The 113,045-nt window shown below is 59.1% G+C and carries 110 protein-coding genes, 3 tRNA genes, 3 pseudogenes and 1 riboswitch (1 of these 117 running past the window's edge); of the genes and pseudogenes, 69 read left to right on the top strand and 47 right to left on the bottom strand.

Going from position 1 to position 113,045, the window contains the following annotated elements:
- From LLY24_RS09630 to LLY24_RS09600, 7 genes are all read left to right on the top strand, one after another.
- On the top strand, window positions 1-452 hold the end of the coding sequence (locus LLY24_RS09630) for a sodium/glutamate symporter (RefSeq protein WP_259036081.1). Its footprint begins 952 nt before the window's first position; the window shows 452 of its 1,404 coding nt (coding positions 953-1,404); the start codon falls outside the window, past its left edge; it ends in the stop codon at window positions 450-452.
- Window positions 449-2,077, top strand: a complete 1,629-nt coding sequence (locus tag LLY24_RS09625; RefSeq protein ID WP_259036080.1) for an amidohydrolase — start codon at window positions 449-451, stop codon at window positions 2,075-2,077. Before LLY24_RS09630 ends, LLY24_RS09625 begins: the two co-directional genes overlap by 4 nt.
- 10 nt (window positions 2,078-2,087) lie before the next feature.
- On the top strand, window positions 2,088-3,014 hold the full coding sequence (locus LLY24_RS09620) for a CobW family GTP-binding protein (protein ID WP_259036079.1): 927 nt from the start codon (window positions 2,088-2,090) through the stop codon (window positions 3,012-3,014).
- A 123-nt stretch (window positions 3,015-3,137) separates the two neighbouring features.
- Window positions 3,138-3,647, top strand: coding sequence for a porin family protein (locus LLY24_RS09615; protein ID WP_259036078.1), 510 nt, complete (start codon window positions 3,138-3,140; stop codon window positions 3,645-3,647).
- 233 nt (window positions 3,648-3,880) lie between these two features.
- Entirely contained in the window at window positions 3,881-4,942 is a 1,062-nt protein-coding gene (locus LLY24_RS09610; protein ID WP_259036077.1) for an HlyD family secretion protein, read from the top strand.
- Window positions 4,932-5,963, top strand: coding sequence for a DUF2955 domain-containing protein (locus tag LLY24_RS09605; protein ID WP_259036076.1), 1,032 nt, complete (start codon window positions 4,932-4,934; stop codon window positions 5,961-5,963). The genes LLY24_RS09610 and LLY24_RS09605 overlap by 11 nt, the downstream gene beginning before the upstream one ends.
- A 179-nt stretch (window positions 5,964-6,142) precedes the next feature.
- On the top strand, window positions 6,143-6,322 hold the full coding sequence (locus tag LLY24_RS09600; protein WP_259036075.1) for a CsbD family protein: 180 nt from the start codon (window positions 6,143-6,145) through the stop codon (window positions 6,320-6,322).
- 121 nt (window positions 6,323-6,443) lie between these two features.
- On the opposite strand, the gene LLY24_RS09595 is transcribed toward LLY24_RS09600, so the two are convergent.
- The 3 genes from LLY24_RS09595 to tenA all read right to left on the bottom strand — a co-directional run bounded on the left by LLY24_RS09595 (window position 6,444) and on the right by tenA (window position 10,888).
- A complete protein-coding gene (locus tag LLY24_RS09595; RefSeq protein WP_259036074.1) occupies window positions 6,444-8,156 on the bottom strand; it encodes a hypothetical protein in 1,713 nt (570 codons plus the stop codon).
- A gap of 157 nt (window positions 8,157-8,313) precedes the next feature.
- Window positions 8,314-10,188, bottom strand: a complete 1,875-nt coding sequence (gene thiC, locus LLY24_RS09590) for a phosphomethylpyrimidine synthase ThiC (RefSeq protein WP_259036073.1) — start codon at window positions 10,186-10,188, stop codon at window positions 8,314-8,316.
- A gap of 31 nt (window positions 10,189-10,219) precedes the next feature.
- Window positions 10,220-10,888 carry a thiaminase II gene (tenA, locus tag LLY24_RS09585; protein ID WP_259036072.1) on the bottom strand — a complete coding sequence of 223 codons (669 nt, stop codon included), beginning with the start codon at window positions 10,886-10,888 and terminating at the stop codon, window positions 10,220-10,222.
- Window positions 10,889-10,965: 77 nt separating this feature from the next.
- Window positions 10,966-11,121, bottom strand: a riboswitch (TPP riboswitch).
- A gap of 151 nt (window positions 11,122-11,272) precedes the next feature.
- On the opposite strand from tenA, the gene LLY24_RS09580 reads away from it, so the two are divergent.
- Complete coding sequence (locus LLY24_RS09580) at window positions 11,273-11,875, top strand: class I SAM-dependent methyltransferase (RefSeq protein ID WP_259036071.1); 603 nt, start codon at window positions 11,273-11,275, stop codon at window positions 11,873-11,875.
- Here the strand turns inward: LLY24_RS09580 and LLY24_RS18325 are convergent.
- Entirely contained in the window at window positions 11,872-12,039 is a 168-nt protein-coding gene (locus tag LLY24_RS18325; RefSeq protein ID WP_345799651.1) for a phage integrase N-terminal SAM-like domain-containing protein, read from the bottom strand. The two genes, LLY24_RS09580 and LLY24_RS18325, sit on opposite strands and share 4 nt — an antisense overlap.
- A 238-nt stretch (window positions 12,040-12,277) precedes the next feature.
- On the opposite strand from LLY24_RS18325, the gene LLY24_RS09575 reads away from it, so the two are divergent.
- Complete coding sequence (locus tag LLY24_RS09575) at window positions 12,278-12,934, top strand: hypothetical protein (protein WP_259036070.1); 657 nt, start codon at window positions 12,278-12,280, stop codon at window positions 12,932-12,934.
- Between the two features lie 81 nt (window positions 12,935-13,015).
- A complete protein-coding gene (locus tag LLY24_RS09570; protein ID WP_259036069.1) occupies window positions 13,016-13,513 on the top strand; it encodes a hypothetical protein in 498 nt (165 codons plus the stop codon).
- A 62-nt stretch (window positions 13,514-13,575) separates the two neighbouring features.
- Here LLY24_RS09570 and LLY24_RS09565 read toward each other — a convergent pair whose 3' ends face one another.
- The 4 genes from LLY24_RS09565 to LLY24_RS09550 form a co-directional block, all read right to left on the bottom strand.
- On the bottom strand, window positions 13,576-13,893 hold the full coding sequence (locus LLY24_RS09565) for a CcdB family protein (protein ID WP_259036068.1): 318 nt from the start codon (window positions 13,891-13,893) through the stop codon (window positions 13,576-13,578).
- Window positions 13,893-14,141, bottom strand: coding sequence for a type II toxin-antitoxin system CcdA family antitoxin (locus LLY24_RS09560; RefSeq protein WP_259036067.1), 249 nt, complete (start codon window positions 14,139-14,141; stop codon window positions 13,893-13,895). Before LLY24_RS09560 ends, LLY24_RS09565 begins: the two co-directional genes overlap by 1 nt.
- Before the next feature lie 821 nt (window positions 14,142-14,962).
- Entirely contained in the window at window positions 14,963-15,727 is a 765-nt protein-coding gene (locus LLY24_RS09555) for an alpha/beta fold hydrolase (RefSeq protein WP_259036066.1), read from the bottom strand.
- A 180-nt stretch (window positions 15,728-15,907) separates the two neighbouring features.
- Window positions 15,908-16,651 (bottom strand): SDR family NAD(P)-dependent oxidoreductase, encoded by a 744-nt coding sequence (locus LLY24_RS09550; RefSeq protein ID WP_259036065.1) that lies wholly within the window; start codon window positions 16,649-16,651, stop codon window positions 15,908-15,910.
- An 87-nt stretch (window positions 16,652-16,738) separates the two neighbouring features.
- On the opposite strand from LLY24_RS09550, the gene LLY24_RS09545 reads away from it, so the two are divergent.
- The gene (locus tag LLY24_RS09545; protein WP_259036064.1) at window positions 16,739-17,296 is read left to right on the top strand and encodes a TetR/AcrR family transcriptional regulator; all 558 of its coding nucleotides are present in this window, start codon (window positions 16,739-16,741) and stop codon (window positions 17,294-17,296) included.
- Here the strand turns inward: LLY24_RS09545 and LLY24_RS09540 are convergent.
- A pseudogene (locus LLY24_RS09540) lies at window positions 17,297-17,401 on the bottom strand (IS5/IS1182 family transposase); the annotation flags it as partial. It lies immediately after the preceding gene.
- Window positions 17,402-18,083: 682 nt separating this feature from the next.
- Here LLY24_RS09540 and LLY24_RS09535 point away from each other — a divergent pair.
- The 3 genes from LLY24_RS09535 (at window position 18,084) to LLY24_RS09525 (ending at window position 20,549) form a co-directional block, all read left to right on the top strand.
- The gene (locus LLY24_RS09535) at window positions 18,084-19,181 is read left to right on the top strand and encodes a DUF4241 domain-containing protein (RefSeq protein WP_259036063.1); all 1,098 of its coding nucleotides are present in this window, start codon (window positions 18,084-18,086) and stop codon (window positions 19,179-19,181) included.
- 90 nt (window positions 19,182-19,271) lie between these two features.
- Window positions 19,272-19,820: a hypothetical protein gene (locus tag LLY24_RS09530; RefSeq protein ID WP_259036062.1), complete on the top strand. Its 549-nt coding sequence runs from the start codon at window positions 19,272-19,274 to the stop codon at window positions 19,818-19,820.
- Window positions 19,821-19,895: 75 nt separating this feature from the next.
- Window positions 19,896-20,549: a DUF2268 domain-containing protein gene (locus tag LLY24_RS09525; RefSeq protein ID WP_259036061.1), complete on the top strand. Its 654-nt coding sequence runs from the start codon at window positions 19,896-19,898 to the stop codon at window positions 20,547-20,549.
- Between the two features lie 71 nt (window positions 20,550-20,620).
- Here the strand turns inward: LLY24_RS09525 and dld are convergent, their stop codons facing one another.
- On the bottom strand, window positions 20,621-22,294 hold the full coding sequence (dld, locus tag LLY24_RS09520) for a D-lactate dehydrogenase (RefSeq protein ID WP_259036060.1): 1,674 nt from the start codon (window positions 22,292-22,294) through the stop codon (window positions 20,621-20,623).
- A 158-nt stretch (window positions 22,295-22,452) separates the two neighbouring features.
- Between dld and LLY24_RS09515 the strand changes: the two genes are divergently transcribed.
- Window positions 22,453-23,034, top strand: coding sequence for a hypothetical protein (locus LLY24_RS09515; protein WP_259036059.1), 582 nt, complete (start codon window positions 22,453-22,455; stop codon window positions 23,032-23,034).
- A gap of 45 nt (window positions 23,035-23,079) precedes the next feature.
- Here LLY24_RS09515 and LLY24_RS09510 read toward each other — a convergent pair whose 3' ends face one another.
- From LLY24_RS09510 to LLY24_RS09500, 3 genes are all read right to left on the bottom strand, one after another.
- Window positions 23,080-23,352, bottom strand: coding sequence for a Txe/YoeB family addiction module toxin (locus tag LLY24_RS09510; protein ID WP_259036058.1), 273 nt, complete (start codon window positions 23,350-23,352; stop codon window positions 23,080-23,082).
- Complete coding sequence (locus LLY24_RS09505; protein WP_259036057.1) at window positions 23,333-23,605, bottom strand: type II toxin-antitoxin system Phd/YefM family antitoxin; 273 nt, start codon at window positions 23,603-23,605, stop codon at window positions 23,333-23,335. The genes LLY24_RS09510 and LLY24_RS09505 overlap by 20 nt, the downstream gene beginning before the upstream one ends.
- A 68-nt stretch (window positions 23,606-23,673) precedes the next feature.
- Window positions 23,674-24,162, bottom strand: a complete 489-nt coding sequence (locus LLY24_RS09500; protein WP_259036056.1) for a TspO/MBR family protein — start codon at window positions 24,160-24,162, stop codon at window positions 23,674-23,676.
- A 144-nt stretch (window positions 24,163-24,306) separates the two neighbouring features.
- Between LLY24_RS09500 and LLY24_RS09495 the strand changes: the two genes are divergently transcribed.
- Window positions 24,307-25,371, top strand: a complete 1,065-nt coding sequence (locus tag LLY24_RS09495; RefSeq protein ID WP_259036055.1) for an alpha/beta fold hydrolase — start codon at window positions 24,307-24,309, stop codon at window positions 25,369-25,371.
- Between the two features lie 79 nt (window positions 25,372-25,450).
- Here the strand turns inward: LLY24_RS09495 and LLY24_RS09490 are convergent, their stop codons facing one another.
- On the bottom strand, window positions 25,451-27,265 hold the full coding sequence (locus LLY24_RS09490; protein WP_259036054.1) for a DUF4153 domain-containing protein: 1,815 nt from the start codon (window positions 27,263-27,265) through the stop codon (window positions 25,451-25,453).
- 31 nt (window positions 27,266-27,296) lie between these two features.
- Window positions 27,297-28,028 (bottom strand): CDP-alcohol phosphatidyltransferase family protein, encoded by a 732-nt coding sequence (locus LLY24_RS09485; protein WP_259036053.1) that lies wholly within the window; start codon window positions 28,026-28,028, stop codon window positions 27,297-27,299.
- Between the two features lie 286 nt (window positions 28,029-28,314).
- On the opposite strand from LLY24_RS09485, the gene LLY24_RS09480 reads away from it, so the two are divergent.
- From LLY24_RS09480 to LLY24_RS09465, 4 genes and pseudogenes are all read left to right on the top strand, one after another.
- Window positions 28,315-29,337: a zinc-dependent alcohol dehydrogenase gene (locus LLY24_RS09480; RefSeq protein WP_259036052.1), complete on the top strand. Its 1,023-nt coding sequence runs from the start codon at window positions 28,315-28,317 to the stop codon at window positions 29,335-29,337.
- A gap of 102 nt (window positions 29,338-29,439) precedes the next feature.
- Window positions 29,440-29,838, top strand: coding sequence for a 6-pyruvoyl trahydropterin synthase family protein (locus tag LLY24_RS09475; RefSeq protein ID WP_259036051.1), 399 nt, complete (start codon window positions 29,440-29,442; stop codon window positions 29,836-29,838).
- Window positions 29,835-31,838 carry a glycosyltransferase gene (locus LLY24_RS09470; protein ID WP_259036050.1) on the top strand — a complete coding sequence of 668 codons (2,004 nt, stop codon included), beginning with the start codon at window positions 29,835-29,837 and terminating at the stop codon, window positions 31,836-31,838. Before LLY24_RS09475 ends, LLY24_RS09470 begins: the two co-directional genes overlap by 4 nt.
- Window positions 31,838-32,731 (top strand): annotated as a pseudogene (locus LLY24_RS09465) (lysylphosphatidylglycerol synthase transmembrane domain-containing protein); the annotation flags it as partial. The gene LLY24_RS09470 and the pseudogene LLY24_RS09465, both read left to right, overlap by 1 nt.
- Before the next feature lie 60 nt (window positions 32,732-32,791).
- Here the strand turns inward: LLY24_RS09465 and LLY24_RS09460 are convergent.
- Window positions 32,792-33,634, bottom strand: coding sequence for a RibD family protein (locus LLY24_RS09460; RefSeq protein ID WP_259036361.1), 843 nt, complete (start codon window positions 33,632-33,634; stop codon window positions 32,792-32,794).
- A gap of 97 nt (window positions 33,635-33,731) precedes the next feature.
- Between LLY24_RS09460 and ribA the strand changes: the two genes are divergently transcribed.
- A complete protein-coding gene (gene ribA / locus LLY24_RS09455; RefSeq protein WP_259036049.1) occupies window positions 33,732-34,826 on the top strand; it encodes a GTP cyclohydrolase II RibA in 1,095 nt (364 codons plus the stop codon).
- 151 nt (window positions 34,827-34,977) lie between these two features.
- Here the strand turns inward: ribA and LLY24_RS09450 are convergent, their stop codons facing one another.
- The gene (locus LLY24_RS09450; RefSeq protein ID WP_259036048.1) at window positions 34,978-35,247 is read right to left on the bottom strand and encodes a helix-turn-helix domain-containing protein; all 270 of its coding nucleotides are present in this window, start codon (window positions 35,245-35,247) and stop codon (window positions 34,978-34,980) included.
- Window positions 35,248-35,535: 288 nt separating this feature from the next.
- On the opposite strand from LLY24_RS09450, the gene purE reads away from it, so the two are divergent.
- Together purE and LLY24_RS09440 are read left to right on the top strand one after the other, a co-directional pair.
- A complete protein-coding gene (gene purE, locus LLY24_RS09445) occupies window positions 35,536-36,057 on the top strand; it encodes a 5-(carboxyamino)imidazole ribonucleotide mutase (RefSeq protein WP_259036047.1) in 522 nt (173 codons plus the stop codon).
- An 11-nt stretch (window positions 36,058-36,068) separates the two neighbouring features.
- Entirely contained in the window at window positions 36,069-37,184 is a 1,116-nt protein-coding gene (locus tag LLY24_RS09440) for a 5-(carboxyamino)imidazole ribonucleotide synthase (protein WP_259036046.1), read from the top strand.
- Between the two features lie 60 nt (window positions 37,185-37,244).
- On the opposite strand, the gene LLY24_RS09435 is transcribed toward LLY24_RS09440, so the two are convergent.
- The 5 genes and pseudogenes from LLY24_RS09435 to LLY24_RS09425 form a co-directional block, all read right to left on the bottom strand.
- On the bottom strand, window positions 37,245-37,508 hold the full coding sequence (locus tag LLY24_RS09435; RefSeq protein ID WP_259036045.1) for a hypothetical protein: 264 nt from the start codon (window positions 37,506-37,508) through the stop codon (window positions 37,245-37,247).
- A 348-nt stretch (window positions 37,509-37,856) separates the two neighbouring features.
- Complete coding sequence (locus tag LLY24_RS09430; protein WP_259036044.1) at window positions 37,857-38,969, bottom strand: aminotransferase-like domain-containing protein; 1,113 nt, start codon at window positions 38,967-38,969, stop codon at window positions 37,857-37,859.
- Between the two features lie 24 nt (window positions 38,970-38,993).
- Window positions 38,994-39,185: pseudogene (locus LLY24_RS18390) on the bottom strand (GntR family transcriptional regulator); the annotation flags it as partial.
- A 40-nt stretch (window positions 39,186-39,225) separates the two neighbouring features.
- Window positions 39,226-39,354 (bottom strand): hypothetical protein, encoded by a 129-nt coding sequence (locus tag LLY24_RS18385; RefSeq protein WP_427854558.1) that lies wholly within the window; start codon window positions 39,352-39,354, stop codon window positions 39,226-39,228.
- Window positions 39,355-39,571: 217 nt separating this feature from the next.
- Complete coding sequence (locus tag LLY24_RS09425) at window positions 39,572-39,751, bottom strand: hypothetical protein (RefSeq protein WP_259036043.1); 180 nt, start codon at window positions 39,749-39,751, stop codon at window positions 39,572-39,574.
- Window positions 39,752-40,232: 481 nt separating this feature from the next.
- On the opposite strand from LLY24_RS09425, the gene LLY24_RS09420 reads away from it, so the two are divergent.
- A complete protein-coding gene (locus tag LLY24_RS09420; protein ID WP_259036042.1) occupies window positions 40,233-41,408 on the top strand; it encodes an MFS transporter in 1,176 nt (391 codons plus the stop codon).
- Between the two features lie 27 nt (window positions 41,409-41,435).
- Here the strand turns inward: LLY24_RS09420 and LLY24_RS09415 are convergent, their stop codons facing one another.
- The 7 genes from LLY24_RS09415 to LLY24_RS09385 form a co-directional block, all read right to left on the bottom strand.
- Window positions 41,436-42,230, bottom strand: coding sequence for a TraX family protein (locus LLY24_RS09415; protein WP_259036041.1), 795 nt, complete (start codon window positions 42,228-42,230; stop codon window positions 41,436-41,438).
- A gap of 241 nt (window positions 42,231-42,471) precedes the next feature.
- A complete protein-coding gene (locus LLY24_RS09410) occupies window positions 42,472-43,239 on the bottom strand; it encodes a transporter substrate-binding domain-containing protein (protein WP_259036040.1) in 768 nt (255 codons plus the stop codon).
- 126 nt (window positions 43,240-43,365) lie between these two features.
- Complete coding sequence (locus tag LLY24_RS09405) at window positions 43,366-44,097, bottom strand: ABC transporter permease (protein WP_259036039.1); 732 nt, start codon at window positions 44,095-44,097, stop codon at window positions 43,366-43,368.
- 3 nt (window positions 44,098-44,100) lie between these two features.
- Complete coding sequence (locus tag LLY24_RS09400) at window positions 44,101-44,799, bottom strand: ABC transporter permease (protein WP_259036038.1); 699 nt, start codon at window positions 44,797-44,799, stop codon at window positions 44,101-44,103.
- Between the two features lie 14 nt (window positions 44,800-44,813).
- Window positions 44,814-45,584, bottom strand: a complete 771-nt coding sequence (locus LLY24_RS09395; RefSeq protein ID WP_259036037.1) for an ABC transporter ATP-binding protein — start codon at window positions 45,582-45,584, stop codon at window positions 44,814-44,816.
- A 140-nt stretch (window positions 45,585-45,724) separates the two neighbouring features.
- Window positions 45,725-46,705 (bottom strand): succinylglutamate desuccinylase, encoded by a 981-nt coding sequence (locus LLY24_RS09390; protein ID WP_259036036.1) that lies wholly within the window; start codon window positions 46,703-46,705, stop codon window positions 45,725-45,727.
- 183 nt (window positions 46,706-46,888) lie between these two features.
- Entirely contained in the window at window positions 46,889-47,332 is a 444-nt protein-coding gene (locus LLY24_RS09385; RefSeq protein ID WP_259036035.1) for a hemerythrin domain-containing protein, read from the bottom strand.
- A gap of 224 nt (window positions 47,333-47,556) precedes the next feature.
- On the opposite strand from LLY24_RS09385, the gene wrbA reads away from it, so the two are divergent.
- Complete coding sequence (gene wrbA, locus LLY24_RS09380; protein WP_259036034.1) at window positions 47,557-48,156, top strand: NAD(P)H:quinone oxidoreductase; 600 nt, start codon at window positions 47,557-47,559, stop codon at window positions 48,154-48,156.
- 96 nt (window positions 48,157-48,252) lie between these two features.
- Here wrbA and LLY24_RS09375 read toward each other — a convergent pair whose 3' ends face one another.
- Window positions 48,253-49,329 carry a tartrate dehydrogenase gene (locus LLY24_RS09375; RefSeq protein WP_259036033.1) on the bottom strand — a complete coding sequence of 359 codons (1,077 nt, stop codon included), beginning with the start codon at window positions 49,327-49,329 and terminating at the stop codon, window positions 48,253-48,255.
- Between the two features lie 129 nt (window positions 49,330-49,458).
- Between LLY24_RS09375 and LLY24_RS09370 the strand changes: the two genes are divergently transcribed.
- The gene (locus tag LLY24_RS09370; RefSeq protein WP_259036032.1) at window positions 49,459-50,370 is read left to right on the top strand and encodes a LysR family transcriptional regulator; all 912 of its coding nucleotides are present in this window, start codon (window positions 49,459-49,461) and stop codon (window positions 50,368-50,370) included.
- A 165-nt stretch (window positions 50,371-50,535) separates the two neighbouring features.
- Here LLY24_RS09370 and LLY24_RS09365 read toward each other — a convergent pair whose 3' ends face one another.
- Window positions 50,536-51,321, bottom strand: a complete 786-nt coding sequence (locus LLY24_RS09365) for a M90 family metallopeptidase (RefSeq protein WP_259036031.1) — start codon at window positions 51,319-51,321, stop codon at window positions 50,536-50,538.
- A 193-nt stretch (window positions 51,322-51,514) separates the two neighbouring features.
- Between LLY24_RS09365 and LLY24_RS09360 the strand changes: the two genes are divergently transcribed.
- Window positions 51,515-52,969, top strand: coding sequence for an alanine/glycine:cation symporter family protein (locus tag LLY24_RS09360; protein WP_259036030.1), 1,455 nt, complete (start codon window positions 51,515-51,517; stop codon window positions 52,967-52,969).
- Window positions 52,970-53,063: 94 nt separating this feature from the next.
- On the opposite strand, the gene LLY24_RS09355 is transcribed toward LLY24_RS09360, so the two are convergent.
- Window positions 53,064-53,843: an acetoin reductase gene (locus LLY24_RS09355; RefSeq protein ID WP_259036029.1), complete on the bottom strand. Its 780-nt coding sequence runs from the start codon at window positions 53,841-53,843 to the stop codon at window positions 53,064-53,066.
- A 213-nt stretch (window positions 53,844-54,056) separates the two neighbouring features.
- On the opposite strand from LLY24_RS09355, the gene LLY24_RS09350 reads away from it, so the two are divergent.
- Complete coding sequence (locus tag LLY24_RS09350) at window positions 54,057-54,353, top strand: MGMT family protein (protein WP_259036028.1); 297 nt, start codon at window positions 54,057-54,059, stop codon at window positions 54,351-54,353.
- Between the two features lie 122 nt (window positions 54,354-54,475).
- Here the strand turns inward: LLY24_RS09350 and LLY24_RS09345 are convergent, their stop codons facing one another.
- A complete protein-coding gene (locus LLY24_RS09345) occupies window positions 54,476-56,044 on the bottom strand; it encodes a bifunctional GNAT family N-acetyltransferase/carbon-nitrogen hydrolase family protein (protein ID WP_259036027.1) in 1,569 nt (522 codons plus the stop codon).
- 100 nt (window positions 56,045-56,144) lie between these two features.
- Window positions 56,145-57,062: a DMT family transporter gene (locus LLY24_RS09340; protein WP_259036026.1), complete on the bottom strand. Its 918-nt coding sequence runs from the start codon at window positions 57,060-57,062 to the stop codon at window positions 56,145-56,147.
- Between the two features lie 224 nt (window positions 57,063-57,286).
- On the opposite strand from LLY24_RS09340, the gene LLY24_RS09335 reads away from it, so the two are divergent.
- Both LLY24_RS09335 and LLY24_RS09330 read left to right on the top strand, forming a co-directional pair.
- A complete protein-coding gene (locus tag LLY24_RS09335; RefSeq protein WP_259036025.1) occupies window positions 57,287-59,308 on the top strand; it encodes an NADPH-dependent 2,4-dienoyl-CoA reductase in 2,022 nt (673 codons plus the stop codon).
- A 154-nt stretch (window positions 59,309-59,462) separates the two neighbouring features.
- Window positions 59,463-60,512 (top strand): threonine aldolase family protein, encoded by a 1,050-nt coding sequence (locus tag LLY24_RS09330; RefSeq protein WP_259036024.1) that lies wholly within the window; start codon window positions 59,463-59,465, stop codon window positions 60,510-60,512.
- 104 nt (window positions 60,513-60,616) lie between these two features.
- Here LLY24_RS09330 and LLY24_RS09325 read toward each other — a convergent pair whose 3' ends face one another.
- The gene (locus LLY24_RS09325; RefSeq protein ID WP_259036023.1) at window positions 60,617-61,141 is read right to left on the bottom strand and encodes an invasion associated locus B family protein; all 525 of its coding nucleotides are present in this window, start codon (window positions 61,139-61,141) and stop codon (window positions 60,617-60,619) included.
- Between the two features lie 264 nt (window positions 61,142-61,405).
- Here LLY24_RS09325 and LLY24_RS09320 point away from each other — a divergent pair, with 264 nt between their 5' ends.
- From LLY24_RS09320 to LLY24_RS09310, 3 genes are all read left to right on the top strand, one after another.
- Entirely contained in the window at window positions 61,406-63,328 is a 1,923-nt protein-coding gene (locus tag LLY24_RS09320; protein ID WP_259036022.1) for a PrkA family serine protein kinase, read from the top strand.
- 108 nt (window positions 63,329-63,436) lie between these two features.
- Window positions 63,437-64,726 carry a YeaH/YhbH family protein gene (locus tag LLY24_RS09315; protein WP_259036021.1) on the top strand — a complete coding sequence of 430 codons (1,290 nt, stop codon included), beginning with the start codon at window positions 63,437-63,439 and terminating at the stop codon, window positions 64,724-64,726.
- A gap of 18 nt (window positions 64,727-64,744) precedes the next feature.
- On the top strand, window positions 64,745-66,316 hold the full coding sequence (locus LLY24_RS09310; RefSeq protein WP_259036020.1) for a SpoVR family protein: 1,572 nt from the start codon (window positions 64,745-64,747) through the stop codon (window positions 66,314-66,316).
- Between the two features lie 16 nt (window positions 66,317-66,332).
- On the opposite strand, the gene LLY24_RS09305 is transcribed toward LLY24_RS09310, so the two are convergent.
- Entirely contained in the window at window positions 66,333-66,647 is a 315-nt protein-coding gene (locus tag LLY24_RS09305; protein WP_259036019.1) for a high-potential iron-sulfur protein, read from the bottom strand.
- A gap of 240 nt (window positions 66,648-66,887) precedes the next feature.
- On the opposite strand from LLY24_RS09305, the gene LLY24_RS09300 reads away from it, so the two are divergent.
- Together LLY24_RS09300 and LLY24_RS09295 are read left to right on the top strand one after the other, a co-directional pair.
- Window positions 66,888-67,169 (top strand): Lrp/AsnC family transcriptional regulator, encoded by a 282-nt coding sequence (locus LLY24_RS09300; protein WP_259036018.1) that lies wholly within the window; start codon window positions 66,888-66,890, stop codon window positions 67,167-67,169.
- A gap of 86 nt (window positions 67,170-67,255) precedes the next feature.
- Window positions 67,256-68,119 carry a DNA/RNA non-specific endonuclease gene (locus LLY24_RS09295; RefSeq protein ID WP_259036017.1) on the top strand — a complete coding sequence of 288 codons (864 nt, stop codon included), beginning with the start codon at window positions 67,256-67,258 and terminating at the stop codon, window positions 68,117-68,119.
- 21 nt (window positions 68,120-68,140) lie between these two features.
- On the opposite strand, the gene LLY24_RS09290 is transcribed toward LLY24_RS09295, so the two are convergent.
- From LLY24_RS09290 to LLY24_RS09265, 6 genes are all read right to left on the bottom strand, one after another.
- Window positions 68,141-69,121 carry a LysR substrate-binding domain-containing protein gene (locus tag LLY24_RS09290; RefSeq protein ID WP_259036016.1) on the bottom strand — a complete coding sequence of 327 codons (981 nt, stop codon included), beginning with the start codon at window positions 69,119-69,121 and terminating at the stop codon, window positions 68,141-68,143.
- A 1-nt stretch (window position 69,122) separates the two neighbouring features.
- Window positions 69,123-71,153: a CocE/NonD family hydrolase gene (locus tag LLY24_RS09285; RefSeq protein WP_259036015.1), complete on the bottom strand. Its 2,031-nt coding sequence runs from the start codon at window positions 71,151-71,153 to the stop codon at window positions 69,123-69,125.
- Window positions 71,150-72,724: a BCCT family transporter gene (locus LLY24_RS09280; protein WP_259036014.1), complete on the bottom strand. Its 1,575-nt coding sequence runs from the start codon at window positions 72,722-72,724 to the stop codon at window positions 71,150-71,152. The genes LLY24_RS09285 and LLY24_RS09280 overlap by 4 nt, the downstream gene beginning before the upstream one ends.
- Before the next feature lie 433 nt (window positions 72,725-73,157).
- Window positions 73,158-73,244, bottom strand: a tRNA-Leu gene (locus tag LLY24_RS09275).
- Window positions 73,245-73,291: 47 nt separating this feature from the next.
- Window positions 73,292-73,378: transfer RNA gene (locus LLY24_RS09270), tRNA-Leu, on the bottom strand.
- A 63-nt stretch (window positions 73,379-73,441) separates the two neighbouring features.
- A tRNA-Leu gene (locus LLY24_RS09265) sits at window positions 73,442-73,528 on the bottom strand.
- Between the two features lie 246 nt (window positions 73,529-73,774).
- Here LLY24_RS09265 and rnr point away from each other — a divergent pair.
- From rnr to rloA3, 20 genes are all read left to right on the top strand, one after another.
- A complete protein-coding gene (rnr, locus tag LLY24_RS09260; RefSeq protein WP_259036013.1) occupies window positions 73,775-76,198 on the top strand; it encodes a ribonuclease R in 2,424 nt (807 codons plus the stop codon).
- Between the two features lie 2 nt (window positions 76,199-76,200).
- Window positions 76,201-76,989 (top strand): 23S rRNA (guanosine(2251)-2'-O)-methyltransferase RlmB, encoded by a 789-nt coding sequence (rlmB, locus tag LLY24_RS09255; RefSeq protein ID WP_259036012.1) that lies wholly within the window; start codon window positions 76,201-76,203, stop codon window positions 76,987-76,989.
- A 196-nt stretch (window positions 76,990-77,185) separates the two neighbouring features.
- The gene (gene rpsF / locus LLY24_RS09250; protein ID WP_259036011.1) at window positions 77,186-77,560 is read left to right on the top strand and encodes a 30S ribosomal protein S6; all 375 of its coding nucleotides are present in this window, start codon (window positions 77,186-77,188) and stop codon (window positions 77,558-77,560) included.
- Window positions 77,561-77,592: 32 nt separating this feature from the next.
- Complete coding sequence (gene rpsR, locus LLY24_RS09245; RefSeq protein ID WP_023004506.1) at window positions 77,593-77,820, top strand: 30S ribosomal protein S18; 228 nt, start codon at window positions 77,593-77,595, stop codon at window positions 77,818-77,820.
- 12 nt (window positions 77,821-77,832) lie between these two features.
- Window positions 77,833-78,681, top strand: a complete 849-nt coding sequence (locus LLY24_RS09240) for a YybS family protein (RefSeq protein ID WP_259036010.1) — start codon at window positions 77,833-77,835, stop codon at window positions 78,679-78,681.
- Between the two features lie 15 nt (window positions 78,682-78,696).
- On the top strand, window positions 78,697-79,143 hold the full coding sequence (gene rplI / locus LLY24_RS09235; RefSeq protein WP_259036009.1) for a 50S ribosomal protein L9: 447 nt from the start codon (window positions 78,697-78,699) through the stop codon (window positions 79,141-79,143).
- Between the two features lie 203 nt (window positions 79,144-79,346).
- Entirely contained in the window at window positions 79,347-80,744 is a 1,398-nt protein-coding gene (dnaB, locus tag LLY24_RS09230) for a replicative DNA helicase (protein ID WP_259036008.1), read from the top strand.
- A gap of 88 nt (window positions 80,745-80,832) precedes the next feature.
- Window positions 80,833-81,126, top strand: coding sequence for a hypothetical protein (locus LLY24_RS09225; RefSeq protein WP_259036007.1), 294 nt, complete (start codon window positions 80,833-80,835; stop codon window positions 81,124-81,126).
- A 150-nt stretch (window positions 81,127-81,276) separates the two neighbouring features.
- Window positions 81,277-81,579 (top strand): DUF6482 family protein, encoded by a 303-nt coding sequence (locus LLY24_RS09220; protein ID WP_259036006.1) that lies wholly within the window; start codon window positions 81,277-81,279, stop codon window positions 81,577-81,579.
- Between the two features lie 441 nt (window positions 81,580-82,020).
- On the top strand, window positions 82,021-83,118 hold the full coding sequence (gene hemH / locus LLY24_RS09215; protein ID WP_259036005.1) for a ferrochelatase: 1,098 nt from the start codon (window positions 82,021-82,023) through the stop codon (window positions 83,116-83,118).
- A gap of 160 nt (window positions 83,119-83,278) precedes the next feature.
- Window positions 83,279-85,681, top strand: a complete 2,403-nt coding sequence (locus LLY24_RS09210; RefSeq protein ID WP_259036004.1) for a putative monovalent cation/H+ antiporter subunit A — start codon at window positions 83,279-83,281, stop codon at window positions 85,679-85,681.
- Window positions 85,674-86,105, top strand: coding sequence for a Na+/H+ antiporter subunit B (locus tag LLY24_RS09205; protein ID WP_259036003.1), 432 nt, complete (start codon window positions 85,674-85,676; stop codon window positions 86,103-86,105). The genes LLY24_RS09210 and LLY24_RS09205 overlap by 8 nt, the downstream gene beginning before the upstream one ends.
- A gap of 45 nt (window positions 86,106-86,150) precedes the next feature.
- A complete protein-coding gene (locus LLY24_RS09200; protein ID WP_259036002.1) occupies window positions 86,151-86,498 on the top strand; it encodes a Na+/H+ antiporter subunit C in 348 nt (115 codons plus the stop codon).
- Complete coding sequence (locus LLY24_RS09195) at window positions 86,495-88,072, top strand: Na+/H+ antiporter subunit D (RefSeq protein WP_259036001.1); 1,578 nt, start codon at window positions 86,495-86,497, stop codon at window positions 88,070-88,072. The genes LLY24_RS09200 and LLY24_RS09195 overlap by 4 nt, the downstream gene beginning before the upstream one ends.
- Window positions 88,069-88,542, top strand: a complete 474-nt coding sequence (locus LLY24_RS09190; protein ID WP_259036000.1) for a Na+/H+ antiporter subunit E — start codon at window positions 88,069-88,071, stop codon at window positions 88,540-88,542. Before LLY24_RS09195 ends, LLY24_RS09190 begins: the two co-directional genes overlap by 4 nt.
- On the top strand, window positions 88,542-88,811 hold the full coding sequence (locus LLY24_RS09185; protein WP_259035999.1) for an MrpF/PhaF family protein: 270 nt from the start codon (window positions 88,542-88,544) through the stop codon (window positions 88,809-88,811). The genes LLY24_RS09190 and LLY24_RS09185 overlap by 1 nt, the downstream gene beginning before the upstream one ends.
- Window positions 88,804-89,208, top strand: a complete 405-nt coding sequence (gene mnhG, locus LLY24_RS09180) for a monovalent cation/H(+) antiporter subunit G (protein ID WP_259035998.1) — start codon at window positions 88,804-88,806, stop codon at window positions 89,206-89,208. Before LLY24_RS09185 ends, mnhG begins: the two co-directional genes overlap by 8 nt.
- Window positions 89,209-89,439: 231 nt before the next feature.
- Entirely contained in the window at window positions 89,440-90,879 is a 1,440-nt protein-coding gene (locus LLY24_RS09175; protein ID WP_259035997.1) for a DASH family cryptochrome, read from the top strand.
- A 93-nt stretch (window positions 90,880-90,972) separates the two neighbouring features.
- Window positions 90,973-92,262, top strand: coding sequence for a lytic murein transglycosylase (locus LLY24_RS09170; protein WP_259035996.1), 1,290 nt, complete (start codon window positions 90,973-90,975; stop codon window positions 92,260-92,262).
- Between the two features lie 254 nt (window positions 92,263-92,516).
- Window positions 92,517-93,098 (top strand): retropepsin-like aspartic peptidase RloA3, encoded by a 582-nt coding sequence (gene rloA3 / locus LLY24_RS09165; RefSeq protein ID WP_259035995.1) that lies wholly within the window; start codon window positions 92,517-92,519, stop codon window positions 93,096-93,098.
- Between the two features lie 19 nt (window positions 93,099-93,117).
- On the opposite strand, the gene LLY24_RS09160 is transcribed toward rloA3, so the two are convergent.
- The gene (locus LLY24_RS09160) at window positions 93,118-93,831 is read right to left on the bottom strand and encodes a 16S rRNA (uracil(1498)-N(3))-methyltransferase (RefSeq protein ID WP_259035994.1); all 714 of its coding nucleotides are present in this window, start codon (window positions 93,829-93,831) and stop codon (window positions 93,118-93,120) included.
- Between the two features lie 163 nt (window positions 93,832-93,994).
- Here LLY24_RS09160 and phaR point away from each other — a divergent pair, with 163 nt between their 5' ends.
- The 7 genes from phaR (at window position 93,995) to LLY24_RS09125 (ending at window position 98,507) form a co-directional block, all read left to right on the top strand.
- A complete protein-coding gene (gene phaR, locus LLY24_RS09155; RefSeq protein ID WP_259035993.1) occupies window positions 93,995-94,462 on the top strand; it encodes a polyhydroxyalkanoate synthesis repressor PhaR in 468 nt (155 codons plus the stop codon).
- 56 nt (window positions 94,463-94,518) lie between these two features.
- Window positions 94,519-95,814 (top strand): phosphoribosylamine--glycine ligase, encoded by a 1,296-nt coding sequence (gene purD / locus LLY24_RS09150; RefSeq protein ID WP_259035992.1) that lies wholly within the window; start codon window positions 94,519-94,521, stop codon window positions 95,812-95,814.
- 40 nt (window positions 95,815-95,854) lie between these two features.
- Window positions 95,855-96,295, top strand: a complete 441-nt coding sequence (locus LLY24_RS09145) for an acyl-CoA thioesterase (RefSeq protein WP_259035991.1) — start codon at window positions 95,855-95,857, stop codon at window positions 96,293-96,295.
- Window positions 96,295-97,167: a phosphoribulokinase gene (locus LLY24_RS09140; protein ID WP_259035990.1), complete on the top strand. Its 873-nt coding sequence runs from the start codon at window positions 96,295-96,297 to the stop codon at window positions 97,165-97,167. Before LLY24_RS09145 ends, LLY24_RS09140 begins: the two co-directional genes overlap by 1 nt.
- A 45-nt stretch (window positions 97,168-97,212) precedes the next feature.
- Window positions 97,213-97,554: a histidine triad nucleotide-binding protein gene (locus LLY24_RS09135; protein WP_259035989.1), complete on the top strand. Its 342-nt coding sequence runs from the start codon at window positions 97,213-97,215 to the stop codon at window positions 97,552-97,554.
- 30 nt (window positions 97,555-97,584) lie between these two features.
- Window positions 97,585-98,220 (top strand): 3-demethoxyubiquinol 3-hydroxylase, encoded by a 636-nt coding sequence (locus LLY24_RS09130; protein ID WP_259035988.1) that lies wholly within the window; start codon window positions 97,585-97,587, stop codon window positions 98,218-98,220.
- A gap of 128 nt (window positions 98,221-98,348) precedes the next feature.
- Window positions 98,349-98,507 (top strand): DUF1328 domain-containing protein, encoded by a 159-nt coding sequence (locus LLY24_RS09125; protein ID WP_259035987.1) that lies wholly within the window; start codon window positions 98,349-98,351, stop codon window positions 98,505-98,507.
- Between the two features lie 93 nt (window positions 98,508-98,600).
- Here LLY24_RS09125 and ettA read toward each other — a convergent pair whose 3' ends face one another.
- From ettA to LLY24_RS09105, 4 genes are all read right to left on the bottom strand, one after another.
- Window positions 98,601-100,262, bottom strand: coding sequence for an energy-dependent translational throttle protein EttA (ettA, locus tag LLY24_RS09120; RefSeq protein WP_259035986.1), 1,662 nt, complete (start codon window positions 100,260-100,262; stop codon window positions 98,601-98,603).
- A gap of 217 nt (window positions 100,263-100,479) precedes the next feature.
- Window positions 100,480-100,692, bottom strand: coding sequence for a PA3496 family putative envelope integrity protein (locus tag LLY24_RS09115; protein WP_259035985.1), 213 nt, complete (start codon window positions 100,690-100,692; stop codon window positions 100,480-100,482).
- A gap of 160 nt (window positions 100,693-100,852) precedes the next feature.
- On the bottom strand, window positions 100,853-101,290 hold the full coding sequence (locus tag LLY24_RS09110) for a PAS domain-containing protein (RefSeq protein WP_259035984.1): 438 nt from the start codon (window positions 101,288-101,290) through the stop codon (window positions 100,853-100,855).
- A 183-nt stretch (window positions 101,291-101,473) separates the two neighbouring features.
- Entirely contained in the window at window positions 101,474-102,787 is a 1,314-nt protein-coding gene (locus tag LLY24_RS09105; protein WP_259035983.1) for an MFS transporter, read from the bottom strand.
- Window positions 102,788-102,946: 159 nt separating this feature from the next.
- On the opposite strand from LLY24_RS09105, the gene LLY24_RS09100 reads away from it, so the two are divergent.
- From LLY24_RS09100 to LLY24_RS09070, 7 genes are all read left to right on the top strand, one after another.
- Window positions 102,947-103,216 (top strand): Rdx family protein, encoded by a 270-nt coding sequence (locus tag LLY24_RS09100; RefSeq protein ID WP_259035982.1) that lies wholly within the window; start codon window positions 102,947-102,949, stop codon window positions 103,214-103,216.
- The gene (locus LLY24_RS09095) at window positions 103,213-104,085 is read left to right on the top strand and encodes a DMT family transporter (protein WP_259035981.1); all 873 of its coding nucleotides are present in this window, start codon (window positions 103,213-103,215) and stop codon (window positions 104,083-104,085) included. The genes LLY24_RS09100 and LLY24_RS09095 overlap by 4 nt, the downstream gene beginning before the upstream one ends.
- Before the next feature lie 280 nt (window positions 104,086-104,365).
- The gene (locus LLY24_RS09090) at window positions 104,366-105,850 is read left to right on the top strand and encodes a TolC family outer membrane protein (protein ID WP_259035980.1); all 1,485 of its coding nucleotides are present in this window, start codon (window positions 104,366-104,368) and stop codon (window positions 105,848-105,850) included.
- A gap of 71 nt (window positions 105,851-105,921) precedes the next feature.
- Window positions 105,922-108,093, top strand: coding sequence for a type I secretion system permease/ATPase (locus tag LLY24_RS09085; RefSeq protein ID WP_259035979.1), 2,172 nt, complete (start codon window positions 105,922-105,924; stop codon window positions 108,091-108,093).
- Entirely contained in the window at window positions 108,093-109,520 is a 1,428-nt protein-coding gene (locus tag LLY24_RS09080; RefSeq protein WP_259035978.1) for an HlyD family type I secretion periplasmic adaptor subunit, read from the top strand. The genes LLY24_RS09085 and LLY24_RS09080 overlap by 1 nt, the downstream gene beginning before the upstream one ends.
- The gene (locus LLY24_RS09075) at window positions 109,521-110,132 is read left to right on the top strand and encodes a helix-turn-helix transcriptional regulator (protein WP_259035977.1); all 612 of its coding nucleotides are present in this window, start codon (window positions 109,521-109,523) and stop codon (window positions 110,130-110,132) included.
- Window positions 110,133-110,335: 203 nt separating this feature from the next.
- Window positions 110,336-113,045: retention module-containing protein (locus LLY24_RS09070; protein ID WP_259035976.1), on the top strand; the 2,710-nt coding region annotated here is incomplete at its 3' end.

The following is a 113,045-nucleotide window of genomic DNA, read 5'->3' as shown; positions in this document are numbered from 1 at the left end:
TCGCCACACTGATGAGCATCCAGATCTCCGTCCTGGCCTCCCTGCTGGTACCGATCGCGATCGTGACTGTGGTCATCACCTTGGTGACGTTCCTCGGCGCCATGGCGATCGGTCGGCTCAGCGGGCGACTCGGCCCCGAGCGTGCAGTCACCGCCTTCGGCTGCTGCTGCGGCTCCACCGGCACCGGCCTTCTGCTACTGCGCATGCTGGACGCGGATTTCAGTACTTCGGTCCCCAAGGAACTGGCGTTTTTCAATATCGCGATCATCGTTGTCAACATTCCGACGCTGTTCTTCATCGCGCCAATCGCGCCGACCCTGAGCACCTGGCAGTACCTGGCTATTTTCGGCGGCTACTTCATGCTGATGCTGGTCTGCGTACCGCTGCTAATGAAGTGGCAGCGTAGCCGGGGCGTCTCGAATGCCTCTCTGCAGGAGGCGAATCCGTCATGAGCCACTGCATCTATGCCGCTCGTCGCATTCTGACGATGAACCCGTCCCAGCCGGAGGCGACCCACGTCGCCGTCCGCGATGGCAAGATCCTTGGGGTCGGCTCGCTGGAAACACTAGCCGATCTGGGCGATTACGAGCTCGACGAACGCTTCGCCGACAAAGTTATTCTGCCCGGTTTCGTCGAGGGCCATAGTCATGCGCTGGAGGGCGTGCTCTGGGAGTACGCCTACGCAGGCTACTTCCCGCGCACCGACCCCACTGGCGAGACCTGGCCGGGCCTGACCGATATCGATGCACTGCAGCGCCACCTAGCCGCCCAGACCGTATCTCTGCCCGCAGGCGAGCCATTGATCGCGTGGGGCTTCGATCCGATCTATTTCCCGATCCGTCGTCTGACTCGTGATGAGCTCGATGGCGTCGATCGCGAGCGGCCGATCGTGGTGCTCCATGCCAATCTGCACATGATGACCGTCAACAGCGCCATGCTGGCGCGCGCCGACCTCGAGACTCAAGCGGATATCGAAGGCGTGATGACCTTCGAGGACGGTCGGCCCAACGGCGAGCTGCGCGAAATGGCGGCGATGTTCGCGATCTTCGATACCCTCGGCATCGATCTCTTCGACCGCGGTAGCGAATCTGCCACGCTAGAGCGCTACGCGCGTATTGCCCAGCGTCACGGTGTCACCACGCTGACCGATCTTTACAATCCGCTGAGCGACGCAGGCGTCGCCAGCATGCGCGACACCTGCAACCGTGACGATGTCCCGATGCGCCTCGTTCCGGCCATGAGTGCGCTCACCTACACCCCCGAAGAGGGCATCGAGCGGGTGCTTGATGCCGCCGGTCAGGCCAGCGACAAGCTGCACTTCGGACTGGTCAAGCTAATGACCGATGGCTCGATTCAGGGTTATACCGCGCGGCTCAACTGGCCTGGCTACCATGACGGTGCCCCCAACGGCATGTGGAACGCCGAGCCGGAACGGCTGACCGAGATCGTGCAGCGTTATCACCAGGCCGGCCTGCAGCTGCATATCCACACTAACGGCGACGAAGCGGTCGATCTGATGCTCGATGCCATCGAGTCGGCGCTGGAACTGTGGCCACGGCCGGATCATCGCCATACGCTGCAACACTGCCAGATCATCAATCAGGCACAGATGAAGCGCGCCGCACGCCTGGGTGTTTGTCTCAACATGTTCGCCAACCACATCTACTACTGGGGCGACATCCACCGTCAGCGCACGCTCGGCTACGAGCGTAGCCAGCGTCTTGAGCCGCTGGCCTCGGCGGATCGTCTCGGCATACCCATCGCCGCCCACTGCGATGCCCCGGTCACACCGCTGGCACCCCTGTTCACGGCTTGGTGTGCCGTAGCTAGACGTACCGCCAGCGGTGAGGTCCTCGGCCCGATGGAGTCACTTAGCGTCGAGCGCGCACTAAAACTGATCACGCTGGATGCTGCTTACACCCTGAGGCTAGATGGCCACCTTGGCAGCCTGGAGGTGGGCAAGTTCGCCGATATGGCCATCCTCGACGAGGACCCCCGCGAGGTGGCAGTGGATCAGTTGCCCAAGATCGGCGTCGCCGCGACGATGGTTGGCGGGCGCCTCTTCGCCAATGACTAAGGAGTCATCCATGGCCAAGACGATCGCCGTCACTCTGATCGCAGGCTATCTCGGCGTCGGCAAGACCACCTGGCTCAACGCGCATCTGCGCAACGGTGTCGCATCGGGAACGCTGGTGCTGGTCAACGACTTCGGCGCCATCAACGTCGATGCCGAGCTGATCGACTATCAGGGCGATCGTCTGCTCAAGTTGAGCAGCGGCTGTTTGTGCTGCTCGCTCAGTGACGAGCTGGGCACACAGCTGTCACGTATTGCCCGCTGGTCCGAGCCGCCGACCCAAGTGCTGATTGAGACCAGCGGGGTGGCCAGGCCGACACGCATTGCCGATCTGATTCGGGTCGCCCGGCAGTATCATCTCACGCGCATCGTCACCCTGATCGACCTGGCCTCGCTAGCAACACGCCTCGCCGATCGCCGTGTCGGCGACTTGATCGTGGAGCAGATTGCCGCCGCCAGCGAGCTCTCCTGCAACCGGGGTGACACTCTCGACCACTCGGTGCAGCAGCAATTGCAAGAACGCCTTGCCGCCCTCAACCCCGGCGCCAGCCGTTCCTGGGAGACGTCTTCCGGCGGCGAGCGCGAGCTAGGCTCCGTCCTCGAAGACCTCCATGCCTCGAGGCCCCGCCCTCGTTTTCGGTCAGTTTATCGGCCGGCCGGCCCCGATCCGGCATGGAAGCGCTTCGCTATCACCCTGTCCGCCACGCTCAAACGCCAGGAACTCGAGGCGCTACTGACCGCCCATGCGGATGGTATTGCCCGCGCCAAGGGCTTTCTGCAGGCAGACGGCCGCCACTACGTCTTCCAGTGGAGCGGTGACAAGGCCTACTGGACCCCGAGCTCCCCGCGTCCGGGCAACGGTCAATTGGTTGGCATCGGCTTCGACGGTGTCACCTTCGAGGCACTAGTCGCGGCGCTAGAGGCGCTTTCAACACGCTGACGACTTTCTCGCCGAGCTGAGTTGAGTAGGCCGTTTGGTGGCGGCGTATTTGCATTTTTCTCGCCGCTGAACCACACTGCAGGAGCGTAAGGAAACACTGTTTTTTAACTGAGGTTTCGCATCATGAAAAAGACACTGCTCTCCGTGACTACTCTATGCGCACTGGTCGGTGCCGGTGCGTTCGCCACTACCGCTCAGGCTCAGCAGTCCTTTGGTTATCCGCAGGGCTACGTGGGCGGTGATGCCATGTTCTGGAACCTGGATCCCGATAACGGCTCTTCGCGCGATGACGTGGGTCTGCGCCTACGCGGCGGTGCCCAGTTCAACGACTACTTCGCCCTGGAAGGCCACGTAGGCACCGGCGGCTCTGATGGCGGTGCTGAGCTCGACTATCTGGTCGGCGCCTACGCCAAGGGTATCGCGCCCATCACGCCAGACTTTCGCGTCTATGGCCTCGTTGGTATGACCGAAGTGGATTTCGACATCGACCGCGAAAGCGGCTTCTCCTACGGCGCCGGGGCCGAGGTAGACGTCGCCGATAATCTCGCCATCGGCGCTGATTACATGCGCTACCTGGATAAGTCGGCCTACGATTTCGACGCCGCCAGCGTAGGCCTGCGCTATCGGTTCTAATCCTGCCACGCGCATCGCTGCGTAGTGCTAAGTCGACCATCGCCCCTGCTGCCTTAGGCGCAGGGGCGTTTTATTGCTCGCTATTTTTTAGCTCACGAATTCGTACTTACGATTCGTGCTTATGATCATTTGTTAGCTTGCTAATAATGTGCTAGATTAGACGTTCGTCGCAGCTTGCGGTGCGCCTTTGGCGTGCCGTCCGACACGTTTTTTTGGTTCTCGAGTGAATCCGTATGTCCCCTGATCAACAATTCGCCCGCTGGGTGAAGGTGGCGTTGGCTGCCTTTGTGGTGTTATTCGCCTACTTCATCCTGGCCGACAGCTTCATGCCGCTGACGCCGGAGGCGCGCGTGCTGCGCCCGGTGGTGAGCATTGCGCCTGAGCTGAGCGCGCCGGTCGAGCGCGTGCAGATCCACGAGCAGCAGCGCGTCTCTAAAGGTGACGTACTCTTCTCGCTGGATGCCGAGCCTTTTGAGATTGCCGTCGAAGAGGCGAACTTGATGCTCGAGCAGGCGCGCCAGGAGAACGCGCAGCTAGAGGCGAACCTGGCCGCCGCGCAGGCGGATTTGAGCTCGGCCCAGGCGCTGGTTCAAGAAAAACGCAGCGAACGCCAGCGCGGCGAGACGCTGGTTGCGCGCCAAAGCCTGTCGCGTCAGAACTACGAAAGTCTGGTGGCTGCCGCCCAAACTGCCGAGGCCGACGTTCGCGCTGCCGAAGCGGCAATTACCAGCCTCGAAGTGCAGCTGGGCGAGGAGGGCGATGCCAACCTGCGCTTGCGTCAGGCGCGTAACCAGCTGGCGCGGGCGCGTCTTGATCTGGAGCATACCGAAGTGCGCGCACAGCAGGCAGGCACCGTAACCAACCTGCAACTCCAAGCCGGTAGCTACGTGCAGGCGGGGCAGCCGGTCATCGCCATGGTCAGTGATACCCTCGATATCGTGGCGGATTTTCGCGAGAAGAGCGTGCGCCACCTACACCTAGGCGACCCCGCCGAGGTGATTTTCGATAGCCTTCCGGGGCAGATTTTCCCCGCGCATGTCACCAACATCGAAGCGGGGGTGCTTCAGGGCCAGCAGGCGGCCAACGGCCAGCTAACCGATATTCCCACCACCAACCGCTGGGTGCGCGATGCGCAGCGCTTGCGCGTGCATATTCTGCTCGATGAGCCTCTGGCCGTTCCCATGGCGACTGGCGCGCGGGCCTCGGTGCAGTTGGTGCCGGGTGATGCGGCGCTGGCCAAACCCTTTGCCTGGCTGCAGGCGCATCTCGTAAGTTGGTTGCATTTTGTCTACTAGCGCCGTGCCTGGGCTTACCGACAACGGCCTACGCCAGTGCCTGCGCATTGCGGGCGGCGGCGGTTTGGGCTTTTTCGTCAGCCAGCTCATGGGGTGGAACTACGGGGTCTTCTACACCGTGTTCCCCATGTTCCTGCTCGGGATGGTGCCCTTCATCAATGCGCACGTGGTGCGTCAGTTCGTCAGCACCATCGTGGTCAACTCCATCGAGGTGACGCTGATCGTCGGCTTTTTAATGCACATGCCGGTGATCATGACGCTGGTGGTGTTGGCCCTGTTTACCGCGCGCTTCTACCTCATGGCGAAGGGGCCTTTCTTTCTCTTCGGCGCCAACGGAGTGCTGACGCTAAGCGTACTGCTACACTTTGCCAGCTACCCGCAGCTGGATCTGGGCGACTTGATTGGCAATAACTTCCGCGCCAGCGTTTTAGCGGTGCTGCTCGCTTTCTTGATGCACTGGCTATTTCCCGATGTAGCGCCCCGCCAGATGCCGCCGCGTAGCGAAAAAAGCGCCTCACAGGTACGCCACGAGGCGCTGATGGGGGGAATGACCGCTACGCTCTCCTTCATCGTGTTTCAGGTGCTGGATCTGCAGGGCTCGCTTTCGGCGCAAATGGCCACGATTCTGATCCTGTTCGCGCTAGGCTATCCCGGCGCGCGGGCATCGGCAGGTAAGCGCGCCGTGGGCACGCTCTTGGGCTGTAACCTGGCGCTTGTCATGCAGCTACTGCTTTATACCCACGCCTACCATTTTTCGTTGATCATGCTGCTCTATTGGGTGGGGCTGATGTTCTTCGCGCGCGCGCATATTCTCGAAGGCGGCGGCTCGGGGATTGGCTTCGGCGGGCTCACCACGCTTGGCATTCTGTTTGGCCAGTCGCTCGGGCCGCAGCAGGATTTGGTCTACAGCGCGCTCTATCGCTTCTCCTCGATGGCGGTCGCGATGACGCTGACCATCTTGGTGATGGCCACGCTGCACTATCTGCTTAACCTCACCACTTGGGCGCGCAGCAGTGCATAAGTACCAATGACGCACCAGCGTGACGCACTGAGACGAATTTTTACTGCAAATTTACACCTTAACCGAGCGATGTTGGTAAGTCTGTACTATGCTCTTAATACGCTGGTTAGCGCGCTTAGAGGCCGCAACCGCGTATCGTCTGACTAGACTGTCTATCTCACGGATTAGAGGTGTTCGACATGACTAACGGCAAAACTGATCAAGCGAAAGGTACTGCGAACAAGGCGGCGGGTAAAGTGAAGGAAGCCGCTGGTAAAGCAACCGGCAGCACCAAAACCGAAGCCAAAGGCAAGGCGCAGCAGGCCAAGGGCGAATTGCAAAAAGGCAAGGGCGAAGCCAAGGAAGCGCTCAAGAAGTAACGTTTTTAGTTTTAAAACACGTTTTAAAACACATAACAGCGGGGAGCCATTTGGCTCCCCGCTGTCGTTTGCCTCTTATCTATCCGGTCGTGCTACCTAGTCGTTTGGTTATCTGCGACTTTTACTCGTTTTCGAGCTCCATCGACAGACCCATTTCGACCCCGGCGTCATCGACCCGCACCCAGTACTCCATCAGCCGATAGACATCGCCGTATTGGCGCAGCATCTCGATATCGGAGGCGGTCATCTCTTCGTTCGGCGTTTGATCCAGAACATCGGCAAGTGCCGTGTAGAGTTCACCCGTGAAGTGACTGTAGAAGAGCAGGTCGCGATCAGACGTTTCCGCATCGAGGGCGGCTTGCGGCGCCTTGGTATCCTCACCCGAGCTGAGCGCCAGGGCGGAATCCGACATGGCGGCGTAGAGCGGCGGCACCTCGGGCGGCAGCATCATGCTCTCCACGCGCTTGGTTTCGCCACCTGGCTCCAAGCCGAGCATGCCGAGCTCGGGCAAAAAGGCGCTGGCGGTAGAGATCAAGCCCATGGGGTTTTGCGAGGCAAGCGTGAGCACGCCCGTTAGCGTTGGTGCGCCTGCTTTCATGTAGAGGCTGTCGATACGCGCGTTGAGCCCTGAAAGCGACGACCCCAGCATCAAGGTAATGGGGTTGTTGAGCGCCATGTTGAGCTCGTCCCAGGTGCCGTTGAGATCCCGTAGCTCTTCGCAGGTGAAGGGGTTCTCGCGCACCGCTTGGCCATAACGCTGCACCGTTTGCAGCAGCATGGGTAAATCCAGCCCAAGCCCGACGCTGGCGATGCCATTGGTCGCGCCCATGCCCGGCACCGGCGCAATCATGTCGCGTAGATCACCCACGATCTCTTCGTCGGTCTGGAGGATGAGGTTGAGCTCCATACGCTCCAGGCTGTACTCACGCATGCCCATGACGAGGCCCGGGAAGCGGCCCGTCAGACGATCGATATCGCCCTGGCAGGAGGAGAGATCCAGCGGCTGCGTGTCGGTGGCATCGAGAAGTGCCGTGGTGCCCGCGTGCTGGGGATCGCTCAACTCGGCGAACAGACGGGCGGTATCGACGCGCCCGGCGCCCCCAGGGGTAAAGGCATGACGCTCTTCGAGAGCTTCGAGCGCGCCGCTGTCATCGATGTTCTCATCGGGCAGCGTCTTGCCCATCACCTCGGCCAGCAGCGCATCGCTTGCGTCACTCGGTACAACGGACAGAAGCGCCTGACCATCGATGATGGTCATGATCGCCTGTAGCGGGCCCTCGCCCGAGCTTAGAATCCAGTACTCGGTGCCGTCGGTGGTGGCAGTACGCGGCTGGATCTCGGCGCGCTCCAGCACGCGTTCGAATGTCGTGCGGAAGCTAGCTTCGTCTTCGAGCTCGAAGCGTAGCACCGGCAGAATGCCCAGGCCGTAAAGGGCCGAGTGTGGGCTCATCTTGAGACCTAGCGCGTGAACGTCGTCGAGCGTTTCGACGCCCATCAGCTCCTCACCAACGGCGAGCAGCACCTGCACGATGGCGCGCAGGCCTGGATCATCGATCTCGGGCAGCGATTGGCGCAGCTCATCCAGATCCGATTCCATGCTATCCATGGGCATGCGCTGGTAGAGGGTAAAGACATCCTCTTCCGGCAGCGCCTCGCGGGTGGCCACGTAGTAGGGCGAATCGGCGGGAATATAGCGCAGTAGGTGCTCAGCGGGGTTCTGCGGCGCTTCTTCTTGGGCGGTGGCGGCGGGAGCTTCGTCATCGTTACCGCAGCCCGTCAGCAGGCCAGTGCTAAGCAGTGCCAGTGACGCCGCCAAATAAAAGGTTGGTTTCATTGGGAATCCATTCTATGAAAGTGGCGCAAGCCGTTTTGGTGAAGCCCTAGAATACATAACTTGTGATAACGATTCTATTCTCTTTAATGAACGCAGAGTGCGCTTTCAGCGTATAAAGAGCGGCGTTTAATAGTGATGAAAGCGCGGATGATTTTTTTTAAAGCGTTCTCTCTTGGCGGTACTTTTCTGCTTGAGCTTCCATTCCTTTCATGACCGTTTCGGCGTCGCCCTCTAGTCCATGTTCGGCGGCGTAGTCGCGTACTTCCTGCGTGATCTTCATCGAGCAGAACTTCGGCCCGCACATGGAGCAAAAGTGCGCCACCTTGGCGGAATCTTTCGGCAGGGTTTCATCGTGAAAGCTGCGCGCGGTGTCCGGGTCTAGCCCCAGGTTGAACTGATCCTCCCAGCGGAACTCGAAGCGCGCTTTCGAAAGGGCGTTGTCGCGGCGCTGCGCTGCCGGGTGGCCTTTGGCCAAATCCGCTGCGTGAGCGGCGATCTTGTAGGTGATGATGCCGGTTTTCACGTCCTCCTTATTGGGAAGCCCAAGGTGCTCTTTAGGCGTCACGTAGCAGAGCATCGCGCAGCCGAACCAGCCAATCATGGCCGCCCCAATGCCGGAGGTGATGTGGTCGTAGCCTGGGGCAATGTCGGTGACTAGTGGGCCAAGCGTATAAAAGGGCGCTTCATCGCAGTATTCGAGCTGTTTGTCCATGTTCTCTTTGACGAGGTGCATGGGCACGTGACCGGGGCCTTCGATCATCACCTGCACGTCGTGCTTCCAGGCAATGTGGGTCAACTCGCCCAGGGTTTTTAGCTCTGCCATCTGGGCTTCGTCGTTGGCATCATGAATCGAGCCGGGGCGCAGGCCGTCGCCGAGAGAGAACGCCACGTCGTACTGCTTGCAGATCTCGCAGATCTCCTCGAAGTGGGTGTACAGAAAACTCTCCTGATGATGGTACAGGCACCACTTCGCCATGATGGAGCCACCGCGAGAGACGATGCCGGTGGCCCGTTTGGCCGTCAGCGGCACGTAGCGCAGCAGCACGCCCGCATGAATGGTGAAGTAGTCCACGCCCTGTTCTGCCTGCTCGATCAAGGTGTCGCGAAACACCTCCCAGGTGAGCTTTTCCGCCACGCCACCCACCTTCTCCAGCGCCTGGTAGATCGGCACCGTGCCAATAGGCACCGGCGAGTTACGCAGGATCCACTCGCGGGTTTCGTGAATGTTCTGCCCGGTGGAGAGATCCATGATGGTATCCGCGCCCCAGCGGATGCCCCAGGTCATCTTGTCGACCTCCTCCTCGATGGACGACGTGACCGCCGAGTTGCCCAGGTTTCCGTTGATCTTCACCAGGAAGTTACGCCCGATGATCATCGGCTCGCTTTCCGGATGGTTGATGTTGCAGGGAATGATCGCCCGGCCACGGGCTACCTCGTCGCGCACGAATTCCGGGGTGATCTCGTCAGGAATGCTGGCGCCAAAGCTCTGGCCGCGATGCTGGTGGCCCAGAATCCGCTCCACTTCAGCGTCACCCAACGCCTGGCGGCGCTGGTTTTCACGGATGGCGATGAACTCCATCTCCGGCGTGACGATACCCAAGCGGGCGTAGTGCAGCTGGGTCACGTTCTTACCGGCTTTCGCCCTGCGCGGCGTGCGCTTCAAATCGAAACGCAGCTGGGCAAGGGTGGGGTCGTTGGCGCGGCGCTTGCCGTACTCCGAGGTCAGGCCATCTAAAAACTCGGTATCCCCGCGCTCCTCGATCCACGCTTGGCGCAGCGTTGCAAGGCCCCGACGTAGGTCGATCTGCACGGCGGGGTCGGTGTAGGGGCCGGAGGTGTCGTAGACTAGAAGCGGCGGGTTGGCTTCAGCTTCGCCGCTCGTTTGGGTGGGCGAAAGTGTAATCTCGCGAAAGGGCACACGGATATCCGGGCGCGAGCCTTCGATATAGCGCTTGGCAGAACCCGAAAGCGGGGCTATGGCGGCGGCGTCGACCTTGGCGGTTTCGGCCAGAAAGTGCTGGGTGCGGCTCATGATGAGGTTCTCTCGTTGTGGTTATTGTGGGTCAATCGGCCAGATCCAGGCCCATCTGCCAGAAATCGATTTCCAACCGCGTGGCGTCGCGAAATATCCGGGTCAGTTCGGCAAAGCGGGCGGGGCTGGCATCGGCCAGGCGCGCATCGAGCCAATCGATCTCTGCGCGCATCGCAGCCTGGAACGCCTCGCCTTCGTACATGGCAATCCAGGCGTCGAAGGGGTTATCGCCGCCGCGCCGGGTGGCCGGGTGGGCGTTCAACCAGTTGGCGATCTCGCCATAGCCGACCATGCACGGGGCCAGCGCTACATGAAGATCCAATAGATCACCCCGATTGCCGGTATCCAGCACGTAGCGGGTGTAGGCCAGCGTGGCCTTCGCTTCGGGAAGCTGGGCCAGCTCCTCTTCTGAAATACCCCACTGGCGGCAAAAGCCCACGTGCAGGTCGAGCTCCACATCGACGATGGCTCTCATGCCCTCGAAGGCGTGGCGTAAATCGGAAAGGGAGGGGCTCTTGTAGGCGGCCAGTGCGTAGGCGCGCGCGAAGTGGATGAGAAACAGGTAATCCTGCTTCAGGTAGTGGCGAAAGGCGTCCTCGGAAAGCGTGGCACTGCCCAACTGGCGAACGAAATCGTGCTCGATATAGGCGCGCCAGTCGTCGTGGCAGGCAGCGGTCAGGTCGTCGAAACGGTAGCTCATGCATCCTCCGGTAGTGGTGATCCGAAGGGCAGGCGAGAGAAGATCGAGAGAAGGGCACGGCGAAAGGGCACACAGGCGGCCGCGCCTCGCTTGATCCCTACGCCGGTACCCGCGCTGCGTTCAAGGCAGCACATTAGCCGGATCAGGTTCAGCGGGACCAGCACTCGGCGCTCTCAAAAGAGCACGCCCTGCGCCATCTCAGCCGGATATCACCGGCACCCCGTCAAGCAGTCAACGAGGCGAGTCTAGGCGGCGATGGGGGGAGATGCAAGGGGGGTTAGGTGATCATCGCAGCGGCAGTATTTATCCGTACTTACGGAGTAAATATCGGGTAGGGTAAGAAAACCTTACCATTGCATGAGTCGTAACAGGGAAGCATTGACGTTGAAAACAAACACCGATACGGGCTGGGAAGCGTTCTATCAGGCCAACCAAACACGTACCGCCTCACCGTTACTGCGCCGTGCTCTAGGGGCAGAGTGTTTACCGATGGGGAATAGATGCGCCATTGATCTTGGATGTGGCGGCGGCATCGAAACGGCAATGCTGTTACACGCTGGCTGGCGCGTAGTCGCCATCGATAAAGAGCTGGATGCCATTAAGCGCGTTAACATGCTAAAAGCGAGCCTGCCGCATACAGCGCTAACGATCATAATGTCGCGTTTCGAAACGCTAGATAGCCTACCCACATCGGCACTTATACACGCCGGTTTGAGTTTGCCCTTCTGCGAATCCAATCACTTTTCAACGCTATGGACGCTGATTCAGTCAGCACTCGAACCCGGCGGCCTCTTCGTCGGCCACCTATTCGGCACTCGACACGACTGGGCTGGTAACCAAGCAATGACGTTTCACACCAAAGAAGAGGTAGAGGCGCTTTGCGATGGAGTAGAGATTGAGCTCTTCCGCGACAGCGAAGGAGATGGCGGGCTGGTACCGCACCACTGGCATCGATTTGATCTTATTTTAAGGAAGCCAATGGTTTAAACGAGGTGAATGTTTGCGTGTAGCGGGTTACTATCCGAATTTGTCATCAAGGCTGGTTGCCGTACTTCATAAAAGTGAAAGGAAAAGCGAATCCAATAGCAGTACGTCTTTTCAGTACGAAGGCTATAACGTTTTACCAGCAAGGTAGCCCGGACCCTTTCCATTAGCTTCATGGGGTATCCTTTTGTATTAATTAATAGTGTCTTTACATACAGTATTATTGAGAATGGCAAATCGTGCCAACACGCGAATTTTGGATAGGTAGCCAAAATTTGCTTTGCTAGCAATAGAATCAATGAGATAGATTTGATCAAGGCAGCTGCATAACCTCAATGAACGCACCAGCACGTTCATTGAGGTTATGCAGACGGGTATATAGTCACTGTTAGCGGGCAGGGGTATATGGATTTCGACTGGGGAACATTTTTAACAGCACACGCCAGCGCAATCTTCGCGCTCACCGGCGCACTAGGCGGCGGAGTCCTGTCGTTCATCGGTGCTCTACTACTAAAGAAGCGAGAGTTCCATCTCTCAGTATCCGGCAAACTTTTGGATCGCCGCATCGCTGCGCATGAGAGAGTCATCGCTCTCGCGACGGAGATGCGCGTAATGGTAGCGCTAGGTGGATTTTCGTCGTCAGGAGAGGTCCGACGTGCCCCCCAGGTAATGATTTCCCGAGACACCTTTGACGATTGGTTCACCCGCTTTACGCAGCTAAGCCTTGAGGGCACATCTTGGCTCTCTACTGCGGCAAAGCGAGAGGTGAACTTCGCTCAAGACTATCTGATCACCTTACATCTTTATCTGGAGCAGATCCCGTCGGACCGATTTCTAGGCTTAGGAGAGGTCATCCGACAAGACTTTGTTGGCTTGTCGTCGTCTCTGGAGAAGGCGGCCTTCGGATTCTTCCAAAGTGGCGTTCGCAAGTTGAAGCCGGACAGCTTGGAGAAGTGGCACAAGTACAAGCGAAAAGAGACAGAACGGCGGTTAGCATCGACATTATTGCTCACCAACCAAGGTGCATTTGTCCAAGCGCAAAGTGATGCCAATGCCCTCTAACAATTCATTCAAGCCGACGCCGCTTCGCGGCGCGGCGCGGCTTAACTCCGGCGTTAGGCACCGGAGAAAGGGTCTCACCGCATGAGTAGTCATCAAAGGCTTGCAGAAATTCACATTGCGCAGGCGAGGTCAAGAGCATTGCGCTTGTTTGCCTTCACAAGCTCCGTCTTTCCCGGTGAATGGAGCAACCAGTGGATAGAGACAATAGTTCCTGACCTCGTTGAGTTTGCTTTCCACGCCAGGAAAGTCAATGAATTTTGTGGTCTGATGGACCATCCATTCGCGTCAATAGACGTTAAGCTCGTATCAATATCAAGCGGTGATCCTGGGAAGTGGGAAACCAGCTACCGCAACGCGCTCAATGCTCTGATGCACATGCGATCTTTTACGGTAGGCAATGCACACTCGGATCATCGACGAATCTTTCTGGCGTCGGAAGCAAATCTGATCACGTTATACATAAGGGTTTCTACAGATAAATTCCCTTCAGCAACCATTAGCATCTTTGGTCTGGTAAATTGCTTTCTCAACGAGGTGCTCCCGCAAGTGCGCATAAGGTATCCGAGCTTCGCTTTTTAGCGGTCGGCGCCTAACAACTCATTCAATCCGACGCCGCTTCGCGGCGCGGCTTAATTCAGGCGTTAAATACCAGTGACCGCGAGATCCACTGCCGCAACAATTTGATCCCGGAAATGTGAAAGGGAACCGATGGGATTTTTAAGGTATTTTTCTGGCACCGACGAAATTTGAGGAGTCATCAACAGCAGTTGCTGATCGTTAAACGATATCTCGGGCGTGAGGCCTCGCATCGGCTGGCTCTCAAATGCTGAAGTTTTGCCCAAGGGAATAACGATACGAGTTGTCAGGTCGGTCAGGAGGCCACTTTGAATATCGACGAGGTAGGGATAGTGAGTTTTGCTGGTTTTGCTTGGATTGGGGTAAACATCGAACTGCGCCATCAAAACTCCCTGAATTCGTCACCGAAGCATCCGTGTTGCTTGACAAACTCGTTGTAGCTTCGGATCGCAGCGCGATTTTCTTCTACCCATTGAGCGGCAGCGCGTTTGGCGAGCTCTTCTTTCAAGGCCCGCTCCAGAGTGGCTGAGAGGCTGATGTTCAGATCCCGCGCTTTGCGGAGCAGGTCACTGTTAACTGACAAGTTTGCCGCTTTTTTTGGTGCGGCTGTGTTGTATAGTTCGACCATCATGCCCTTCAATATAGCTGTTGCACGCATAGCGTCAGTGTATGCGCATGGTCGTGCGCATACAAGAGCATTTAACCAGCGGCTGTTGTCGGACGCACCTACGCTGCGCTCCGGTACGCCGCTAATCCAAGCGTTAGGCGCAGATCATGTTTCGTATTTTCGAGTGCAGCTGCGGTCGACCTCCGTTCAACTACAATGACTTTCGCAGTCGTGATGTCGGCGAGGATGACCATGGGGCCACAGTTGAGATCCATACTTGCCGCTCCTGCGACAAGCAATGGTGGGTGTATCTAATAGAAGAGCCCCACTTCACGAGATCTGGCCGCTGGTGGCGCATCCAAATCTCCTCCAAAGATATTGAAGAGCTCAGTCCTTCATCGGCGAGGCGGATCATCGAGGCTCAACAATGCCGCTTCGCAGCGCGGCTTAACTCAGGCGTTGAGGCTGTAGTGAAACTTCGCTGACAACTACGTTTTGGTAGGGTCGAGGGAACATACAAAGAGCGGCCGCATCAGTCTCGGGGCTATGTGGCACCCCGAGCACACCCCGCATTATCTGGGTAGGGTGTGCAGAAACCAGGGGAGCATTACACGGTGGCCTTGCCTTTGTAGATGTCCATGACGACTGCGGCTTTGCGCTTCGCCATCCAACGTTTGACGGTAGGTTCATTACTCACTTCATCCTCCTGATGGCTTCACTATAGTCTGTGTAGCTCGGGAGGGGGGCACTTCACATCGTTCAGGAGCCGAGCCAGGCGCGGCCACTGGTGGTCCAGGTAGTGTAGAGCTTTACCCAGCGCACATTTGGCAGCACCTGGACCTGGGCTAGTTCACCGCCTTGGCGGCCTGGGCAATCACCTCGGCCACCTCATCGGGGTTCGTCATCGGCAGCATATGACCGTTCGTGATCTCAATGACTGTCGAACCGGCACGCTCTGCCATACGGCGCTGCAGCTCCGGTGAGATGAGAAGATCTTCGGTAGCGACCGTCATCCAGCTTGGTTTATCTTGCCATGCCGCAGAAGTAACTTTGTGAGAAAGATTCTCCGCGTTGGCCCATGCTTGGGATCTTGCCAAAAAGAGTGCGTCTTCTTCTGAAAGACCGTTACCTGCCAAGGAGAGGAACGCGTCGTCATTGACCAAAAGAAAGCCATCGTCGGTGACCGTCAGCTTGTCGGCCGTGAAGTCGCTGGTCGCTGAGGCTAGCAGGTCGCCGCCGCTTTCCCCGATATCAGGCTGGAAAGCTGTAACGTAGACGAGACCTTTGACGCCTGGGTCGATGCCGGCTTCGGTTATCACCACGCCACCATAAGAATGTCCCACCAGCAATACTGGGCCGTCTTGTACGTCCAGGCTTCGCTGAACCGCCGCGACGTCATCTTCGACGGATGTCATTGGCAGTTGAGTCACTGTGACCTTTAGGCCTTCGGCAGTCAGTTGGTCGTATACCCCTCGCCAAGTGCTGCCATCGACGTTTCCGCCGTGCACCAGAACGATGTTCTTTACATCAGCGATAGCCATACCTGGCAGCGCCATTACGGCACCTAGCGTAACGCTTACGGACAAGGTGAGGGTGCGGAAATTGATCATGTTGACTACCTCTGTTGAGCGTCGAAAACGGTGTAAGTATGCATATTGAATATGGAAGGTTCCTCCATGTTTTAAGTGGAGGAAATAGCAGGGTCAGATGAAAATTACTGCAAGTACTCTAAGAACTAATCTGCATCTGACACCAATATCACTAAAACTGAACGAGACGTGCCTGAGACCCTAAACTGCGGCTGCACCGCCATCGACAAAGAGTTCATGTCCCGCGATAAAGCTGCTCTCGTTTGATGCCAGGAAAAGGACTGCTCGTGCTATCTCGTTTGGTTCCCCCAACCGCCCAAGCGGAACGCTTTTATTGAGTGCCTCTTCGACTTCTGGCTGCGAGTCAAGGTAGCTCCGTATAAGGCGAGTTTCCGTTCCTCCAGGCGAAACCACGTTCACCCGGATGCCTCGCTCCTTAAGGTCATTCGTCCAGCTTCGGGCGAAAGAACGTACTGCTGCCTTGCTAGCGTTGTATAGAGACTGACCCGGCAGGCCTTTACTGCCCGCGATGGAGCCGTTAAGCACGACAGTACTTCCCGCTGCCATCAACGGAAGTGCTTTTTGCACAGTGAATACCACGCCTTTCACATTGGCGTTGAAGGTCGAGTCGAAATGTTTATCCTCGATCGCATCAAGTGAAATGACCTCGTAAATGCCCGCATTGGCAAACACGACATCGACCCTTTGGTGATCACGTTGAATCCGTTCGTAAAGCCGAGCAACGTCGGCAGAGTTGGTGACGTCACCTTGCACGCCGACCGCCCCGTGGCCAATCTCTTTCACAGCGTCGTCGAGTAGTTCTTGCCGGCGCCCTGTGATGTACACGTGTGCACCTTCGATGGCGAAAAGTTTCGCCGTTGCGAGGCCGATACCGTCGCTACCTCCCGTTATGGCCACCACTTTGTTTTCAAAGCGTTTTGTCATTTTCTAGTACCCTTTGCATTAAGTGGAGTATTGCTCCACTTAATATATGGAGTTAGGCTCCACTTAACAAGTGAAAGAGGAAAAAAATTGAAAGATGAACCTGCCCTCCGGGCTGACGCACAGAAGAATCGCGAACTTATCCTTGCTGCCGCCGAGGCGCTTTTTCTGGAAAAAGGAGCGGGGGTTCCGCTGGAGGAGGTAGCCAAGCGCGCAGGTGTCGGTATAGGTACGCTTTATCGTCGCTTTTCCACGCGTGAGGCCCTCTTGGCTGCGACTAGCAATGAACGTTTCTTGTCGCTTGCACAGACCAGCCGTGCGCGAGACCCAGATACCACGCCAGGTGACGCGGTACGCGCTTATCTAGAAGAGCTTGCCATGAACATGAGCATTTACCAGAGCCTTGCTGCTTCGATTGGAACCATTATCCAATGCGGTACGCCCGGATGTAATGCGATTACCGCAGAAGGGCATCGGCTGCTTCAGCGTGGACAAGAAGTAGGTGCCATCCGCCGAGATGTCACTTACGAAGATTTAATTTACGTGGTAACAGCGATTTCCATTGCAATTGAGAATGACCGTTCATCGAAATCGCGTATTAGACATCTCGTAGACTTGTTCCTAAATGGTATAAGCGTAAAAGATTGATTAGGTTCTGTCTGAAAAGTCGGCTCTCATGCATCGCTCGATACAGGCCAGCGTCACCATGGCCTTGAAGCTGCTGGCCAGCTTATCGTAACGGGTATTGAGCCGACTTTTCAGACAGAACCTAGATGCGGATGCAATATTCCCCCAGAAGAAATATCAGATGATGATGTGTGCGGGTACTGTGCCCACATGTGGGCAAAAGTTTTGGCCGAGTAATGTGCTGCTAACAAAGCGCTGCTGTCGGACAAATTTTCCGCTGCGCTACAAATTTGCCGCAGAGCGCAGCGTTGAAGCTGTAGAGAAACTTCGCTGACAACTACGTTTTGGTAGGATCGAGGAAACATACGAAGAGCGGCCGTATCAGTCTCTGGACTATGTGGCACCTCGAGCACATCCCGCATTATCTGGGTAGAGTGTGCAGAAGCCTGGGGGTCATTACACGGTCCTTGCCTTTCAAGATGTCCATGACGACTGCGGCTTTGCGCTTCGCCGTCCAACGTTTGACGGTAGCTTCATTGCTCATTTCATCCTCCTAATGGCTTCACTATAATCTGTGCAGCTCGGGAGGGGGTCGCTTCATTACACTGCTGATTCATCTATAACTTGGACAGCTTTTAAGAAGCTTGCCAAAGCCGCAGGCATAAATTGATTAGAGAATGTACTGAATACAACAAGAAAGCTATCGAACACAATCTTTGAATTATGGCCATCCGCCTAACAAGTCAATCAACTACACGCCTGCGCCGGTTATTGAGGTGTTAGGTAAAATCGGAGTTCAGAATCGAGCATGAAAAAGATTATTGATTTCTTCTTGAAAAAGAGTAAATACGGTAACGTGATTGATTCTCCTGAGGATAGAGTCAATGCTTTCATTTCACACTGGTACAAGCAATGGTCTAAAGCCCAGAGAAAAATGGGCGACGAAGTAAATTTTGACTATTGGGGAGACCTTATATCAGATGTAGATGGGACTCATTTTGTAGCTGGTAGTAGCTCGGGGTCTAGAAATTCATTTGGCTCGAAAGCTAATTATGACCCCGGTATAGAAAAAATCACCGAATGCAATATTCAAGGAAATACTGCTAGCGTATTCACAGAGATTTACGATGAGGCGTTTAACTCATCAAAATATCATGTCTATGATCTCGAGTTTGAAGAAGAAAAAGGTTGGAAGATAACAAAAATATTTACTCTTTTTCATTCCCCAAAGAGCCCTGTTGTCGATCATGATAAGCATGCAGAAATCTTTTCTATGAGCATATTTGATGCTCCTTTTCTAGAAAGGGAAGACCATATAGATCTCAATGAAAATAAACTTTTTCAAGCGGAGCGTAGTATCAGTATACCAGATTTAGAAGAGGGGGTGGTTAAATTAGAGTCTATCGGGAAGCTTAGAGTCAGCTCTGGGGTGCTAGGGATATTAGATTTCGGCTATAATCTTTATGATTTGGAGCCGCTCCAAAGAAGAGTAAGTCCAGGGGGGTATCCTGTTGAATACGTAACAATAAATGGCTATGTGGCTGGTATTCGAGTGAAATTTAAGGATAGCGAGGAGTCAGTTAAGTGGTATGCGGCTAATACGCCAAGTGGTAATGGTGTTTATAGTGTAGATTCTGGTAATTTAGCTATTTTTGATGTCGGAAAGCTCATGAGTTTAAGCCGTATAAAAAAAGAACGAATATTGAGTGTATGGAGCCTTGGCGGCAAGCCAGGATTAGTTTCAATGGTAGATGAAGACGATTGCGTTATATCCACAAGTGGCTTCGGGGACGGGTATTATCCCGCATTCTGGGGAGTGAATGCGCAAGGTGAAGTGTCCTCCCTATATATCGATTTTATGATTCTTGTGCGAGAAACGGAAAATGGACTATATGAATCTGTCTAAATTACCTAACAAGCGCATGTTGCCGGATTTTTTACGCTGTGCCTCAAACCAGCTGAAAATATTGGCATTATGCACTATCGGAATTAACACATGAAACCTAACAGAATCTACTTCAAAGATAATCCCTGGCCAGAAGGGCATCCCATTAAGACGTTCTCATGGTCGGCGAAAGTGGTCGATGGGAATGTATGGTTCGATTTTCATCTCGAATCGGCTGATTATTACGCAGAGCGCGATATCGAAGATGATGAGAATGTGGAATATCCCTCTGACTGGGCGGCGCCCATCGTTTGGGGGAATTATCACTCATGCACCCTATCATCCAGCTATTGGCACAACGGTGGCTTCAAGGTATGTGCCATCGAAGATTACACGCCGGAGTTTTTAGACGGCCTCGAGTTGATAGTAGATCCAAACCCCGAAACCATAGAGGATTGGGACGATCTGTCATTTCACATTTACCTACTTGGACATGATGCCGTGGGTAAGCACAAGATCAGGTTTGAACGTATCGGTAATTCCATGCAGTTCAATATTACGTGGTTGGGTGCAATAGCGCAGGCATACGTGGGCGACTATGAGTTCAAGCATAGTTTTTCTGCAGTAGTCGCCGCAGTAGAATTTCCAGCGCTGCCTTAGCTGCAGCGATTGTGTTTACATCGTCACCGTATTATCTAACAAGTCTAAGCTGTTTATTTCACTAAGAGCTTGCCCATGATCACGCCTCTTTTCCTGGATACCACTGAGCACCGCCATTTTTCGCTCGATTCACGAGTGGCAATTGAGGGTGTTTGCAAGGCAACCGAACCTGAAGTGCGCGAACATCTTCCCATGCTGCCCGACAAACTCGAACTTGCGTGCCAAACAGGTACGATCGTCATTCCTGAGACCGGTGAAATGGGGCTAGCCATTTCCCCAACTCGCGTTGGGTGGACGGTCGATGAGCGCCGAGAAGAGGGGATTGCGGCTATTGCCCGTCAGCAGCTGCGCTTTACGCTGTTCCATGAGCTTCACCATTTGGCGCGGGGCTGGGTCATCTATCGAAGCGATCCTCCTACCAGTTTCATGGAGGGGGTAGTAAGTGAAGGCTTGGCCACGGTGTTTGAGCGCGAAGTCGCGGGGCGTCACACGCCTTGGGGGGAGTATCCGGCGGAGGTCGACACCTGGGTGGAGGAGCTAATGGCGCTGCCGGTAACGGCGCCTTATCTTCCCTGGATGATTCAGCATACGGATGGGCGCCGTTGGATCGGCTATCGCGCGGGCACGTATATCGCCGAGCGGGCGATTCGCGCCTCGGGCATTTCGGCGGCGGGGCTGGTGCATACGCCCATGGAGGAGGTTCTTCGTATGGCAGGCGTCGTAAGATAATAATCGGCCGCCGCTTTTTTGCTGTTTTGTGTCAGCACAGATAGCCATCCCTGGCTTAACGAGCACATCAATCAGCCATAGTGTTTATGCCGGGACATTTTGCCAATGCCGGGGTTGAGCGTGTTGGTTGGGTCGATTTTGCGATAGAACGCTGCCAGGTCCGGCTTCGCGGCATAGAGATGGCCGACATTATGCTCCGCCGGGTACTCCGCTCCGCGCTGGTCAAGGAGTTCCAGCATCGCTGCCTTGACCGCCTTCGCGTCCGCGCCTTTCTTCACCACATAATCCTGGTGCAGCACATGGCAAAGAAAATGGCCGTAGTAGAGTTTGTGGGCCACCTTGTCGTCTATCTCAGGCGGTAGTGTCTCCTGCCAGTCGCGCGTGTTGCGCGGCAGGGCGATATCGAGGGCGATAATCTCTTCTGCCTCATCGCGGTGAACGTTCATGTAGCGCACCGCCGCGCCTGCGGCGGCAAAGCGGTGTAGCCCCGCGATTTTGCCTTCACGCGCATCGCACTCGAAAAAATCGCCGTTTCGCGTATCGAAAAAGCGAGCCAGCGCTCGGCGCGCCTCGTCGATTCCTTCGTCGCGGGTTTTCAGAATGAGGTGATGGGCAAAGCGTTCGCGATACGCGCGCATGCGCTGGGGCAATATATCTGGCCACACGCGCGCGAGCCCTTGCATTACCCGGTCTGACAGCGCCCCAAGGCCAATTCTGCCAAGCCGCGCATCTACCCAGCCTTTCATGGCGAAGAATGCCGGTAGGCGGTCGGTGCCGAGTTTGTCGATCATGACCACCGTGTCTTTGCCATAGCGGTCTGAAATGTCGAAGCAATCGCGGTGCATATACTCTGCGCTAACGGGCAGCGTGGGCCAGTCGGTAAGGATCTCACGCCGTAGATCGGTCAGCTCCATCGGGTCATCGGTGCCTATGTAAAACACCTGCTCGGCCTGGTTTTTCGGGTAGGTATCCAGCCGCACCGCGAGAACCGCGAGTTTGCCCGCGCAGCCCGATGCCTCGTAGAGCCGTCGTTTGTCGGCATTGAAGCGGGCAGGGGTGTCGGCATCTACTTCTCGCACACGCTGGTGGTAGTCGGTGTCGGAGGCTTTGCGCTGCGTCTCCGGTTCGGGCGTGCCCGTCTCGCCTTTATCCAGCCGCGCCAGTATCTCTTCAGGCGTCTCACCAAGCTCAAGCCCCAGGTGGTTGACCAACTCTAACCGCCCGTCCGCCGTCACCTGGGCGTAAAGCGCGAATTCCGTGTAAGACGGCCCGCGCTCGACCAACGCGCCGCCCGAGTTATTGCACACGCCGCCCATGATTGAGGCGCCGATACAGGAGGAGCCTATTACCGAGTGGGGTTGGCGCCCTAGCGGAGCGAGCAGCTTTTCGAGGGCAAAAAGTGTGGCGCCGGGCAGGCTGACCACCTGTTTACCGCCTTCCAGCGGCAGAATGGCATCCATTCGCCGGGTGTTGATCAGCACCACCTCGCGGTCATAGCGCCCCTTTGGGGTAGAGCCTTCCGTTAGCCCCGTATTCGCCGCTTGCAGAATCACGATCTTATCTGCCGCGACGCACGCCTCGAGCACCTTCCATGTTTCGACGAGCGAGCCAGGCCGCACCACCGCCAGCGCTTCGCCTTCACCCGAGCGAAAGCCTTTACGATAAGGCGCGGTTGCCTTTTCTCCAGTGAGCAGATGACGCGGGCCAACGATTTCGCGCAGGCGAGTGAGTAGCGTGTGGGACATGTAGCCTCCTTTTGTTCTTTCGATGTTGCCTCAATTCGAGCTGCAATGGAAAGCGTTATCAACTACTATCGCGAGCGCCTTCATGCCTGGGGTTGGAGGCTGAGTGCTCGATAAGATGGAATATCAAGAAGCGCTAAAAACTACTAAGGATGAGCGAGTTGAAGTTTTTTCTGTCAAAGAACGTGGTGATTTATCTGGTTCTGGCGTTGGTCGTGAGCGGGTGCGCCTCTCGCGATATCCGCTGGATGCATCCCAAGCCTTCCGAAGAGCTACTGCAGCAGGCCTACCGGGACTTGCACGGTTTTCACGTCTACCCCTTGTCGGGCAGTGAAGCACAAGATGAGTTGAGCAGTGACGAGGCGGCGCATCTCATTTCTGATCCTGACTTCATTACGTCCACCACGCCCAACTTTGCCTTCATCATGTTCAGCGGTAGAGAGATCAACATCATTGGCTACAACCAGTACTATCGCCTCAGTGACGAAGCGTCACGAAGCCCGATGATTTACCACTACAAAGGGGAGCTCAAGCGTGCGGACTATACGCTTCCTCACATGGCCCCCAACGTGGGCGATCTGACGGTGACCTCGCGGCCAATCGACGCGCTGGAGCTTTGGCTATTGAACGAGCAGCGAACGATACGCCCGAATTTCAAGGGTACGCTCAAGTTCGAAAGTTGGTCGGGAACATACACCAAAGTCAGCGCTTTCGAGCCCAGAAGCTGGCAAAGCCTTTTTTAAGGTTTTATGTCAGGCGCTCGCGTTTTATGCGCTTTTTGCACCGCGTCACAGCTGATCGTAATGCCCGCCAATAGCGAATATATAGATTGCCGTGTCGTCGAAGCGATAGATGAGCCTATCCTTCTGCGAAATACGCCGCGACCATAACCCCGATAAGTTGTGCTTCAACGGTTCTGGTTTGCCCGTACCAAGTGCTGGGTTCTCGGCTCGCAGCATTTCCTTGAGTAAGCGGCAGAGCGCTTGATGCAGCTTCTTGTCTTTCTCTTGCATTCGTTCGTAGGCTTCCCAAGTGGCGCCCTCAAATACCAGTGATCTCATTCATTTGCTCACTGTTTGGCGTATAACCTTGGTGACGTTCATGCGATTCGATGGAAGCTGCGAGTTGCTGCATCAAGTTCTGGTTCTGCAGCACATAAAGCGTTTCCTGTTCGCGCTCCCAATCTTCCGCGCTAACGACCACGAAGGCCTCGCCTGCGCGGCGTGTCACTTTGAGCGGTTCGTGACGCGTAATAACCTGTTCGACCACGCTTTTCAGGTTATCGCGAAATTTATTGACGCTGATGATATCCACGCGCTTACCTCGATGTACGGGAATGCCGTACAAATATAGCGCGTTCATATCGTCGCTGCCTATGCCCTTTACCCCAACACCTGCGGATTCAACTGCCAAACACTCCAGGTCAGCGCAGAGGCCAAGCTCACCCAGGCGAGATAGGGCACGAGGAGTGCGCCAGCCAGTGCGCGCAAACGCCAGAACATCACCAGCGTTACCAGAATCAGCACCCATAGCGCCAGCACGGCCACGAACGCGACAGCGCCCAACTGCCAGACGAAAAACAGCCAGCTCCATAGCGCGTTGAGCGCCAGTTGGATGATGAATATCCCAAGCGCTGGTTTGGCGCCCGGTTCGCGCCAGGCGAGCCATGCGGCGAGACCCATCAGGCCGTAAAGCGTCGTCCACATTGGCCCGAACAGCCAAGTCGGTGGTGCCCAGGCGGGCTGCTGGAGACTTTCATAAAATTCCGCTGCGTTGATCGAGGCTACCGCGCCAACGGCGGCGGCGATATAGGCTAGCACCAGCCAGCCGATGAGGCCCACTAGCTGTTTTTTACGGGAGAGCGTACGCATCTAAGTCACTGCCATGAAAAGTGAAAGTGGTGAGTTTCAAGCGTAGCCTAGGCCGTTGAAGTAGGCCACGGCAGGGTATAAAGCGGCGGTCTACACTGTCCTGTTCAAGCCGTCACTCACTTCACGGATGATAGGAGATAAACGATGCCGATCGCATTTTCAAAGCCGGTTTTTCTTACCTGCACACGCTTTACGCCAGGGCTACTTGCAAGCGCCATAGCGAGTATTTCATTGGCAGGCGCGGGTAGCGCCCTGGCCGAACAAACGCCCACCTTCGATGGCGAGCTTTCCGAGTTCGACTACGCCTACCCGGTCGAGCGCTTCGAATTCAGCTCCCAGGGGCAAGACATGCAAATGGCCTATCTGGACGTTCCACCTGAAGACGGCAGCGCCAACGGCCGCACTGTGGTGTTGCTGCACGGCAAGAACTTCTGCGCCGGTACCTGGGAGGACACCATCGACGTCTTGGTGAACGAAGGCTACCGCGTCATCGCGCCGGATCAGATTGGCTTCTGTAAGTCCACCAAACCCGAGCACTACCAGTTCAGCTTCCATCAGTTGGCCGCTAATACCCAAGCACTGCTTGATGAGCTGGGCGCTGAGGACGTGACGGTCATGGGGCACTCCATGGGTGGCATGCTCGCGACGCGTTTTGCACTGATGTACCCAGAGCGCACCGAGCAGTTGGTAATGGTCAATCCGATTGGCCTGGAAGATTGGAAGGCGCTTGGCGTGCCTTACGAAAGCATCGACGACGGTTTCGAGGCCGAGCGCGAGACCACGGCCGAAGGCATCCGCGACTACCAGCAGAGCACCTACTACGTGGATACCTGGGAGCCCGAGTACGACCGCTGGGTCGAGATGCTAGCGGGCATGTACGCCGGTGAAGACGGCGAACGCGTTGCCTGGAACCAAGCGCTGACCTCGGACATGGTCTTCACCCAGCCGGTGGTTTATGAGTTCGGCGAGCTGCAAATGCCTACGCTCTTGCTGATCGGCGAACAGGACAATACCGCGATCGGCAAAGGCCGCGCTTCCGAAGACGTACAAGCGACTTTGGGCCATTACGACGAACTGGGTGAGCGCACGCGCGATGCCATCCCCGAGGCCACTCTGGTCAGCTTCCCCGAACTTGGCCACTCGCCGCAAATCCAGGCGCCGGAGCGTTTCCACGAAGCGCTACTCGAAGGGCTAGGTGCAGGGCAGTAACTTCGTAAACTAAGCGCCGCCGCCCGTTTGGCGGCGCACGATAGGCAGGTGTGGCGCTAATGAAAAGCCACGCCTGTGTTTACTCTTCCACCGGCTGTAAAGGTCGCCCCTCTAGCGCCTGTCGCGCACGTTCGAGCGTGGGCTGTAGATGATAAAGGCAGGCGCCGTTTTCATAGACGTTCGTTAGCCCCGTGACAGGCTGCATGCCCGTAAACGCTTCGCGGCGCAGGCAGGCGTGCTCGTCTTGAGGCTGAACGCTGCCAAGCGGTAGCAGAGTGCCGATCAACTGCCAGCCGCTGGGCGCGTTGGCGTAGGCAAGCCCGCTGGCAGAGAAGGGCTCGAAGATTAGCCACTGAAAACGAGGCTCGTCTGTGATTTGCTCAGCGCGACAGAGCTCGGTGCTGCTCAGGCAGCTAAGCGGTTGGGATGCCAGAGCCTCAAGCAGAGCGGCGGGGAGCGGTGAGCTATTGGCAGCCGTAGTGAACTGCTGCGCTACCTCGTTTAGGTCTAGGGTGTCGACCAGAGGCTCTTGGCTCCACGGCTCGGCTTTTTTTAGCGATAGCTCGACGCGTCGGGCAAGCGCGGGGTGAGCGTCGAGGAAATCGCTTTCCAACAGCGTTTCCAAGGCCTGAATGCCCGGCTGACCCAGCTGAAAGCGCAGGTACTCGACGTCGAAGGCAGCCGTACTTGTTTCACCGGCGAGTAGCCGCTGTACTTGGTGCTGGGCGGCGAAATGGCGCATGTCGGCAAGAGGCGTATTGATAGCGATGAGCGCGCCTGCCACCACCAGTGCCAAGCTGATGTTGGTTTGCTGTATGGCGGGCAACGCCGCGCTACGCCGCCATATCAGCAGCAGGCTATAGCTCAGTGTAAAGGCGGCAATGAGCAGTTGCAGTAGAGCGGCCCAAAGGCGGTCCAAGCTAAGGCCGTACTGATCGATACGCAGCCACAGCGCCGAGGCAGCCAGTAGCGAGGCAAAGGGCAGCAGCAAGATGGCAAGCCAGATGAAACGGCGCAGCCAGAGCGAATAGGGCAAGTCGGTTGCAGTGTAAAAAATGGCGTTGAAGAACAGTAGCAGCGTAAAAGTGAGCATCATCAAAATGGCGGATGTTCTACCCGTATCCCAGATAGGCTGCAGGCCAGTAAAGGGTAAAACGCCCAGGAACATGACGATGATGAGCGCCACCAGCGGCAGTAAGGCTTTGATTAGCGTCTCGCCCATGTGGCGTACGCTGTTGATCAAGCCAAAGCGGCGTCGAATCAACGTAAGAGTAAGGCCAATCACCAGCCACGTCGTGGGGTAAGCAAAGGCGGGTTGGGTAAAAAGCCGATGAAGGAAACTCAGGCCGATGGCATCGAAAAGTGTCGCCCAGAGCCAGAGCAAACCCCAGAAAACGCCAATGAATAGCCCTAACTGGCTTAGCGTGAGTACGAACTCCCAGGTCGTCGTCAGCAGCGCTGGATAACTAAAAGACCAGTTGCCTCCTGCGGCCCGGCAGCGAAAGAAAAGCGCCAAAATAAAGAGCGCAACCCCAAGCGAGACGCCGTAGGAGAACGTGAAGGTATGGCGCGTAACGCTTTCTAGATGCGGGTCTTGCTCGACCCAGCCAAGATGCCATCCCAGCCAGAAAAGTAGCGGCGCCAAAAGTAGCGGTAGGGCGGTGATACGCTCTTGCAGGCGTACCATGCCCAGTAGGTAAACAGCGGGCAGGCCTAGCGATACGGTGTAGAGCGCCTTGAGCCAGCGCGCGTCCGTAGCTAGCCCGTGCTCGTGGGTGATGGCCAAGTGAAGCAGTAAGAGTGCCACGCCTTGAAAAATGGCGATGAGGACCAGCGCAATACGAGTCGGTTTATCGTGTAGCGCTCGATCAGGTGTGAGGGCGTTTTGATCCATCAGGGGCTATTGACCCTATTGTTTATGCTCGTTATTGATGCTTATGAGCATGTCGATAAAGCCACCAGGTGTCCACACCAAAGGAGTAAATCAGCGACCCCAAGGCGCTAAGCACTAAAAGCTGCGCGGTGAGTAAGTTAGTGAGCGGGGTTAGGGCCAGCAGCAGCGCCGCGACCTGCCAAACGCATACCGTTTTACGCCGATAGCTGGGAAAGAGCGGCGCTTCCAGCCACGGCAGCAAGGCGCCTGCGGCAACGAAAAAGTAGCGCATCAGCCCCACGAGCAGCACCCAAAGACCAAGCTTTGTATCCACGATTAGCCCTACGCACAGCAGCAAGATCAGCAGCGCATCAAGCTCCATGTCAAAGCGTGCGCCAAAGTTCGAATGGCTATGAGTGTGCCGTGCGATCCAGCCATCCACCCCATCGAGCATTAGCGCAATCAGCGCAACCCCAAGCCATAGCCAAATGGCATCACTCAAACCGTGATGGGCAACGCCGCCTGCCACGAGCGCTACCAGCACGGCGCGTCCCAAGGTGACGCGATTGGCCCAGCCTAGCGGCCCGTGTCGCCAATACGTCACCACCAACCCTACGATGACCGCCCATACGCTGCAGGCCACCACCCAAGGCAGCAGACCCATGACGAACGGCATCATATTGCCGATACCGACGAACAGCGTACTGGCCATGGCGAGCTCGACCAGGGTAATGGCGCAGCGTGAGCCTGCCGGGCGAAGGGGGGTAGAGAAGAAGTGAAACATGGCGCCTCTTAGATAGATGGTTTTTATGCGCTACGTTTTACTTGTAGTATTTTTGTACAAGAATGTGAAGTCGCGCTACGCTCTTTTCATATGTGTACTGTGTTACAGATTAGTCGCTTTTGTGTAACACCACTTAGGTTAATAAGCGCGCAGTAGGTACCGCGACCAGTCGCTATTTAGCCCTGCTGGGCTACGCTAAAAAAAGACGCTGAGCAATATGCCGCTGGATGAAGGCGAAAGATAACTACTGATAAGCCAAGCGGATTTCTAATCATAAGGATGTGCAATGGCAACGCCGAGTACGGAAACGGCTAGTACGTCAACAACTAGTACGGAAACGGCTAGTAAGGCAGCGGCCTTCTGGCTCGCTTCACCTGGGGAGGGGGAGCTACGGGAAACCGCCATCGAGGCGCCCAAGTCAGGCGAGGTACGCGTTAAAGCGCTTTATAGTGGTATCAGCCGTGGTACCGAATCGCTCGTGTTTCATGGTCGTGTGCCCGAATCCGAATACGCCCGCATGCGCGCGCCGTTCCAGCAGGGCGAGTTTCCCGCACCGGTCAAATACGGTTATGCAAGCGTCGGCGTGGTCGAGGCGGGCGACGCTCATCTTCAAGGTCAAACGGTTTTCTGCCTTCACCCGCACCAGGATAGTTACAACGTGCCCGCCGAGAGCGTACGCCCGCTGCCCAAGGGGCTCGCGCCCGAGCGCGCGGTACTGGCCGCCAATATGGAAACCGCGATCAACGGCTTTTGGGATGCCGAGGTAACGCTTGGCGAGCGCGTCACCGTGGTGGGGGCGGGCGTGGTAGGCAGCCTCGTGGCGTATCTGTGCAGCCAACTACCCGGCGTCGAGGTTCAGCTAGTGGATATCAACGCCAAGCGTGCGCTGTTTGCCCAACGTTTTGCTATGCACTTTGCCACGCCCGAACACGCTAAGGCCGGGCAGGACTGCATCATCCACGCCAGCGGCCACCCCGATGGGCTTGCATGTGCGCTGGAACTAGCGGGGCCGGAAGGGCGTATCGTCGAGATGAGCTGGTTTGGAGAGCAGCCGGTAACGCTGCCCCTGGGCGGCGCCTTTCATTCGCAGCGGCTAACGCTTCGGGCAAGCCAGGTGGGACAGTTGCCGACCCGCATGCGCCCGCGCTGGGATTACGCTCGCCGCCTCGATCTCGCCCTCACGTTATTGCAGGACGAGCGGCTAGACGCGCTGATCAGCGGTGAAAGCGACTTTGCTGATTTACCCCATCGTGCTGCCGAGATTTTCTCCGCCGAGAGCGGCGTACTCTGCCACCGCGTGCGCTACTAATACGTTCATGTAGAGCTTTCTTGTAGCACCTGCTTGGCACTTATTCACTCGCTTCACTCGACCTCCCGTGCGGGCGGGTCTCATTGGAAAAAAGGATTCAGCATGTATCGTTTATGCGTTCGCGACCACTTCATGATCGCCCATAGCTTCAAGGGCGAAACCTTCGGCCCGGCCCAGCGTACTCACGGCGCCACCTACGTGGTCGACGTCATTTTCCAGCGCCCTGCGCTCGACGAGGACGGCTTGGTCATCGATATCGGCTTGGCCAGTGAGTCGCTCAAGGCAACGCTTGCGACCTACAACTATCGCAATCTCGATGAGCTCGACGTGTTCGAAGGCCACAATACCTCCACCGAGTTTATGGCCAAGGTGATCTTCGACCACTTGGTTGAAGACATTCGCGCGGGCAAGCTGGGTAAGGCCGCCGAGGGCATCGAGCGCATCGAGGTGAAACTGCACGAGTCGCACATCGCGTGGGCGAGCTACGAGGGCACGCTATGAGCGGTCGATTGACCCTCATCGTCGCCGGTGACCCTAACCAGCGCACCGGCGGCTACATTTATGACGCCCGCGTGGTCGAGGCGCTGCGCGCTCGCGGCTGGGATATTACGGTAGAGGGGGTGGCGGGCCGCTTCCCCGATGCCGATGCCACAGCGCGCGAAAGCCTCGAGCGCACTCTTAACGCACTGCCCGATGGCAGCCACGCGCTGCTCGATGGCCTTGCCATGAGTGCGCTGCCCGATGTGCTGGCGTCACACCACACCCGCCTGATCTTAACCGCACTGATCCACCACCCGTTGGGCGACGAGCAGGGGCTTGATGAGCAAGCACGCCAGCGCCTGCATCTATGTGAGTTTGAGGCGTTGCAGTACGTGCAGCGCATTATCGTCACCAGTCGCTTTACCCAGCGCAGGCTCGATGAGCTTGCAAGCCACTACGACCGTGCGCTGAACGCCCCGATTACTGCCGTCGAGCCCGGCGTCGAGCGCGCGCCTTTGGCCCCAACCCGTGAGAAACGCGCGCCGGAGGCAGAGGAGGCGCCGCTGCATCTGCTTTGCGTGGCAACTCTCGTGCCGCGCAAGGGCCAAGACATACTTGTCGAAGCGCTGGCGCAGCTAACGTCGTTGCCGTGGCGCTGTACCTGCATCGGCGCTGCCCGCGATAGGGCGTTTGCCGCCAAGGTCGAGGCGCTGATCGAGAAGCACGATCTGCACGGGCGTATTCACTTGGCCGGAGAGTGCGATGCCGCAAGCTTAGACGCTGCCTACCGCAATGCCGACGCTTTGGTGCTGCCCTCCTGGTACGAAGGCTATGGCATGGTGATTACAGAGGCGCTGGCCTACGGGCTGCCCGTGGTGACCACGACCGGGGGCGCCCTGCGCGATACCCTGCCTACCGGGGCGGGGCTAAGCGTAGCGCCAGGGAGCGTCGACGCGCTTCGCGATGCACTCGCCCAACTGATCGACGATAGCGCCCTGCGCACGCGTTTGACCGATACGGCGCGGCAGGTGCGCGCTACGCTGGTGGATTGGGACGAAACCGGGAGGCGCTTCGAAGCAGCACTTACGGCGCCTGACGAGACCACCACGCGTGAGCCTAGTTTAGGAGAAGCTAGTTCAGGAGAAGCTAGTTCAGGAGAGGGCGGCCATTTTACTCAGGACTGGCTAGCAATGCGCGAGGCGCTCGATGTGCGCTCGCGTGCTTCTGCGCTCGTTGAGCAAGCGGGCGCCTGGCTCGATGAGCAGCGCCAAAGCGAAGGCAGCGCCTTGGAGATCGTCGATCTCGGCAGTGGGCGCGGCAGTAACCTGATCTATATGGCGCCGCGGTTGCCCAACAACCAGCGCTGGACGTTGGTGGACCACGACGCCGCGCTGCTCGATGACGCCTGCCTGCGCGCCGAAAAGAGTGGGCTTCAAAGCGTAACGGTAAGCGCCCACTGCGGCTCGCTTGCTGACATTGCCGCGCTGCCGCTCGATTCGGCGCGGCTGGTTAGCGCCTCGGCGCTGATCGATTTGGTATCACGCCCCTGGTGCGAAGCGCTGGCTGATGCTTGCGCTGCGCGACAGCAGGCACTTTTGATCGCGCTCAGCATCACCGTTGACTGGTACTTCACCGATACCGCCGGTGCGCGCCTAACCGATGCGGAGGACGCCGCCGTTTTGGGTTGGGTCAAGGCGCATCAGGCCGGTGATAAAGGGCTGGGTCACGCCCTTGGCGGCGAGGCCCACGGCGTGCTGGCCGAGCTTTTACGCGCGCGAGGCTACCAAGTAGAGGAGGCGGCCACACCCTGGCGTATCGCGGCGGGCGACGCTGAGTTCGCAGCGCTTGCGCGTACGTTGATCAAGGGCTGGGCTCAGGCTGCGCGGCAGGCGGCGCCTAACGAGGCTGCGCGCGTGACGGCCTGGGAAAACGCACGCCTGCGTTTATTGAGCGAGGGTGCGCTGGGTGTGGTGGTCGAACACGCCGACCTCCTGGCGCTACCGCCGCAAAGGAGTGCTTGATGCTGCGCCGCCTAGGCAAACTCTACCGCGCCTGCCCCAGCTGGGTCGGGCGGCTGGCGCTGAGCGTGGTGCTGCTCGGCGCCGTGGCGCTTTGGGTCGAGCCGTTCGAGATTGCCGCCGAGGTACGCCAGTTCGCCCCAGGGTGGGTGCTACTCGCGCTAGGTATCAGCGTGGTGCAGGTCGTGCTGAGCGCGTGGCGTTGGCAGCTCACCGCCACGCGTATCGGCGTGCCGCTGCGTTTGAGCTACGCGCTGCGGGAATATTATTTAGCGATGCTGGTCAATCAACTCTTACCCGGCGGCATGCTGGGCGACGCGGGGCGCGCGCATCGTCACGCCGCGCAAGCGGCCTCGCGCGGTAGCGCTTGGCGCGCGGTGATCATCGAGCGCGCTTCCGGCCAGGTGGCCGCACTGGTCGCGACACTGGCAGCGCTAACTCTCTCGCCGCTATGGCTCGCGGTGGTGCCGCTGCCCGTAATCGGGGCCTTGGTAGTTACTGCAGCCGCTTGCTGTGCCCTATTTTTCTGGCTGCTCTACCGGCGCGGGGCGGGGTTTTCCAGACAAAACCGCGTGACCCGTTGGCTTGGCGAGTTTGCCAGCGACCTTCGCCGTGGCCTTCTCGCCCCTGGCGTTTGGCCGCGACAGGTCGGCACATCGCTACTGGTCGTGCTGAGCTACGCCAGCGTCATGTGGTGCGCTGCCCGCGCCATTGGCGTAGATATACCCGCCTGGCAGCTCTTTTCGCTGGCGCCGGTGGTGCTGGCGTTCATGCTGATTCCGTTTTCGGTGGCAGGCTGGGGAGTGCGCGAAGGCGCCGCGGCGAGTATTTGGCTCGCCGTAGGCCTGCCTGCGGCGCAGGGCGTTGCGGTATCGCTCGCTTACGGGGTGCTGGTGCTGTTGGGTAGCCTGCCGGGGGCCTGGGTCGCGCTCAAGCGGCGCACCCAGGCCGCCCCTTCAACAGCGGGCGGTCAGCTCCAGGTCGAACAGGGTGTCCTCCCCGCAGCGGAAAGTGCGCGCGGGCGGGCGAAGGGCGGTATCGAGCGTCTCGATGGGCGTCATACGAAGCCCGGGGCGCCCAGAGCCGATCAACAGCGGCGCCACCAGCATATGCAGGCGGTCGACCACGCCAGACTCGATGAAGTGCGAAACGGTAACGCCGCCGCCCTCGACCAAAAGCCGCCGATGGCCCAGCTGTTTAAGCAGGTCAACGACGTCTTGCGCGGCGAACTGCCCTTGAGTATTGAGCGCGAGCGTGCGGCGCTCAACGTGCGAGGCCACGGGCGAGGCAGGTGCCGCTGGCCCTACCAAGTGCAGCGTCGGTGCGGTGGCAATTTTAAACAGCGCCAAGCCGTGCGGCACGCGCCCGCGCGGGTCAAGCACCACGCGTACGGGGTGCGGGCCTTCGACATGGCGCACGGTGAGCTGCGGGTCATCGGCGCAGGCGGTACCCGCGCCAATCAGCACGGCGTCGCACAGGGCACGCAGACGGTGCAGATGAACCAGGCTCTCCTGCCCGTTGATGTAGTGCGAATGGCCGCTTTCGGTGGCGATTCGCCCATCCAAACTCTGACCCAGTTGGGCTACCACCCACGTTGGCTGGGCCGCCAGAGGCGACAGACACTCCCACAGCTCGCGGGACTCGACGTCTGCCTCATCGAAGTTCGGCGTTTTGCCGTCTACGCTGTTAGAACGCCGCTCCAGCAGGGCTTGCCACGCGTCGGCAAGCGACAGGGCGCTGCCATTCGGGCTGCGCGTTACTGCTACGTTTCGACAATGAATGTCCTTGATGTCGGTCATGACGCCTCCGTGCTAGGTCACCGCTTCCATGATGGTCGGCGGTTGCCCTGGGCGCAAGGGCGTTACTGCCGCCACGAATGAGTGCCAGGAGGCCACCATGTATCAGATTGAACGCGCAATTTTCGATATCCGCCGTGGGCTGCCGGTGGTCATCGACATGGACGATAAACGCCTGCTGGTACAGGCGTTGGAAGGGATCGATTCGGTGACGGCGCTAGCCGAGCTTTCTGGCTCGCGGCCGTCGCTTCTGCTTACCCGCCATAGGCTGGCGGCCATGGGCGTCTCGCTCGATGCCGAGGCGGCCAAGCTAACGCTGCCGCGCCATATCGATACCGCTGGGCTCAACGCTCTGGCCACGGCCGAACAAGCGGGACAGCACCTGCTCAGCGGCTTGGCCCCGGCAAGCGTGGGTGAACAAGGAGCGCTGGCGCTCATGCGTCGAGCGCTGCTGATTCCTGCCGCCCTGTGCGCCGAGATCGCCCCCAACGCCGCGCAGGAGCTTGAGGAGCGCATCCAAAAAGGCGAGCTTCTGGCCATCGATGCAGACTTGGCCGGTGATTGTCTGAACGGCTCGCTTGGCATGCTCAAGCGCGTCAGCGAAGCGCGTATTCCGCTCGAGGACGCCCCTGAAAGCCGTTTCGTGCTATTTCGCGAGCCCGATGGCCTGCGCGAGCACGTGGCGGTGGTGATCGGTGACATCGACGCCATGCAGGGCGCGGTACCGCTGAGGCTGCATTCGGCATGCCTAACGGGCGATCTATTCGGCAGCCTGCGCTGTGACTGCGGTGAGCAGTTGCGCAACGCCGTCGGCGACATTCAAAAAATGGGCGGCGGCGTGCTGCTGTATCTCGCCCAGGAGGGGCGCGGTATTGGCCTTGCCAACAAGCTACGCGCCTATACGCTGCAAGATGGCGGCTTGGATACCGTCGATGCCGATCAAGTACTCGGCTTTGGCGACGACGAGCGCCAGTACGGCGTGGCGGTGGACATGCTCAATGCCCTGGGCGTGGATAAAGTGCAGCTTCTCACCAATAACCCATTGAAGATCGAGGCGCTGGTGTCGGGCGGGATCGAGGTCGTCTCGCGCCAGGCGCTCTACGGCAGCGTTACCGATCAAAACCACCGCTACCTCAGCGCCAAGGCCAACCGCGCCGGGCACATGCTGGACGAAGTGCTCAGCGTGCCGCGCTGAAATGGGCGCCAAAAAAGGCAACTGATAGCAAGAAGCAATACGACGAGTAACAACGAGAACCCACAGAAACAAAAACCACCTGGCCGCTAAGCGGGCAGGTGGCTTCGTTGACGGATGAAAAGACCGTGCGGCAGTTGTAATCAGTTCAGGCTCATGTCTCCAGTTCCAGGGTGCGACGCAATACGAGGAGTTCATCCACCTCCAGGTGCTCAAGCCTTCCGGCAAGCAGGTCGCTGACTTTCTGAACCGGTAGCCCCGCCCGTCGGGCGATTTCGCGGCTGCCGAGGTCTGATACGGCGATCAGACGCGTGATGATGCGCATAAGGCGCGTGCGTTTTTCGAGTTCCCTGACGTCGAGGTCAGGGCTGCTTCGCGGAGGGTCCAGCGTTTCTGCACGAGCAGTTGAGTATGCCGTACTCATGAGGCTCCATCTGTCGGAAATGACGTTCACACAATGCCGCCAAGCGGGCCGTATTTCAATGCTATTTTAGGAAAATTCACCGGTCTTTTAGGCGAAGCGCGCTAAGCATTACTCAACGCGCTCTAACGCGCGAGCTCTGGTAGACTATGCGCCTTCTCATTTTAGCGTGTGCCCAGGCGGGTGCACGGATCTTTGTCATAGATACTCAAGGTAGGCGCGTTAGACGCTCCGCGAGACGTTCGTGGTTTGGGTATCGCTTTCAATGGCCGCTGGGCCGAGGAGTCTGACATGTCGTCGAACAGCGCACCCAAGGTGGGCGTCATCATGGGGTCTCAATCGGATTGGCCGGTGATGGAACACGCCGTTACCATGCTGGAGCGCCTGGGTGTGGCGTATGAAACGCGCGTCGTATCAGCGCACCGCACGCCCGATTTGCTGTTCGACTACGCCAAGGGTGCGGCAGAGCGCGGCCTGCAGGTAATCGTTGCGGGCGCGGGAGGCGCTGCCCACCTGCCTGGCATGGTGGCCTCGCAAACGGCGCTGCCCGTACTCGGGGTGCCGGTGGAGTCCAAGGCGCTCAAGGGGCTCGACTCGCTGCTCTCTATCGCTCAGATGCCGGGCGGTATCGCCGTTGGCACGCTGGCTATCGGCAAGGCGGGCGCGACCAATGCGGGGCTCCTTGCCGCTCAAATCGTCGCCCTGCAAGACGTTCAAGTGCGCGAAGCGGTCGAGGCCTTTCGCCGCGAGCAAACCCAAAACGTGTTGGATAACCCCGATCCGCGCCCGGCCGATGCCGCAAGCGCTCAGTAATGGAGTCGAGCATGAACATTGGCATATTGGGAGCAGGCCAGCTCGGCCGCATGCTGGCCTTGGCCGGTTATCCGCTAGGTAACCGCTTCACCTTGCTGGATACTACCGGTAACCCCAGCGCGGGTATCGGTGAGGTCATCGTCGATCCTGATAACCAGCATCTGGCGGCGTTTCTGGATGCCGTCGACGTTGTGACCTACGAGTTCGAGCATCTGCCGGTGGCGCTGGTCGAGGAGATCGAGCGCCATAAGCCGGTCTATCCCAGTAGCCGCGCTATTGCCGTGTGTCAGAACCGCGTCGAAGAGAAGGCGCTGTTCGATCGCTTGAGCATTCCCACGCCCGCCTATCGCGTGGCGAGCAGCGCCGAAGAGCTCGAAGCGGCCGCCGCCGAGCTGGGTTGTCCAGTGGTCGCCAAGTCGGTGACCGAAGGCTACGACGGTAAAGGGCAGGCAGTATTAAAAAGCCCGGAGCAGGCACACGAGGCTTGGGCGCAGATCGGCCATGCGCAGCTTATCGTCGAGGCATTCGTCGATTTCGTTCGTGAGGTGTCGATCATCGCAGTGCGCGGTCGCGACGGTCAGGTAGTGTTCTACCCCATGGCCGAAAACCAGCACGAAGGCGGAATCCTGCGCTACTCGATCGCACCGCTGCCCGATCTCGATGACGCCGTGCAGCAGACCGCCGATAGCTACATTCGCGCCCTGCTCGACGAGTTGGACTACGTTGGCGTGCTGGCGCTTGAGCTCTTCCAAACCCGCGACGGCGCGCTATTGGCCAACGAGATGGCCCCGCGCGTACACAACTCTGGCCACTGGACGATGGACGGCGCGGTCACCAGCCAATTCGAGAATCACCTGCGCGCCATTCAGGGCCTTCCGTTAGGCGTCACGCGCGCTCTGGCGCCCACCTGTATGCTCAACGTCATCGGTCGCGAAGGCGACTACCCTAAGATGCTGGAGATCAAAGAGACGCACCTGCACTGCTACGACAAAACCGAGCGTGAGGGGCGCAAGCTCGCACACGTCAACGTGTTGGCCGACGACTACGCTGACCTGCTCGCCAAGGTGGAAGCCTGCGCCGATGCTCTGCCTGGCATGCCCGCACCGCGCTGGAGCTTTACGCCTTAGCGCGTGATTCGACGCGTAAAAACGCAAACGCCGCCTTTCGGGGCGGCGTTTGCGTTTGTATCAAAAGAGAAACTTCTTCAAGTGGGAAAGCCCTTCGTTCATTACCCCAGGGTGATTCGCCCAATCAACAGAAGCCACAGAGCGATCAAAGCGAAGTGGTCCGGGTTCACGTGTTAACCGGCTGATGTCATGACGCTGATAGAGGCGATGCAGGCTGGAGCGGGTCAGGTGCGGGATAAAGCGCTGCAGGGCGAACAGATAGTCGTCCTGTGGTAGATGTGTCGTTCCGCCGAAAGGTGTGGCAGCTTCTTCCGCTTCTGTCATAGGTGGTGAGCAAGACGCCTTTGGCCCCATCCTGTCGTCTTCAACCGATGCCCGCTGACGCCATGTTGCGCACGGTTTTGGGGGCGTTGACTCAACGCCGCGACTAAAGCTGTCGATCGCTGTATCTTTTCTCGGGTGACGTACGTGGTCGTGGCGCGTTGGTGAAGTATCTGAGCCATGAATTTTCTTCCGACAGTGGCTTATACGGTAGATCATTACACCCTGGGACCATACACCTAGAGCTCGCAACCTGTAAAAGTCCAAGAAAAATGCCGTACCCCATATTGGACTCTTTCAGTCGGCGTTGACCGTTGGCTGGCACGCTGGCTAAGAGCCCAAGTAAATGGGCTATTGAGCGTAGAGTATTTCCTCGCGAACGCAATCCAGTGCCTTTCTTAGCTGGTCCTCCTTAACGCCGCCGAATGCTATTCGAAGGGCCTGCGGCACGGACTCGGTCACTGCAAAAGCACTTCCTCCTGAAACCGCGAAGCCCTTTTCGATCAGTCTGGTGATGATTGGCTCGGCTCGCTGCTTTCTGTCGAGCGGCAACCAGGCAAAGCTTGCGTTTTTATGTGCTACGATCGGAATTCCCTTTAGATGTTCACGACAGATCTGCTGCCGGTAGGCCCCATCGCGCCTGCGATTCTTCTCGGATTTCTCGAGAGTGCCGTCCTCAATCCAGCCAATGAGCAATGCTGAAATAATGGCCGGGACATTCCATGTTGTGGCCCTGATGACAAGCGTGAGCACATCCATGTAATCTTTCGGAGTGATGACATAGCCGAGGCGCAATCCGGTACCGATGCTTTTTGAAAAACCCCCGACATGAAAGGTCCTCTCTGGCGCGAGCTCGATAAGACTCGTAGGAGGGCAAGGCTCCAGGAATGCATAGGCCGCATCTTCGATTATGATGAGATCGTGTCTGCGGGCCACCGCCACGATCTGATGTCTTCGCTCCTCGCTCATCACTGTGCCGAGAGGGTTATGGACCGTAGGCATCAAATAAACGGCTCTAATTTTTCCACACCGGCACAGCCGATCGAGATCATCTGGATCCATCATTCCTTCTCTTGAGGCTACCGCCGTCAAGTTAAGCCCGTGCAGCGCAGCTATTGTCTTAAACCCAGTATATGTCAAGGCGTCCGTGGCTACGGTTTCGCCTATTTTGAGCAGTCCGAATACAACTGTTGAAAGCCCATGTTGAGCGCCGGAGACGATCAGTAGTTGCTCCCAAGGGAACACACCCAAGAACTTTGCTATGTGGTCGGCGAGGATCTGGCGCTCATGCGGACGCCCGCCATGTGGCTGATAACGCAGCATAGCTTCCAGATCCCCGGCTGCAGCTAGGCGTTTTAGGCCGGAACGCAAAAATTCCACATCACAATCAGCTCCAGGCATATTGAAGACGAGATCCAACAGACCATCGGCGGCAGTTTGCTCGACGCCAAGGGTCAGAGGCACACTTGGGTCCTTTACGAAAACCCCCCTACCGCGCTCCCCAACAATCAAACCTAGATTTTCAAGCTCACGATATGCGCGAGTAGCGGTTGCTAGGGCAACTCCATGCTCCTGTGCGAATTGTCGGTGCGTGGGCAGCTTCTCTCCGGGCGCTAAGTCCCCTTTGTGAATCATCCTTGCGATGGCATCAGCAAGTTGCAGGTAACGAGTTTTGGGCATTTCGATCACTGTATAAGGATTTAAATGGGTTCTTATCGTTTCATGTGGATTTGGCCTCACCGAGCAGACCGCTCACCGGGCTGCCGATCAGGTAGATCATGGCGATGAAGTTGGCTTCGTTTCGATAGCCGCGTGCGCGTGACCTGGCAGCCTGGAATAGACCGTTAATCCCCTGTCGTCGAGCGTTTGTTAGCCCCGAGGTACAGAGTCGGACCGCCGCGTTGGCATGCCGCTACAGCATCGCCAGGGCATTACCCACCGGCTTCAACTGTGGCTTCTCTGGGAGCGCCGCTTTCGTGATCTTAAGGTAGTTCGTAATGAGCCATCTAGCGGCTCATGGCGTAGAGGTCTGCTGAATCCAGCGCAGCTTCTCCTTGATTACTCTGTTATCGGACGCGGCGCTCCTTCCTGCGCACCTCTTCCACGCTGACCTTGGTGACGCTGGACAGGCCAAGATCGCCCAGCATGCGATGCATGTAGTTATGCACGATGCGCCACAGGCGCTTGTTAGAGGTCTCCAACTGCCGACAGATGGGAAGCACCAGCATCGCCTCGATTAGAGACATGGCCGCCTGCTCGGACAGCAAGATGAAGTCGCTGCCCGGCTGTGCCTAGGGCATCTCAATATGCTTGGCGCCATGATTGGCGCACCTGGTGCGAGGCCCCGAACGTGCAGGTAACACTGGTGATTGAAGAAGTTCGGGTGCCGCCATCTCTTGTTGGCAAAAACATGGGGCGGACAACCCTTGCCGCACTTGGGATAGCGGTTGCCAAGCTCGGTCTCGACGTAGAGGCCCACGCGATGGGGAGATACGGAGGTATCCAAGTGCTGATCCTTGAGGGTCCAGGCCGAGGATTAGAATCCGGGTGCCGTCCATGCCATGCACCCTGTCGTTGTGGAGGCCATATCCTGGCCTATTTTCAGGGGACGAACTCCACATCCAATAACAGTAGCCTTCAAATGAAGTGTATTTAGTACAATAAAAATATTGTACTGCAAAATTGCTAATGGCAAACTCCTTTTAGTCCGTAATTAGAGAATGCCTGATGCCTAAATCATTTGCTGTCACCGTGCTTTTATTGTGCCTTTTCACCGTCACTTTCGCGGTCAACCTTCAGGCACCCCTTTACAGTGCCTATGTGGCGGAGAGCACGATGGGCGCGACAGCAGTGACGGTCGCCTTTGCAGCATACGTGGCCGGATTGATGCCCACATTGGTGTTCCTTGGAGGTCTTTCGGATAGGATCGGACGCAGAATCCCGATTATCATGGCGCTTGTTTTTGGAGGCATAGGTACGCTTGCTCTTGTTGTAGCGCCGGGCTGGATTTCGCTCGTGCTGGCAAGATGCCTTCTCGGAGTCGGCACAGGACTGGCTACAACAGCTGGAACTGCATACATGGCCGAGATTATGGGGGAGCAGCAGGTGAAGCGCGCAGCCCTAATCGTCACATCATCGACTACGTTGGGCTTTGGTGGTGGGGCTCTGGCGACAGGCATTAGCCTGTCATTACAGGGACAGACCTTCTTTCCCTCTAGTTTCGCTTTGCTCTTCGTTGCTGTTCCACTACTAGCACTACTTGTGATCAGACTGCCACGATGTGATGAACCAAGAGCAGTATCCTTACTTCGACTACCCGTATTTCCATCGAGCACTTGGCCATATGGCGCTGCGATGGGAGTCGCGTGGTCCACCACAGGCATGACGATTGCAATTGTTCCTTTGGAATTACAGATACATGATCTGGGCAACTGGACGGGGCTAGTAATTTTCTTGGCTATTTTCATCGGATTTCTGTGCCAGCCCTTAGCAAAACGCCTGAGCAACCCCATAGCACTAGGCCTCGGATTCTTCTTAACCCCCTTTGGTTATTTGGTGCTACTTGCAGGCAGCTGGAGCCACTCCATTTTACTAGTGCTTGTTGGAGCCGCATTTACGAGCGCGTCCAGTTATGGCTTTACCTACCTAGCAGCATTGTCAGAGTTCTCGATGCGATCATCTGAAGAACGTGCTCGGGCATCCGCAGGTCTCTTTGTCTATGCATACGTCGGTTTCTCGATTCCTGTCATCGCTAGCGGCGTCTTGGCTGATCGCTACGGAGTGCTGCAGGCCATGGCTATCTTCGGCGGTGCGCTGCTGATCTCAACCCTAGTTGTGTTCTGGGCCTGGCATAAGAGTCCAGAAGATTCTAATAAGCTCACGGCATCGGTTGATACTCTTTAACCTCTTTACGCGGCAATATTTTCTTCGTTACCCCAGGGTGATTCGCCCAATCAACAGAAGCCACAGAGCGATCAAGGCGAAGTGGCCGGGGTACCAGGCGAGCCAAAGCTTGCGCGGCATCTGTACGACGACCTTGGGGACGCGCCGGGCGGCTCCCGCCGCGAGCAACAGCACCACCACGCAGGTGCCGACGGTGAAAGACTTGGCCATATCCGAGGCGTTCATTTGACCCGCTATCCACAGCACCGGGAAGGCGCTGAGCCCTGCCCAGAGCCGCGCCTGAAAGTGAGGTTCGCAGCGGTTGAGCGTGTGCATGGCGAACATGAACAGCGGAATCAGCAGTAGGCCGTTGTGGGCGTACTCCACCCAGAACCCGAGTACGTACCAGGCGGTAACCGCCAGGGCGGCGCCCAGCATTAGCCAGGGCAGCCCTAGCGTGCGCTGTAGGTAGCGCTGCCAGCCCATCCGCACCAGCGTGCCGAGGGCTAACCCACTCGCGAGCGTAAAGCAGACGTTGAAAATGAAAGCGTCCGAGGCGCGCGGCATCATGGTGTAGGGAATCTGCGCGACCAGGCCGATGACCAGGATGCGCCGGGCGTAGCGCAGCGGGTTACGGGTATTGAAGAGCCCGTGCCAGGCAACCATGGCGGCAAAGAGCGGAAATGCGATGCGGCCGATGGAGGAGCCTGCCCAAGCCAGATCCCAGGCGCTTGGAAAGACGTAGCGCGTGAGGTGATCCACGGTCATGGTGATCAGCGCAAGCCACTGGCCCCATTCCGTCCAGTGTGAAGAGGGTCGCTCGTGCGCGGCTAGTGGGGTCATACGACGTCCTTGTGATGATGACAATAGTTAAAGACCCGGATGAGCGCATCGGGTTCACTGAAATTAGCACGAATGCGTGTCGGGAGATAAAGCTAAGCGGCAAGCAGAGGAGGGAATAAAGGGGAGTAAAGAAGAAAGTACGCAAAGCGAACAAAGCAGCGCTCGTTCCGTGGGTAAACATGCGCTGAGTAAGCCAGTGGTGATATAGCCCTCTTCGCCGGGCGGCGAAGAGGGCTATACATCACTCGCCGAAGTAGCGGCTGTGAATCTCTTCGAAGGTGCCATTCTCTTTCAGCGTGGCCAGGGCTTCGTTGAAGCGCTCGGCCAGTGCTTCGTCGCGCTGACGGAAGGCGATACCGAAGCCGTCACCGAAGTACTCCTTGGGCTCGGTGATCTGCTCGCCGATTTGGGTGTAGTCGCCGTCTTCGCTTTCGATCAGCGTGGCCTGGCCAATCGGGTAGTCGAGGAAGACGATGTCCAGGCGCTCGGCGTCAAGATCCAGCACCATATCGTCGGCGGTAGAGTAACGGCTAATGTCGGCAACGCTACCGAAGTTATCGGTCACGTAGTTGTCCTGTAGGGTGCCGCGCTGCACGCCGATGGTGAGGCCGTCCAGCGTCTCTTCATTGGCTTCGTCGATGCCGAGGCTCGCTGGGGCGAACCAGGCAGAGGGCATGGTGATGTAGGGCTCGGAGAACAGCACCTGCTGACGGCGCTCGTCATTGATGGTCATCGACGACATAACGGCGTCGTAGTTACGCGCCAAAAGTCCTGGAATGATGCCGTCCCACTCCTGCTCGATCCATTCGCAGGTAACGCCGATCTCGTCGCACAGGGCGTTACCCAGCTCGATATCGAAACCGGTCAGTTCGCCTTCAGGTGTGCGGTACTCCATAGGCACGTAGGGTACGTCCACGCCGATGCGTACGTGGTCGTAGTCGCGCGCCTGGGCACTAGAGGCGGCGGCGACCGCTAGGCCGATCAGAGATACCGATAGCAGTTTTTTCATTGTTCAACTCCCTCGTGAAACGGATTCATTGGTAGAACGTCCTCTCTAACGTAACCCAGCTTGGCGGCGGCGGAAAGAGCACCGCGCTCTTAAAGCCAACGTTCGTTTGACGCAATCGCGGCCTGCTCACGCCGACTGCGATGGCAGGTGCGCGAGCAGGCGTTTCTCCAGGAAACGGAAGAAGAACAAAATAGCGAAGGTTAAACACAGATAGATCAGCGCCACGAACAAGAACGGCTCGAAGGGCGTGTAGAAGCGCGAGTAGACGTAGCGGGCGGCACCGGTCAAATCCATCAGCGTCACTACGCTGGCGATGGCGCTGGCATGAAGCATGAAGATCACTTCATTACCGTAGGCGGGCAGGGCGCGGCGAAATGCGCTGGGAATGACGATGCGCCGCATGAGTAGGCTTTCGGACATACCATAGGCCCGCGCCGCCTCGATCTCACCTTTGCTGGTGGCTTTGATGGCACCACGAAAGATCTCCGTGGTGTAGGCCGCAGTGTTGAGCGTGAACGCAATGAGTGCCGGGTAGAAGGCTTCACGGAATATCGGCCACAGGAAGCTCTCCTGAATGCCGTCGAAGAACACCACGCCGTAATAGATGATATAGAGCTGAATGAGCAGCGGGGTGCCGCGAAAAACGTAGGTGTAGGCGTAGACCGGCAGACTGATCCACTTGCGCTTGGAGCTGCGCATGATGGCCAACGGCACCGCGAGCACCAAGCCAATGATGAGCGAGACGAAAACGAGCTGCGTGGTGGTTACGAGCCCTTCCCAATAGTGGGCCATGGTGGCCGGGGTAAAAATCTTGTTGCCTGCCAGCAGGTCGTTGAGCCAAGCGTTCACATCTACCATGGTCTACTCCCCGTAACCGACGTTGTAGCGCTTTTGCAGCCAGGCAAAAATCCATTCGGTGACACTGGCGATGAGCAAATAGGCCACGGCCACTGGCACCAGGAACACGAAGGGTTCGTGGGTCGCGCGGGAGGCTTCGGCGGCCACGCGCACCATGTCGGTCAGGCCAATCACCGAGACCAGCGCCGTGGTCTTCAATAGCACCATCCAGTTGTTCGAAAGCCCGGGAAGGGCGTGGCGCATCATTTGCGGAAAGCGAATGCGCCGAAAGACCAAGACACTGCTCATGCCGTAGGCCTTACCCGCTTCGATCTGGCCGTTATCAACCGCCATGAAGGCGCCGCGGAAGGTTTCGCCCATGTAGGCGCCGAAGATGAAGCCGATGGTCAACACCCCGGCGGCGAAGGCGTCGAAGCTGAAGTAGATGTCGATATCGAAATGGTCGTAGAGCATGTCGCTGATGGCGTTGACGCCGATCTGACCGCCGTAGAATAAAAGCAGCATCAACACCAGATCCGGCACGCCGCGAATCACCGTGGTGTAGAGCGTGGCGATACGGTGCAAGAACCAGTGGCGCGACATCTTGGCGATGGCGGTCAAAAGCCCTAGAAAAACCGCCAGCAGCAGCGAGAGAACCGCGAGTTGAACGGTGACACCGGCCCCTTCGATCAACCGGGGACCATAACCTTGCAAATCGAGCATGGTGAGCCTCGTGATCAGTACTTGGGCGCCAGAAACTGCTTGAGCCGTGGCGATTGCGGGTTACCCAATACCTCCTCGGGCGTACCGGCTTCTTCGACCAGGCCCTGGTGGAGGTAGACGACCTTGCTCGACACGTCGCGGGCGAAGCTCATCTCGTGGGTGACCACGATCATGGTGCGGCCTTCGTTAGCCAGGTCACGCATGACCTTGAGCACGTCACCAACGAGTTCGGGGTCGAGCGCTGACGTGGGCTCGTCGAACAGCATGACTTCCGGATCCATGGCCAGGGCGCGTGCGATAGCGCCGCGCTGCTGTTGCCCCCCTGACATCTGCGCCGGGTAGGCCTTGGCGCGATGGGTCAAGCCGACGCGTTCGAGCAGGCTCATGGCGTGCTCGGTAGCCTCGCGCTTGCTCTTGCCGAGCACATGCACCGGCGCCTCGATGATGTTTTCCAGTAGCGTCATGTGCGCCCAGAGATTGAAGCTCTGAAATACCATGGAGAGCTTGGCGCGCATGCGCACCACCTGCTTCCAATCCTGGGGTTCACGTCCGTGTTTGGTATATTTGAACGCGATGCGCTCGCCGTGGACGAACAGCTCGCCGTCGTCGGGCTGCTCCAGCAGGTTCATACAGCGTAGAAAGGTGCTCTTGCCCGAGCCCGAGGCGCCGATCAGGGTGATGACGTCGCCTTTTTGGGCTTGCAGGGAGAGCCCTTTGAGGACTTCCGTATCGCCAAAGCGCTTTTTGATGTTACGCACCTCAAGAGGCGTAGGCGTATCGGCCATGACAGGAGCTCCAGTTGGCGCGAAAAAAAGAGGCGATTCTATCAGGATGGGCTCAAAATGCGCCCCCCTGGCGATATTTTTCCAGCCCCTTTGCGTAAACATGTGTTTTGTAAGCACGCACTGGGCATGATGGTTAGGGCTTAGCGATCGACCTCTACGGCGAGAAGGGCGGCGCGCGCACCGCGCTCGACGCGTGCATTGGGGAATACTACATGCCAGGGCGTCTCGCCGACTAGCGTCTCGCCTGTGCTTGCGTCGTAGGCGATGGGCGCACCCGGTTCAAAGCGGGTGAAGTTGGCCACGTCATCGGCAAAAAAGAACCTGAAGTCATCGCTTTCCCGCATGAGTTCGCACTCGACCCGAAAGAAAGCCAGCGCTGACGCATCGCCTGCGGTAGGGCGCTTGCCTTCGCTTAGCTCGCCCAAAAGACGCTGCATGGGCGCCAGCGGCGCAAGGTCGTTTTGGCCGAAGGCGGCAACGCGGCCAAGCTCGAACGTGAACGCCTGGGCGCCGTGGTAGTGCTTGCTGTAGCGCGAAAACGTAGCGCTGGGGCGATGCTGGTGGAGCACCGCCTGCATGCCTGCTCCGGCAAGCCACTGCCACTGCGCGTCCTCTGTTGGAGTGGCGGCAAAGGGTTCGACCACGAAACGCGGGTAGCGACTTTCGCGAATGGCCGTGTGGAGGTCGTAGTGCAGCTTGGGCAGCGCCGAGTGGCGTGCGTAAAAGGCGTCCACGATAGCCATCAACTCCCGCGCGCGATCCGGCTCGGCGCCTTCGGCCTGCATTTGCCGATCGAACAGGCGGTTGAGGTTGGTGGATACGAAGCGAGTCTGCTGCTTGAGCGCAGGCAGGTTGCCCAAGATCACCAGCACCGGCGCGTTCAGCGTGCGGTGGCCGCTCTCTAACTCGGCAAGCCAAGCGCCCAGAATCTCCACTGGTGCGGTCTCGTTGCCGTGGATGGCGGCGGAAAAAATGCAGGCGTGGGCAGCGGGGGCTATGTGCGCTGGAGTAAGCGCCATGACGCCCGGGGCCAGCAATTGATAGGTCCCGCCAGACAGCGAGCCGCTTGTCTGCGTGGGCGGGTGATCATCCAGTGCCCAGTCGAGCCAGGAGTCGAGCATGCGAAGGCCTCTACGTTATCGGTCGTTGTTGTAGGTTTATCATTACCATGGCGAATACGCGATCCCAACAGCGGCGTCGAATCTAGGCAAAGCAAAGGCGCTTGGATGTAAGCGCCTTTGGGGGGAATATCTTTGGGGACGTCTGTATAGATAGCCTGAGTAAAAGGCCTTTTTAAAAAAACCTCAAGAGGCGTGGCGCTGGCGCTCCATCTCCTCTTCGTACTCGTTGGCAAGCGAGCTTTTCTGGTTGTTTTTTAAACCGCGCCCCGCCAGTTGGAAGACTTCCTGCTCTTCCTCGTCCAGATGATGAGTGACCAAGTGTTGAAGCTCCTTGGCGTGCACTAACCAGTTGCTGGCGCTGTAGTCGGTTTCATCTAGCAGTTCGATCAGCTCGTCGATTTCGTGATGTTCGGCGACGCTGTGGCGCGCTTTCTCCTGCGTGAGATCGAGCTCCATTAGCGGGATATAGAAAGCGCGCTCTTCGGCGGCAGCGTGGTATTGCAGCTCTTTTTTCACCTGCTGATAGAGCGTGTCGCGCTCTTCGCTATCGCCGTGGGTTTCTACCAGGCGCGCCATAAGGTCGCGCTGTACGTCGTGATCCTTGCGCAGTGCTTCGAAAATATTCATGTGCCTACCTCCTTGCGTGAACATGACGGGTTAGAAAAAAGTTAGTCAGCTTCTCAAGGGTGTGCAAACGTCAAGGCACAAAAACAAACGATAAGATCGAATCTCGAATGCGAAAACATTTGCTTTAATTCATCGTTAATTTGTCTATTTTTAACTTGGAAAGCTTATTCGTAAGGTTAGGAAAGCGGGAAGTAAAAACGAGAAACTGTAAACAGGAGCGAATGATGACAAAGGTATTGGTTCTCTATTACTCCATGTACGGCCACGTCGATACGCTGGCCCAGGCTGTGGCGGAGGGCGCCAAGCGCGTCGATGGCGTCGAGGTAACGGTCAAACGCGTACCCGAAACCATGCCGGAAGAGGCTTATAAGAACGCTGGAGGCAAGCAGGACTTCGCCACCGAAGAGGCCACGCCCCAGGAGCTTGCCGATTACGACGCCATTATCGTGGGAACGCCGACACGCTTTGGCAACATGTCCGGGCAAATGCGCACCTTCTTCGATCAAACCGGCGGCCTATGGGCCAAGGGCGCGCTGCGCGGCAAGGTGGCGAGTGTATTCACCTCGACCGGCACCGGTGGCGGCGAAGAGATGACCGTGACCTCCACCTGGACCACGCTCGCCCACCACGGCATGGTCATCGTTCCCATCGGTTACGGCATCGAAGAGCAGTTCGATATCTCCGAAGTGAGCGGGGGTAACCCCTACGGCGCCGCTACCATCGCCGGCGGCGACGGCTCCCGCCAACCAAGCGAACGCGAACTCAAGCTTGCGCGCTTTCAGGGCGAGCATGTGGCGAAAATCAGCGTGAAACTCGCCAGCTGAATACCCCCACTATAAGCATCCGCTCATAGCGCAACGCCTCGCAGAGCAACACCTGCGAGGCGTGTTTACGCATGCTCGATAGTGCCTTGGCGCGACTTAGCCGCGAGCAAGGCGCTCGGCAATTGCCTTGCCCAGGCTTTCGGTCGTGCCTTGGCCGCCCACGTCGCGGGTGAGGACGTTTTGGTCGCCCTCAGAAAGTACCGCTTCGATGGCGGTGACGATGGCGTCGCCTGCTTCTTTGTAGCCCAAGTGTTCGAGCATCATTGCCCCGGACCAGATCTGGCCGATGGGGTTGGCGATGCCTTTGCCTGCGATGTCCGGGGCGCTGCCGTGTACGGGTTCGAACAGGCTCGGGAAGTTGCCCTCCGGGTTGATGTTGGCCGAGGGCGCAATGCCGATGGTGCCGGTACAGGCGGGGCCCAGGTCGGAGAGAATGTCGCCGAAGAGGTTGCTGCCCACCACCACGTCGAACCAGTCGGGGTGAAGGACGAAGTTCGCGGTCAGGATATCGATGTGGAACTTGTCGACTTCGATATCGGGGTAGGCCTTGGCCATTTCCGCTACGCGCTCGTCCCAGTAGGGCATGGTAATGGAGATGCCGTTGGACTTGGTGGCCGAGGTGAGCTTCTTACGCGGGCGAGTCTGCGCCAGGTCGAAGGCGTACTTGAGTACGCGATCGACGCCGGTGCGGCTCATTACCGTCTCCTGGATCACCACTTCGCGCTCGGTACCCTCGAACATCTTGCCGCCGATGCTGGAGTACTCGCCTTCGGTGTTTTCGCGCACTACGTAGAAATCGATGTCGCCGGGCTCGCGACCGGCCAGCGGGCTTTTGATGCCCGGCATTAGTTTGCAGGGGCGCAGATTGACGTACTGATCGAACCGGCGGCGGAACTGGATCAGCGAGCCCCACAGAGAGATATGGTCCGGCACCTTTTCGGGCCAGCCGACGGCGCCGTAGAACAGCGCATCGAAGTCCTTGAGTTGTTCGAACCAGTCGTCCGGCATCATTTGGCCGTGGGCGAGGTAGTAGTCGCAGCTGCCGAAGTCGAAGGTGGTAAAGGCAATATCGATGCCGAAGCGCTTGGCGGCCGCTTCGACGACGCGCAGCCCTTCGGGCATCACTTCGGTACCAATGCCGTCTCCGGCGATGACGGCGATACGATGGCTCATGGCGTAGCTCCTGTGGGTGGTGACATTATCATGGGTACAGCAAACTCTGTGCTTGCAGTGTAGCGCTCGAAGCAGAGAAGATAATCCGTCTATAAAGCAAGCTATTGTTGCGCTGAAGTGGAGAGTGGCGTGAGCGCTCTGGATGATCTGGCTTTTTTTCACCAGTTGGCGCGTGCCGGGAGCCTAACGGCAACGGCGCGAGAGCTGGGACTTTCGTTATCGGCGGTGAGTAAACGTTTGAAGCTGCTCGAAGCGCGGCTGGGAGTAACGCTTGCCACGCGCACTACCCGGCGCTTGACGTTAACCGCCGAGGGCGAACGCTACGTGGCCCAGGGCGGACGTATTTTGGATGAGCTGAATGCTCTCGAAGGGGCGCTGGTAGCGCGAAAGGGCGTTAGCGGTCGGCTTCGCATCAACGCGACCTTCGGCTTTGGCCGTCGCCACGTGGCGCCACTCTTTTCGCGTTTTTGCGCGCTGCATCCGGGGCTCGAGGGCTGGCTTGAGCTGACCAACTTTCCCCTCAACCTGAGCGATCACGGCTTCGACGTAGGGATTCGCGTCGGTGAGCCGCCGGATTCGCGTCTCGTTGCCACGCGTCTGCTGGCCAATCGCCGGGTGCTTTGTGCTTCGCCTGCCTATGTCGCGCGTCAGCCGCCGCTTGCGTCACCCTCCGATCTACAGCGCCACGCCTGTCTGGTAGTGCGCGAAAACGACAGCGACTTTCCCGTTTGGCGCTTTGTTCAAAACCGTGCACCGCATCGGGAAGAGGCGGTGAAGGTGCGCGGCTTTCTGGCCAGCAACGATGCCGAAGTAACGACTCGCCTGGCGCTCGATGGCCACGGCATCATGCTGCGTTCTTGGTGGGACGTGCACGACTATCTGGCCCAGGGCGAACTCATCGAGCTGCTGCCTGCCTGGCAGGGCGTGCGTGCGGATTTCTACGCGGTATTCGAACAGCGCGAGCACGTGCCGGAGCGCGTGCGCGCCTGGATCGCGTTTCTTCAGTCGGAGATGATTGGGCGGGTGCCCGCGCTGCCTTGAATCTGTAGCGCTTTCCCAGTCTCTAGGGTCGGTATGAAAAGTCGTCGAGCGAAGACAAGACAAGGAAAAAATTGATGAAGAAGCGGAGTTTACACGTAGTAAATGAGTATTCTGAGTCAATTTTTAACGCCGTATTGTCGAGCGCAGACACTTTACATACTGAGCCTAAGCGTTGGCTAGGCTCTCCCAGCGTATCAGCGGCCTTTGGTTGAAGTAGTGGCAGAGCAGGTCGTAAAGGGCCGGGTAGGCGCGCTGGAGCGTGTGCGGGGCGGTAAAAAAGTATTCGCAGCAGACCGCGAAGCACTCGCCGGGGTGGCTGGCGGCGTAGTCGTCGATGGGGGGCTCGATGCCCGCGTTCACGCAGCGATTCAGATCATCCCATACCTCAGTGAACACCCCATGCCACTGGGCCGGAGGGAGCGAGCGCGGCAGCGGCGGGAAGCCGTCAATATCCATGGAGTTACCCATGTCGAGTTTATGGGCAAGCTCGTGGATGAGCACGTTGAAGCCGGTGAAGTCGCCGCTTTGGGCAAGGTCGGTGTAGGCGACGACCACAGGCCCCTGGTAGGAGGTTTCGCCAGCGCGCTCATCCTTGATCTGGTGCACTACGCCGAACTCGTCCATCTCCTCTAGCTCACGGGTGAAGCCGTCGGGCAGGATGACGATCTCGTGGACGTTGGCGAAGGCTTCGCGGTGCTCGGTTTGGCTCCAGCCCAGGGTCAATAGGCATGCTTGACCGGCCAAGGCGAGCTGGTCGATATCATCGAAAGGGGTGTCGGCGAGCTCGGGATGCAGCGTCAGGCGTTTGGTCGCGAGAAAGCGGCTGGCACGCTCGCCCAGAAGCGTCGCTTCGGTGGGCGTGAGCGTTGCCAGCAGCGGCAGACGCTGGCACGCCTGGCACCAAGCGCGCGGCGAAAAAGGGGAGGCGGAGCGTTTTAACCACCGAAGCATGCGGGATAACCTTTCCAGCAGAATGTGGCGAGCGTGCTTATCTTTATCATGCCAGACGAAGAGTCGATGGCGCCGAGCGATGATGGCAAAAGTTGACGCTTTTCGCCAATCTTCTTGCCATTTTGGTGCAGCCATGAACAATGGGGCGCCTTTAACGTACTTACTTTAGCGTACTAACAAGGGTATCGGTCATATGGATTTTTCACTGCCGGGACTGTTCACGTCCTTCGTCGATCGCGGTAACGGGCTGCTATGGAACAACGTGCTGATCTATCTTCTGATCGGCGCGGGCCTCTATTTCACCGTGATGACGCGTGCCGTTCAGCTGCGCTACTTCACCCACATGTTCAAGCTGCTGCGCACGTCGCGCGATGCCAGCGAGGGTATCTCCTCCTTCCAGGCGCTATCGACCAGCTTGGCCGCCCGCGTGGGTACAGGGAACCTTGCCGGGGTCGCCGTGGCGATGTTCTACGGCGGCCCAGGCGCGATCTTCTGGATGTGGGTGACCGCCATGGTGGGTATGGCGACGAGCTTCATCGAGTCGTCGCTGGCGCAGGTTTATAAGACCGATCACGGTGACAACACCTTCCGTGGTGGCCCAGCGCGCTACATCGAGCGCGGCATGGGACTACGCTGGCTGGCGGTGCTGTTTTCGATCTGCCTGATCATCGCCTTTGGTCTGGCTTTCAATAGCGTACAGGCCAATTCCATTGCGCTGGCCATGGAGCAGGCGTTCGACGTGCCCACCTGGGCCGTGGGCGTGGCGCTGATGGTCGTGGTCGCGCCGATCATCTTCGGTGGCCTCAAGTCGGTGGCGAAAGTCGCCGAACTCGTGGTGCCACTCATGGCGCTGCTCTACCTGATCCTCGCGCTCACGGTCGTGGTGCTGAACATCAGTGACTTCCCCGAGGCAATCATGACCATCTTCCGCCATGCCTTTGGTATCGAGCAGGCAGCGGGCGGCGCCATGGGATACGCCATTTCGCAGGCGATCATCAACGGTATCCAGCGCGGGCTCTTCTCCAACGAGGCGGGTATGGGCTCGGCGCCCAACGCGGCGGCCACGGCGTCCACCAAGCCGAACCATCCGGCAGCCCAGGGCTTCATCCAAATGCTCGGCGTCTTCCTCGATACCCTCGTGATCTGTACCGCGACCGCCGCCATCATCATCATGGCGGGGCCGGAGCTGATGACGGACAACGAGGCCAACGGTATCCAGCTTACTCAGCTGGCTCTATCTACCCACGTAGGCGACTGGGGCAGCATCTTCGTCGCCGTGGCGATCTTGCTGTTTGCTTTCACCTCGGTGATCGCCAACTACTCCTATGGCGAAAGCAATATCGAATACCTTGCTGGTCGTCGTGCGCCCTTGGCGGTGCTGCTGTACCGCTTTGCGGTACTGGCGATGGTGATGGTGGGGTCGGTGGCAAGCCTAGGGGCTATCTGGAACTTCGCCGATCTGTCGATGGGCATGATGGCGATCATTAACCTGGTGGCGATTCTGTTCTTGTCGCCGATCGCCTTTGCTCTGCTCAACGACTACGATCGCCAACTCAAGGCGGGTAAAGAGCCGACCTTCGATCCGAGCCAATTCCCCCAGCTTGCCAACAAGGTCGACCCCAAGGCGTGGCCGCGCAAAAAGCCATAAACCAATGATCGGCTAGATGGTTTTACACCGCTAACAAAAAAGCCAGCTTATATACTGCTGGCTTTTTCCATTACCTCTAGTTGACGTTAAATGATTAACGGTAAACCAAGCCGCCATCGATCAGTGGTGCCTGACCTGTCATATAGTCAGAATCTGGGCCTGCCAGATAAGAAACGAAAGAAGCAACATCGTCCGGTGTTTCGGCACGACCCAACGCAATGCCGCCAACATATTTATCATAGGTTTCACCAATTGGGGCACCCGTTTCTTCTGACATCCTTTTATCAATATCCACCCACATATCAGTGCCAACAACGCCCGGGCAGTATGCATTGACGGTAATGCCAGAACTTGCTAGTTCTTTTGCAGCAGCTTGGGTAAGCGCACGCACGGCAAACTTGGTTGACGAGTATACGCCTAGTAGAGCAAACCCTTCATGGCCAGCTATAGAGGCAGCATTAATGATTTTGCCTTTTTGCTGACGGGCTTTAAATTTTTCTGCCGCAGCTTGAATGCCCCATAATGTCCCTTGCACGTTAATTTTAAAAATTTTATCGACTTCTTCTGGAGACACTTTCAATATTGGGTTTACTTGACTGATACCTGCGTTATTGACAATAACGTCAAAGCCGTTTAGCTCCTTTTCCGCAAAATCTACGGCAGCAAAGATAGCATCACGGTCACTCACATCAGCAGTAAAGGTTACAGCCTTACGTCCCAACGCTGTAATTTCCTCTGCTACTGCTTTAATTTTATCGTCTTTCAGATCTACCAGCGCAATGTTTGCCCCATCTTTTGCCAGCCGTAATGCTATTGCCCGGCCGATCCCCTGACCCGCACCAGTAACTAGCGCTACTTTTCCATTAATCGCCATCACATTACCTCCTGAAAATAAGGTTTGACTCTATGCTATTTTAGCTACGTGTAGCATTTAATGCTTTACCATAGTCTAATGTATGATGTAAATGGCATTAAAATAAAAGCTAATATAATTTTATTTGAGGCAGCGCATAGGCCTGCAGCCCAGATCTGAAATCACTTCAGAATCTGAACATTCGTCTGGAAAAACACGTCTAGGAGCATGAACATGCCGCGCCCTGAACTGCTGGAGCAGATTTACACCATCGTCGATCAAATTCCGGCGGGGCGGGTGACCACCTATGGGCGCATCGCCGCCATGACCGAGGGCGCGACGGCGCGCTCGGTGGGTTCGGCCATGCGTCATCTGCCGGAAGGCCATACGCTGCCCTGGCACCGGGTGATAGCGGCCACCCGTAAGCTCGCCGATCACGACAGCGCCCAGCGCCAGCACGAACTGCTTCGCGCCGAAGGCGTAACCTTCGATGTCTCGGGGAAGGTGCCTGCGCATCTGCTCTGGCCCTAGTTTTCAGCGTGCTATCGCGACAACGATAACGAAGCGGCCGCCTTATCATGAGGCGGCCGCTTCGTTGGTGCGTCTCGTTTTTTTCAGTCGCTAGTAGTGAAAGTCGCTAGCTTGGGCAACTGTTAGCTTTGAGGCGTGTTGCCCGATTTCAGCGACCAGTCGCGCCAGCGTAGATCAAAAAGATCCTTGCGGCGGTCTTTTAGGTTGGTCACCGAGCCTTCGGCGCGGACTACGGTCAAACGCGTCAGGTCGAGATCCGAGAACAGGATCATCTCGGTGTTGGGCGTGGTTTCGGCCAGCACGGCGTCGTGGGGGAAGGCAAAATCGGACGGCGTGAATACCGCCGACTGCGCGTACTGAATGTCCAGGTTCTCGATCGAGGGGAGGTTGCCAACGCTGCCGCAGACGACCACGTAGCACTCGTTTTCGATGGCGCGGGCCTGGGCGCAGTGGCGCACGCGCAGATAGCCGTTCTTGGTGTCGGTCCAGAAGGGGACGAAGAGGATATCCATGTCCTGATCAGCGAGTAGGCGCCCGAGCTCGGGGAACTCGACGTCGTAGCAGATCAAAATGCCCACGCGCCCCGCGTCGGTATCGAATACCTGGAGATTGTCGCCGCCTTCGATGACCCAGTCGCGACGCTCCTGTGGGGTGATGTGCAGCTTGGCCTGCTTTTCGACGTCGCCGTCGCGGTGGAACAGGTAGGCCACGTTGTAGAGCTTGTCGTCCTCACCCACCTCGATCATCGAGCCGCCGACGATATTGATGTTGTAGGAGACCGCCATGCGCGAAAGCTCGGCCTTGAAGCGCTCGGTGAAGCCTGCCAGAAAGCGTACCGCCGCCATTTGATCCTGTTGGGCGGCTCGATCTTGCAGCCCCATCAGGGGCGCGTTGAACAGCTCTGGGAACAGCGCGAAGTCGCTCTGGTAGTCGGAGAGCGCATCGACGAAGTACTCGATCTGCTTGAGCGCGGCCTCGACGCAGTCGAACTCACGCATCTGCCACTGCACGGCGCCCACGCGCACTTGGGTCGGGCGAGTGTCGAGCACGCTTTCGGCCGGCTCGAAGAGGATGTTGTTCCACTCGAGCAGAGTCGCGTAGCCCTTGGACTGCTCGTCTTCGGGGAGGTACTTGCGCAGCAGGCGTTTGACCTGGAAGTCGTTGGCCAGTTGGAACGACAAAATGGGGTCGTAGATCTCTTTACGCGACACCTTGTCGATGTACTGGGTCGGTGAAAGATCGCTGGCGTATTGGTGGTACTCGGGGATACGCCCACCGGCCAAGATGGCGCGCATGTTGAGCGAGCGGCAGAGCTCCTTGCGGGCCTCGTAAAGGCGTCGGCCGAGGCGGTAGCCACGGTAGTCGGGGTGGATCAGCACGTCGAGCCCGTACATCGCATCACCCTCGGTGTTATTGAGGATGATCTCGCGATGACCGATGAGGTCGTCGTACTTGTGCGGGTTGGAGAACTCGTCGTAGTCCACCTGTACGGTCAGAGCGACGCCGACGATCACGCCGTCGTCTTCGATGGCGATCTGGCCGTCGGGAAATTCCTGAATCAGCTTGTCGATGGTGAGCTTGGGCCAAGCGCCACCGATGTCGTGATACACCGCGTCCATCAATGTCTTGAGCTGATCGTAGTCGTCGCTCGTCAAGTTGCGGAGATTCAGATGCAGTTCTTCAAGGGACATATCAGGGGTTCCCAGTCAGCAGTATGAAAAGCGCTCGATTGTAGCACTGTCGTAACGGTCGCTGCCTTGCGCTATGTGCTGCGCCGCATGCACTGAAGGTTCAGCGCTTCGCCTCGCTCGGGCGTTTAGCGGCGATACCCGCCACCAGCGGCGCCGTCAGCGTCTGGGCCATGATCACCCCGGCCAGAATCAGCGCCCCGCCAAGAAAGTGGAACGTGGCTACTTGCTCGCCGAGCAGCGCCATGGCGATGAGCGCGCTGAAAAGCGGCATCAGGTTGATGAAGATACTCGCCTGGTTGGCGCCGATCTGGCGCACGGCACGCATCCACAAAAAGGTGGTGATGACCGACGCGGGAATGCCCGCATAGAGAATCAGGCCGATGTTCTGGCCGTCGATGGGCGTCATGGGGCCGAGCAGATAAGGAGGTAGCAAGAACAGCACCGCAAAACAGACTTGGCTATAGAGCATCACCCAGGGCGAAAGGTTCATCGCCCAGCGCTTGAGCATGACGCCGTAGAGCGCGTAGCAGGTCGCGGCCACGACCATCAGCGCATCGCCACGGGCAACGTCGAGGTTTAAAAGCGATAGCGGGTTGCCCTTGCCAAGCAGTACCAGCACGCCGCAGAAAGCCAGCACGCCCCCAAGCACGCCGCCGCGCGTGGGGGCTTCGCGCAGCACCAGGGCGCTAAGCAGTACGGTGAGAAGCGGCACCATGGCGGCCAGAATCCCCATGTTAGTGGCCGAGGTAGTTTCCGCCGCGACATAGGCGAGCCCTTGCCACAGTCCCATGCCAAGTAGCCCCAAAAAGGCGAGCTTGGGCCACTGGCGCTTGATCTCTTGACGCTGACGCCACGCCGCAGGCAGAACGAACGGCGTCAGCACCGCCAGCGCCAGCAGCCAGCGCAAAAAGGCGATACTGCTCGGCGCGATGGTGCCTACCGTGAGCTGATTGATGGTCATGTTGCCGGACCAGATCAGAACGGTGACGAGCGGCGGCAGGAAGTAGATCAGTGGCATGCAGGAAACCCTTGTTTGTTAGCCGGTTATTTATCGTCGGCTAATGTGACCTGAAACACCGCCTGCGGCAAGGGGCCTCGAAGCTATCGACGTGTCCTACCCGCTGACGCCACACGTGACGCTGTACGCCATCGATAGGATGTCATACGCTTGTTTGAATGCGCTTGTCTAATAAGAAACCACCGAATAACAACCAACGTGCCTGTCGATGACCGGAGACCGTGATGCCCCGTGACGCCGCTTACCCGCATATCTTTAGCCCTTTGCAGGTAGGGCATTTGACCCTGCCCAATCGCGTACTCATGGGCTCGATGCACACCAATCTAGAAGAAGCCCCCGATGGCTTCGCACGCCTGGCCGCCTTCTACGCCGAACGTGCTCGCCAAGGGGTGAGTTTGATCGTGACCGGAGGCATCGCGCCGAACCCGGAAGGCGCGGTGTTCGAAGGCGCGCATGCGCTGACCGATGACGCTCATCTCGATGAACACCGCCAGGTCGTCGAAGCCGTGCATGCCGAGGGCGGACATATCTGCTTACAGATTCTCCACGCCGGGCGCTATGCCTATTCACCGGCGCTCGTTGCCCCGTCGGCGCTACAGGCGCCGATCAACCCCTTCGTGCCTCGGGCGCTGTCGAGCGCGGAGGTCGAGGGCCAAATCGACGACTATGTGCGCTGCGCGCGCTTGGCGCAGCAGGCAGGCTACGACGGGGTCGAGGTCATGGGCTCCGAAGGCTACCTGATCAATCAGTTTCTCTGCCTGCGCACCAACCAGCGCGACGACGAATGGGGCGGAAGCTTCGACAATCGCGCGCGTTTTGCTTTGGAGATCGTGCGGCGTATTCGCGCGGCGGTGGGCGAGCGCTTCGTGGTGATCTTCCGGCTGTCGATGATCGATCTGGTGGAGGAGGGCAGTAGCTGGGAGGAGATCGTGGCCCTCGGTCGGGCGGTCGAGTCAGCAGGGGCGGATATCGTCAATACCGGCATCGGCTGGCACGAAGCGCGAGTGCCCACCATCGTCACCAGCGTGCCGCGGGCGGCCTTCACCGAGGTAACTCGGCGCATGCGTGCGGCGCTGTCGATTCCCTTGATCACCACTAACCGCATCAATATGCCGGAAACCGCCGAGCGCGTGCTGGCCGAGGGGCACGCGGATATGGTTTCCATGGCGCGGCCCTTTCTCGCCGATCCGGCCTGGGTAGCCAAGGCCAAGGCAGGCAAGGCCGAAGAGATCAACACCTGTATCGCCTGTAACCAGGCGTGTCTGGATCATACCTTTGCGGGCAAGCTGACCTCGTGCCTGGTCAACCCGCGCGCCTGTCACGAAACCGAGCTTCTCATTCAGCCTGCCCGCAGCGTGCGGCGCATTGCCGTAGTCGGTGGGGGGCCAGCGGGGCTCTCGGCGGCGGTGACGGCGGCCAGCCGTGGGCATAAAGTGACGCTCTTCGAAAGAAGAGAGGCGCTGGGTGGCCAGTTCAACTACGCGCGGCGCATTCCCGGTAAGGAGGAGTTCAACGAGACCCTGCGCTACTTCCAGGTGATGCTCGCCAAGTATGGCGTCGACGTTCGCTTGAATAGCGAGGCGAGGGCTGATGAGCTCATCGAGTTCGACGATGTGATTCTGGCCACCGGAGTAGCGCCGCGTGCCCTGACGCTGCCCGGGGCTGATCATCCAAGTGTAGTGAGCTACGCCGAGGCGATCGAGCACCCCGAGCGGGTAGGCGTGAACGTGGCGATCATTGGCGCTGGCGGCATTGGCTTCGACGTTGCCGAGCTGCTCGCCCATAGCGACCACCCGAGTCTCTCCATCGATGCCTGGTGCCGTGAATGGGGGGTCGATCTTGGCGTCACCGAACGTGGTGGGCTTTCCCCACCCGAGGTGCCACAGGTTGCGCGCCAGATCGTCATGCTCCAGCGCAAGGCGTCGAAGCCCGGTAAGGGGCTGGGCAAAACCACCGGCTGGGTACACCGCGCCGCGCTCAAACAGCGTGGGGTGAAAACCCTCGCGGGCTGCGAATACCTCAAGATCGACGAACAGGGCCTGCACATCCGCCATGACGATAAAGAGACCTGCTTGGCGGTGGATACGATCGTGGTGTGCGCAGGCCAAGAGTCGGTGCGCGAGCTCATAGCGCCACTTCGCAGCCAGGGACGTGGGGTGCATGTGATCGGCGGCGCCGATGAGGCGGGCGAGCTCGATGCCAAGCGGGCGATCGACCAGGGCACGCGACTGGCGGCAGCGCTATAGGGTCGCTGTGCGAGGCGCGTTGATACTTTGCGGTGACGCAAGGGTTTAAATGGCGCTAGACTGCTGAGCCCCCCGCCTTGTACTAAAGTGGGGGCCCTAAGGGGCGGTGGCACCCAGCCGACCCCGCAAGACCGTCAGCATAAGGACCCGCGTCATGACCTCGGAGTGTACCCCGCGTTTTCTCGCTAGTGACAACACCTCGGGCATCTGCCCGGAGGCGATGGAATATCTTAACGAAGCCAACCGTTGCGACGATCTCGCCTACGGCAACGACCGCTGGACCGCCATGGCGGCCGACCGGTTTCGTCAGATGTTCGACTTCGAGTGTGACGTCTTTTTCGTCTTCAATGGCACCGCGGCCAACTCCCTGGCGCTCTCGGCAATGGGGCGCAGCTACCATAGCGTCATCTGTCATGAGCTGGCACATATCGAGACCGATGAGTGTGGCGGACCTGAGTTCTTCTCCAACGGCGCCAAGCTGCTCACGTCCCCAGGGGCGAACGGCAAGCTCACGCCTCAGGGCATCGAGGCGCTGGTCACCAAGCGTAGCGACATTCACTACCCCAAGCCCAAGGTGATCTCGCTGACCCAGGCCACCGAGGTAGGCACGGTCTACACCCGCGACGAGCTGATGGCCATTCGCGCCATGGCCGACAAGCACGACTTGCGCCTGCACATGGACGGCGCGCGCTTTGCCAACGCCTGCGTGAGCCTGAATGCCTCACCGGCCGAGCTGACCTGGCAGGTGGGCGTGGATGCGCTGTGCTTCTCCGGCACCAAGAACGGGCTTGCCTTTGGCGAGGCGATTTTGTTCTTCAATCGCGAGCTCGCCGAAGACTTCTCTTACCGCTGCAAGCAGGCGGGCCAGCTCGCTTCCAAGATGCGCTACGTATCCGCCCCCTGGCTTGGGCTACTCGAAAGCGGTGCCTGGCGCACCAACGCCGAGCACGCCAACGCCATGGCGCGCTATCTTTCCGAAGGTCTGCAGGCGCTTCCGGGCGTATCGCTGATGTTTCCCACCCAGGCCAACAGCGTGTTCGTCGAGCTTCCGCCCCTGGCTATCGAGGCCTTGAAAGCCAAGGGCTGGACCTTCTACACCTTCATCGGTGCAGGCGGCGCGCGTTTCGTGTGCGCCTGGAACACCACCGTCGAGCTGCTCGACCAACTCCTCGACGATGTTCGCGAGGCGATGAGTCGGCTTTAAAATGCGCTAGTGCGTTTTTACCTGCGCTCGTAAAACCGCCAGCCTCGAAGGGCTGGCGGTTTGATAGTACATGGGTGGCTAGCGTTAGCCTTATATATCAAGTCTTATGGGATGACCTGCTGGCTTGCGCTGGTAAAGCCCATCAGTGACAGGTCCAGATCGAGGCGCTGGCCGTCTGGTGCGATGGCGCTGACGGTGGCGCTATTGCCGCTACGCAGTTGCTGAAGCAGGCTCGACTCCAAGGGCAAATCGGCGCGGCACCCTTGTTCCATGCAGAATTGGTAGGGGAAGCCGACCGGCTCGTTGCCATCTACCTGAAGCTGCATGCCGGGTGCCAAGTTCACTCCCAGCGGCAACATGAAGGCCAGTACCGAGGCCTGTGCCTGAGGGGAGTAGGCAACGACAGCACTCATCAGGGGGTCGTTGCTATCCGGGTTATTGATCATCTGGCGCATGATACAGCCACCTTGCTGCTGGCCGCCTTCGGCGGAGCAGCTCACTTCCCAATCCTGGAAGCGTTGCGTCTCGGCGTTCGACGCACCCTGCTGCTGGGCCTGAGCCGTCGAAGCGGCTGCGGCGGCGGCGACAAGCGGCAGTAGAACGGTCATCAACGTACGACGAATCGGCATAGGGTTACTTCTCCTGGCTTCAACCTAACGTTAAAAGGGCAACCCAGAGCGGTCGCCGTGGGGCCTCACATCACTGCGCATTCGAACACAAGGCGGGTCTTGGGTTCCAGTATCGCGCATCGACCATCGACCATTTAGCGTTGAAGGTTTGTCATCATTTTTTGCTAATGCTGACTACGCTGATAGAGCAACACCTTTTTTGGCGCACCGTGGGGATGTTGGGGTAGGCGGTGGTTGCCAGGCAATGGGCCACAGGAGAGTTCTATGAGCATCTTTGACCACGTTCAAGATCGTTTCGCCCGCGTCCAACAAGAAGACATGAGTCTCGAGGAGTACTTAGCGCTGTGTAAGCGCGATCCCAAGAGCTATGCTAGCGCCGCCGAGCGCATGCTCGAGGCCATTGGCGAGCCCGAGGTGATCGATACCGCCAAGGACCCGCGCTTGTCGCGCATCTTCTCCAACAAAGTCATCCGCCGCTACCCAAGCTTCGCCGAGTTTCACGGTATGGAGGAGGCGATCGAGCAGATCGTCGCCTACTTCCGCCACGCCGCCCAGGGCCTTGAAGAGCGCAAACAGATTCTTTATCTGCTTGGCCCTGTCGGCGGTGGTAAATCGTCGCTGGCCGAGCGCTTGAAACTTCTGATGGAGCGCATTCCTTTCTACGCCATCAAGGACTCGCCCGTTTACGAGTCGCCCCTCGGGCTCTTTTCGCCGGAGGAGGATGGCGAGCTATTGGAGCAGGAGTACGGCATTCCCCGGCGCTATCTACGCAGCGTGATGTCGCCCTGGGCGGCCAAACGGCTCAAGGAGTATGGCGGCGATATTTCCCGCTTTCGCGTCGTACGTCTCTACCCCTCGCGGCTCAACCAGATCGCCATCTCCAAAACCGAGCCGGGCGATGAAAACAACCAAGACATCTCCTCGCTGGTGGGCAAGGTCGATATTCGCCAGCTCGAGCTCTACTCGCAAAACGACCCAGACGCCTATAGCTTCTCCGGCGGACTCTGCCGCGCCAACCAGGGCTTGATGGAGTTCGTCGAGATGTTCAAGGCGCCGATCAAGGTGCTGCATCCGCTGTTGACCGCGACGCAAGAGGGTAACTACAACCCCACCGAAGGCATGGGTGCCATTCCCTTCGACGGCGTGATTCTGGCCCACTCCAACGAGAGCGAGTGGCAGGCGTTTCGCAACAATCGTAACAACGAGGCGTTTCTCGATCGCGTCTACATCGTCAAGGTGCCGTACTGCCTGCGCGTCTCCGAAGAGATCAAGATCTACCAGAAACTGCTGGAGGAGTCGTCGCTCAACGCGGCCCCCTGCGCGCCGGACACCCTACGCATGCTGGCGCAGTTTTCGGCGCTTTCACGCCTCAAGGTGCCGGAGAACTCGAGTATCTACTCCAAGATGCGCGTCTATGACGGAGAAAATCTCAAAGACACCGATCCGCGCGCCAAGTCGATTCAGGAGTACCGTGACAACGCGGGGGTAGACGAGGGGATGCAGGGACTCTCCACCCGCTTTGCCTTCAAGATTCTTTCCAAAGTGTTCAACTTCGATAGCACCGAAGTGGCGGCCAACCCCGTGCATCTGCTGTATGTGCTCGAGCAGGCGCTGGAGCGCGAACAGCTTCCTGCCGAGGTGTTCGATCGCTATCTTGGCTTCATCAAGGAGTACCTCGCCCCACGCTACGTCGACTTCATTGGCAAGGAGATTCAGACCGCCTACCTCGAATCCTACAGCGAGTATGGCCAGAACATCTTCGACCGCTACGTCACCTATGCCGACTTCTGGATTCAGGATCAGGAGTATCGCGATCCTGAGACCGGCGAGCTCTTGAATCGGCAGTCGCTCAACGAGGAGCTGGAGAAGATCGAAAAACCGGCGGGCATCTCCAATCCCAAGGATTTCCGCCACGAGGTGGTCAACTTCGTGCTACGCGCGCGCGCCCAGAACAACGGCATGAACCCGAGCTGGCAGTCCTATGAAAAGCTCAAAGGGGTGATCGAACACAAGATGTTCGCCAACACCGAAGAGCTCTTGCCGGTCATCTCGTTCAACGCCAAGGCGTCGAAGTCGGATCAGAAAAAGCACGAGGACTTCGTCGCTCGGATGGTCGATCGCGGCTATACCGAGAAGCAGGTGCGTCTGCTCTCCGAGTGGTACCTGCGCGTGCGCAAGTCGCAGTAGGGTAAGTGACTGCAGAGCAACTCGCAGCAGAGCAGGTTGGCTTGGCCAGGTAGCCAAGCCAACTGACCGAGGCCGAGCCGATCGGCCTTTTCGGATCAAGGAGGTCGCATGACCTACTTTATCGATCGACGTCCGAATGCCAAGCATAAAAGCGCTGTCAATCGGCAGCGCTTTCTCGAACGTTACCGTAAACACATCAAGCGCTCCGTCGAGGAGGCGGTCAACCGCCGCTCGATCACCGACATGGAGCGCGGCGAGAAGATCTCCATCCCTACCAAGGACATTTCCGAGCCGGTCTTTCAGCACGGCCCCGGTGGGGCGCGTCAGGTGGTGTCGCCCGGCAACCGCGAGTATTTGGCGGGCGATCGCATTCGTCGCCCACCGGGGCAGGGCGGTGGGGGCGAAGGCGCGGGCGAGGGGGGCGCCTCCAACCAGGGGGAAGGAGCGGATGAGTTCGCCTTTACCCTAAGCCGTGAGGAGTTTCTCGAGTTCGTTTTCGACGGCCTAGCGCTGCCGCATTTGCAGCGCAAGCCGCTGAAGTCGCTTGAAGAGATCAAGATGGTGCGCGCAGGGCTTGCGCGCGACGGCGTGCCCTCGCGCATCAGCATCGGCCGTTCGATGCGCGAAGCCTACGCTCGGCGCATCGCCATGCGCGCGCCGATCAAGCGCGCACTGCGCGAAGCCCTCGACGCATTGGAGGCGGAAGAGCGCAAGGACCCGGTGCTGCGCAACCCTGCGCGCATCAACGAGCTCAAAGAGGAGATCGCGCGACTGGAAAAGCGCATCGAGGCGATCCCCTTCATCGATACCTACGACCTGCGCTACCACCAGTTAAGTGCCCAGCCCCAGCCCTCGAGCCAGGCGGTAATGTTCTGCGTAATGGACGTGTCGGGGTCGATGACCCAAAACCACAAGGACATCGCCAAGCGTTTCTTTCTGCTGCTCTACCTCTTTTTAGAGCGCCACTACGAGAAGGTCGAGCTGGTCTTCGTGCGCCACCATACGGCCGCGCGCGAGGTCAGCGAGGAGGAGTTCTTCTACTCGCGTGAAACCGGCGGTACCATCGTCTCCAGTGCGCTGTCGCTGGTCAACGGCATCATCGAAAAGCGCTATCCGTCCGCGCAGTGGAATCTCTACGTTGCCCAGGCCTCGGACGGCGACAACTGGGACGACGACTCCACTACCTGCCGCGACCTGCTGGTCAAGAAGTTGATGCCCCATCTGCAGTACTTCGCCTACGTGGAGATCACGCCCCATGAGCATCAGTCGCTCTGGCACGAGTACGCGACGGTGGCCGATGCTTTCGCCGAGCGGTTCGCCATGCGCCAAATCGTCGAGGCCGGTGACATCTACCCGGTGTTTCGCGATCTCTTCAAGCGTCGTTTGAGCACGCCCTAGCGGCGCCGGAGGTGAATCATGACGTTACGCTCGACTCCCATTGCCACGGGCTCGGACTGGAACTTCGAGACGCTTGCACGTTTCGATGAGGCGCTGGCGCGTTTGGCCGACGAGTACCGCCTAGATACCTACCCCAACCAGATCGAGGTGATCACCACCGAGCAGATGATGGATGCCTACGCCAGCGTAGGTATGCCGGTGGGCTACCATCACTGGTCGTTCGGTAAGCAGTTTCTCGCCGTTGAACAAGCCTACCGGCGTGGCCAGATGGGCCTGGCTTACGAGCTTGTGATCAACTCCAACCCCTGCATCGCCTACCTCATGGAGGAGAATACCCTGATGATGCAGGTGTTGGTCATGGCGCACGCCTGCTATGGCCATAACTCGTTTTTCAAAGGTAACTACCTGTTTCGCACCTGGACGGATGCCGAATCGATCGTCGATTACCTGGTGTTCGCGCGAAAGTACATCGCTCAGTGCGAAGAGCGCCATGGTACCCAGGCGGTCGAGCAACTACTGGATGCGTGCCATGCGCTGCAAAACTACGGTGTGGATCGCTACAAGCGCCCCTCGCCGATCTCGGCCGACGAGGAGGCGCGCCGCCAGGAAGAGCGCGAGGCGTATCTCCAGGCCCAGGTCAACATGCTCTGGCGCACCATCCCCGAGCCGCTCGCGGGAGCGAACCCGCTGCCTGGCAGCCTGCACAGTGACGACGACCCCCTGGGACTACACAGCGGCGGACGCTACCCCGCCGAGCCGCAGGAGAATTTGCTCTACTTCATCGAGAAGAACGCGCCGCTACTGGCACCCTGGCAGCGCGAGATCGTACGCATCGTGCGCAAGCTTGCGCAGTACTTCTACCCTCAGCGCCAGACCCAGGTAATGAACGAAGGCTGGGCGTGCTTCTGGCACTACACGCTGATGAACCGGCTCTATGACGATGGCTTGGTCGACGAGGGGCTGATCCTCGAATTTCTTCAGTCTCATGCGGCGGTCATCAACCAGCCCGCCTTCGATAGCCCCCACTTTAGTGGCATCAACCCCTACGCGCTGGGCTTTGCCATCTTCACCGACATCAAGCGCATCTGCACCGACCCTACCGCTGCGGATCGCGAGTGGTTTCCCGATATCGCCGGCACGCCTTGGCGGGAGACGCTCGAGTTCGCCATGCGCAATTTCAAGGATGAATCCTTCATTCAGCAGTTTCTTTCGCCCAAGGTCATGCGTGATCTCAAGCTCTTCTTGATCGTGGACGATGATCAGCAGGAGAGCATAGAAGTGGCGGCGATTCACGACGAGCGGGGCTATCGCCGGGTGCGCGAAGCGCTGTCGCAGCAGTATGCGCTGGCCAGCCGCGAGCCCAACATTCAGGTCGTGGAAGCGGCCATTCGCGGCGACCGCTCGCTGACGCTGCACCACGTGCAGCAGGGGCGTCGCCCGCTGGCGCGCACGGTCTATCCGGTGATACGCCACCTACAGCAGCTATGGGGCTTCCCCGTGCACTTGCTGTCGCTCGAAGAGGAGCGCGTAGTGCGTCGCTATCAGTGGCCGTTAGACGCGGCCCCAAGCGACGAGCGGCCGACGAGCTGAGTAAGCTATGGCTTGTTTACGCTCTGGCCGTCCAGGACTGGCACCAACCGCCTGGCGCGACGCTGTTTTCCGGGAACAGCTGACAGCCTTCGTTGGCATCTTTATAGAACAGGCAGTTATCGCAGCGCTCGCCTTGGTTGAAGGCGGGATGGTCACTGGCCTCAGCGGCGCTTTCTACATAGTTGAGCGCCTGGGCGTTGGGCGCGCTAGGCTCCAGGCGTGGCAGCGTCTGGGCAAAAGCTCGAGACGAAAGCACGCCGATGCCGAGCGGAAGGCTGGCAATTCCCAGTGCGCTATAGCGCAAAAAGGTGCGACGCCGTTGGTCGGCCATGGAATCTCCTTGTTGATACGAGGGGAAGTGCGTCACGGCAAAACGGGGTGGTGGGCCACCTCTAGGTCGTGCGTATGCGAAGCCATGCTAGCCGATCCCCTCGGGGGGCGCTATTGGCTGCACGGCGTCGCGACATTTGACCACGCCGCCAGCACGCCCTGATATACTCATGGCGACTTGGATCGTCGTTAGGCGCGCTGCGTTCGACGGTCCCAACGCATTTTTTTGCCGGGAGGCTTCATGCAGAACGCCGTTATCCTCATCAACACCGAAAAGGGTCAGGTCAAATCGGTCGCCGAGCGTCTGGCGGACGTCGAGGGCATCAGCGAAGTGTTCTCAACCTGCGGTCGCTACGACCTGGTCGCCATCGCCCGCACGCGCGATTTCGAAGGCCTGGCCGAGCTTGTCACCGAGCGCTTGAACGCCGTCGAGGGCATCAGCGACACCGAAACCCTCAACGCCCTCCAAGTGCATTCACGCCACGACCTGGAAACCATGTTCTCGCTCGGTTGGGAATCTTGATAGACGCTCTTCGCCGCGTATGACCTGGGGACGGTGAGCGCGGTCGCAACGTAAAACTATCAAAATGCAAAATAGGGGAAGGGCGGTTGGCAAGGGTAACGTCACGGTGGCGCCGACAAGGGCGGCGGTTGGGGATCTCGTTGTTGTTCGTCGTCGTGGCGACGGGGCTTTGGGAGTTTCAGGAGCGGCAGTACCGCGACGCCTATGTGTGGATGGGCGTGCCCACCTGGGAGCAGCTTTATCCCACGACCTTCCATCGGGTGCTGCGTAACGACGGCTTCTTGGTGGGCTGGTCGGACGTGCGCGTCAATCCGCTCTGGGTTAGCTATCAGCTCGAGCCAGTGCCCGAGGATACTCGGATTGGCCCGCGGCCCAACTTTCAATCCGACTGGCGCACGCTCTGGCCGATCACGCCGGATAGCTACCTGGGAAGCGGCTTTGATCGCGGTCATATGGCACCCAACTACGCCATTGCCGCCGTCCATGGGCGCCGCGCTCAGCTCGATACCTTTCAAATGAGCAACATGACACCACAGCGGCCCAACCTGAACCGTCAGCTGTGGCAGCGCTTGGAACAGGCGGTGATGGATGATTTCGCACCGCGTTTTGGTCATCTTCAAGTGATCACCGGGCCCATCTTTCCCGAGCACTTCATGGATAACGTCTTCAATCGCGTAGGCTTCGTCGAGGTGCCCGAAGCTTTTTTCAAGATCATCGTTGCCCCCCACGAAGAGGCGCCCTTAGCGATTGCCTTCATCATGCCCCAGGACGTGCGCGGCAACGAGCCATTGGCCGATTACCTCGTCAGCATCGACGAAATCGAAGCGCGTACCGGGCTCAACTTCTTCCCCAACTTGAGCGATGAGCAGGCGGCGGTGCTGGAGGGCGAAGTGCGCACTCAGGGCTGGGCGCTGGAGGCGGTATCGAAACGCCCCGGACGTTTTCAGTAACGCTTAGTCCGCGCCTAACGCTCAGTTCGCACGCCCCAGCACCCACTGATAGAACGCCTTCATTGGCTCGGTTAGGTGGCGATGCTGAGGCGTGAACAACGAGAGCCGCCCGCGGCTGGGCAGCGTTAGCGGCAGCGCCTGAACCAAGTTACCTTGCTCGAACTCGGCCTCGAGCAGGCGCATCCAGCCAAGCGTGACCCCTTGGCCCGCGAGCGTGGCGTTCATCAATAGCTGAAAGCTGTTGGCGCGTAGCGCGTGGTGGGGTGGGTGCCAGGCAAGCCCTTGGTCACGAAACCAGATCTCCCACGTCAGCCAGTCGTGGTAGTGATCCTCCACCACCATCAACGTATGCTCGGTCAATAGCGCTTCGGGCGTAATGGGGCGGCCGTGGCGTTCGAGGTAAGCAGGGCTGCAGACGGCGCCAACGGTTTCCTGCGCGAAGATGGGTTCGGCGTCAAGATCCGGCGGGTCGACTTCGCCGGGAACGTGGTAGTAGATGCCCAGATCGAACTCCGCAAGATCGAGACGGTGCGGGTCTTCGACAGTGAGGATACGAATTTCGAGGTGCGGATGCGCCCGCTGAAAGGCGGGCAGTTGGCGCGCGAGCCAAATGGAGGCGATGGTGGGGCTCGATGCGAGCGTTAGCTGACGGTCGTCGCTGCGGCGTCTTAGGCGCGCGGTTTCATCGGCCAAATCGCGCAGCAGGCGCTGAACGACGCGAAAGTAGCGCTCACCGGTCGGGGTGAGGCGCATCCCCTCGGGGTGGCGCTCGAACAGCAAACGCCCAAGATCGTGCTCCAGGCGCTTTATCTGACGGCTCACGGCGCTTTGCGACAGGTTCAGCTCGCTGCCAGCCTGAGTGAAGCTGCAGTAGCGCGCTGCCGCCTCGAAGGCGCGCAGGCAGGAGAGCGGCGGTAAGGCGTCACGCATGGGCGCGGGTCTCGATCCCGAGGAACAAGCGCCCAGCATATCACTGCCGGGCAGCAGCTGCCCGGCCGTCATGTCACACCGCCGTGCGGGGGATCTCGCGTTCCCAGCGCTTGTGGCTCACGGTGTCATCGCTGTCAGCTTCGTAGGCCAGCTGCTCCGCGCTGAGGTAGAACGTCTGCTCGTCGCAGTGCAGGTGGTAGCGACTCACCACGCGTACTGAAAACGCGCCCTCGTCGCCTTCACGGCGGGCACGGTACACCCACTCGATGTCGGCACGGGTGCGCGAGGCGTCATCGGGATGGCTGGTGTACACCTCCTTGGCGTACTGCTCCACTTGCAGACCGTGGTCGAGGAATTGAACGTCGCCCATGTCGTCTTCGACGATCACGCTCACCTCGCCGCTGCCCACGTCCTCGCTCAGGGTGCGTTTGGGGTGGCCGCTGCGCTGCGTCTTCACGCGGCACGGTGTAGCACTCTCTGGCGTCTCGAACGGCATCGGCACGTAGGCGGCCTTGGCGTGAGGAAGCTCGAGCGTGGGAGCGCCCGCCTTGAGGGTCAAATCGGCGCGGCGCTTGGGCGACCATACCAGCGGGAAGCTGGCGCTTGAGAGCGCCACACGCAGGCGGTGGCCCTTCGGCAGCCGGTAGCCGATAAGATCCATCTCAAGGCGCACGTCGAACGCTTCACCCGGCACTGGCGGCGTGATGGTGCTAGGGTCGTCGCGCAGGTTGAGGTTGAGCGTGCCATAGGTGATCAGAGCGCTCTCGCCGTTGGGCGCGACATCGCACAGGCGCGCATGAAGCTGACCGCAGGCTTCGGCGCTGGAGAGGCGCAGCGTCAGCGTTGGCTGGCCGAGAATGTCGATGCCTTCAGCGTACGGCGCCGAGTCGAAGGTCAGCGACAGCGCGTCGTCTCGGCGCTGATCGGGCGGGAAGTCGGCGCCGAACCAAAGCGGGATGTACTCTCCCTGGTGAGCGCCGGTGGTCAGCGGCGAGGCGATCAGCTTGTCCTCGCTAAGCGGCGTCGTGGTACCCAGGCCTGCGTCACCCAAAAGCAGCGTGAGCGGCTCGACCTCATCGTGCGGGGCGGGCCAGCTTTGTGTGTGCACCCACTGGCCAGGACGTTCGAGGTACTTGGGCGCAGGCGGAACGCCGTCCTGGAGGTAAAACGTGCAGGCGGGTTCGTCCATGACGCCGGTTTCCACACCCTTGAGCCAGTAGTCCCACCAGCGCAGCGCCTCCTGCAAAAAGCCGATCGCCGGGTCGGGTAGGGCAAAGTGCGGGTACTTGTGCATCCACGGGCCGAGCAGGGCTTTTTTGGGGCACGTCAAATGCTCCATCATGCGCGGAATCGAGTTGGTGTAGGAGTCGCCCCAGCCGCTGATCATATACACCGCCGCCTCGATGTCGGCGTAATTCTCGCAGATCGAGCCATGCTGCCAGTAGGCGTCGCGATGCTGATGGGTGATCCATTTGTCGGCCAGCAGCGGCATCTCGTCCAAGCGCTTGAGCCACATGTCGCGCCAACGCCCGCCGACCAGCGCAGGGTCGGGAGGAGCCGCCGAAAAGCTCAGCATGGTGGCCGCCCAGCCCAGGTTCTCCAGTAGCATGTTACCGCCTTTGAAGTGAACGTCGTCGGCGTAGCGATCATCCGTCGAGCAGAGCGTGATGATGGCTTTGAGCGGTTCTGGGCGTAGGGCGGCGAGCTGCAGGCCGTTGAAGCCGCCCCAGGAGATGCCCATCATCCCGAGATTGCCATTGCACCAGGGCTGGCGAGCGATCCAGTCGATCACTTCCAGGGCGTCGGCCTGCTCTTGTGGCGCGTACTCGTCCTCCATCAAGCCGTCGGATTCACCGTTGCCGCGCATGTCGACCCGGATGCAGGCGTAGCCGTGCCCGGCAAAGTAGGGGTGGGTCAGCTCGTCGCGCACCGCGGTGCCGTCGCGCTTGCGGTAAGGCAGGTATTCGAGAATGGCGGGAACCGGGTTGTCCTCGGCATCGACGGGCAGCCAGACCCGAGCGGCCAGGCGCGTGCCATCCGCCAACGGAATCCAGAGATTCTCTATTTCGCGGGTGCGATGGGGGAAATCCTGTTTGATCTTCATGACAGTCGCTTATTGCCGGTGGAGGTAGACGAAGAGGGGGTAGATGATGATGCGGAGGGCGCCTCAAGACGCTCGGGATGCTTGAGCCATGCCCAAAGCGAGCCCGTGGCCAAGAGCACGATGACCAAGGCCGGTAAGCCGCCCAGATTGGAGAGCATCTTGACCCCGTCGAGCCCGACGAAGCTGACCATGACCCAAGCGACGATGCCGACGATGACGCCCCAGATCACTTTCATGGTGAGGCCCGCGTTGAGGTCGGAGTCGGCCGTTAGTCCACGCGTACAAAGGTTGCCAATAGCGTCGGTTTGAGAGTCGGCGGCGGTGACGTAGGAGATGTAGGCGATGAACAGCAGCACCGGAATCCAGAGTCCCGAGAGCGGCAGTTCGCCGAACAGCGCATAGAGGACGTTTTCCACACCGCGCTCGTTGAGCGTGGCATACAGATCGACCCCGGTGTGGGCCTGATAGTAAAGCGCCGTGCCGGAAAAGATCACGATCCAGATGCTGGCGAAAAGCGCGGGGTAGAGGAGGTTGACGCGCAGGAAGGCGCGCACGCTATAGCCACGCGAGATCTTGCCCAGAAACAGCGCTGCCATGGGGGCCCACGAAAACCACACGGCCCAGTAGAAGATCGACCACCACTGCGGCCACTGGTCTTCGCCAGCGGCACCGGTGAACAGGCTTTTGGTGAAAAAGCCATCGAGGAAAACGCCAAACGACTCGACGCCAAGCGCCAGGCTGAAGATCGTCGGTCCGGCGACGAAGGCGAAAATGCCCAGTATCAACAGCAGTATGGCGTTGAGTGACGAAAAGCGAGCGATGCCCTTTTGTAGGCCGCTAGCGGCCGAAATGACGAAGGTGGTGACGATGATGGCAACGATGATGCCCAGTCGCAAAGGGGAGGTCTCACCGCCGATGTACTGATTGACGCCACCTGCAAGCGTTAGCGCGCCGGTGCCGAGCGAAGAGGCCATGCCCGCCACCAGCGCATAGAGTGAGACCGCGTCGATCAGTCCGGCAAAGCGCTTGATACCTGAGCCGAACAGCGGTTCCAGCATGCTCGAGATCGAAAAACGTAGGCGCAGGTTGTAGAACGCCAGGGCGAAAATTAGCGCCGGTACGGCATAGATGGCGTAGGGCGTGAAGGTCCAGTGCAAAAACATGGTGGACATGGCAAATACCATGGCCTCGCTCGATCCCGCCTCTAGGCCGCTGGATTTTGGTGGGCTCATGAAGTGATAGAGCGGCTCGGCGGTAGTCCAGAACAGCACGCCAACGGCGAGTGTGGTGCACAGCGTAATGGCGAACCAGCGCAGCGGTGATAGCAGCGGTGTGGCATCTTTGCCACCAATACGAATGTGCCCGAGCGGCGAGAAGTAGACGATGACGGCCAATACCAGAAGGTAAAGGCTTCCCAGGCTAAATAGCCAAGAGAAATGCGTTAGGATCGTCTGATTGAGCGCTGTTGCAGCGGCGAGAAAGGCATCCAAATCGACGTAGCTTGCCACCACGGCGGCAAGCAGTACGAGAAACGTGGGCCAAAAGACCAGTGGTCGAAGCGATGTCCGCATTCGATCGTCCTCCCTTTATCGTTATGTGTCGTTATATCTGGGGCGCGCTATAAGATCGCGTCGCGCCATGCATTTTCATCATGGCCCTACAACCTAACGCTTTAGCACGCCTGAGTTGAAACGACGAGTACGAATGGGGGTATGCGCTAAACGCATGCGCCTAGCTATTCAGGCCCTGGCTTTCACTGGGCTGGCCAGTACAGAGCATGGAGAGAGGGGCGGGCTAGCAGACGGCGTCAGGCGGGCGGTGCGCATGCTTTTGACGCATTGGCGCAGACGCTATGGCGCAGGCCCTAGACAGGACTCGCGGAAATGAAAAATAGCTAACGCCAATAGCGCCAAAAAGGCGATATCGAAAAATGCGTGGGAAAGGCTTACAAAGAGAGTGTTGCAAGAAGAAGGGAGGCAACATGATGCGGACGGGACCATCGAGTGGTGCCCAGGAGAGGACTTGAACCTCCACGTCCATACGGACACTAGCACCTGAAGCTAGCGCGTCTACCAATTCCGCCACCTGGGCGCATCATGCATTCTTTCTTTCACGTACCGCTATCGTCTGTATTCGTATGGTGCCCAGGAGAGGACTTGAACCTCCACGTCCATACGGACACTAGCACCTGAAGCTAGCGCGTCTACCAATTCCGCCACCTGGGCGAATACACACGAATCACTTGCGTTCGGCACCATCGTCGTCAATCAGCATTGAGCGGTCGTCGATGGTGCCCAGAAGAGGACTTGAACCTCCACGTCCATACGGACACTAGCACCTGAAGCTAGCGCGTCTACCAATTCCGCCATCTGGGCAAGTGGCGCATATATTACTGGCGCCGTTGGAAAATGCAAGCGTTTTTGCCAGCGGCGTTGGCCGTTTGAGCGACGAAAAGCCGCTTGGATGGTTGGGTCGCGGCGAAGGCGGCGCTATACTGCGAGCATGAACAAACAACCCCTTAGTTTTTCCAGCCTTTATATGGCTGACGTTTCCTGCCCGCGACGCTTCGCGTCAGCGCAAGTTCACTGCCTCCCGCAAACGCCTTCAAGGATGCCGATAGCATGAAGTACTGGACGTTGAAAGATGATCCCCATGCCGAGCGTGAGGCGGGTAAGTACGATAACCCAGCGCCCAGCCGCGAATACCTGTTAGGCGCGCTGGAAGCCTATGGCAAACCCATTACCCACGAAAACATGAGTCGCATGCTCGGGCTCGAAGACGAAGATCACCACGAAGCCGTGCGTCGCCGCTTGGCGGCCATGGAACGCGACGGCCAGGTGCTGCGCGACCGCCGTGGCGCCTACGCGTTAGTCAACAAGCTTGATCTGATCAAGGGCAAAGTGCTGGGCCATCGTGATGGTTTCGGCTTCGTGCTGCGCGATGACGGCAAAAAGCCCGACTTGGTTCTACCCGCGCGCCAAATGCGTCGCGTCTTTCATGGCGATCACGTTTTGGTGCGGGTCAGCGGTACTGACCGCCGCGGCCGCGACGAGGCGACCATCGTCGAGGTGATTGGGCGCAACACCGAAACTATCGTCGGCGTTTACCGTAGCAATACGCCCGAGTTCGGCATTCTGATTCCCGAGAATCCGCGCATCACCCAGGAGATCATCATTCCGCATAGCGCCTGCGCAGGCGCCAAGGATGGTCAAGTGGTTTCCGCGCGAATCACTCAGCAGCCCGCCACACGCGTGCAGCCGGTGGGTGAAGTGGTCGAGGTGCTGGGCGAGCGCATGGACCCCGGTATGGAGATCGACATTGCCATCCGCAGCTACGACATTCCCGCCGAGTTCCCGCCCGAGGTGCTCGATCAGATTGCGGGTATGTCGGCCGAGGTGAAAGAGGCCGACAAGCAGCATCGGGTCGATCTGCGCGACATGCCGCTGGTGACCATCGACGATGAAACCGCCAAGGACTTCGACGACGCCGTCTGCGCCTGGAAGACCAAGTCCGGTAGCTGGAAGCTGGTCGTCGCGATTGCCGACGTTTCCCACTACGTGCGCCTGGGCTCGGCGCTCGATGATGAGGCGCGCACGCGCGGCAACTCGGTCTACTTCCCCGGCCAAGTCGTGCCCATGCTGCCGGAGCTGCTCTCCAACGGGCTCTGTTCGCTGAACCCGCACGTCGATCGCTTGGTGATGGTCTGCGAGATGAACATCTCCAAGACCGGCGCCATCAGCCGTTACCGCTTCTACGAGGCGGTGATGAACTCGCATGCGCGGCTGACCTACAACAAGGTCGCGGCGATGCTCGACGAGCAGAGCGAAGAGGGCGAAGCGCTGCGCCGTGAGCACAGCGCCTTGGTCAAGCCGCTCAAAGAGCTTCACGAGCTCTACAAGCTGCTGCGCCAGGCGCGTGAAGAGCGCGGAGCGATCGATTTCGACACCACCGAAACCGCCATCGTTTTCAACGACGAGCGTAAGATCGAGAAGATCGTGCCGCGCAGCCGTAACGATGCGCACAAGCTGATCGAGGAGTGCATGCTGGCCGCCAACGTGGCGACGGCACGCTTTCTCGACAAGCACGATTTGCCCGCCCTCTACCGTATTCACGAAAAGCCCTCCGCCGAGCGCCTGGATAAGCTGCGGCTGTTCCTCAATGAGCTTGGGCTCTCCGTGGGCGGCGGTGATTCACCCACGCCGCAGGACTATCAGGTGCTGCGCGAGGCTATCATCGACCGTCCGGATGCCGACATCATCCAAACGGTGATGCTGCGCTCGATGAACCAAGCGGTCTACTCGCCGCAGAATGAGGGTCACTTCGGCTTGGCCTACCCGGCCTACGCGCACTTTACTTCGCCCATTCGCCGCTATCCCGACCTGCTGGTGCACCGCGCCATTCGCTCGGTGATTCGTGGCCCGCGCCAAACCAATACCGTGCTGCGGGTAGAGGGCGGACCCGTCGAGGCGCCGAGCAAATGGTGCCCGTACACCTTCGAGCAGATGGTCGAGCTGGGTGAGCACTGCTCGATGACCGAGCGCCGCGCCGACGACGCCACCCGCGACGTCGAAAGCTGGCTCAAGTGCGAGTTCATGTCCGACAAGCTGGGCGAGACGTTCGATGGTTCCATCGCCTCGGTCACCCAGTTCGGGCTCTTCGTGCGCCTCGATGAGTTCTTCGTCGAGGGGCTCGTGCACGTAACGTCGCTGCCCTCTGACTACTACTATTACGAAGCTGAAAAGCATCGCCTCAAGGGTGAGCGTACCGGGACCACCTATCGTTTGGGCGACGGTCTCAGCGTGCAGGTGGCGCGGGTCGATATGGACGAGCGTAAGATCGACTTCCATCTCGCTGACGACAAGCCGCGCCCGCGCCGCCAGCCGCGCAAGCGCCCCTCGGAGAGCCAAGGCGCCAGCAGCGCGGGTCACGCTCCAAGCGTTGAGGGTAAGAGGGCGGACGGCAAGGGCGGTAGCGAGCACAAGGGGCCGCGCCGTGGGCCACGGCGTACTCGTCGGGGGTCGCGCAAGCCGGGCAATAAAGGATGAGCATGAAATCGACCTCATCGCGGCGTAACGCGCCGCGCACGCCCGAAGGGCTCGACCAAGTATATGGCGTGCATGCGCTGCAGAGCCTGCTTGACCGCGGTGAGACGCCGCGCGAGCTGTGGGTGCAGGCGGGCGTCGAAAAGCGCTTGGGCGAGCTGTTGGGTAAGGCCGCCGAAGGTGGGGCGCGAATCAAGGAGCAGCCCCGCGATATTTTGGATCAACTGACTCAGGGGGCGACGCATCAGGGTGTCGTGGCGTTCTGCGCGCCGCTGACGCCAGAAGGCGAGGAGTCCCTGTGGCTCAAGCTGCGCGCCTGGAAGGGGGAGCGGGCACCGCTGTTTTTAGTTCTCGATGGCGTCACCGACGTGCACAATTTCGGCGCCTGCCTGCGCAGCGCCGATGCCGCCGGTGCCCACGGCGTCATCGTCGCCAAAGACAAAGCCGCCCCGCTCAACGCGACCGTGCGCAAGGTAGCCTGTGGGGCGGCCGAGGTGGTGCCGGTATATCAGGTCACCAACCTCGCGCGCACGCTAGCCAAGCTCAAGGAGAAGGGCGTTTGGGTGACCGGCACCGCCGGAGAAGCCAGTGCCAGCCTGTATCAAATCGATCTCACCGGTCCCGTGGCGTTGGTCATGGGGGCCGAAGGCAAGGGCATGCGGCGGTTGACCCGTGAGGCTTGCGATCATCTTGCCAAGCTGCCCATGGCGGGGCAGGTGTCGAGCCTGAATGTTTCGGTGGCGGCGGGTATCTGTCTCTTCGAAGCGGTGCGCCAGCGACAGCTTGCAAGTTGATCTTCCCCCCTCTAGAATACTTGCGCCCATTTGCCTGGCAGATGGGCGCAAGTAGTGAACATTCGTTCAACTCGATGTCAGACGCTCTCGCGCACCGCGCGGGCAGTGAAGGGCATTCCAGTTAACTCCTTGCTTCCTCGCCAGTTGTGACAACACGCGCTGGCCGAAGGAAGCTGCCAAACCGCAAGGAGATCCCATGCGTCATTATGAAATCGTGTTCATGGTCCACCCGGATCAGAGCGAGCAGGTGCCGGCAATGGTCGAGCGCTACACCAGCATCGTGACTGAGAATGGCGGTACCGTGCATCGTCTGGAAGATTGGGGCCGTCGTCACCTGGCTTACCCGATCAACAAGATCCACAAAGCCCATTACGTGCTGATGAACGTTGAGTGCACCGGCGAGACGCTCGAAGAGATCGAGAACATCTTCCGCTTCAACGACGCCATCATTCGTAGCCTGGTGGTTCGCGCCAAAGAAGCGGTCACCGAAGCGTCTCCGATGATGAAGCCGACAGAAGAGAAGCGTCAGCGTCGCGAAGAAAAGCCGCGCACTGAAGCCGAATCTGCCTGATCCTCACACCGCACGTATTAAGGAGCTACTCCATGGCACGTTTTTTCCGTCGCCGTAAGTTCTGCCGCTTCACTGCCGAAGGCGTCAAGCAGATCGACTACAAAGATCTCGACACGCTGAAGGCTTACATCACCGAAACCGGCAAGATCGTTCCTAGCCGTATTACCGGTACCAAGGCTCGCTACCAGCGTCAGCTGGCGACAGCCGTCAAGCGCGCTCGCTACCTGGCGCTTCTGCCCTACACCGATAGCCACCAGTAAGCCGATAACGTGATGCTGGCCCTGGCTCGATGGCTAATGCGCGGCATGCCCTATGCGGCAGCCGGTGCGGCGTTGGCCAACGTTGTCTGGCTGTTTTGGCTGGGTGCGGCCATTGCTGCTCTGGTCACCCTGCGCAAGGGCTTTGCGCCTGCGCTACCTGTGTTCGTCGCTGCTGCCGTGCCTGCGGGCTGGTGGTGGGTACAAGGCGACGCCATTCCCTTGGCGAGCCTTTTGCTGACGACGCTGATGGCCGTGGTGCTGCGCGCCCGAGTGCGCTGGAGCGAAACGCTGCTCGTGGCCATGTTGGCGACCGCTGCCATGGTGCAGTTGGGGCTTTTCAACCTGCTGGTTGACCCGAACGTGCTCATCGAGCAGATGCGCCAAAGCTCGGCCGAGGTCGACGGTATGCTGACCAGTCTGACCGAGCTCGGCTACGATCCGGCGGCGCTGGCGGTGATGATCGTGGGTGGGGTAACGGGGCTTATGGTGTTGCTCAGCTCCACGCTAAGCCTAGCGTTGGCGCGGGGATGGCAGGCCGGGCTCTACAACCCCGGTGGCTTTCGCGAAGAGTTTCACGCCTTTCGCTTCACGCCTAGAGAGCTTTTGGTTCTCGTCGTGTTGAACGTAGTGGGGCTGTTACTCGGGGCGCAGTCGCTGGCAATGATCGGCTGGGTACCGCTGCTGGTGGCAGGCATTGCATTGGTACATGGTTATATTGGTTTGAAGGGAATGAGCGGGCTGTGGCTGGTGGCGTTCTACGCCTTACTGGTCACGACCTGGCCCACGATTCTCATTGTGCTGCTGTTGGGGTTCGTCGACACTTTCGCGAACATTCGCGCGCGCCTCTCCCGCAGCAATTGACACGAGGTTTACGAGATGGAAGTCATTCTGCTCGACAAAATTGGCAAGCTGGGCGGCCTGGGTGACAAGGTCACCGTCAAGCCCGGTTACGGTCGTAACTACCTGGTTCCTTACGGCTTCGCCGTACCGGCAACCAAGGACAACATCGAAGCGTTCGAAGCGCAGCGTGCCGAGCTCGAAGCTCAGGCAGCCGAGCGTAAGGCGGAAGCTGAAGCGCGCGCTGAGCAGCTCAACGACATCGAGCTCTCTCTGGTCTCCAAGGCCGGCGACGAAGGCAAGTTGTTCGGTTCTATCGGTCCGCGCGACCTGGCCGACGCGATCTCTTCTGCCGGTATCGACGTCGCCAAGAGCGAAGTTCGCATGCCGAACGGTCCGATCCGTCAGACCGGCGAATACGACATCGAGCTGCATCTGCACGCCGAAGTCGACGCTACGGTACGCGTTGTCGTGGTTGCTGAATAAGCCAGTAATCGCTCTACGCTGAAAGGGCGTGGGAAATAGGGCGCGGGAAATCTCCCGCGCCCTTTTTTTGCCTGCGTTTTCCCGTCCGGGCGGCTGGTCTCCCTTCGCCGCCGGAGCTAACATATCTCACCGCGTTATTGGGCACTGTCATTAGACACTGTCATTAGGCATCGTCGTATCGTTTAGGGTCGAAGGAGTTTGTCATGCAGGATCTACAGGAGCCGCCTGCGCCCGATCGGGAAACCGCCGCGCTGAAGCTTCCGCCGCACTCGCTCGAAGCCGAGCAGTCGGTGCTGGGCGGGCTCATGCTGGATAACCAAGCGTGGGATAGCGTTTCCGAACGTCTGGTGGCCGACGACTTCTATCGCTACGAACATCGTTTGCTGTTCAACGTCATGATCCACTTGGCCGAATCGGCACAGCCACTGGACGTGGTGACGCTCTCCGAGGCACTGGAGGCGCGCGACCAGCTCGATACGGTCGGTGGGCTCGCTTTTCTGGCCGAGCTTGCGCGCAACACGCCCTCGGCCAGCAATATTCGCGCCTACGCCGACATCGTTCGCGAGCGCGCGACGCTACGCAAGCTGATCCGTGCGGCTAACCAGATCGCCGAGGGGGCGTTCGCTCCGCAAGGCCGTCCGGCTGACGAGCTGCTCAACGAAGCCGAGCGGCTGGTGTTCCAGATCGCCGAGGAGCGACCCAAGACCGGTGGTCCCATCGGGATGAGCGATCTACTTACCAAGGCGGTCGATCGTATCGATGAGCTGTTCAACCTCAAAGGCGAAATGACCGGCCTTTCGAGCGGGTTTCGCGATCTCGACGAGATGACCTCGGGCCTGCAGCCCTCTGATTTGGTGATCATCGCCGGGCGCCCTTCCATGGGTAAGACCACCTTCGCCATGAACCTGGTCGAGCATGCGGTCATTTCGAGCGACAAGCCGGTCATGGTGTTCTCCATGGAGATGCCCGCCGAATCGCTAATGCTCAGGATGCTCTCGTCGCTTGGGCGCATCGACCAAACGCGGGTGCGTAGCGGTCAGCTCGAAGACGAGGATTGGCCGCGCCTGACCTCGGCGGTGAACCTGCTCAAGGACAAGCAACTGTTCATCGACGATACCGCCGCGCTTTCGCCCAACGAGATGCGCTCGCGCATACGCCGCGTGGTGCGTGAACACGGCAATATGGCGCTGGTGATGATCGACTACCTTCAGCTGATGCAGATTCCTGGTTTCAACGAGAACCGTACCGGGGAGATCTCGGAAATTTCGCGTTCGCTAAAAGGGATCGCCAAAGAGTTCGGCTGCCCGGTGGTGGCGCTTTCGCAGCTCAACCGCTCGCTGGAGCAGCGCCCCAACAAGCGCCCGGTAATGTCGGACTTGCGCGAATCGGGCGCCATCGAGCAGGATGCCGACGTCATCGCTTTCGTCTACCGCGACGAGGTCTACAACAGCGACAACCCTGACAACAAAGGGCTTGCCGAGCTGATCATCGGTAAGCAGCGTAATGGCCCCATCGGCACGGTGCACATGGCGTTCATCGGTAAGTACACGCGTTTCGAGGACCTTGCGCCTGATAGCTACGGCGAGGCCTTTGGCGAATAATCGCCGCCGTCGCTTGAGAGTCCTGAGCGAGGCCGTATAATGCCGAGCCTTTCACAGGTAAACCGGTATCGGTAGAGGAGTAGCGCACATGGCAGGTGGTTTTCGTCGCGGCAACCGTCAACGTACCCCTAAGCTCGAGGCGCGCGGCGCGCTCGAGTCGCTCGAGCGCGAAGGCCCTTTCAAGGAGTGGCTGGGTATGCCTGACCTGTACCGCTACCATCTGGTGGTCGAGGGTGAGGCCTATAGTTATCAGACCGAAGATGCCGAAGTGCCGGTCAGCGTGGGCGATCGCGTGGTCTTTCGCTATAAAGAGACCAAGGCGGGTAAATGGATCGATCGCAACTCCCTGGGTAAGGCGATAGATCCTTCTGAATACCAATAATTTCGTAGCGGAATCGGCTAAATATAGCGGCTAAGCAAGGAACTCTCTTGCATTGTGAGCGTCATAGGGCTGCAATGATCTGGACACAGGAGTGTCACGGACCTTTGCCATGCTAGGTTTGGAATCGACTATCACAAACAGGAGGGAACCATGGAACTGAAGGAGTTGAAGCAGTTCGTCGCCAGTCATGAAAACTTCGAGATTCGCGTGATCACGCTCTCGGGCAGCCGCTGCTACCAGCTAGAGCTAGAGGACGTAGAAGGCGAGCGCCATATGCTCACCCAACGCAACAAGCCGATGCTGTTTCGCTCATTGGACGATGTCTATCTCGAACTCAAACGTGCGGGCATTCATCGCGCCTACCTTGTGCAGCACGTGCCCCACGACGAAGTGATTGGCCGCGACGCCCACTATAGTGAACCGCTGACATCGCGCATGCCGCTGGTGTTTTGATATAGCGGCGTGGGCGCTCTCCTTTCGGCGCCACCCGTTAGAGAAGCACAGTCGCTAGAAAAAACGCAGCCGCTAGAAAATAGTGGTAGAAAAACGCAGTAGCAACCCAGTGGTAGAAGTAACTTAAGATCGATACGCTAAGTAAGATACTTTCCGGCAGGCAGGTCGTAAGTCAACCCGCCGCCGGCCCCGCAGACATTTCCCTCGTAACGCCCCTTACTAGCTCCTCCTCACATAAGCCTGCGCTGAATGCCTTTGTTCGGTATTTGTGCTTTGTCCGCAACTTATACAAATGGCATCGATAGTATAAGTTCATGCGGCCATTCCATCTAAAAGTGGTAGCATGGAGGCGAAATACTGGCTGCTTTTCATCCGAGCGCCGCTTGCCGTCCGCATTACTTACGTTAGAGCTATTTGTGTTAGCTCTATTAAGGAGCCCTCATGACCGCTACGTCTACCGCTACGCCTGTTCGCGCCCCATCGTCCTCGGCGCCAAGCGATCATCCGCCCATCGCTCGCGGTAAGGTAGGGGTGGTGCTGGCCAACTTGGGGACACCCGATGCTACCGATTACTGGTCGATGCGCCGCTATCTGAGTGAGTTTCTCTCCGATCAGCGCGTGGTCGACTACCCGCGCTGGAAGTGGCAGCCGCTGTTACAGCTGATCATTTTGACCCGGCGTCCGTTCTCTTCGGGTAAGGCGTATAAGAGCATTTGGAATCAGGAGAAGAACGAAAGCCCACTGCTCACCATCACCCGGGCACAGACCGAAAAATTCGCCCGCGCCATGAAAGCGCGCCATGGCGATACCGTTGAGGTCGACTTTTGCATGCGTTATGGCAACCCATCGACGCGCAGCGTGCTTAATCGCCTGCAGCAGAAAGGCTGCAAGCGAATCGTTTTCTTTCCGCTCTACCCCCAGTATGGCTCGCCCACTACGGCCACGGCCAACGATGAGGCGTTTCGCGCCTTGATGAAAATGAAATGGCAGCCTGCGCTGCGTACCGTTCCTGCTTATTTCGAGCATTCGGCTTATCAGCAGGCATTGGCAAGCTCCATCGAAGAGGCCTATGCAAGCTTCGATGAGCGCCCGACCAAGCTTGTGATGAGCTATCACGGCGTACCCGAGCGCTATCTGCTTGAAGGCGATCCCTATCACTGCCAGTGCCAGAAGACCACGCGACTTTTGCGCGAACGGCTGGGGTTCGATGAGGCCGAGGTCGATACCGCGTTTCAGTCGCAGTTCGGTCCGGAAAAGTGGGTGGGGCCACAAACGGTCGAGCATGTTGCCGCCTTGGCGCGCCAGGGACATCGGCATATCGCCATCGCGTCACCGGCGTTTGCCGCCGACTGCGTCGAGACACTTGAAGAGATCCAAGAAGAGATTCGCGATAGCTTCATCGCCGCGGGTGGCGAAACGTTCAGCTACATTCCCTGCCTCAACGATCGTGACGATCATATCCAGGCGCTGGTAGCGATTGCCGGTGACGAATTGGCCGGATGGCTTACGCCTAATGAAGACACGTCATTCAGGGAATAGCACCGTTTGCGTTTAATTGACTGGCTGGTCAGCGGGGATTGCCTACTATAAGGTCTAACCTTTAGGGATTACTGTGAAAACATGGCGTTGCCTAGCTTTCAACGGTGTTTGGCCGTTTGGAGGGCATGCCGATTAGGCGCCATTCAGGAGATTTAGCCCGATGCAATTCGCCGTACTGATGGGGTTCGTGCTGGCCGCCGCGTCGCCGCTTCTGCACCGCTGGTTCGCCGATCGCACCAGTTTGGTGTTGGCACTGTTTCCAGCGCTGCTAGCCGCGTGGCTCTTTTCCCAGGCGCCGCTAGTGGTGGAGCAGGGGACGCTACTTTTCGAGTGGGCATGGGTGCCATCGCTAGGCATCAGCCTAAGTTTTCTGCTCGATGGCCTATCGCTGCTGTTCGCGCTCTTGATTACGGTCATTGGCACCTGTGTGCTGGTGTATGCCGGAAGTTATCTCAAGGGGCATTCGGGGCTTGTGCGCTTTCATATTGCCCTGATCGCTTTCATGGTCTCGATGCTGGGGCTGGTGATGGCCGATGGCCTGCTGACGCTATTCATCTTCTGGGAGCTGACCAGCGTTACCTCGTACCTGCTGATCGGCTTCAATCATAACGATATCGAGGCGCGTAAATCGGCGCGCCAAGGGCTATTCGTCACCTTTGGTGGCGGTCTGGCACTAATGGCGGGACTGACGCTCCTGGGCGTGGCGAGCGGCAGCTGGTCGCTGGCCGAGATTCGCGCCATGGAGGGTGATCTGCGCGAGCATGCACTCTATACGCCAATGCTGCTCTGCCTGCTGCTAGGCGCCTTCACCAAGTCGGCGCAGTTCCCGTTTCACTTCTGGCTCCCCAACGCCATGGCGGCCCCCACGCCGGTCTCGGCCTATCTACACTCGGCGACCATGGTCAAGGCGGGCATCTATCTACTGGCACGCCTGCACTCGGAGCTTGGCGGTACGCCGCTGTGGGTGGGGCTGCTCTCGGTGGTCGGCGCCTTTACCATGCTGACGGGCGCTTTTTTGGCGATCCAGCACACTAACATCAAAAAGCTTCTCGCCTACTCGACCATCATGGCGCTCGGCACCCTGACCATGCTGTTGGGCGTGGGCAGCGAGTATGCGCTGACGGCCTTCGTTACCTTCTTACTCGCACACTCGCTCTACAAAGGGGCGCTGTTCATGGTGGCGGGAATTCTGGATCACGAGACCGGTACCAAGGATGTCACCGCCATGGGCGGGTTGAGGCCGCTGATGCCGGTTACCGCCGTGATCGCCATGGTGGCAGCACTGTCGCTTGCCGGGGTGCCCCCGCTGTTCGGCTTCATTGGCAAGGAGCTGATGCTCGAAGCGGTGACCGGCGCCGAACGCTTTTCGCTATTGATGACGCTGTTCGCATTTGTCGCTGCGTGCTTGACCATCGCCGTTGCAGCCATCATCGCCCTGCGTCCCTTCTTTGGTAAGCGCCACCAAACGCCGCGCGTGCCTCACGAGGCGCCGCTGGGCATGTTGGTTGGCCCGGCGCTGTTGGCCGTGAGTTCGCTTGCGCTGGGCATCGTACCTGCCGTGCTGGGTGGTAATGCGCTTCTGAGCGCGGCGGCGGGGGCCGTGGGTAGTGCGCCGGTCGAGGTGACGCTATCGCTTTGGTATGGCATCAACGTGCCGCTGATCATGTCGCTGGTGAGCTTGGGCGTGGGGTATTGGCTTTTTACCCGCTGGGATGGCCTACGGGCGCGTTTGGCCGTGCTGGCGCCGGTGATGCGCCGGGGGCCGGAGGCGGGCTACGAAGCCGGGCTCAATGCCATCGTGCGCTTCGCCGAATGGCAAACACGCGTGCTGCAAAACGGCTACATGCGTAACTACATCATGGTGATGCTGCTGATCTTGGTCGCGCTCATCGGCAACTCTATTTTGGTGCGCCACTCGCCGATTTTGGCCTTCGAGTTCGACGTGCGCTTCCACGAGGCGATGGTGGTCGGCACCATGGCGATGGGCGCTCTGTTCGCTACCATCGCGCGTTCGCGTCTGGGCGCGGTGGTATCGGTCGGCATCATGGGCTTCTCCATCGCGCTGACCTTCATTCTTTTCAGCGCGCCGGATCTGGGTATTACTCAGCTCTTGGTCGAGACGCTGACCGTCATCTTGCTGGTGTTGGTGCTGTTTCGTCTGCCGCGCTTTTCGAGCCTCTCGACCGGGCTCGAGCGCGTGCGCGACGGCGCCGTCGCCGCCTCGGTGGGTACGCTCATGTGCTTGCTCATCTTGACTGGCTGGAGCATCGAGCAGTTCGAGCCGATCTCGACCTATATGGTGGAGAACAGCGCGCCACTGGCCCATGGACGCAATATCGTCAACGTCATTTTGGTCGACTACCGCGCGCTGGATACGCTGGGCGAGATGTTCGTGTTGGCGTTGGCAGCGGTTGGGGTCATTGCCATGCTCAAGCTACGTCACGCGGGGAGTGAAAAGGGCGCGGACAAGCAGAGCGGCGACAAGTCGGGCGGAGATAAGCAGGGCGGTGCGCGCAAGACTATCGATCAAGAGGGGATTACCCAGGAGGCGCGCCATGGTTAAGTCCGGCACGATCATTCTCAATACCGCTGCGCGCTTTCTCATGCCGCTGCAACTGCTGTTTTCGGTGTTCTTACTGCTGCGCGGCCACGATGAGCCAGGCGGTGGCTTTATTGCCGGGCTGGTGGCGGCAGGTGGATTTACGCTCTATCTCTTCGCTTTTGGGGTAAGCGCCACTAAAGAGGTGCTGCGTATGGTCGACCCGCGCGATCTGATCGGGTTAGGGCTGCTATTGGGAATGATCTCGGTGGTGCCCGCCTGGTTCATGGGTCAGCCCTTTTTGACCGCGCAGTGGTGGACGATTCCCGGCATCGAGTTCAAGGCCTCGACGCCGCTGATCTTCGATATTGGCGTTTATCTTGCCGTACTCGGTTCGGTCATGGGGATGGTGATGTGGCTGATGGAGGTGGACAAGGATGAGCCCTGAACGACAGTTACTGGATGTGTGCTTGCTGGAAACGGGAGGAACGCCATGGAACCTTTGATGGCGCTGGCCATTGGCCTGCTCTACGCCACGGCGATCTTCATGATGCTGCGGCGCTCCATCGTCAAACTGGTCATCGGCTTGATGCTGCTCTCCAATGCAGCGAACCTTTTGATCTTCACGACGGCAGGCATGACCCGTGGTGTACCACCGCTGATTGCCGAGGGGATGAGCCAGCCACCGCCAGGCGTGGCCGACCCACTCCCTCAAGCCGTGGTACTCACCGCTATCGTCATCGCCTTTGGCGTACTGGCTTTTGCAGTGGTGCTCATTCGCCGTGCCTACGAGGTGGTCAAGGCCGATGATCTGGACAAGATGAAGGATACCGATACGTGAGGCCCGAAGTCGCTCTTCCCGTTCTTTTGCCGCTGCTGTCTGGAGCGCTGTCACTGCTGTTCTGGCGCTCTCGTCCGGTGCAGCGCTTCATCTCGGTGGCGGGTAACGTTGCTCTGCTAGTCGTCAGCCTGTGGCTTTTTGCCTCGGTGCTACAAGATGACTACGTCACCATGCAGATGGGCAGCTGGCCTGCACCTTTCGGTATCACCTTGATCGCTGACATGCTCAGCGCCGTGATGATTTTGCTCACTGCGTTGATCGGCCTCGCCATGGGTATCTACTCCTTGGCCTCCACCGGTCGTGGGCACGAAAAGTTTGGCTACTATCCGCTGATGCACCTGCTACTCGCAGGCGTTGCCGGGGCTTTTCTCACTGGCGATATCTTCAACCTCTACGTTTGGTTCGAAGTGATGCTGGTGGCGTCATTTGCGCTGCTGATCCTGGGCGGCGAACGCGCGCAGATGGAGGGGGCGATCAAGTACGTGACGCTGAACCTTCTGGCCTCGGTCATTTTCCTGAGCGCAGTGGGGCTTCTTTACGGCACGGTGGGTACGCTCAACATGGCCGATATCGCCTTGCGTATGAACGCTGCCGAACACCGTGGCATGGTCGAAGTATTGGCGGTGATGTTCATGATCGCCTTTGGCATCAAGGCGGCGGCGTTTCCGCTGTTTTTCTGGCTGCCGGCCTCCTACCACACGCCGACGGTCGCCGTATCGGCACTCTTTGCTGGACTGTTGACCAAGGTGGGGGTCTATTCGCTATTTCGCGTCTTCACCCTGATCTTCGATCAGTCGATGGGGTATTTGCAGGAGATCATGATCTGGGGCGCGGTCTTCACCATGGTGACAGGCGTGCTGGGTGCGGCAGCCCAGTACGAATTCCGTCGTATTCTCTCGTTTCACATCGTTAGCCAGATTGGCTACATGATCTTGGGGCTTGCGCTCTATACGCCGCTCGCCATCGCCGGAGGCGTTTTCGCCATCGGACATAACATCGTGGTCAAGACCAATCTGTTTTTGATCAGCGGCATCACCCATCGTTTGCAGGGCACCTATCAGCTGAAGAAAATGGGCGGGCTCTTTCGTACGCGCCCTTGGCTTGCGGTGGCGTTTTTCATCTCGGCCTTTTCGCTCGCCGGTGTGCCGCCGCTCTCCGGCTTCTTCGCCAAGTTCGTCATCGTTCGCGCGGGCTTCGAGGCCGAAGCCTACGTCGCCACGGCGATTGCGTTGGCAGTGGGGCTGATGACGCTCTACTCCATGGTCAAGATATGGAACGAAGTTTTCTGGAAGGCGCTGCCCGAGGAGAACGACGTGCCTGCCGAGGTAACGCCGAGCGGTGACGATGGCCGTTTGATCAAGCCGAGCCTATGGATGATGTACCTACCGGTGATCGTGCTCGCTGGAGCTTCGTTGATGATTGGCCTCTTTGCCGAGCCGATCATGCTGGTGATGAATACCATCGGCGAGCAGCTGATGTCGCCACAAGGCTATATCGAGGCTGTACTTGGGGTTACCGCGAGCGCTGACGATGCGCTGCTCGAGGCGCTCGATACCGAGGAGGTGAGCCCATGACCGGCGCTATTTGGAATTTGCTCTTAGGCCTTGCCTGGGTGCTGCTCAGCGGTGACTTCACCGGGTTGAACCTACTGGTGGGGCTGGTCTTTGGCTATATCACCCTAGTGCTGATCGAGCCGCACCTGGAGGCGCTGAAAGGCTATCCGGCGCGGGTGCCGCGCTTTATCGGCTTCGTGCTGTTCTTCATCAAAGAGCTTATTCAGGCAAACTTGCGCGTGGCCTTCGATATCTTGACGCCGCCTTGGCACATGCAGCCAGGGGTAATTGCCTTTCCGCTGTCGGCGCGTACCGAGATGGAGATCACCATGGTCGCCAACCTGATCTCGCTGACGCCGGGAACGCTGAGCCTGGACGTCTCGGACGATCGTAGGGTTCTCTACATTCATGCCATGTTCCTGGACGACGAGGAGGAGCTTCGGCGCAACCTCAAGGAGATGGAACACCGTGCACTGGAGCTGTTTCGCTGATGGATACCGTTATCTTGATCAGCCAGGTGATCATGAGCCTGGCGCTGGTGCTTGCCTTCGTGCGCGTGGTACGGGGGCCGAGCCTGCCGGACCGGGTCGTGGCGCTGGAGCTTTTCTCCACTACGGTGGTGGGGCTCGTGGGTGTTTACGCCATTCAGTCGGGTGTAGCCAACTTTCTCGATGCCGCCATCGTGATCGCGCTCATGGGGTTTTTGGCTGCCATCGGCTTTGCTCGTTTTCTCGAACGCGGAGGGCCGCGCGATGATTGACGTCATCAAAGGCACGCTGTTGATCGTCGGCGCGCTTTTAATGCTGCTGGCCGCTATCGGGCTTTTGCGCCTGCCGGATCTGCTAACGCGTATGCATGCCACCACCAAGGCGGCGGCTCTGGGCGTCATTCTGGTGATGCTGGCCAATGCCATGCATTTCTCCGAAGTCGGGGTGGTGGCCCGTTCGCTGGCGGTGATCGTCTTCATTTTGTTGACTGCGCCGGTTGCGGCGCACGTGATTGGTCGGGCGGGCTATTTCGTTGGCTCCAAGCTCTGGAGCGGTACGGTAAAGGATGAGCTCCGGCCCAACTATGATCCGCTCACTCACGCGCTCAAAAGTGGGCTCGAAACCGAAGAGAACGCCAAGCGTCAGCCGCGCGAAACCGATCCCGAATAACACCCCCTCACACGTTAAATAATAAATCGTCGAATAAAAGCGCCAGCCTCATAGCGATGGGTTGGCGCTTTTTTTCGCGTCGTTTTCACGCCATAGAGGGCGCTGTGCTTGGCGACGCAATATCTGTGGATGTACAGTAATTGTATTGTATTGGTATTGCTGTCTATACTGTAATTGATAACATTTTTTAAAATTAATGAAATGCCACCCATCAACGCCAGGAGGTCTGTTTTGACGGGCGTTATCGATATTGTATGGCTAAGGGAGGATTTGCGTGTAGCGGACAATCGGCTGCTGCATTTTGACGCGCGGCCAGATCAGTTACTGTGCGTGTACGTGCTCGATGAGCGCTGGCTAGCACCGGTTTTTGGGGGTGAGCCGCACGCGCGTATCGGCCCTGCGCGGCTTAACTTTTTATGGCAAAGCCTGATTGCGCTGCGCGGGGAGCTCCTCCAATTAGGCAGTGACTTGCTCGTGCGCGTGGGCGACCCGGCCGAGGTGGTGCTCGAGCTTGCCACACGACACCAGGCGCGCGCCGTGCGCGTCGCCGATCACGGCGGCGCCGATGAGCGCGCGCAAACCGAGCGCGTGCGCTGTGGATTGCCGCCTGATACCGAGCTAATCGAGCTCGAGAACGGCTATCTCTTCGATGGCGATCAGCTGCCTTTCGCCTGCGAGGAACTGCCCGGCAGTTTTTCCGCTTTTCGTCGCCAAGTAGAGGCGGTGGCCGAGGTGGAGCAAAGCCATAAGGCAGCGGTATCGTTGCCTCCCTGGCCCGATGCGCCGCGCGGCTTTCCATCGTTAACCTCCGTCTGCCCGCTGAGTGCTCAGTGGCAGCCCGACGAGCGTCAGGGGGCGCTTTGTGAGGGGGGCGAAGTGGCCGGACGCGAGCGTCTTTACGACTATCTCTGGCGCCATATGGGCGGGCACTCGTACAAGAAAACCCGCGACGGGCTCTTGGGTGAGCGCTTCTCGACGCGGCTTTCAGCGTGGCTGGCCCAGGGCTGCCTTTCAGCGCGCCAGGTGTTCGATCAGGTCAGGGCGTGGGAGAAGGACTACGGCGCGACCGAATCGAGCTACTGGATCAAGTTCGAGCTCATGTGGCGCGACTACTTCTGGCGAGTGGCCCAGCACGAACGCACGCGGATGTACGGCGCGCGTGAGCTGCCGCCCGTCAATGAGGCTTTCAAGCGCTGGCGCGATGGGCGCACGGGCGTGCCTTTCATCGATGCCGCCATGCGCGAGCTGGCGTTGACCGGGTGGATGCCCAACCGTGCACGCCAGAACGTCGCTAGCTTTTTGGTCAAGGACCTTGGCGTCGATTGGCGCTTGGGAGCTGCCTGGTTCGAGCACTGCCTAATCGACTACGACGTGGCGAGCAACTGGGGCAACTGGCGCTATATCGCCGGGGTTGGGCGTGACCCGCGCCCGGATCGCTACTTCAATGTGCTCAAGCAAGGGTGTCACTACGATCCCAAAGGGCTTTACGTGGCCCACTGGCTGCCAGCGCTCAAGACGCTGTCGCCGGGGGTAGGGCGTCATCAGCCCTGGCGTATCGACCCTGCGCGGTTTGCCGCCCCCGTGGTGAACCCAAGTGCGTGGGAGCGCTGGCTCGTCGATCCCGAAAGTGCCACGGCCACGCTCGATGAGATGGAGGAGGCGGAGGAGTAAGCGCTCATCTAGGCTAGTCTGGAATCGACAGGGATTCTGCGCCATCATCGCGAGAGTCGATGATGGTTTTATTAGCGCTCAAGGATAGACACGATGCCATACCGCCGCGTTACCGCCTTCTCTGCGCCTGACAAGGGCCGTTCACTTCGCCCGCTGGCGTTTTCACTCGTTACGCTTTCACTGTCGTTGGGGGGTGTCGCTAGCGCATCGGCCAACGTTCAGCTCATGACCGAAGTCGATGCCCGCGCGGCCGAGCAGGTGCGCTACGCAAGTTTTCACCATTGGCTTGACGAGTTTCGCCGCTACGCCGCCGCCGAAGGAATTAGCGAAGCAACGTTGACCCAGACGCTGGATAAGGTGCGCTTTCGCGAGCGGGTAATCGAGCTCGACCGTTACCAACCCGAGTTCGTGCGCCCTATTTGGGAGTATCTTGACTCGGCGGTCTCAAACGCACGTATCACCACTGGCCGCGAGCGTTTAGCCGAGCACCGTGATACGGCGCAGACGATGCAGGCGCGCTACGGCGTGCCCGCCGAGATCATCGTGGCGATCTGGGGCATCGAGAGTAACTATGGCAGTAACTTCGGTAGCTTCTCGACCCTCGATGCGCTCGCCACCCTCGCCTACGAAGGGCGACGGCGTGATTTTGCCCGAGGCGAGCTGCTCTCGGCGCTGCGTATCATCGATGCAGGCGATATCGACGCCGAGCATATGCTGGGCTCCTGGGCGGGTGCGATGGGGCATACCCAATTCATTCCTAGCAGCTTCGAAGCCTACGCCGTAGATGGCGACGGCGATGGGCGGCGCGACATCTGGGGCAGCATCCCTGATGTCATGGCGTCGACCGCCAACTATCTCGCCCGTGCCGGGTGGCGGACAGGCCAGCCGTGGGGTGTGGAAGTGACGCTGCCGCAAGGCTTCGACTACGCCCAAACCGAGCGCAAAAGCAGTCAAGAGTGGGCCGCCCAGGGTGTGCGCCCCTACAGCGGCGGCAATCTGCCGGCTTTCGATAGCGCCGCCATCGTGGTGCCTGCGGGGGCCCAAGGGCCGGCTTTTCTCGTTGGCCCCAACTTCCGCGCCATCTTGCGCTATAACAACGCCACCAGCTACGCCCTGGCTGTGGCAACGCTTGGTGACGCCATCGCCCAGCGCCCCGGCATTCAGCACGACTGGCCGCGTGATCAGGCACCTTTGACCCGCGACGATGTCCAAGAGCTTCAGCGCCGTCTGAACGATGCCGGTTATTCGGTGGGCGGTGCCGATGGCGTCATGGGTCCCAACACGCGCCAAGGCCTTCGCGCCTTCCAGCGCGACCAAGGGCTCATCCCCGATGGCTTTGCCACTCAGGAGCTTTTGGAGCGCCTGCGCCGAGCGACCGCCTAGGGCGTTGCCGCTCAAGGCTTATTTACAAGGGCGCTTGCACATAGGTGCGCTTTTACGTGGGTGCGTCTGTACATAGCAACATTTGTACATAAGGCGTTTGTGCACATAAGGCGTTTGTGCATAGGGCGCTGTGATCGGGAAGGTCAGGCGCCCGGGTGGTTTTTGATGATATATGCCACCGGTTTCAATCAGCTGTTACGAGGGCGCTTTGCATAAGTGCTATTGGCTAAATGCTATTCAACAAGGATGCTTGCATGCGTAATGTGAAATCTTCGCTTCTCATCGGCGCGCTGGGTAGCGCCTTGACGTTTTCCAGCGTATCGATGGCGCAGGACGAAGAGGTGTTTGGCTGGGTGGAAAACGCTTCTATCCATCCGTGGGACATCACCGTCAAGGCCAAGCTCGATAGCGGCGCGTTGACCTCGTCATTGGACGCCCGCGATATCGAAACCTTCGAGAAGGAAGACGAGGAGTGGGTGCGCTTTCGTCTGCGCCTGGAGGATCAGAGCAACGGCGAGACCTTCAGCGACGTGATCGAGCGCCCGCTCTACCGCGAGCAGAAGGTGCGCGGTGCAGGCGGTCGCGACGAGCGCCCCGTGGTGCTGCTCGATATCTGTATGGGCAACACCATTTATGAGGAGCAGTTCAGCCTGCGTGACCGCGAGGAGATGCTCTACCCCTTGCTGCTGGGACGGCGCACTATCAGCCACCTCGGCCTTCTGGACGTGCGCAACACCTTCTTGCAGTCACCCGACTGCGCCGATGATGCCGAATACGTCGCCCACAACGCCGACGAAGATGGCGATGTTGACGATAGCGACGCTGACGACGAGTGAGTAACGCAGTAATAAACGCTTAGAAAAGCCGTGACAGCAGCGCTGTCACGGCGGTTTCCACCCGCAAGATGCGCTCGCCGAGATGAATCCCCTGGCAGCCGCTTTCGAGTAACTGCTCGACCTCCCAGGCAATGAAGCCACCCTCTGGCCCCACCATCAGCAGCGTTGGCGCGCTCACCCCACGCGGGCAGGCGTTCGCCATGCCGGGATGCGCCACTAGCCCCTGGCGGGTTTGTAACAGCTCGGGCAGTTGGTCGTCGAGAAAGGCCCTGAACCCTTTGCACAAGGTGATACGTGGCAGCACGGTATCGCGTGCCTGTTCGAGCCCCAGTACCAGATGCTGATGAATTTTCTCCTCTTTGAGTTCCGGCGACTGCCAGTAGCTCTTCTCTACGCGCTTGGTATGCAGCAGGGTGATCTCTTTTACCCCGAGAGCAGTGACGTGTTCGAGCGAGCGCGCCAGCATGCGCGGGCGGGGCAGGGCGAGCACCAGATGCACCGGTAGCGGCGCTGGCGGCGGCGTGTTCAGCGTCTCGATGCGCAGCGTAGCCGTTTGCGGCGTCAATGTTTCCAGGCGCGCTCGGCCCATCTGGCCGTCGAGCAGCCCCACGGTGAGCGTGTCACCGACCTGGACGCGGTGAACGTCGCGTAGGTGCGTCAGGCGCCGGGTATCGGTTAGGTGAGCAAGGTCGGGTTCGATGAGCTCGGCGGGGTCGAGAAGGATGAGGTTCATGAGTAGCGGTCGTGATCCTGGTAGAGCGATGGCGCCGTATGCCAAACGGGTCGTGGGGCAAAGTGGCTTGCATGAAGGCGTGACGCAGGCACAATGACGGCTAACGGGAATGCCCTATGATGAACCTGGGAAGATCCCAGTGTCGCGTTCAAGGAGAAACGCCGTGCGCGTAATTCGCAAGTATGCCAATCGTCGGTTGTACGATACGCAGCAGAGCCGCTATGTCACCTTAGAAGATCTGCGCCGCCTGATTCTGGAAGAAGAGCCCTTTCGCGTCGAGGATGCCAAAAGCGGCGAAGATCTCACGCGAACGATCCTGCTGTCGATCATTATCGAGCAAGAGCAGGCCGACGGCAAAGCCGAGGTGTTCTCCAACGACCTGCTGGCGCAGCTGATCCGCGTCTACGATATGTCGTCGCCGCTGCCGCTATCGCGCTATCTGGAGCAGGGCACCCAACTGATGCTGGAGCAGCAAAAACGCATGCAGAGTCAGTGGCAGCAGGCGATGCGCCACTCGCCCATGGAGTTCATGCGTGAGCTTGCCGAAGAGAACATGCGCTTCTGGCAGACCGCGTTCAAGCAGTCGATGCCCTCTTCCAGTGACGACACCCACGACGACAAGCGCTCATAAGCCCTGGGCTATGGCATAATGCCGCGCATTCACGCTTACCTTCGAGAAGGATACCCATGAAAGTCTTGATGATTGGCGGCGGCGGTCGCGAGCATGCCTTGGCCTGGAAACTGGCGCAGTCCGCCAGCGTTGACGAGGTCTTCGTCGCTCCCGGTAACGCCGGTACCGCGCGAGAAGACAAGCTGACCAACGTGGCCATCGATGCCAGCGACATCGATGCACTGGTCGACTTCGCTCAGCAAAATGGCGTGGCGCTGACCGTCGTGGGGCCTGAGGCGCCGCTCGTTGCGGGCGTTGTCGATCGCTTTCGCGCTGCCAACTTGGCCATCTTCGGCCCCACGCAGCAGGCGGCCCAGCTCGAAGGCTCCAAGTCGTTCACCAAAGACTTTCTCGCCCGCCATCAAATTCCCACCGCCGAGTACGCGACGTTTACGGCGATCGAGCCGGCGCTGGCTTATCTAGCCAAGAAGGGCGCTCCCATCGTCATCAAGGCCGATGGGCTGGCGGCAGGCAAGGGCGTCATCGTCGCCATGAGCGAAGCCGAGGCCGAAGCCGCCGTACGTGACATGCTCGAAGCCAACGCCTTCGGCGACGCGGGCGCGCGCGTGGTGATCGAGGAGTTCCTCGAGGGCGAAGAGGCGAGTTTCATCGTCATGGTCGACGGCGAATACATCGTTCCCATGGCCACGAGCCAGGATCACAAGCGTGCTTACGATGGCGACACTGGTCCCAATACCGGTGGTATGGGCGCTTACTCGCCAGCGCCGGTGGTGACTCAGGCGGTGTTCGATCGCATCATGGCGCAGGTGATTCGTCCGACCGTCGAGGGCATGGCTCAAGAGGGCAACGCCTACACCGGCTTCCTCTACGCGGGGCTGATGGTCGATGCCGCAGGCAACCCCAAGGTGATCGAATACAACTGCCGCTTTGGTGACCCGGAAACCCAGCCGATCATGCTACGTTTAACGTCCGACTTCGCCGCGCTGTGCCTGGCCGGAGCACAAGGGCGTTTGGCCGAGGCTGAGTGCACTTGGGATGTGCGCCCCGCCGTAGGCGTGGTCATGGCCGCAGGCGGCTATCCCGGAAGCTACCGCAAGGGCGATATCATCGAAGGGCTTGCGGACGCGGAAACACAAGGCTGTAAGGTGTTCCACGCGGGTACGGCACTGAACGCACAAAACGCCGTAGTGAGCGCTGGTGGACGCGTGCTCTGCGTCACGGCCCTGGGGGAGACGGTATCCGCTGCCCAGCAGCAAGCTTATCGCGGTGTCGAGGCGATCACCTGGGCCGATGTCGAATATCGCCGCGATATCGCCTATCGGGCGATTGCTCGTGAGCAGGACAAGCGTTAATGTCGAGGCGCCACTGACCACCACTGATCAGGACGCTGCCATGGAACGTGTCACGCTTGCCTTTCCTGCCGATGATGTCGTTCATCGGCATCCGTTGACGGTGCGTATCACCGACATGAACTATGGTCGTCATCTGGGGCACGACGCGCTGGTGTCTCTGCTTCACGAAGCGCGCAGCAATGCCTTAGCGGCGCTGGCGCTCAAGGAGTGGGACATGGGCGGCCTGGTAAGTGTGGTGGCCGACCTTGCCATTCAGTACCAGAGCGAAGCGCGTTTTCCCGACGCCTTGAGCGTCGAGACCGCTATCCCCGATGCCAGCGGCAAGGCGCTGACCGTGTATCACCGCGTGCTCAAGGCGGACACGCAAACGCCGGTAGCCACCGCGCGGCTGAATCTGTTGCTGCTCGACCCCAAGACGGGGCGCCCGGTCACCATTCCCAGCGCCGTGCGTCAGGCGCTAGCCAGCGCGAGGCAGAGCTGATGTCGCGCGAATACCCCATCATTGCCGTAACGGGCTCCTCCGGGGCCGGGACGACAACGGTCAGACGTAGCTTCGAGCGCATGTTTCAGCGCGAAGACGTACACGCGGCCTTCGTCGACGGCGACGCGTTTCACCGCTATACGCGTGACGATTTGCAGCGCATCTTTCGCGAAGAGCCCGAGCGTAAGCACGAGCTGTCGCACTTTGCCGTCGAGGCCAACCTGCTCGACCGCCTCGATGCGCTCTTCGTCGAGTATGGTGAGCACGGCACCGGCACCTTTCGGCACTACATTCACGCCGAGGATAAGCAGAAGATCGAGGCGGGGTTTCGCGTTGGCACCTTCAGTGAGTGGCAGTCGCTGCCTTGCGGCACGGATCTGCTTTTTTACGAAGGCTTGCACGGTGGCCTCGTCACGCCGACGTTCGATATCGCCCGCCATGTCGACTTATTGGTCGGGGTGGCGCCGACCATGAACCTTGAGTGGATCCAGAAGATCGATCGCGATACCAAGCTGCGCGGCTACTCCCAGGAGGCGGTCATCGATACCATCCTGGGGCGGATGGATGATTACGTGCGCTATATCCAACCCCAGTTCTCGCGCACCCACATCAACTTTCAGCGCGTGCCGACGGTGGATACGTCGAACCCCTTCGAGGTCCAGGACATTCCAACTGATGCCGAGTCGCTGGTGGTCATTCGCTTTCGCGACCCTTCCACCGTCGATTTTCCTTGGCTCCTGGCGATGATCAAAGATGCCTTCATGACTCGGCCGCACACCCTGGTGGTGCCGGGGGCGCGTATGTCTCTGGCCATGGAGCTGATTCTTGCGCCTTTGGTGCGCCACCTCTTGGCCCAGCGGCGCTTTCGCTGAGCGTGCGTCGAACCCGATAACACCTTCCAACTCAAGGAGAGCCGAATGACGTGCCTGTTCTGTAAGATCATTGCCCGCGAGATTCCTGCCGACATTGTCTACGAAGACGACGAGGTCCTGGCGTTCAACGACATCGCCCCGCAGGCGCCGGTGCACCAGCTCATCATTCCCAAAAAGCACATCGCTACGCTCAACGATATCGACGAAGCGGATCTCGCCTTGATCGGGCGGCTGCAGTTCACTGCGGCCAAGCTCGCCAAGCAGCAGGGCTTCGCCGAGGACGGCTACCGCGTAGTGATGAACTGCAACGAATTGGGCGGGCAGACGGTCTACCATATCCATATGCACCTGATGGGCGGTCGCGCTTTCTCCTGGCCCGCCGGTTAGGCGTTCACCCCGCTACTGCTGGAGGTTTTCATGGAGCGACAACTTCACCGCCGGGACGAATGGATAGGCCACTTCGATCGCGTTTTACGCACCCTCTGCCCGGGAGAGGCCAGCGCCGAGCGCGCCAATCCAGCCCTCGATCTGCCTCCGGTGGCGCTAACCAGTGCGGCGCGGCGTAGCAGCACGGGCTGGCTGCGCGTGCGTCATGCCAGCGAAGCGGGGCAATTGGGGCTGGGAATGGGCGAGCGGATGGCGTCCACCCAGGCATCGGGCGAGCGCGAATCAAGCCTGCAGCACGCCATGGATCACGTCATCTGGTGCGACCAGCGGTTACGCACCCTTGAAAGCCGCCCAAGCCCGTTGGCGCCGCTGGTGTTTATCGGCGCCCTGGGAGCCGGCGCGGGCGTAACGCTCGTGAGTGATCGCGCAGGCCTGGGGATGGTTGCAAGCGCAACCGAGCGCGCCGCGCGGCAGTGCCAGGCGCAAGCGCTGCAGCTTCCCGCAGACGACGCGCCGACCCAGGCGCTATTTAAACGCATGGGGCGCGACAACGCCCATGGCGCACAGCTGGCCCTGGAGGCGGGCGGAGCGCGCCTACCGGCACCGCTTGAGTGGGGTTTTCGCGGCGTGACACGGCTTTTCGCCAAGCTCGTTTATCACGTTTGAAGCGCTTTTTTGAGAATGCCCCATCTAAGCCAACTTGACGAATTCGCGCTTATCGCCAACGCTTAGAAAGCAGCACCATGATATGGACGACATGGTACACAACAGAGACATGGAAAAGGAGTGAGGCCATGCTAGGCAACGCAATGCTGTTTCTTATTATCGCGATCATCGCCGGGGTTCTGGGCTTTTCAGGTATCGCGGGGGTCGCATCCACCATCGCACAGATTCTTTTCGTGCTGTTCTTGATTCTCTTCGTCGTGTCGCTGATCACCGGCAGACGGCGCTGACCTGCGGTTGAAGGCGCTGATGCTTTAATGACATAAGCGCTCATGCAAAAGGCCCCAAATGGGGCCTTTCGTGTTTCTGGCTCAAACGTTCGATCAGGCGTCGATGCGCTTGTACTTCATGCGTTTGGGCGTATCGTTGCCAACCCGTTTTTTGTGATCCTCTTCGTATTCGGTGTAGTTACCGGCGAAGAACACCACTTCCGAGTCGCCTTCGAAGGCCAGGATATGGGTCGCGATACGGTCGAGGAACCAGCGGTCGTGAGAGATCACCATGGCGCAGCCGGGGAAAGCGAGCAGGGCCTCTTCCAGCGCGCGCAGGGTTTCGATGTCCAGATCGTTCGAAGGCTCGTCGAGCAGCAGTACGTTGGCACCCTGCTTGAGCGTTTGTGCCAGCTGTAAGCGCCCGCGTTCACCGCCCGAAAGCTCATCGAGACGCTTCTGCTGATCGTTGCCCTTGAAGTTGAAGCGGCCCACATAGGCGCGCGACGAGACTTCGAAGCCGTTGATGTTGAGAATGTCCTGACCGCCGGAGACGGCTTCCCAAACGGTTTGTTTGTCGTCTAGTGCGTCGCGCAGCTGTTCGACGTAGGCGATATCGACGGTTTCGCCGATGACGACCTCACCGGCATCCGGCTGCTCTTTGCCCGTGACCAGCTTGAACAGGGTCGATTTACCCGCGCCATTACCACCAACGATGCCGACGATGGCGCCGGGGGGAACGGTGAAGGTGAGATCCTGATAGAGCAACTTGTCATCGAAGCGCTTGGTAACGCCGTTGAATTCGATGACCTTGTCGCCCAGGCGCGGCCCCGGCGGAATGTAGATCTCGTTGGTTTCGTTGCGCTTTTGGAAGTCGCCGGACTGCATCTCTTCGAAGCGGTTCAGGCGCGCCTTGCTCTTGGCTTGGCGGCCCTTGGCGTTCGAGCGCACCCACTCAAGCTCCTGCTTGATGGCTTTTTGACGCGAAGCCTCCTGCTTGGCTTCCTGGGCCAGGCGCTGCTCTTTCTGCTCCAACCATTGCGAGTAGTTGCCTTCGAAGGGAATACCGTGGCCACGGTCGAGCTCGAGAATCCAGCCGGCGACGTTATCGAGGAAGTAGCGGTCGTGGGTGATCGCGACAACGGTGCCGTTGTAGTCATGGAGGAAGCGTTCGAGCCAAGCCACCGATTCGGCGTCCAGGTGGTTGGTCGGCTCGTCGAGCAGCAGCATGTCGGGGCTCGAAAGCAGCAGGCGGCAGAGCGCCACGCGGCGCCGCTCACCGCCGGAGAGGTTGCCTACGCGCGCATCCCAGGGAGGCAAACGTAGCGCTTCGGCGGCGACTTCGAGTTTACGCTCGAGATTATGAGCGTCGGCGGCTTCGATGATGTTTTCCAGTCGCGCCTGCTCGGTGGCAAGAGCGTCGAAGTCGGCATCGGGCTCGGCGTAGGCGGCGTAGACGGCTTCGAGCTTCGTCTGAGCCTCTTTGATGGCGCCTAGCGCCTCTTCGACGGTTTCGCGGACGTTCTTGTCGTCATCGAGCTCGGGCTCCTGGGGCAGGTAGCCTACATTGATGCCGGGCATGGGACGAGCTTCACCCTCAAACTCCGTGTCGACCCCTGCCATGATACGTAGCAGAGTAGACTTACCGGCACCGTTGAGTCCCAGTACGCCAATCTTGGCGCCGGGGAAGAACGACAGCGAAATGTCTTTGAGAATTTGTTTCTTGGGCGGCACGACCTTGCCGACCCGATTCATGGTGAAAACGTATTGCGCCATGGAAATCCGTCAGGTTGATGAGAAAAGCGGTAGGCGGACGACGTACACCGCCGCGACCGGTGACTCCCCCGATGATAGTGGCGAGCGCATAGAAAGGCTAGAAAGATAGAGGCTAGAAAGATAAGGGCTAGAAAGATAGAGGCTAGATAGACAAAGGTGGCGAGAGAAGAATGCTAAAAGGGGAAGCCCAGGCGGTAATTGCCTGGGCAAAGGAGGTTTACTCCTCTTCGTCCCAGTCGCCGTCGATGGCGCGCTGAAGGCGCCGCTCTTCCAGCCAGTCCTCTACTTGACGCCGGGCGCGTAGGGAATCGGCTTTGCTCGAACGCGTACGGCTGTAGTGATCGTCGTTGACGGCATCGAGACTCTCAAACTCTTCTGTCTCGACGGCATCGCCTGGGTAGGTTTCACGATTCAAGGGGTTACGGCTCATGCGAGGCCCTCCAACCCAAGCCGGCAGGCCGGCGTCACAGTGGCTCCACCATCGCGTTCGGTGAAGCGCCTGGCGCGTTTTTGCGCCTAGCCGCTATATAGCGCTACTGAGGTTGAAGTTCAAGCCCTGAACATGAAAAATTGTCGTGAGAACGTTGGCGCTATTGGGCGTCGGCGTATTCGGCTTTCAGTGCAGTCAGCTGTAGTTGGGCTTCGATGCGGGCGGTAACATCTTTTTGTACGCCGATGAAGTACATCAGATTTTCCTCTTCATCGAAAACCGGCGTCATCGATAGCTCGTTCCAGAACATGCTGCCGTCCTTGCGGTAGTTACGCAGCACTTCGCGGCAGGGCCGCAGGTTTTTCAGCGCATCGCGAATAACGTCGAGGGCTTCCTGGTCGCGGTCGTCGTTTTGTAGAAAGCGGCAGTCGCGGTAGAGAATTTCATCGGCGCTGTAGCCGGTCAGGCGCTCAAAGCCCTTATTGACATAAATCAGAATGTTCTCGTCGCCTTCCTGTTCGGCGACGACGATGCCGTCTTCGGAGGCGTCGATGATACGCTCGAGCAGCTCCGGGTTGATCAAAGGTGAACGTTTCATCGATGGATAATCCTGTAGCAGCTCAAATTCGCTCCGTCTCTCGGCGGCTAGCGCATATTACTCAGGGTAAAGCTTTCCAGCGCGCGACTCGACGGGAAGAAATGCAGCGGCAAAAGCATCGCTGCGTAAACTCAATGATGGTCAGCAAAGCGCAACTTTGCAATATTGAACGTTTTTTAAACGCTACTCTACCTGCGGTAGAGCCTGTGTACTAAAAAAAGCACCCAAGGCCGTGGCTGCCAGCACCAGTAGTAGTAAAGCACTACCTAGCACGTGTGCTAGCGCACCAATCAACGCCCCCACGATCAGCATCAAAATGCCTGTCATGGTGTTCGAGAGCGCGACATAAAGTGCGCGGTTGTCCTGATCGGACATGTCGAGCAGATAAGTTTTACGCCCCAGGCGAACGCCATTATGAATGATCACCAACAATGAATAGATTATCGCGTAGGGCCAAATGGTGGTGGTCCAACTGCCCGGAAGCCAAGCAACTACCGCGGCGAGGGCACAGCAGAGGAGTGTGCCAAGTGCAGCGTCGCGCATTACGTTACGGCTGGAGCGGTCAGCACGCTTGCCCCAAATAGGGCTTGCAACCATACCTGCAAGCCCTGACACCACGATCATGATCCCTAGTCCGCTCAGGTCGCTGCCACTCTGCTCTTGGCCAAGCAGGGCGATATAGGGCAGGGCAAGGGCACTCGACAGCAGCAAAGCGCGCGAAAGATTGAAATGCAGGAAGGTGCGGTCTTCACGGAAAAGTTTTACCCCTAGCTTCAAGCTATCCCATACGCTCTTGCCACCTTCGGTGGCGCCTGGCGTCTCCTCTAGTCGTGCAGCACCCAGAGCGTTGAGCACCCAGCCAAGCGCGGCCACGCCGAGTAGTGCTGCAAGCACCGTCTCGCTTGGGCGATCATCGAACAGCACCAGCACGCCCCCAGCGGCAAGGGTGGCGGCACCGGCCACGCTGCCGCTCCAGCCCATGAGCGTGCCGCGCTTACGCTTGGCGATGGTCTTGCCCATGACATCCTTGGTGGCAATGGAGGAGAGACCTCGGGCAAGCGACAGCACGATGAGGACCAGTAGCACCAACGAGCCACCCAGCGTGCCTTCGCCGCTGAGTGCGAGCAGTGCCAGCAGCAGTGCACATACGGCTTGAATCGCGGCGCCTGCGACCCATACCCACTTGCGTTGAGACAGCGGGCGAATGAAGCCAGCGACGAAGACCTGGGGCAAGAGCGACCCCGACTCGCGAATGGGCACCAGTAACCCGACCATCCAAATGGGCGCCCCAATGATGCCCATGAGCCAGGGCAGCACTAGGCGTGCGCTAGAGAGCTCGTCGGCGAGTTTATTACCCAGCGCCGCCCAGAGATGGCGTATGAAGTTGCGTGGCTGAGCGTTGCAGGCGCTTTCAGGAATATCGTCGCAGAGGCGGCTATCGTCGTCGCCCGTCATCCATTCGTACAGACGCGACTGTGAGCTTTGGGTGCTGGCCATTGGGGTTCCTTGGCGGTAGCGGGGGTGAATGACACCCTGTAACGTTATGATGCCGATAGAATAGATGACAGGCTAACGATTGCGCACATAGCGTTTATGCAACACGGCGTTGTCGATACGGCTATCGATACGCTGCCAAGGCTTACTGAGGATTTCTCCATGGCTCACATCAAAATACGTTACTGCACCCAGTGCCAATGGCTGTTACGCACCGGATGGTACGCCCAGGAGCTGCTGTCGACCTTTGGTGAGGATCTTACCGAGGTCGCGCTGGCGCCCTCCCACGGCGGCACCTTCGAGATCTGGTTCGAACAGACGCTGATCTGGGAGCGCAAGCGTGATGGCGGCTTCCCTGATGTCAAAACGCTCAAGCAGCGTGTTCGTGACTTGCTCGACCCCGAGCGTGACCTAGGGCATCTGGATCGATGAATATGGATCGTCAAGCTATCGGCTTTGGTCTTGCTGCGGTTGCGCTGTGGTCCACCGTGGCTACCGCCTTCAAGGTGGCGCTTACGTGGATGAGCCCACTGGAGCTGATGTGGGTCGCAGCGCTGGTGTCGTGGGCGCTGATGGGGGGTATCGTGATCTATCGCCAGCAGTTAGGCCACGCCTTACGCAGCGGCTGGCGCACGGCGCTTTGGGCGGGGCTGATGAACCCTGTCGCTTACTATTTGGCACTATTTGCCGCCTACGATCGCCTGCCGGGACAAGAGGCGATGGCGCTGAATTACACCTGGGCATTGGTCATGGCCTTTCTCGCCGTGCCCATTTTGGGCCAGCGGCTAACGCGGCGCGATATCGTTTCGGGCATCATCGCCTACGCTGGCGTATGGGTGATTGCCACGCGGGGAAGCGTATTCGACGTTAATTTTGCTGACCTTACGGGTGTACTGCTGGCGCTGGCTTCTACGCTTCTTTGGGCGCTGTATTGGTTGTTCAATACGCGCGATGCGCGCGAGCCGCTCGTGGGGCAATGGCAAAACTTCAGCGTCGGCCTGCCCGTCTTAACGCTATTGCTCTATATCGGCCCAGGCTTTCAGTGGCACGGCTGGCAGGCGTTGGGGGCGGGCGTCTATGTGGGGCTTTTCGAGATGGGTATTGCGTTTATTTTTTGGCAACTCGCCATGCAACGGGTCTCGCGTACCGCCAAGGTCTCCAACTTGATCTTTTTGTCGCCGCCAGTATCGCTCATGCTGCTCTTTTTGGTCGTGGGAGAGCCGATTCGCTTCTCCACCCTAATGGGGTTGGCGCTCATTCTCTCTGGTTTGATGCTCCAGCAGCGGCAAAAATTAAGTTAATGGGAACGATGGTAAAGGCTGATATTGGGACTATCTTGTTGAAGCAAAAAGCGAATTTAATTATGTGATTAAAGCGCTAACGTTTGGCAGGCTTGTTTACAAAATTAATTGTAACTTTTTGTTGCTTATAGTTTATCATCTCCCAAAATGCACTATCGATGCTGCCTTAGGGTGCCGTATCGAGCGAACTAGGCGCATATGTATAGTGATCTTCACTGGTCTCACGGTGGGCACGAGGCGCCTTCAAGCCTTTTTCGCAGTACGTACAGGAACTACATAAATGAAACGATCAGCCCGCGCTGCACGCACCTTGCCGTTATGGACGAAGGCGTTCAAACCGCTCACCCTGACCACGCTCTCTTGCCTGCCGTTGCCGCTACTGGCGCAAACGTTACCGGCTAGCCTTTATGCCCCCGGCAGCACCGATATTACGCAAACCATTCAGCAAACGCTGGTGAGCAATCCCGAGATCAATACGGCCTGGGCTAACTTTCGCGCCGCGGGCAGTGACCGCGATGCTGCCTGGGGAGGCTATCTGCCGAGCATCGATGTCTCGGCAGGGGCGGGAATGGCTGATCGTGAAGGTGATGGCCGTGGTAGCTATAGCAGTGATTTCGCCGAGCTGACCCTGACTCAGATGGTGTTCGATGGTTTTGCCACGAAAAACGACGTCGAGCGTTTGGATCGTGCGCGCATGATCGCCTACTTCGAGCTGCTCAGTGCCAGTGAGGAAATTTCGCTAGAAGCGTATCGCGCCTACCTCGACGTTCAGCGCTATCGCGAGCTGGTGCGCCTGGCTCAAGATAACTTCCGTGAACACCAGCGTGTGTATGGCCAAATCGAGGAGCGCGCGCGCTCCGGCGCCGGACGCGGGGTCGATCTCGAGCAAATCAGCGGCCGCTTGGCTCTGGCTGAGTCCAACCTACTGTCCGAGGCGTCCAATCTACATGACGTCACGGCGCGCTATCAACGCATCGTTGGTCAACTGCCACCGCAGACGATGAGCCCGGCGCCAGCGCTTGGCAGCCAACTGCCAGCGGATGTTGATAGCGCCGTTCGGATGGCCTTTGAAGGCAATCCCGATTTCCACGCCGCGATTCAGAATATCGCCGTACAGCGGGCCGAACAGGGCGCTGCCCGCGCTGCCTTTATGCCGCGCGTGGATATCCAGGGCCGTACCGGTACTAATAACCAAAATGATGGCGTAGCGGAGCGGCGTGATGAGCACAGCATTCAGCTGGTCGCCAGCATGAATCTCTATCGCGGTGGCAGTGATCGTGCAGCCTTCGACGCGGCAACGACGCGTATCGAAGCCGCCGAGAATCAGCGCGAGACGGCTTGTACTAACGTGCGCCAAACTACCCAGATCGCTTATAACGATACCCAACGCCTGCGCGAGCAGTTGAACTATCTCAATCAGCACCGCCTATCGATCGACCGCGTACGCGGCGCCTATCAGCAGCAGTTCGATATCGGTCAGCGCACCCTGCTGGACGTACTCGACAGCGAAAACGAATACTTCGAGGCAAGCCGTGCCTTCGCCAACGCCCAGTTCGACCTGAATCTGGCTGAAGCCTCGACGCTGGCGGCCATGGGGCAACTCATGCAGTCACTCGAAGTGGCGCGTGACGACATTCCCACCCTGGCCTCGCTCGGCTACGAGGACATGCAGCTCGACCCCAGCATGCTATGCCCAGCCGAGGGCCCGAGCGGTTTCACGTTGGATGACTTCGTCACCGACGTGCGCTATCCACGCGGCTCTTAGGCTGTAGTAGTACCGTCTCCGCTAAGTGGATACGGTAACGACATGACGAAGATGCGGTTATCGAGGTGGCTGTGGCAGAGAGCAAGTTGACGATAGGCAAGGGGCGAAGTGAGCGCGCGCAGGGCGATGATCTGCTCGAATGCTTGAAAGCGATCGCCACTTACCATCAACACGAGGTATCGAGCGAGTCGCTGGTGGCGGGGCTTCCGCTTGAAGACGGCAAGCTGATTCCCTCGGTGTTCAACCGTGCGGCAGGGCGCGCTGGGCTCTCTGCACGTATCGTCAAAACGCGCCTTTCGGGGTTAAATCCCTCACTGCTACCGGCGGTGCTGCTGCTCGAACCTGGGCGGGCCTGCGTGCTGCTGGCGATGGATGTCCGCCAGCAGAAAGCCCGCGTGCTGTTTCCCGAGCTTGCCGATGCCGAGGTCGAGATCTCACTCGATGAGCTCAATGCGGGCTACAGCGGCGAGGCCATCTACGTGCGGCCCAAATTCCGCACCGATGCCACCAGCGCCTATACATCGAGTGCCAAGTCTCGCAAGCACTGGTTCTGGGGCGTGATTCGTGAGAGCCGTCGACTTTACCGCGATGTCATTTTGGGCTCGGTGGCCATCAACCTCTTTGCACTGGCCATGCCGCTGTTCGTGCTCAACGTCTATGATCGCGTAGTGCCCAACCAAGCCACCGAAACGCTTTGGGTCATGGCGCTGGGTGTGTTCATCGTTCTCTGCTTCGATCTGGCCCTTCGCCTGATGCGCAGTGGCTTCGTCGATCTCGCCGGTAGCCGTGCCGACGTCAAGCTCTCCTCGTCGATCATGGCAAGAGCGCTAGGCATGCGCTTGGAAGATCGCCCGGCGTCGACGGGCTCGTTCACCTCGACGCTCCAGTCGTTCGAATCGGTGCGTGCCTTCATTGGCTCGGCGACCGTGCTGGGTATCGTCGATCTGCCGTTCGCGCTGATGTTTGCCGCTATCATTGCCTTGATCAATCCTTGGCTCGTACTCCCGGTGCTAATCGGCATCGTTTTCGTGCTCCTTTACGCCCTAGCGGCTCAGGGCAAGCTGCACGAGCTATCGCAGACGACGTGGGAAGTCGGCGCGCAGCGCACATCGCTGCTGGTGGAGTCGATGTCGCAGTTGGAAAACGTCAAAGCACTTCGTGCGGAAAGCCGTATTCAGCGGCATTGGGAAAAAGCCACGGCGTTTCTGTCGCGCACCAATGCGCAGCTGCGCTTGGTCGGTACCTCGGTATCGAGCGTGGCCCAGTGGGCGCAAAACATCGTCGCCATCTGTGTCATCTTGGTCGGTGTCTATCAGATCATCGAAGGCAACCTGACGCAGGGCGGTTTGATTGCGGCCTATATGCTATCCTCGCGGGCCATGGCGCCCATCAGCCAGGCCGCAGCGCTTCTGGCACAGTACCATCAATCGTCCACGGCGCTCGAATCGCTCAATAAGGTGATGGAGAAGCGCCCCGAGCGCCAAGAGGGCAAGGTCTACGTCGAAAAGCCCCACGTAGCCGGTGGTTTACGCCTGGAAAAAGTTACCCTGCGCTACCCGCAGGAGGAGCGCGACGCACTGCGCGATATCTCGCTCTCAATCCAGCCTGGGGAAAAGGTCGCCCTGCTTGGGCGCATCGGCTGTGGTAAGTCATCGCTAAACAAGCTGCTCATGGGGTTTTATCAGCCCAGCGCCGGGGCCGTACTGGTCGATGGCGTCGATATTCGCCAGATCGATCCGCTCCAGCTGCGCCGTCATATTGGCTACGTGGCCCAGGAAGTGAGCCTGTTTGCTGGCTCGCTGCGCGATAACATCGTGGCAGGAGGCGGCAGCGATCGGGTCGATGATGAGCAGTTACTGCGCGCACTCGAGATCGCCGGTTTGACCTCCCTGGTCAACGGCCATCCCAGCGGTATCGATTTACAAGTGGGCGAGCGGGGACAGGCGCTTTCCGGTGGTCAGCGCCAAGCGGTGGCGATTGCCCGCGCGCTGGTACACGACCCGGCGATTTTGCTCCTCGATGAGCCGACGAGTGCCATGGACAACGCCAGCGAAGAGGCCTTCAAGGCCCATCTCACCCGCGTGGCGCAGGGTAAAACGGTAGTGGTCGTGACCCACCGCACATCGCTACTGTCGCTGGTCGATCGCATCGTGGTCATGGACGCCGGTAAAGTCGTTGCCGACGGCCCGCGCGATACCGTGGTCGAGGCGCTGCGCAATGGCCAGATCGGGAGGGCTTCCTAATGGCGAAAAAGGATACCTCTGCCGAGCAAAAAGGCTTCGAGGCGATCGGTCGCTTTTCCGAATCGGGACAAAAGCCGTTTCGGCCCTTCATCGACCGGCTATTCGCCAAGCGGGTGTCGGCGGCGCACTTGAGCCGCGACTGGTCCAGCGATACCGACTGGGCGCGTATGCAGCAAGAGCCGATTCGGGCGCGTGCGTTTCTCTATACGGTCGTTTTGGCTTTCGCGCTGCTCATCGTTTGGGCCTGTTTTGCACCCATCGATGAAGTCACGCGCGGTATTGGTCGTGTCATCCCCGCAAGTCAGCTGCAGCGGGTGCAGTCCTTTGACGGCGGTGTGATCGAAGAGGTCATGGTGCGCGAAGGGCAGGTAGTGGAAGCAGGTGAGCTGCTCATGCGTATCGACCCGACGCGTTTCGTCTCGGACTTTCGTGAGAACCGGGCTCAGCGTTACGCCCTGGAAGCCCGTGCCGAGCGCCTGCGGGCGCTGGCGACGGGCACGGAGTTCAATCCTAGCGAAGAGCTGCGCCAGGAAGTGCCCGATATCGTTATCCAAGAGCGCGAGGCGTTTGAAAGCCGCCGTGAAGAGTTACGCGTTCAAGAAAATGTACTTGAGGATCGTATTCGCCAGCGCGAACAGGAGCTGCGCGAAGCCGTTGCTCGGCGCGATACTGCTTCTCGCGAGGCGAGCATGGCGAGCCAAGAGCTTGCGCTTACGCGTCCGCTGCTGAGTTCCGGCGCGGTGTCCGAAGTGGAAGTGCTGCGCTTGCAGCGTGAGGTCTCCCGCGCAACGGGCGAACGCAGCCAAGCCGAGGCCTCGGTGGCGCGTCTTCAAGCCGCTCTAGAAGAAGCACAAACACAGCTACGCGAGGTGGGCGCCGAACGCCGCAGCGAGTGGCGTAACGATCTGGCACAAGCCTATGGCGATCTCAATGCGCTGCAGCAGTCCGGTACCGGCCTTCAGGATCGCGTGCGCCTGACCGAGATTCGCTCACCCGTGGCCGGGGTGGTGCAGCGCATTCACATCAACACCATTGGCGGCGTTGCTCAGCCCGGACAGGAGGTCATTGATATCGTGCCCAGCGATGAGCAACTGCTGGTCGAGGCGCGCATCGCCCCTCAAGACATCGCTTTCCTTCGCCCGGGGCAGCACGCCACGATCAAACTCACCGCCTACGACTACGCCATCTATGGCGGCTTGCAGGCGGAGCTCGAGCTCATCAGTGCCGACACCATCACCGATGACAACGACAATACCTTCTATCTTGTGCGGGTCAGAAGCCTGCCGACGGAGGACGCTACCAACGCTCTTCAGGTCATCCCTGGGATGACCGCACAGGTTGATATTATTACCGGCAAGCGTACGGTCATGCAGTTTTTGCTGAAACCTGTCTTGCGTGCATGGCGTAATTCGATGGGGGAACGATAAATGGCAAATTGGTTTGTGACCGTGGATGGTGAGCTAAAATCGCGCTGGACCCAGGCGTTTGCGGATGCCCGCGTGCTTCCGCGTGACGCCTTCGATACGCTGGCGTCCAAGACCGATCTCGTGTGGGTGAGTACGGCCGTCGAGGATTGGTTAGGTGTTGTGCGAGCGCTGGCAGATCGCGGTATGGGCGTCATCGCGCTGAGCTATCAGCCCCATGATCGTGAAGCGCTCGCCGCGCTGGATTCAGGCGCGCGTGGTTATGTACATACGCTTGCGGCAGCGCCAGTGCTCACCCAAGTGGCCGTGGTGGTATCCCATCGCGGCGTATGGGTGGGCGAAGAGCTAATGGCAAAGGTCATCGGCGGTTCGTTCACCGCACTCACTCAGCATCTTGGTGCTTTACAGGTAGAAGAGAGTGCGCAGTTAGCGCCTCTCACGCAGCGCGAGCGGCTGGTTGCGCTGGCGGTGGCGCGCGGTGCCACCAATAAAGAAGTCGCCCGTGAGCTTGAAATCACCGAGCGCACGGTGAAGGCGCACTTAAGCGCTATTTTCAAAAAGCTGGCCGTGCGCGATCGCCTCCAGCTCATCCTCAAACTCGCCCCCACCGTCTAGCACCCTGCGTCTGTTCTCTCGACGTTGATTGCCCCCTCTAGCCCCGGACGCATTGCGTGCTGGGGCTTGTCTCTTCTTATTCGCCGCTTGCTGTCCTTCGGTACAATACCGATGGCTTGCGTGCCCACTTACTATGGCGGTAATAGCCGCATTCTCCTTTTTCGGTGCGCGGCAACCTTATCGATTCTTCGGAGCGTTTCAGCATGGCGACGGCAACCATCATTTCGATCTCTGGACAGGCATGGGCACGCGACGCACAGGGCAACCTGCGTGAGCTCAAGGTAGGCGATGTCCTGCAAGAGGGCGAAACGCTCATCACCTCCGATAATGGTCGCGTCGAACTCGACTTCTCCGATGGCGCTGGCCCCAACGTCGTCGAAGGCGGCCAACAGGTCGTTATCTCGCCAGAGCTCGATAGCGACGCGATTGTGGCCACCGAAGATGCCAGCGTACTTGATGAAGATCTCGAAGCCCTGCTTGCCGCCCTAGAAGACGACGATGTCGACCTGCTCGACGTTCTTGATGCCACCGCCGCCGGCCTCGGTGCCGGAGGCGGCGGCGGTGACGGCCACAGCTTCGTCCGCGTCGCCCGCATCGCCGAGCAGGTCGACCCCCTGCGCTTCGACACCGAAGGCACCGCCACCGACACCCCCGATTTCTTCACCTTCGCCGCCGCCCCAACCGCCGCCGCCCTCGATCCAATCGATGATACGGATGCTGACGCTGACGCTGACGCCGACGCAGATGCCGACGCGGATGCAGATGCCGATTCAGACGCTGATGCGGATGCCGATGCAGATGCTGATTCCGACGCCGATGCCGACGCGGATGCCGATGCCGATGCAGACGCTGATGCGGACGCAGACGCAGACGCAGATGCAGATGCAGATGCAGATGCAGATGCTGATGCAGATGCAGATGCAGATGCCGATGCCGATGCCGATGCCGATGCGGACGCAGATGCAGATGCAGATGCCGACGCGGATGCTGATGCTGATTCCGATGCGGACGCTGATGCGGATGCGGATTCCGATGCAGATGCAGATGCGGACGCAGATGCCGATGCCGATTCAGACGCTGATGCAGATGCAGATGCGGATGCCGATTCAGACGCTGATGCGGATGCGGATGCGGATGCGGATGCGGATGCCGATGCAGACGCTGATGCGGACGCGGACGCGGACGCGGACGCGGATGCAGATGCCGATGCTGACGCCGATGCTGACGCCGATGCAGATGCAGATGCCGATGCTGACGCCGATGCAGATGCAGATGCCGATGCCGACGCCGACGCCGACGCCGACGCGGACGCCGACGCAGATGCAGATGCCGATTCAGACGCTGATGCGGATGCCGACGCCGACGCCGACGCGGATGCAGATGCCGATGCTGACGCTGATGCGGACGCCGATGCAGATGCGGACGCGGATGCAGATGCAGATGCAGATGCAGATGCAGATGCAGATGCAGATGCAGATGCCGATGCCGATGCAGACGCTGATGCGGACGCGGATGCAGATGCCGATGCTGACGCCGATGCAGATGCCGATGCTGACGCCGATGCCGATGCTGACGCCGATGCTGACGCCGATGCAGATGCCGACGCCGACGCGGACGCCGACGCAGATGCAGATGCCGATTCAGACGCTGATGCGGACGCCGACGCCGACGCCGACGCCGATGCAGATGCCGATGCTGACGCTGATGCTGATGCGGATGCCGACGCCGATGCCGATGCCGATGCGGACGCAGATGCAGATGCAGATGCCGACGCGGATGCTGATGCTGATGCTGATTCCGATGCGGACGCTGATGCGGATGCGGATTCCGATGCAGATGCAGATGCGGACGCGGATGCCGATGCAGATGCAGATGCAGATGCAGATGCAGATGCCGATGCCGATGCAGACGCTGATGCGGACGCGGATGCAGATGCCGATGCTGACGCCGATGCAGATGCCGATGCTGACGCCGATGCAGATGCCGATGCCGACGCGGACGCCGACGCAGATGCAGATGCCGATTCAGACGCTGATGCGGACGCCGACGCCGACGCCGATGCAGATGCCGATGCCGATGCCGATGCTGACGCTGATGCGGATGCCGACGCCGATGCAGATGCAGATGCGGACGCGGATGCCGATGCAGACGCAGATGCCGATGCCGATGCCGATGCCGATGCCGATGCCGATTCAGACGCTGATGCAGATGCAGATGCGGATGCCGATTCAGACGCTGATGCTGATGCGGATGCGGATGCGGATGCGGATGCCGATGCCGATGCAGACGCTGATGCTGATGCGGATGCAGATGCAGATGCAGATGCCGATTCAGACGCTGATGCGGATGCAGATGCTGACGCCGATTCAGATAAACCTACTGCCAGTATTACTATCAATCCTATTGCTGGTGACGATGTAGTTAATCGTGCGGAAGCTAGTGAGACTATCAGCGTGACCGGCACTGTTGGTGGCGACGCGAAAGTGGGTGATAGCGTGACCCTGACCGTAGGGAGCAATACCTATGATGGCGAGGTTGTAGCTGATAATAATGGCAATCTTTCCTACGCTATTGATATTCCAGGGTCGGTACTTGCTCAGAACGTAAATATCATCGCCGAGGTTGTCGGTAGGGATGCTTTTAACAACGCATATACCGGCCAAGCTAGCCGAGATTATAGTGTTGACACCCAAGCGCCGAGCGTCTCCGTCACGCTGGAAGCGGCGTCCGGCGACATCTACAGCGCCGAGGAGATCGAAAACGGTGTCACCGCCACCGTCACCCTGGGTGACGGCACCCAAGTGGGTGACACCCTGGTGGTGGTCGATGGCAAAGGCAACGAGCTGGTCAACCGCCCGGTCACCCAGGCCGATCTGGACAACGGGGTCAGCGTGACGGTCACCGACCTGGAGA

Origin of the sequence: Halomonas dongshanensis (genome assembly GCF_024790395.1) — a bacterium.
GTDB classification, from domain to species: Bacteria; Pseudomonadota; Gammaproteobacteria; order Pseudomonadales; family Halomonadaceae; genus Vreelandella; species Vreelandella dongshanensis.
This window is presented reverse-complemented; position numbering and strand designations above follow the sequence as displayed.

Bases quoted from the DNA above. Each gene is read 5' to 3' on its own strand.
- hemH (WP_259036005.1), top strand. From the start codon at position 82,021: ATGACCGCTACGTCTACCGCTACGCCTGTTCGCGCCCCATCGTCCTCG.
- LLY24_RS09185 (WP_259035999.1), top strand. From the start codon at position 88,542: ATGGATACCGTTATCTTGATCAGCCAGGTGATCATGAGCCTGGCGCTG.
- LLY24_RS09405 (WP_259036039.1), bottom strand. From the start codon at position 44,097: ATGGTAGATGTGAACGCTTGGCTCAACGACCTGCTGGCAGGCAACAAG.
- LLY24_RS09390 (WP_259036036.1), bottom strand. From the start codon at position 46,705: ATGCTCGACTCCTGGCTCGACTGGGCACTGGATGATCACCCGCCCACG.
- LLY24_RS09500 (WP_259036056.1), bottom strand. From the start codon at position 24,162: ATGCGTACGCTCTCCCGTAAAAAACAGCTAGTGGGCCTCATCGGCTGG.
- LLY24_RS09280 (WP_259036014.1), bottom strand. From the start codon at position 72,724: ATGCGGACATCGCTTCGACCACTGGTCTTTTGGCCCACGTTTCTCGTA.
- LLY24_RS09135 (WP_259035989.1), top strand. From the start codon at position 97,213: ATGACGTGCCTGTTCTGTAAGATCATTGCCCGCGAGATTCCTGCCGAC.
- LLY24_RS09160 (WP_259035994.1), bottom strand. From the start codon at position 93,831: ATGAACCTCATCCTTCTCGACCCCGCCGAGCTCATCGAACCCGACCTT.
- LLY24_RS09415 (WP_259036041.1), bottom strand. From the start codon at position 42,230: ATGACCCCACTAGCCGCGCACGAGCGACCCTCTTCACACTGGACGGAA.
- LLY24_RS09290 (WP_259036016.1), bottom strand. From the start codon at position 69,121: ATGACGGCCGGGCAGCTGCTGCCCGGCAGTGATATGCTGGGCGCTTGT.
- LLY24_RS09555 (WP_259036066.1), bottom strand. From the start codon at position 15,727: ATGATCAATTTCCGCACCCTCACCTTGTCCGTAAGCGTTACGCTAGGT.
- LLY24_RS09325 (WP_259036023.1), bottom strand. From the start codon at position 61,141: ATGCCGATTCGTCGTACGTTGATGACCGTTCTACTGCCGCTTGTCGCC.
- LLY24_RS09375 (WP_259036033.1), bottom strand. From the start codon at position 49,329: ATGAGCCATCGTATCGCCGTCATCGCCGGAGACGGCATTGGTACCGAA.
- LLY24_RS09485 (WP_259036053.1), bottom strand. From the start codon at position 28,028: ATGTTTCACTTCTTCTCTACCCCCCTTCGCCCGGCAGGCTCACGCTGC.
- LLY24_RS09285 (WP_259036015.1), bottom strand. From the start codon at position 71,153: ATGAAGATCAAACAGGATTTCCCCCATCGCACCCGCGAAATAGAGAAT.
- rpsR (WP_023004506.1), top strand. From the start codon at position 77,593: ATGGCACGTTTTTTCCGTCGCCGTAAGTTCTGCCGCTTCACTGCCGAA.
- dnaB (WP_259036008.1), top strand. From the start codon at position 79,347: ATGCAGGATCTACAGGAGCCGCCTGCGCCCGATCGGGAAACCGCCGCG.
- LLY24_RS09435 (WP_259036045.1), bottom strand. From the start codon at position 37,508: ATGACAGAAGCGGAAGAAGCTGCCACACCTTTCGGCGGAACGACACAT.
- LLY24_RS09470 (WP_259036050.1), top strand. From the start codon at position 29,835: ATGAGCGGTCGATTGACCCTCATCGTCGCCGGTGACCCTAACCAGCGC.
- LLY24_RS09130 (WP_259035988.1), top strand. From the start codon at position 97,585: ATGGAGCGACAACTTCACCGCCGGGACGAATGGATAGGCCACTTCGAT.
- LLY24_RS09490 (WP_259036054.1), bottom strand. From the start codon at position 27,265: ATGGATCAAAACGCCCTCACACCTGATCGAGCGCTACACGATAAACCG.
- LLY24_RS09315 (WP_259036021.1), top strand. From the start codon at position 63,437: ATGACCTACTTTATCGATCGACGTCCGAATGCCAAGCATAAAAGCGCT.
- LLY24_RS09355 (WP_259036029.1), bottom strand. From the start codon at position 53,843: ATGGCGATTAATGGAAAAGTAGCGCTAGTTACTGGTGCGGGTCAGGGG.
- LLY24_RS09615 (WP_259036078.1), top strand. From the start codon at position 3,138: ATGAAAAAGACACTGCTCTCCGTGACTACTCTATGCGCACTGGTCGGT.
- purE (WP_259036047.1), top strand. From the start codon at position 35,536: ATGTCGTCGAACAGCGCACCCAAGGTGGGCGTCATCATGGGGTCTCAA.
- rplI (WP_259036009.1), top strand. From the start codon at position 78,697: ATGGAAGTCATTCTGCTCGACAAAATTGGCAAGCTGGGCGGCCTGGGT.
- LLY24_RS09330 (WP_259036024.1), top strand. From the start codon at position 59,463: ATGACCTCGGAGTGTACCCCGCGTTTTCTCGCTAGTGACAACACCTCG.
- LLY24_RS09210 (WP_259036004.1), top strand. From the start codon at position 83,279: ATGCAATTCGCCGTACTGATGGGGTTCGTGCTGGCCGCCGCGTCGCCG.
- LLY24_RS09395 (WP_259036037.1), bottom strand. From the start codon at position 45,584: ATGGCCGATACGCCTACGCCTCTTGAGGTGCGTAACATCAAAAAGCGC.
- LLY24_RS09610 (WP_259036077.1), top strand. From the start codon at position 3,881: ATGTCCCCTGATCAACAATTCGCCCGCTGGGTGAAGGTGGCGTTGGCT.
- LLY24_RS09190 (WP_259036000.1), top strand. From the start codon at position 88,069: ATGACCGGCGCTATTTGGAATTTGCTCTTAGGCCTTGCCTGGGTGCTG.
- LLY24_RS09425 (WP_259036043.1), bottom strand. From the start codon at position 39,751: ATGTCTCTAATCGAGGCGATGCTGGTGCTTCCCATCTGTCGGCAGTTG.
- LLY24_RS09140 (WP_259035990.1), top strand. From the start codon at position 96,295: ATGTCGCGCGAATACCCCATCATTGCCGTAACGGGCTCCTCCGGGGCC.
- LLY24_RS09220 (WP_259036006.1), top strand. From the start codon at position 81,277: ATGGAACTGAAGGAGTTGAAGCAGTTCGTCGCCAGTCATGAAAACTTC.
- LLY24_RS09385 (WP_259036035.1), bottom strand. From the start codon at position 47,332: ATGAATATTTTCGAAGCACTGCGCAAGGATCACGACGTACAGCGCGAC.
- LLY24_RS09110 (WP_259035984.1), bottom strand. From the start codon at position 101,290: ATGAAACGTTCACCTTTGATCAACCCGGAGCTGCTCGAGCGTATCATC.
- LLY24_RS09530 (WP_259036062.1), top strand. From the start codon at position 19,272: ATGAAACCTAACAGAATCTACTTCAAAGATAATCCCTGGCCAGAAGGG.
- LLY24_RS09310 (WP_259036020.1), top strand. From the start codon at position 64,745: ATGACGTTACGCTCGACTCCCATTGCCACGGGCTCGGACTGGAACTTC.
- wrbA (WP_259036034.1), top strand. From the start codon at position 47,557: ATGACAAAGGTATTGGTTCTCTATTACTCCATGTACGGCCACGTCGAT.
- LLY24_RS09625 (WP_259036080.1), top strand. From the start codon at position 449: ATGAGCCACTGCATCTATGCCGCTCGTCGCATTCTGACGATGAACCCG.
- LLY24_RS09240 (WP_259036010.1), top strand. From the start codon at position 77,833: ATGCTGGCCCTGGCTCGATGGCTAATGCGCGGCATGCCCTATGCGGCA.
- LLY24_RS09075 (WP_259035977.1), top strand. From the start codon at position 109,521: ATGGCAAATTGGTTTGTGACCGTGGATGGTGAGCTAAAATCGCGCTGG.
- LLY24_RS09305 (WP_259036019.1), bottom strand. From the start codon at position 66,647: ATGGCCGACCAACGGCGTCGCACCTTTTTGCGCTATAGCGCACTGGGA.
- LLY24_RS09170 (WP_259035996.1), top strand. From the start codon at position 90,973: ATGCCATACCGCCGCGTTACCGCCTTCTCTGCGCCTGACAAGGGCCGT.
- dld (WP_259036060.1), bottom strand. From the start codon at position 22,294: ATGTCCCACACGCTACTCACTCGCCTGCGCGAAATCGTTGGCCCGCGT.
- LLY24_RS09145 (WP_259035991.1), top strand. From the start codon at position 95,855: ATGGAACGTGTCACGCTTGCCTTTCCTGCCGATGATGTCGTTCATCGG.
- LLY24_RS09090 (WP_259035980.1), top strand. From the start codon at position 104,366: ATGAAACGATCAGCCCGCGCTGCACGCACCTTGCCGTTATGGACGAAG.
- LLY24_RS09400 (WP_259036038.1), bottom strand. From the start codon at position 44,799: ATGCTCGATTTGCAAGGTTATGGTCCCCGGTTGATCGAAGGGGCCGGT.
- LLY24_RS09335 (WP_259036025.1), top strand. From the start codon at position 57,287: ATGCCCCGTGACGCCGCTTACCCGCATATCTTTAGCCCTTTGCAGGTA.
- LLY24_RS09600 (WP_259036075.1), top strand. From the start codon at position 6,143: ATGACTAACGGCAAAACTGATCAAGCGAAAGGTACTGCGAACAAGGCG.
- LLY24_RS09620 (WP_259036079.1), top strand. From the start codon at position 2,088: ATGGCCAAGACGATCGCCGTCACTCTGATCGCAGGCTATCTCGGCGTC.
- LLY24_RS09350 (WP_259036028.1), top strand. From the start codon at position 54,057: ATGCCGCGCCCTGAACTGCTGGAGCAGATTTACACCATCGTCGATCAA.
- rlmB (WP_259036012.1), top strand. From the start codon at position 76,201: ATGAAATCGACCTCATCGCGGCGTAACGCGCCGCGCACGCCCGAAGGG.
- rpsF (WP_259036011.1), top strand. From the start codon at position 77,186: ATGCGTCATTATGAAATCGTGTTCATGGTCCACCCGGATCAGAGCGAG.
- LLY24_RS09080 (WP_259035978.1), top strand. From the start codon at position 108,093: ATGGCGAAAAAGGATACCTCTGCCGAGCAAAAAGGCTTCGAGGCGATC.
- thiC (WP_259036073.1), bottom strand. From the start codon at position 10,188: ATGAGCCGCACCCAGCACTTTCTGGCCGAAACCGCCAAGGTCGACGCC.
- LLY24_RS09495 (WP_259036055.1), top strand. From the start codon at position 24,307: ATGCCGATCGCATTTTCAAAGCCGGTTTTTCTTACCTGCACACGCTTT.
- LLY24_RS09450 (WP_259036048.1), bottom strand. From the start codon at position 35,247: ATGAGTACGGCATACTCAACTGCTCGTGCAGAAACGCTGGACCCTCCG.
- LLY24_RS09560 (WP_259036067.1), bottom strand. From the start codon at position 14,141: ATGATGGTCGAACTATACAACACAGCCGCACCAAAAAAAGCGGCAAAC.
- LLY24_RS09115 (WP_259035985.1), bottom strand. From the start codon at position 100,692: ATGAGCCGTAACCCCTTGAATCGTGAAACCTACCCAGGCGATGCCGTC.
- LLY24_RS09565 (WP_259036068.1), bottom strand. From the start codon at position 13,893: ATGGCGCAGTTCGATGTTTACCCCAATCCAAGCAAAACCAGCAAAACT.
- LLY24_RS09125 (WP_259035987.1), top strand. From the start codon at position 98,349: ATGCTAGGCAACGCAATGCTGTTTCTTATTATCGCGATCATCGCCGGG.
- LLY24_RS09365 (WP_259036031.1), bottom strand. From the start codon at position 51,321: ATGCTTCGGTGGTTAAAACGCTCCGCCTCCCCTTTTTCGCCGCGCGCT.
- LLY24_RS09320 (WP_259036022.1), top strand. From the start codon at position 61,406: ATGAGCATCTTTGACCACGTTCAAGATCGTTTCGCCCGCGTCCAACAA.
- LLY24_RS09570 (WP_259036069.1), top strand. From the start codon at position 13,016: ATGAGTAGTCATCAAAGGCTTGCAGAAATTCACATTGCGCAGGCGAGG.
- ettA (WP_259035986.1), bottom strand. From the start codon at position 100,262: ATGGCGCAATACGTTTTCACCATGAATCGGGTCGGCAAGGTCGTGCCG.
- LLY24_RS09205 (WP_259036003.1), top strand. From the start codon at position 85,674: ATGGTTAAGTCCGGCACGATCATTCTCAATACCGCTGCGCGCTTTCTC.
- LLY24_RS09410 (WP_259036040.1), bottom strand. From the start codon at position 43,239: ATGAAAAAACTGCTATCGGTATCTCTGATCGGCCTAGCGGTCGCCGCC.
- LLY24_RS09105 (WP_259035983.1), bottom strand. From the start codon at position 102,787: ATGGCCAGCACCCAAAGCTCACAGTCGCGTCTGTACGAATGGATGACG.
- purD (WP_259035992.1), top strand. From the start codon at position 94,519: ATGAAAGTCTTGATGATTGGCGGCGGCGGTCGCGAGCATGCCTTGGCC.
- LLY24_RS18325 (WP_345799651.1), bottom strand. From the start codon at position 12,039: ATGGAAAGGGTCCGGGCTACCTTGCTGGTAAAACGTTATAGCCTTCGT.
- mnhG (WP_259035998.1), top strand. From the start codon at position 88,804: ATGATTGACGTCATCAAAGGCACGCTGTTGATCGTCGGCGCGCTTTTA.
- LLY24_RS09300 (WP_259036018.1), top strand. From the start codon at position 66,888: ATGCAGAACGCCGTTATCCTCATCAACACCGAAAAGGGTCAGGTCAAA.
- LLY24_RS09595 (WP_259036074.1), bottom strand. From the start codon at position 8,156: ATGAAACCAACCTTTTATTTGGCGGCGTCACTGGCACTGCTTAGCACT.
- LLY24_RS09550 (WP_259036065.1), bottom strand. From the start codon at position 16,651: ATGACAAAACGCTTTGAAAACAAAGTGGTGGCCATAACGGGAGGTAGC.
- LLY24_RS09345 (WP_259036027.1), bottom strand. From the start codon at position 56,044: ATGTCCCTTGAAGAACTGCATCTGAATCTCCGCAACTTGACGAGCGAC.
- LLY24_RS09340 (WP_259036026.1), bottom strand. From the start codon at position 57,062: ATGCCACTGATCTACTTCCTGCCGCCGCTCGTCACCGTTCTGATCTGG.
- LLY24_RS09225 (WP_259036007.1), top strand. From the start codon at position 80,833: ATGGCAGGTGGTTTTCGTCGCGGCAACCGTCAACGTACCCCTAAGCTC.
- ribA (WP_259036049.1), top strand. From the start codon at position 33,732: ATGTATCAGATTGAACGCGCAATTTTCGATATCCGCCGTGGGCTGCCG.
- LLY24_RS09360 (WP_259036030.1), top strand. From the start codon at position 51,515: ATGGATTTTTCACTGCCGGGACTGTTCACGTCCTTCGTCGATCGCGGT.
- LLY24_RS09475 (WP_259036051.1), top strand. From the start codon at position 29,440: ATGTATCGTTTATGCGTTCGCGACCACTTCATGATCGCCCATAGCTTC.
- LLY24_RS09460 (WP_259036361.1), bottom strand. From the start codon at position 33,634: ATGACCGACATCAAGGACATTCATTGTCGAAACGTAGCAGTAACGCGC.
- LLY24_RS09525 (WP_259036061.1), top strand. From the start codon at position 19,896: ATGATCACGCCTCTTTTCCTGGATACCACTGAGCACCGCCATTTTTCG.
- LLY24_RS09440 (WP_259036046.1), top strand. From the start codon at position 36,069: ATGAACATTGGCATATTGGGAGCAGGCCAGCTCGGCCGCATGCTGGCC.
- rloA3 (WP_259035995.1), top strand. From the start codon at position 92,517: ATGCGTAATGTGAAATCTTCGCTTCTCATCGGCGCGCTGGGTAGCGCC.
- LLY24_RS09100 (WP_259035982.1), top strand. From the start codon at position 102,947: ATGGCTCACATCAAAATACGTTACTGCACCCAGTGCCAATGGCTGTTA.
- LLY24_RS09510 (WP_259036058.1), bottom strand. From the start codon at position 23,352: ATGAGATCACTGGTATTTGAGGGCGCCACTTGGGAAGCCTACGAACGA.
- LLY24_RS09095 (WP_259035981.1), top strand. From the start codon at position 103,213: ATGAATATGGATCGTCAAGCTATCGGCTTTGGTCTTGCTGCGGTTGCG.
- tenA (WP_259036072.1), bottom strand. From the start codon at position 10,888: ATGAGCTACCGTTTCGACGACCTGACCGCTGCCTGCCACGACGACTGG.
- LLY24_RS09480 (WP_259036052.1), top strand. From the start codon at position 28,315: ATGGCAACGCCGAGTACGGAAACGGCTAGTACGTCAACAACTAGTACG.
- LLY24_RS09200 (WP_259036002.1), top strand. From the start codon at position 86,151: ATGGAACCTTTGATGGCGCTGGCCATTGGCCTGCTCTACGCCACGGCG.
- LLY24_RS09575 (WP_259036070.1), top strand. From the start codon at position 12,278: ATGGATTTCGACTGGGGAACATTTTTAACAGCACACGCCAGCGCAATC.
- LLY24_RS09420 (WP_259036042.1), top strand. From the start codon at position 40,233: ATGCCTAAATCATTTGCTGTCACCGTGCTTTTATTGTGCCTTTTCACC.
- LLY24_RS09535 (WP_259036063.1), top strand. From the start codon at position 18,084: ATGAAAAAGATTATTGATTTCTTCTTGAAAAAGAGTAAATACGGTAAC.
- rnr (WP_259036013.1), top strand. From the start codon at position 73,775: ATGAAGTACTGGACGTTGAAAGATGATCCCCATGCCGAGCGTGAGGCG.